The following is a 111,856-nucleotide window of genomic DNA, read 5'->3' as shown; positions in this document are numbered from 1 at the left end:
AGACGGCGAACAGCGTCCCCCGCCAGACCTGGTGGAGCCAGGCGTCGCCGGCTTCCCGGGCCCGCTCGGCGACGGTGCGGGCGGACCCGGTCAGCTCGTCGGACACCCACTGCCGGGACGCGGACGGCGACTGGGCGACCCCGGCGGGAAGGCCTTTGCCCGCCGCCAGTTCGTCCCGTTTGGCCAGGAACGCGGCGACGGCGCGCCGGTGTCCGTGGCGGGCTCCGTGCGGGCAGTCGCCGCACGTACAGCCGCCGCTGTGCGTGCCGCTCGTCCTGGATTCGTCCAACGCCACGGAGGTTTACGCCCTTTCCCGCCCCGGTACAGCCAACTCACTTGCGATATCTGCGAATTGTGCCGTACCGGGCGGGCGTTGCCCGCATCGGGGCGGACGGCGGGCGGGGATCGTCAGAATGTTCGAGCGACCCGCTGCCACAAGGGCTGGTAGTTGATCCAGGCCACCAGGTCGCCGCCGAGGTGATCGCGGGTGGTGACGGCGTCCCGGTGCGAGATGAGCACGGGCTTCCCGGCGGCCCGCGCCAGCAGCTGCACCTGGCAGGCGCGCTCCATGGTGAGGAACCACCAGGCCGCCGCGTCCACCGAGCCGCCGACGGTCAGCAGCCCGTGGTTGCGCAGGATCACCGCCTTGTGCGGCCCGAGCGCGGCGGCGATGCGCCGCCCCTCGCCCTCGTCCACGACGACCCCGGAGTAGGCCTCGTACAGCGCGTGGTCCTCGTAGAAGACGCAGGATTCCTGGGTGATCGGCTCGATCGGCTCCCCGAGCGCGGCGAGCGCCCGCCCGTGCGTGGAGTGGGTGTGCGCGACGGCCACGGTGTCCGGGCGGGCCCGGTGCACCGCCGCGTGCACGGCGAACGCGGCCTGGTTGACGTGGAAGCGGCCCCGGAGCACCTGGCCGTCGCCGTTGACGAGGATCAGGTCCTGCGGGGCGAGGTCGGCGAAGGGCGCGCCGAACGGGTTGACCCAGAAGCAGTCCGCCAGCTCGGGGTCGCGGGCGCTGATGTGCCCGGATACCCCGTCCTCGTACCCGAGCTGCCCGAACAGCCGCAGCGCGCCCGCCAGCCGCTCCCTGCGGTACGCGCGCTCCTCGTCCGGCGAGGCGTGCACGGGCGGCATCGCGAACTGGAGCTGCTCGACGGGGATCGGGGCGGGGGCGGGCACGGCGACCGGCTCGGACATGGCGGCTCCTCGGGTTCCCTGGGCGTACGGGACCGGAAGCTACCGCCGGGTGGGTCAGGTGGCCAGAGGTGCGACGAGGCCTCCCGGGCGTCTGTCAGGTGCTGAGCACCAGGTAGGCGAGCGTGAGATACGAACGGTAGCCGCCGTAGTAGCCGGTGCGGCGGGCGTCGATCTCGGCGGTCACCTCGGCGTGCAGCGGATGGTCCGGGTGTTCCAGGGCCCAGCGCTGCCCGCGGCCGATCGGCCCCTCGGACTCGAAGAGGTCCCATTCGCGCTCGTCGGCGACGGTGACCTGGAGCGCGCGCAGCCCGACGGACTCCGCCAGCCGGATCAGCTCCAGCAGCGACCCGAAGTCGCCGGGCTCGGCGCCGATGCCCTCCAGTGCGGCGGAGGTCGGTTCCTTCAGCCAGATCCCCTCGCCGAACAGGACCCGGCCGCCGGGGCGCACGGCGGCGGCGAGGGCGGTGAGGGCCTCCCGGGTCGTGCCGGGCCAGGCGTGCGAGGAGCCGATGGAGACGGCGAGGTCGTATCCGCGCTCGGTCCACTCGGCGGCGGGCACCCCGTGGAACCGCACGCGGTCACCGAGCCGCCGCTGCCCGGCGAGCTTCCGCCCGCGCGCCACGGCGTCGGGGTCGGTCTCGACGCCGTCCCCGGTGGCCCCGGGCGCGGCCTCGACGAGCCGCATCAGCAACTCGCCCCAGCCGGAGCCGAGATCGACGATCCGTGATCCTGGATCGGGGGCGCAGGCGGCGATCAGCCGGTCCGCGTGCGCCTCGGAGAGCGGGGTGTTCCAGGTGAGGCGGTCGTTACCGGCGGCGGACACGATGGCGCGGACTTCTTCGGCGGACATGAGGAGGGAGCCTGGCACGGGGGGCGGCGCCCGTGCCAGCGGTTTCTAGGAGCGGCCTCGGCGGTAGATATCCGTGAGGTCGATGTCGACCGGGAACGGGACGTCGAGGTTCATCTTCTTGCGGTGGATTCCGGTGGGCGTGCAGGTGCCGGTCGCCGGGTCGAGCTCGTAGACGTACACGACGGGCAGATCGTCGGCTCCCTGCTCGACCCGCCAGAAGTGCCTGACCCCCGCCTCCGCGTACTTGCGTGGTTTGACCCCCCGGTCCCGGTCCTCGGAGTCGGGCGACACGACCTCGACGGCCAGGACCACGTCCTCCGGTGCGTACCAGGTCTGGTCCGCACCGGTGTCCGCCTCGGCGCGGCACACCAGCAGATCGGGCTCCGGACGATTTCTGCGGTCCAGCCTGATCGTCATCTCCCGGTCCACGTCCAGATCCGCCGGCACGTGCGTGAGCAGTGCCGTCTCCAGCAACCACATGGCTCGCGTGTGGAACTTGCGCTGCGGACTCAGGAAGACGAGGCTCCCGTCGATCAGCTCGGTGTGGGGCGGGAGGCCCGGAATCCGGTCGAGGTCGTCCGCCGTCCAGCCGCCCTCCGGCGGAACGGGCCACCGGTTCGGCTGCTGCTCAAGCCCACGCTCGGGAGCGGTGCTCATCATTGCTCCCCTACGCCGAAGTCTCGTCTCCTCACTCAGCGTACCCACCCGATACGACAATGCCGCCGCCCAGACGAATGAGCGACGGCACCGGCGTTGACCTGAGGCCTCTCAGGAGGCGGGAGGGGTCACTCCCACTCGATGGTCCCCGGCGGCTTGCTCGTCACGTCGAGGACGACGCGGTTGACCTCGGCGACCTCGTTGGTGATGCGGGTGGAGATCTTCGCCAGCGTCTCGTACGGCAGCCGCGACCAGTCGGCCGTCATGGCGTCCTCGGAGGAGACCGGGCGCAGCACGATCGGGTGGCCGTAGGTGCGGCCGTCGCCCTGGACGCCGACCGAGCGGACGTCGGCGAGGAGGACCACCGGGCACTGCCAGATGTCGCGGTCCAGGCCGGCCGCCGTCAGCTCCTCGCGGGCGATCGCGTCGGCCTCGCGGAGCAGGTCCAGGCGCTCCTCGGTGACCTCGCCGACGATGCGGATGCCGAGGCCGGGGCCGGGGAAGGGCTGGCGCTGGACGATCTCCTCGGGGAGGCCCAGCTCCTGGCCGACCATGCGGACCTCGTCCTTGAACAGCTGGCGCAGCGGCTCGACGAGCTGGAACTCGATGTCGTCGGGGAGTCCGCCGACGTTGTGGTGGGACTTGATGTTGGCGGTGCCGGTGCCGCCGCCGGACTCGACGACGTCCGGGTAGAGCGTGCCCTGGACGAGGAAGGCGACCTCCGGGCCGTCCTCCTGGAGGATCTCCAACTGGGCCTGCTCGAAGACACGGATGAACTCGCGGCCGATGATCTTCCTCTTCTGCTCGGGGTCGGAGACCCCGGCCAGGGCGTCGAGGAAGCGCTTCTTCGCGTCGACGACCTTGAGCTTCGCGCCGGTCGCGGCCACGAAGTCCTTCTCGACCTGCTCGGTCTCGCCCTTGCGCATCAGGCCGTGGTCGACGTACACGCAGGTGAGCTGGGAGCCGATGGCCTTCTGGACGAGGGCCGCGGCGACCGCGGAGTCCACGCCGCCGGAAAGGGCGCAGATGGCGCGCTTGTCGCCGACCTGCTCGCGGATGAGCGCGGTCTGCTCCTCGACCACGTTGGTCGTGGTCCAGTTCGGCTCGATGCCCGCGCCGCGGTAGAGGAAGTGCTCCAGGACCTGCTGGCCGTGGGTCGAGTGCATGACCTCCGGGTGGTACTGGACGCCGTAGAGCTTCTTCTCGTCGTTCTCGAAGGCGGCGACCGGTACGACGTCGGTGGACGCGGTGACGGTGAAGCCCTCGGGGGCCGCCGAGCAGGCGTCGCCGTGCGACATCCACACCGGCTGCTCGGTGGGCGTGCCCTCGAAGAGCGTCGAGCCCGCCTTGCTGACGTGCAGCGGGGTACGGCCGTACTCACGGGCCCCGTTGTCGTCGACCGTGCCGCCGAGCGTGGTGGCCATCAGCTGGAAGCCGTAGCACATGCCGAAGACGGGCACCCCGGCCTCGAAGAGCGAGCGGTCCAGGGACGGCGCGCCCTCGGCGTACACCGACGACGGGCCGCCGGAGAGGATGATCGCGCGCGGGTTCTTCGCCAGCATCTCGGCCACCGGCATGGAGGACGGGACGATCTCGCTGTAGACCCGGGCCTCACGGACACGGCGGGCGATGAGCTGGGCGTACTGCGCGCCGAAGTCGACGACGAGGACCACGTCGGCCGTGGCGTCGGGGGCGGCGGGGGGTGCTGCTGGCACGGGAGCGGCCTTCCGGCGGTGGTGAAGGGGGTCGGTTCTTCCGATTCTACCGGCCGTGCGCGAGCCCTCCGCCGGGCCGGGGGACGGGGCCGACGCCCCGGGACCGGTGCCCGTCGCGTCTCAGGATCCGGGCCCCGTTTTGTGGGGGCCGCCGGGCCGGGGCCATACTGTCCCCCATGCGTCAGCACACGACCTTCGTCTTTACCTATGGCATCCGGCCCGCCGGCTGCCATGGTCGTGCTGCTTGAGCTACTGACAAGCAACGTTCCAGGCGCCCCGGGCCAGCAGGCCCGGGGCGTCTCGCGTGTCCGGGCCTTCTCGCCCCGGGGGGCCGTCACCCCACCGGGAGTCACCACCATGAGCAGCACCACCGGCACCACCACCGGCACCCCCGCCGTCACCCCCGCCGAGCGGACCGGCGCCCGCACCGACGAGGCCGCGGCCCTGATCGGCGGCGCCCGGGAGCGCATCGACGCGCTCGACGACCAGATCATCGGCCTCGTCCAGGAACGGATGGCCGTCTCGGCGGTGATCCAGGAGGCCCGGATCACCTCCGGCGGCCGGCGGGTCAACCTCTCCCGGGAGACCGCCGTGCTCGGCCACTACAGGGACGCGCTGGGCAAGCCGGGCACCGCTCTGGCGATGACGCTCCTGGAGCTGTGCCGCGGCCGGGTGTGAGACCTGGTGGGCGCCCCCGGACGGAACGGTTCTCCGCTTGCCGGACAGGGGCCGTATCTGCGTTCGGGACCCGTCTCACCCGTACGGCGCGTGACCGGGAGCGCGGTGCCTTCGTTGAGCCTGATGTCCGTGCCAACCAGGGGCGGCACCGGTAGGAAACCACGCGTGGCTCCGCCGGGACGTGTGACGTACTGCAGGTACGTCGTGGGACCACGTCCCGGCGTAAGTGACCGGTCCGCAGGGGACAGCAGCCCGGTCACCCCATATGCGGCCGGACCCGGGGACGCCCGGGTCGGCCGCATCGGAACGTATCCGGGCGGAGGCCGGCTCCCTCCTCCGCCTTCTTCCCGACCCTCCGCCTTCTCCCTGGCCCTCCGCCTTCTCCTTCGTCGGCCTCCGCCGGTCAGGCGTGCCGCGCAGCCCGTCGCCGTGCCGCCGTGAACAGCACCAGGCCCGCCGCCAGCGCCGCGGCCGCCGTGCCCGAGGCGATCAGGGCGACCGATCCCGTCGAGGCGAGGCCGCCTCCGCCGCCGGAGCCCCCGGCCGTCCCCGCCGAGCCGCCGGACGTGGTGGACGCCGAGGGTCCGGAGGTGCCGGACGGGCTCTCCTCCGGGTCCGGGGCCGAGGTCGGCGGCGTGGACGGTTCACCGGAGCCGCCGCCGTCGGAGCCCGTCGAGCCCCCGGAGCCGCCCGTCGTGCCGCCGCCCTCCCCGTTCAGGACGAGCAACGCGGTGTTGTTGGCCGTCTTCGGGTCGAACGGCAGCGCCGGGTTCTGCGGCCAGGTGCTGCGGACGGTCACCTCGCCGCTCGCGCCGATCAGAGCCCTGTCGATCCGCAGCTCGAACGGCAGGCCGAGGTCGGCCCCGTCCCACACGGTCATCGAGGTGTCGCAGACGTAACGCGGCGCGGGGCTCTTCTGGTCCTCGCGGTACTTCCCTCCGGCGGTCACCGCACGGCAGCGGTCCGGCTTCGCGGTGACCGACGCGCCCTGCGGGACGGTGAAGTCCAGAGTGGCGACGGGCTCGCCGGAGCGGAGGTGGCCGATCCAGGCGGGGCCCTCGTTGCGGAAGCCGATGTCGGCCTTCACCGTGGTCCCGGCGGCTCCGGACGCCTCGTCGCCGTACGCCGCGAAGTCGGCCGTGTTCCTCGTACGGAAGTCGGCCTCCTGCTGGTTGTCCTGCGGGTTGAGGTCGCCGCCCCGGGCGGTCACGCCCTGCTGGGAGGCCTTCGCCGGGACCGCCTTCAGCACGGGGCCCGCGCCCCGCGCGAAGGGGGCGCCCGCACGCTGGGCGGTGCGCTGGGCGGCGCCGTCCTCGTGGATGCGGTAGACGAAGGTGTCGTAGTAGGCGCGGGTGGTGGCCTCGATGGTCAGCGGGGTCGCCAGGGTGTACGTCCCGCCCGCCTCGAAGGCGCCCTCGACGGAGCAGAGGGCCGTGGTCCAACCGATGCCCGGGACGTCCGGATCATCCGGATCATCCACCGTGTACTCGCAGTTGGCGTAGCGCTGCGGAATGTCGAGGCCGCGGGTGTACATGAGGGTGAGCAGGACGCCGTCGGCGTCCCGGGTGCCCCGGTTGGAGAAGGTGATCGGAGCCTGCTGCTCGTCGCCCGGGTCCAGCTCCTGGTCGAAGGGGAGTTCCTCCATGACCAGGTCGGTGCCGCCGACCGTGAGCCGGGTGGTGAACGGGGTGAAGGTCGCGCCCTGCGCCTCGCCGGTCACCCTGATCGTGCCCGTGGCCCCGGCCCGGCTGCCCTCGGCGGCGGTGACCAGGAGGTCGGCGGCGGGCTGGTTGCCCGGCCAGACGCCCCAGTCCTCGCAGACCGCCTTTGCGCCGGTGACCTGGCAGTCCGCACTGCCGGACTCGCCGTCGAACGCCACCTCGGCAACGCCGTCGATGCCGATGAGGTCGAAGGTGAGGGTGAAGTCGCCCCCGTAACCGCCGTCCTCGTCCTGGCTCGGGTTGTCGATGGTGATGCCGACCGTGGAGTGCCGCGGCTCGCCGCTCTCCGGGTACGGGCTCAGCCCCGTCTCGGCGGGGCCGCCGAGGGCGAACACCGGGCGGTCGGCGGCTGCCGCCGGGGCGGCCGCCCCGGCGAGCGAGGCCGCGGCCAGCAGGCCGCCGGCGGCGAGAGAGACCGCCGCACGGCGCAGCGCTGCTCTCGGGGAGAAGGGTGTCATCGGGGACCTCTGGGACTCGGCGGAAGCTGGGTGACCGCTGTGACGGTCATCGCGGTACGGGTTCGACCGCGCAGCTCACCGAAGAGTTGCCCGGAGGTGGATCACGGATTGGGTACGGGGGTGTTCCCGACGCCCTCGATGCCCGCCCCGGCCTCCGCCGTCCCCTTCGGCGGCACCACGGGGATGCCCAGGAACGGCAGCTTCAGCGCGCCGAACGCCTCCTTCGGCACGGCCGGCGCGAGCGGCTCCACGGGCGTGAGCCGCTCGTAGGACTCGCCCTGCTCCGGGCGCGGGTCCGCATCGCCCTTGTTGGGCCAGAAGGACATCGCGCGTTCGGCCTGGGCGGTGATGGTCAGCGAGGGGTTGACGCCGAGGTTGGCGGAGACCGCGGAGCCGTCGACGACGCTGATGCCGGGGTGGCCGTAGAGGCGGTGGTACGGGTCGACGACGCCCTCGTCGGCGCTCGCGCCGATCGGGCAGCCGCCGAGGAAATGGGCGGTGAGCGGGGTGCCCATGAGTTCGCCGACGTTGGAGCCGGCGAAGCCGTTGATCTCCTCGGCCAGCAGGGTGGCGCTGCGGGTGGCCTCCGGTATCTGGGTCGGGTTGGGCGCGCCGTGGCCCTGGCGGGCGGTGAGCAGGCCCTTGCCGATGCCGCCCGGTTTGCGGTACGTCGTCAGGGAGTTGTCCAGCGACTGCATGACCAGGCCGATGATGGTGCGTTCCGACCAGTGGTGGTTGGAGAGCGAACGGGCGGCGAGGGTCGGGTGCTTGACCATGTTGGCGAGCCAGCCGCGTACCCGGTGGGCCCCGTAGGGGACCTGGAGGATCGACATCGCGCCCATGGCGTTGGAGCCCTTGCCGTAGCGGACGGGCTCGATGTGGGTGTTGCCGTCCGGGTGGATCGAGGAGGTGATCGCGACGCCCTGCGAGAAGTCGGCCTTCGCGGTGCCGTGCTTCCTGCGGTAGCGGCGGTCGCTGGTCTGGGAGCCGACCAGCGCCTCGGAGTTGGTACGGGTCAGCTCGCCGAGCCTCGCGGAGAGCCGGGGCAGCAGGCCCCGGTCCTTCATGGTGTGCAGCAGGGTCTGGGTGCCGTACGTGCCGGCGGCGACGACGACCTTGCGGGCGCGCAGCTTCGTGGGCCTGGCCCTGCGGCGGCGGTCGGTGGGGACGGTGAGGACCCGGTAGCCGCCCTCGGGGTCGTCGGTGACCGCGACGACGGACGTCATCGGGTGGATGACCGCTCCGGCCTTCTCGGCGAGGTGGAGGTAGTTCTCGTTGAGGGTGTTCTTGGCGCCGTGGCGGCAGCCCGTCATGCACTCGCCGCACTCGGTGCACGCCTTGCGGGCGGGGCCCGCGCCGCCGAAGTACGGGTCGGGGACGGTGGAGCCTGGCCGGGTCCTCGCGGTGCCGTCGGCGTCCTTGCCGTCGCCGAAGAAGACGCCGACCGGGGCCAGGTGGAAGGTGTCGCCGACGCCCATGGCCTCGGCGGCGGCCTTGAGGTGGACGTCGGAGGGGGTCATGGTCGGGTTGAGGCGGACCCCGAGCATGCGGCGGGCCTGGTCGTAGTACGGCTTCAGCTCGTCCTGCCAGTCGGTGATCGAGGCCCACTGGCGGTCTTCGAAGAACGGGGCGGGCGGCACGTACAGCGTGTTGGCGTAGTTGAGCGATCCGCCGCCGACCCCGGCCCCGGCGAGCACCATGACGTTGCCGAGGAGGTGGACGCGCTGGATGCCGAAGAGGCCCAGCGCGGGGGCCCAGAGGTAGTTCTTCAGGTCCCAGGACGTCTTGGGGAGGGTGCCGGGGGTGAAGCGGCGGCCCGCCTCCAGGATCCCGACCCGGTATCCCTTCTCGGTCAGCCGGAGCGCCGACACCGCTCCCCCGAAGCCCGATCCGACGACCAGGACGTCGTAGTCGTACGCGGCGTCGTCCTCGGCCGGAACGTGGCTCACCGGCGCAGGGCTCACGGCCTGTTTCTGGGCAGGGCTGTCCTGGGACATGGCACTCCTCGGAACGGGATCGGTACGAAAAGGGCGGACGCCGCTGCGGCCTCCGGGCGATCAGCGCAGCCGGAACGCCTTCATCGCCTTGAGGCTGCGGGTCATGAACGCGGCGTACTTCTCGTCGTCCATCCCGAAGGACGGCGCGAGCGGGATCAGTCGCTGCTGGGCGACGGTCTGGGCCTCGGTGTACTTGAGGATGCCCTCGGAGCCGTGCCGCCGGCCGAGGCCGGACTCCTTCATGCCGCCCATCGGGGACTGGACGCTGCCGTAGGCGGGGGCGTACCCCTCGTTGATGTTGACGGTGCCGGTGCGCAGCCGGGCGGCGACCCGGTGGCCGCGCCGGGAGTCGGTGGTCCAGACGCTGGAGTTGAGGCCGTACGGGGTGGCGTTGGCCAGCGCGATCACCTCGTCCTCGTCGCTGAAGCGGTAGATCGAGACGACCGGTCCGAAGGTCTCCTCGGTGCAGACGGTCATCGGCGCCTCCACCCCGTCGAGGATGGTCGGCTCGTAGAACAGCGGGCCGATGTCGGGGCGGGCGACGCCGCCGGCGACCAGCTTCGCGCCCTTCTCGACGGCCTCGTCGACGTGCTGCGTCACGGTCTCCAGCTGGCGTTCGCCGACGAGGGAGCCCATGTCGGCCCCGTACGCCAGGGCGCTGCCGAGCCGCATGGCCTTCGTCCGGGTGGCGAAGCGCTCCACGAAGTCGTCGGCGATCGACTCGTGGACGTACAGCCGCTCGATGGAGATGCAGAGCTGTCCGGCGGAGGAGAAGCAGGCGCGGACGGCGCCGGCGGCGGCCTTCTCGACGTCGGCGTCCTCCAGCACGAGCATGGCGTTCTTGCCGCCGAGCTCCAGGGAGACGCCGACCAGCCGGGACGCGGCGCCGACGGCGACCTCGCGGCCGGTGCGGGTGGAGCCGGTGAAGGAGACGTAGTCGGCGCGGCTGACGACCTCGGGGCCGACGACGGGTCCCTCGCCGAGGACGACCTGGAAGACCTCGGCGGGCAGTCCGGCCTCGATCAGCAGGTCGCGGGCCCACAGGGCGGTGAGCGCGGTCTCCGTGTCGGGCTTCATCACGACGGCGTTGCCGGAGACGAACGCGGGCAGCGCGTCGCCCACGGAGAGTTCGAGCGGGTAGTTCCAGGGGGCGATCTGGCCGACGACGCCGCGCGGCTGGCGCAGTTCGGTGACCTTGGTGAGCGTCGGGACGACGCCGGTGTGGCGGCGGGGCTTGAGGTAGGAGACGGCCTTGCGCCCGTAGTGGCGGGCGGCGACGGCGACGGCCTGCACCTCCTCGTGGGCGTGCAGGCGGGCCTTGCCGGTCTCCAGCTGGATGAGGTCGAGGACCTCGGACTGGCGGCTGAGGACGAGGTCGTGGAAGCGCAGCAGGACGGCGGCCCGCTGCCGTACGGGGACGGCGGCCCAGACGGACTGGGCGGCGCGGGCCCGGTCGAAGGCGGTGGCGACGTCCTCGGAGGTGGACTCGGGCAGGTCGGCCAGCTTCTCCCCGGTGAAGGGGGTGTGGTTGGCCGTGCGGCCCGACCCGACGACACCGCGGGTCAGCTGGGCGATCACCTCGGGGGTGACCACGTCGGCGGCGGTGCGCACACCGGCGGGCGCGGCCGCCACGGGGTTCGTACCGAGAGGGGCGTCAGGGGCCTGCGAGTCCGTCATGAGGCCGAGAGTATGTCCAGCCGGAGGCTTTGGGTACCCGTGGGTAACAGTTTTTCACAGGACCCGCCACCCCGCCGGACACCCTCCTCGAACCAGCCAGTGATCGCTGGCGACATAACTGCTGATCAGTGGCTATGCGACCGGCCGGCCCCCGGCGGCCGACCCGCGGCACTCAGGAGGCGTGAATCTTCAGCCCCTCGGTGACCTCGGTGAAGATCGCGTCGCCGTCCCTGGCGGCCTCCCCCTCGGCGGGCATCCGCACCCGCACGTGCCAGTAGGGGTCGTTCTCCCTCTTGCCCGGGATCAGCAGCTCCCGGAAGCGGTAGCGCACCGGATCGTCACCGGACGCGGCGTAGGGCACGAACTCGGTGGTCATCTCGTACGCCTTCCGCCCCTCGTGCGTGGCGTCCTTGTACGTGACGGAGGCCTCCTCCATCTCCGTGGTGCTCTTCCCGCCCTTCTCGTAGTAGGCCTTGCGGGCCGCCGGGTCAACGCCGGGATTGTCGTCCGAACTGTTCTCGCTCTCCACGGGGCGGTGCCAGAAGACGATCTCGAAGACGCCGCTGGGGTCCGCGTACCAGACCAGTTCGCCCTCGTCGTCCTCCTGCACCCGCTTGTACTCCTCCGGCACGGCCACGTCCGCCGACAGGACCTCGTTCTCCGGCCGGACCTGCCAGCCCTCGGGCGGCCCGTCGCCCGCGAACGGGTTCAGCAGGAGCAGGACGAGCGAGACCGCCACCGCGAGGGCCGCGCCGCCGAGCGCGAACCGGGCGACCCGGTTGCGGTGCAGCACGGGCGGCACCCACGTGCTGCCGCCGCCTCCTCCGCCCGCGGTGACCGTCCCGTACGCGGAGGTCGCCGGCGCCGGGGAGGCCAGCTGCTGGAGCGTCCGGCGGACCTCGGCGGCCGGCGGGCGCGCGGCCGGGTCCTTGCGGAGCAGCTGCATGACGAGCGTGCCGAACGCGCCCGTGCCGCGGGCGGGCACCTGCGGCTCGGCGGACAGCACGGCCTGGAGGGTGGCCGGGGTGTGCGAGCGGCGGTACGGGGACATCCCCTCGACCGCCGCGTACAGCACGACGCCCAGCGACCACAGGTCCGACTCCGGGCCGGGGCGCTGCCCGAGGACCCGCTCCGGTGAGATGTACTCGGGCGAACCGACGAACGCGCCGGTCTCCGTGAGCTGCTGCTCGCCCTCGACCTGGGCGATCCCGAAGTCGGTGAGGACGACCCGGTCGCCGGTGCCGAGCATGACGTTGTCGGGCTTGACGTCCCGGTGCAGGATGCCGATCGCGTGGGCGGCCATCAGCGCGTCGAGGACGGCGAGTCCGATCCTGGCCGCTTCGCGGGGGTCCAGGGTGCCTTCCTGGAGGCGGTCGCCGAGCGACGGTCCGCGCACCAGCTCCATGACGATCCACGGCTTGCCGTCCTCGACGGCCACGTCGTGGACGGTCACGACGGAGGGGTGGTCGATCCGGGCGGCGGCGCGCGCCTCGCGCTGCATGCGCTGGTGCACCGTGCTGTGCTCGCGCTCGCCGAGGTGTTCCGGTACGCGTGGTTCCTTGACGGCCACCTCACGGTCGACGACCTCGTCGTGGGCCCGCCACACGGTGCCCATACCGCCGTGCCCGAGCCGGGCGATGAGCCGATAGCGCCCGCCGATCAGCCGGTTCACCGCACTGTCCTGGACGCCCGCGTGGACGGTGGGGGACGGAATGTGCGCCGGAGGCGCGGGATACGGCGCGGAATGCGGAGCGCCGAAGCCGCCCGGTGGCTGTGGCGGCCGGATTCCGTAGCTGGTGGGCTCGTTCGCCCGTCCCCCGTGGTCTGTCATGTACCCCATCCTGGTTCACCCGCCGGGGCGGGCACCACCGGGGGTGGCCACCGAGTGCGGAGCCGTGACCGTCCCGCGACCGCGCCGGAGCATCAGGCGCCCGCCGGGCGCCGCGCTCACTGCTGGGGTTTCGGGGCGCTCCAACTGCGCAGCATGGTGTCGAACTTCTCGCGGCTGGCCTCCCAGCCCTCCTGCGGGGCCGTCAGATACAGCGCGTACTCGGGGCCGCCGGGACCGCCGTAGTACATCTGGTCGATCCCGTGCCGGGGCCCCGGGTGGTCCTTGGTCTCGTTCCAGGTGAACTCCCAGCGGGCGCCCGGCCGGTCGCGGAAGGTGTTCTTCTCCATCCCGATCCGCTGATAGCCCGGCAGCCGCTCGGAGAGCTGCTGCTCCATGTTCTCCATGTGCAGATACGGATGGGCGAAGTCCGGGTCCGGGTCGACGCTGATGCGGATCCGGTGGGCCCCGCCGTCCGGCGTGTAGTCGATCTGGCCGTCCTGTTCCTGTCGGGTCCAGTCCTCCGGCACCACCAGGCTGAATCCCGCCGGGTCGTCGACCCGGTGCCAGCCGTCGGGTATCTCCGGTGTCCCCTCCGAGGAGGCGGCCGCATCCGGGGAGGCCTGCTCCGAGGAGGTCCGCTCCGGGGACGGTGTGCCGCCGGCGACCGTACCTCCGCCCGTAGTGCCGGGGGTGTCCGAGCCCTCCCCGTACTTCATCGCGAACAGCCCGGCCGCGCCCCCCAGGACGGCGGCGGCGACGACCACGACGAGGACGGTGCGCCAGCGGGATCCGGCGCGCCGGGTCACCGGGGCGGAGGCGGGGCCGGTGACCGGGGCGGCGGCGTCCGGGCCGGGGGCGGGCGTGCCGTGGGCGGGCGGCGCCGTCGCGGAGAGGGCCGCGCCGGGCAGCCGGGCGGTGGCGGCGTCGGAACCGTCGGCACCGTTCGGGCTGCCCGGGCCGTTCGGGCCGCCGGGGCCGTTCGGGCCGCCGGGGCCGTTCGCGTCCTGGTAGGCGTACCGGGCGTCCTCGGGGAAGCGCTGGGTCGGCACGTGCGCCTGGGCGGCGCGGGGTTCGCGGCCGTCCATCGCGTCCAGCAGCATCTGCTCGGTCCGGGCCGCCGTGGGCCGGTCGTCCGGGTCCTTGCGGAGCAGCGCGGTGATCACGGCGCCGAGCGGGCCGGCGTTGACGGGGGCGGGCGGCTCCTCGGTGACGACGGCCTGCATGGTGGAGATCGGGGACGTACGGCGGAACGGCGAGGTCCCCTCGACCGCCGTGTACAGGGTCGCGCCCAAGGACCAGAGGTCGGAGGCCGGTCCGGGGTCGCCGCCGCGTACCCGTTCCGGGGCCAGGTAGTCGATGGAGCCGACCAGTTCGCCGGTACGGGTGATGGTGGAGTCGCCCTCGATCGCGGCGATCCCGAAGTCGGTCAGCAGCACCTGCCCGTCGCGGGCCAGCAGGACGTTGCCGGGCTTGACGTCACGGTGCAGCACCCCGGCCGCGTGCGCGGCGCGCAGGGCGCTCAGCACGTGCAGACCGATCCGGGCCGCCTCGCGCGGGGCGACCTCGCCGCTCTCCTTGGCGGAGTCGGCGAGCGAGGGCCCGTCGACGTACTGCATGACGATCCAGGGGCGGTTGTCGTACTCGATCACGTCGTGGACGGTGACGACGCCGGGGTGCGTGATGCGCGCCGCCGCCCGCGCCTCCTTCTGCGTCCTGGCGTGCAGGACGAGCCGGTCGGCCTCGGCGACGTACAGCCCGGCGGTCAACTCCTTGACGGCGACCGTGCGGTGCAGCACCTCGTCGTGGGCGCGCCAGACCTTGCCCATGCCGCCCCGGCCGAGGACGTCGCCCAGCCGGTAGCGCCCCGCCAGCACCAGTCCCGCGTCCGTGCCCTGTGATCGATCCACGTGATGTCCCCGCCCCGTTCCTCGAATGGCCAGATTACGGAGGCACGGCGGGGAGGCGGAACCGGGGATCGCCCACGAGACCGCACTGTGATGGTTGTCGGCACCACACAACGCCCCTGGCGGAGCGGTGGCGATGACGCGCGATCAGGCGCGGGTGGTACGGACCGTCACGTGCGCGTGGTCGGGTGTGACCGGCGGTCAGGTGACCCGGTACGAGGCGATGGCCTGCTCGTAGATCTCGGTGACCTTGTCCCGGTCGCTCTCGGGCCCGATGACCTGGATGACGTGGTACCTGCCGTCGACGATCATGGCGAGATTACGGACGTACACCTCGCGCCCGCCGCTCTCCTGCCAGGTGAACTGCCCCTCGGCCATGGCCTGTCGCCCGACGTCGACCCGGCGCAGTCCGGACGAGGAGGACCAGCTGGAGTCCCGGAACGGCTGGAGCTCGGGCTCCTTGTCCCGCTGGTAGTCCAGCGGATCGCCGCCACCCGCCTTGACCGTGTCCCGGCCGGGCACCACGAGCAGGGTGAACCCGTCGCTGCCGTAGCGGATCTGCCGGTCCGCGTTGGCGGGGCTGCGCTGCCAGTCCTTCGGTACGCCGACCTCGAAGCCCTCCGCGTCCTCGCGGAGCGCGTAGCCGGGGGCGAGCGCGACGGCCGACCGGCTGGTCTGCGGCTGCTGGGAGCCGGGGTCATCGGTGGACCCGTCCGCCGATGCGGAAGGGCCGGGCTCCCCCGAGGCGGCGGGCGGTGCGGCGGAGCCGGCGGGCGACGTCGGCGCTCCACTGTCCTTGCCCGGGTCCTGCTTCGGCAGGAACGTCACGGCGTACGCGACGGCGGCGGCCATCAGCAGCAGGATGAGGACGAGCAGCAGTCGGCCGAGCCTGCGCGGGGAGGAGGACTCCTCGCTCCGGCGCGGTGGTTCCCGCAGCACCCGGGGCCCCTTGGGCGCACGGGGTGCGCGGGCCGGGGGCTCCTCCTCCCAGGTCTCCACGGGTATCCGCACGGAACGGTCCGGCGGCAGCAGCGACTCCTGCCGGTCCCACTGGTTGCCGCCACCGCGCTGCTTCGGCGGTTGCCGACGCTTGCCCTGACGGTGCCTGCCCTGCGCCGAGCCGCCGCCGAAACGGCCCCGGCGCCGGCGGACGAGCTCGCCACGGCGGCGCACGATGGGGAGCCGGGCGGCGTCGGGCGCGGGCAGCGGCACGACGTCGGCGCCCGCCTCCGGCTCCGGCGCGGAGCGCACCAGCGAGCGCAGCCAGCCGCGCAGCTCCTCGAAGTCCGGCCGCTCCGTGGGGTCCTGGCGCAGCAGCGACTCGACGACGGGCCGCAGCGGACCGCACTCCTCCGCGAAGGCGGGCGGCTCCCCGCACACCATCTGGACGAGCTCGGCCGCGTTCTCCTCGGGGTAGGGGGCGTGGCCCTGGACGGCGCGGTAGAGCAGAGCGCCGAGCGCCCACAGGTCGGTGGAGGGGCCGATCGGGGGCGCGAGCTGCCAGTTGTCGTGGACCGGGCCCGCCTGTTCGGGAGCCCATCGCTCGGTGACGGCTCCGACGACGGCGATCCGTGCCTGGCGCGCGCGTTCGGCGGCGAGCGGGGTGGCGGGGCCCCGGTAGACGGCGGGCTCGTCGCCGCCCGCGACGGCCTCCTCCCAGGCCCGGGGGGCGGTCCGCCCGTCCCGGGGCGGCGCGGTGCGGGCGAGCTGCCTGGAGGACGGGGCCGACTGGCCGGGCCGCCGGGAGTCGGCGCGCAACGCGTCCTCGCCGGAGCCGCCCGCGGAGACGGGCCGCGCACCGGGCCCGTCGTCCCAGGTCCCGGCGAGGTGGACACGGCGGCCCGGCGTCCGGGGGCCGTCCTCGTCGTCCTCGTCGTCCTCGTCGTCCTCGTCGTCGTAGGGGTCGTAGGAGGCCTCGGCGGGGATGCCCCAGGGCGAGCTCAGCCGGAGGGACACGGGGGCGTCGGACGCCGGACGTTGGGGCGGGAGGACGCCGGTGTCGGCGTCCTCGTCGTTTCCGGCGCCCACTCCGGTTCCGGGGCCGCCTCCGGGGCCGTTGGTGCCGCCGGTGCCCGGTGCGGGCACGCGCCCTTCCGGCGGCGCCTTCGTGAGGTCGGCCGGGGCGCGGTCGGTCGGGGTGCGATCGGCCGGCGCGCGGTCGGTCTGCTGCCGGTCCTCGGTGACCCGGGCGGCGGCCCGTGCACCCGCCCGGTAGGCGGCGATGGCTCCGGCGCGCGCGGCCCGCAGCTGGGCGGCGCTCGCGGCACCCGGCTCGGCGGGGGGCGGCACGGCGGTGTACGGGACGGCGGGGGCGGCGGGGCGCGGGACGATCTCCTGCCCGCCGTGTGACGCGAAGGGCTCGGCTTCCGAGCCCGGCGGCAGGTCGTATCGGTCATCGTGCTGTTCGCCGGACCGGTCGCCGGGCCGGTCGTCATCACGGTCGTCATCACGGTCGTCGTCCCGGCGCGGTGCGTACCCCTGCGGCAGCGACGGAACGGAAAACTCCCGGCCCGCGCCGCTGCCGTCATCGGCGTAACCCTGGACGTCGGTGTACTCCTGGACGTCTGCGTAATCCTGGACGTCTGCGTGCTCCTGGACGTCTGCGTGCTCCTGGGCGTCGCCGTAGCCCTCGCCGCCCTCGACGTCCGCGTAACCCTCGCCGTCCTCGACGGATCCGTAGCTCTCGACGGCCGCGTACTCCGCCCCGTCCCCGGCCGGCGGGAGCGCATAGGCGCCGCCCGGCTCCCTCGGCGCGGCGGGCTCGACGGCCGGGATGCCGTACGTCGTGGGACCGGACACCGGGTCGGTGTCGGGCGCCGGTCCGGGGGCGTAACCGCAGAGCGCCTCCTCGGCGGCGCCCGCCGCGAGACCGGTGAGCATGACGCGGCCGTCGTCGCACACCAGCACCGTGCGCACGGTGATGTTGCGGTGGGTCCAGCCGTGGGCGTGCAGCACCCGCAGGGCGGTGAGCACGTCGGAGCCGATCTCGGCCGCCCGGTAGGGGTTGAGGGGGCGTTCGGCGAGAAGGGCGGCGAGCGGACGGGCGGCGACGAGCTCGCTCACTATCCACAACGAGCCCGCTTCGGCGAACACGTCGAAGACCTGGTCGAGCCGGGGGTGGTCGGGCACCTGTGCGGCGGCCTGCGCGGCCTCGATCGCCCTCCGGACCGCGGGGTCCGTGCTGCGGCGGACCGCTCGCCCGGTGGCGCGTCCGGACGACGAGGCGTGCCCGTCGGCGTCGAGCACCTCCGCGTCCACGATCTCCGGCAACGGCACCTGGCGAACCAGGACTTCCTGTCCGCTATATGTGTCGAACGCCCTGGTCTCCGCCAGTTCGTACCCATCGGACGGGGGCAGCGGAAGGCGGTAGCGGTCGGCAAGCACCCGACCCGCGTAGTCGTCCACGACGCCTCCCCAGAGCGCGCTCTTCTCCCGGCCATCGGACATGCCCGTACCCGTCAGTCCCGGTCGTTCGGCGGGTAATTGACCCGCCGTTCCGGCTGCGTACGGTCTCCGGCCTCTTACGATACGTGGCAACAGGGGCCGACGGGCCGGGTCGCGCCAACCCGGCCCGCACAAACGTTTCCCATCGACCGGTCCCGGGCGCCCGACCGGCCCGCGGGCCCGCCGGAGAGCCGATGCGGGCGTGCCCGGCGGTCAGCCCTTGGGCGTGTGCCGGACGGTCAGCCCGTGGGCGTGAACGTGGCGAACGCCGTTTCGCGCAGCGTCCGGCACTCGTCGCCCTTCCACTCGTCCACCTTGCAGCTGATCATGATCGAGTAGCCGCGCTTGGCGTCCACCTTGAAGCCCCGGTTGAGCACCTTGACCCGGACGCCGTTGTGGTCGCGTTCGAACGTCCAGTCCGCGACGGTCGGATAGCCGTTGTACTCGACCTTCTTTATGCTGCCGTGCTTGTAGCCGTCGCTGAGGACCTTGACGCTCCCGACCGCCCCGCGCCAGGCGGCCGCCGCGTCGTTCTTGGGCGAGCTGTTGAAGTCGACCTGGACACGGGGGAAGCTGCCCCGCTCGGCGTTGTAGATGCCGCCGGAGTTGCTGCCCGCGATGGCGGTGCGCTTGAAGCCCTCGGGCATCGCCATGGTGAAGTGGAACCGGGTGTCGGTGACCTCCTCGTACCCGGCGGGCAGCACGTCGCCGGGGTCCGCCCCGTCGTCCTCGGAATCGCCGGAACCGGAGTCGTCGGCGTCGTCCGCGTCGTCGGCGGACGGGTCGGCGGAGGCCCGGCCGTCGTCCGTGCCCTGGCCCTCCTTCTGGCCGCCGCCCTTCTCACCGGCCGAACCGCCGCCGGTGTCGCCGCCCTTGTCGTCGGCGCCGCCGGACGAGGCTCCGGCCGAGGCGGCCGTGTCGCCCTTGCCGCCCTTGTCCGCGTCATCGCCGCCGAGGGTGAGCGCGAGGACCGTGCCGAGAACGGCCAGCGCGAGGACGGCCGCGATGATCGCGAGGGTACGGCGGGGGACCACGTCGGTGATCGAGGCGCGCGTGGACGCGACCGAGGACGGCGGGCGCTGCCCGGGTACGGAAGCACGCGCCGCCGCTGCGGACTTCGAGGAGCCGGCGGGGGCCGAGGCGGCTCCCTTCGCCGTCGCCGGGGCGGACGCGACGCCCGCTGCGGACTTCGCACCGGGAGCGGGGGCCCCGGGCGGCGACGGCGGCTTGGGCGGGGCGGCGGGCGGGCCGCCGGCGGCGGCCGGAGAGCCGGCCGACGCCGCGGCCGCGCCCGCCGCGGCACCCGCCGCCGCAGCAGGGGTCTTCGCGTTGCGCACGGAGCGCAGGGCTCCGCGCAGCCGGTCGCGGGCGCCCTCGCCGGACTCGCCCGATCCGGTGGACTGCTTCGGCGGCTTGGGCGCCTTGGGCTGCTTCGGCGTCCGCTTGACGAGAGGGTCGGCGGCGGGCGTCGGCGGCAGCGCCATGATCTGGGTGGAGTCCGCGGGGGCCGGCGCGGGGACGTCGGGGGCGTTGATGACGTCGTTGAGCAACGCCCGTGCCCCGGCGTCGTCGAGGCGCTGGTCGGGGTCCCGGGCGAGCAGCCCGTAGATGACCTCGGTGAGCGGGCCGGCGTTCTTCGGCGGGTCGAGCGGTTCGGTCATCACGGCCGTCAGGGTGGCGATGGCCGAGCCCTTGTCGTACGGCGGGCAGCCCTCGACGCTCGCGTACAGCAGTCCGCCGAGGGACCACAGGTCCGCGGGCGGGCCCGGCTTGTGGCCGCGGGCCCGTTCCGGCGAGATGTACGAGGGTGCGCCGACGAGCATGCCGGTGGAGGTGACCGACGGGTCGCCCTCGACCTGGGCGATGCCGAAGTCGGTGAGCACGACGCGCCCGTCCTCGGCGATCAGCACGTTGGACGGCTTCACGTCGCGGTGCAGGATGCCCTCGCGGTGCGCCGAGCGCAGCACGTCGAGGATGGCGAGCCCGACCTCGGCGGCCCGCCTCGGCGTCAGCGTGCCGTCCTCGCGGATCGCCTCGGCGAGCGACTTGCCCTCGATCAGCTCCATGACGATCCACGGGCGGTCGTCCTCGTCGACCACGTCGTAGACGGTCACCGCGCTGTTGTTGCGGATCCGTGCGATCGCCTTGGCCTCACGCAGGGTGCGCGTGATCAGCCGGCGCTTCTCGTCCTCGTCGATCGCTCCGGGGAACCGCAGTTCCTTGACCGCGACCGTGCGGCCGAGCGTCTCGTCGTCGGCGCGCCAGACCGTACCCATGCCGCCTCGGCCGAGCACCTCACCGAGCCGGTAGCGCCCCGCGAGGAGACGACCGTTCTTGTCCCGTTGGGGCTCCCGTGCCTGCTCCGCCTCCGACATGCGTCCCCTCTGCGATCAACCCGCCCTGGCAGAGCGTTCATTGTCCCTCACCCCGGGACCGGTCCTGGTGCCGGGTCCTGGGTCCGCCGCGCCGCGGCGTGAAGAGGGAAGCCCCCACAGCCTCCTACCAACCCGGGCTTCCCGTCCAGGCCGGTCCGGGCCACCGCCGCGGCTCCACCGGGCGGGCGGAGCCCAACTGGCCCGGTGAAGGCGGGCGGTGACCGCGGCACAGAGACTCGCGGGGCCCGGGAGGACGTGTCCTAGATCGGCACAATGTCCGGTGCGCCGAGCCGGGCCGCGTCGGCCGTGAGGTCGTCGGGCTGCCGCTGCGATTCGCGCTCGGCCTCCACCCGCTTCTCGTAGTGCTCGACCTCCCGGTCGATCCGCTCCTCGTCCCAGCCCAGCACCGGCGCCATCAGCTCCGCGCAGAGCCGGGCGCTGCGGGTGCCCCGGTCGAAGGTCTCGATGGAGATGCGGGTGCGCCGGGTCAGCACGTCGTCCAGATGGCGGGCGCCCTCGTGGGAGGCCGCGTAGACGATCTCGGCGCGCAGATAGTCGTCGGCGGCGGGCAGGGCCTCGCCGAGGGTGGGGTCGGCGAGGATCAGTTCCAGAACTTCCTCCGTCATTGAGCCGTACCGGTTGAGCAGATGCTCCACCCGGGCGACATGGAGGCCGGTCCGGGCCGCGATCCGGGCGCGCGCGTTCCACAGGGCCTTGTATCCCTCGGCCCCCAGGAGCGGGGTGTCCTCGGTGACGCAGGCGGCGACCCGCTGGTCGAGTCCGTGCACCGCCTCGTCCACCGCGTCCTTGGCCATGACCCGGTACGTCGTGTACTTGCCGCCCGCCACGACGACCAGGCCGGGGGCGGGGTGGGCCACCGTGTGCTCGCGCGACAGCTTGCTGGTGGCGTCCGACTCGCCGGCCAGCAGCGGTCGCAGTCCGGCGTAGACGCCTTGGACGTCGTCCCTGGTCAGTGGGGTGTTCAGGACGGAGTTGACGTGCTGGAGGAGGTAGTCGATGTCGGCGCTGGAGGCGGCCGGGTGCGCCTTGTCCAGGTCCCAGTCGGTGTCCGTGGTGCCGATGATCCAGTGCCGGCCCCAGGGGATGACGAAGAGGACCGACTTCTCGGTACGCAGGATGAGGCCGGTGGAGGAGTGGATGCGGTCCTTGGGGACGACCAGGTGGATGCCCTTGGAGGCCCGGACGTGGAACTGCCCGCGCTCGCCGATGAGGCCCTGGGTGTCGTCGGTCCACACGCCGGTCGCGTTGACCACCTGCTTGGCCCGGATCTCGTACTCCGCACCGCCCTCGACGTCGCTGACGAGCGCGCCCACGACCCGCTCGCCCTCACGGAGGAAGCCGGTCACCCGGGCCGCGTTCGCCACGTGGGCCCCGTAGGACGCCGCGGTGCGCACCAGCTCGGTGACGAAGCGGGCGTCGTCCATCTGGGCGTCGTAGTACTGGAGGGCGCCGACCAGGGCGTCCTTCTTCAGTGCGGGGGCGACCCGCAGGGCGCGCTTGCGGGAGAGGTGGCGGTGGACGGGAAGGCCGCGGCCGTGGCCGGAGGAGACCGACATCGCGTCGTACAGCGCGACGCCGGAGCCGGCGTAGAGCCGCTCCCACCCCTTGTGCTGCAAGGGGTAGAGGAAGGGCACGGGCTTCACCAGATGCGGGGCCAGCCGCTCCAGAAGCAGTCCGCGCTCCTTGAGCGCCTCCCGGACCAGGGCGAAGTCGAGCATCTCCAGATAGCGCAGGCCGCCGTGGATCAGCTTGCTCGACCTGCTCGATGTGCCGGACGCCCAGTCGCGCGCCTCGACCAGGCCGGTCGAGAGGCCTCTGGTGGCGGCGTCCAGCGCCGTGCCCGCGCCGACCACGCCCGCCCCCACGACCAGCACGTCCAGTTCGCGCTCGGCCATGGCAGCGAGCGCGACGGTGCGCTCGGCGGGTCCCAGTGTCGCTGTCCTCACTGCTGCCTCCCGGTGGATCGGGGTGGTCGGACACGGGAGTGCCACCCGGCCGAGGGGCCGGTCGCCCGTGTCCACCCCTCGATTCTGTCCGCGCTCCCCGAGTTCAGCCACCGCCTGTGGACAACACCCGGGCAACCGGAGCCCCACAATGCGACATATAGGTCATATTTACGCCTAGTCTGACATTGCGCTGTCCACAGCAGTTGCGATCTTCGCTCTCCGCACTTAGGGGGTCTTCCTGTATGCCCGCAGACCTCGCCGTCATCGGACTCGGTCACCTCGGCCTGCCGCTCGCCCGGGCCGCCGTGACCGCCGGAATCGACACCGTCGGCTACGACCCCGACCCACGGCCCTACGCGGAACTCAGAGCGGGCCGCAGCCCCGTCGAGGGCACCCTCACCGCGTCCGAGATCCGCCGCATGCTCTCCGGCGGCTTCCGGCCCACCACCAACGCCGCCGAGCTGGGCCGGATCCGTACCGCCGTGATCTGCTCCCCCACCCCGCTCGGCCCCGACCGGGGGATCGACCTCACCGCGCTCCGCGACGCCGCCCGCGCGCTGGCGGCCCGGCTGCGCCCGCACACCACCGTCCTGCTGGAGTCCGCCGTGCCGCCCGGCACCACCGAGAACGTTCTGCGCCCCCTGCTCGAAGAGGGCTCCGGGCTCGTCGCCGGACGCGACTTCCACCTCGCCTGCTCGCCGAGCCGGCTCGACCCCGGCAACCGCACCCACGTCCTGGCCAACACCCCCAAGGTCATCGGCGGCCTCACCCCCGCCTGCACCGAGTCGGCCGCCGCCTTCTACGGACGGCTCACCGACAAGGTCGTACGGGCCCGGGGCCCGCGCGAGGCGGAGATGACGAAGGTGCTGGAGACCAACTTCCGGCACGTCAACATCGCGCTGGTCAACGAGATGGCGGTGCTCTGCCACGACCTCGGCGTCGACCTCTGGGACGTCATCCGGTGCGCCGAGACCAAGCCGTTCGGCTTCCAGCCCTTCCGGCCGGGACCCGGCGTCGGCGGGCACGGCGTCCCGGTGGACCCCGGCTGCCTGCCCCACAGCCCCCGCTCCCCCGGAAACCCGCTGCGGATGGTCTCGCTGGCGCAGGAGATCAACGACCGGATGCCCAGCTACGTCATCCAGCGCTGCGCGACCCTCCTGAACGAGCACGGCAAGTCCGTCCGGGGCGCGCGCGTGCTGCTGCTCGGCGTCACCTACAAGCCGGACAGCGCCGACCAGGAGGCCGCCCCCGCCCGCGAGATCGCCACCCGGCTGATGGACATGGGCGCCCAGATCGGCTACCACGATCCGCACGTCCTGGACTGGCGGGTGCGCGAACGCCCCGTCCCGCGCGCCGACTCGCTGTACGAGGCGGCGGCCGCGGCCGACCTGACCGTACTGCTCCAGCAGCACCGCACCTACGACCTCCAGGGCCTCGCGGTCAAGGCCCAACTGCTCCTGGACACCCGGGGAGCCACTCCGGCGGGGGCCGCGCACCGGCTCTGAGGACGTACGGAAGGCCGGAAAGGATCGCCGGTGACCGGATCCGGTACGTACTGCTACCCTGCGGCGTCACAGCGCGCACAGATGTGCGCAACCGCACACTCGTGCGCAGCCGTCCAGGGGGAGCCCCACCGTGAGTCAGCCCGTGCAGCCGCCGAACCAGCCCCAGCAGCCCTTCGGCGGTCAGCCCGTCGACGGCAACCCGTACACCGGCCGGCCCACCCCCGCCGCCCCGACCGGCAACCCGTACGGCCAGCAGCCCCCGACGGCCCCGACCGGCAACCCGTACGGCCAGCCCCCGGCCTCGACCGGCAACCCGTTCGCGGGCCGGCAGCCCGGCCAGAGCGCCCCGTTCGGCGGCGGCGCGCCCTTCGCACCGGCGCCGCCGGCCCGCGACAACATCCTGCTCGGCGTGCTGGTCGCCCTGGGCGCGGCCGTCGTCGCGGGCATCCTGTACGGCGTGATCGCGGGCTCCATCGAGCGCGAGTTCGGCTACGCGGCGGTCGGCGTCGGCTTCCTGGTCGGCTTCGCGTCGAGCAAGGTCGGCGGCTCCAACCCGGCGGTCATCGGCGCCGCGGCCGTCTTCTCGATCGGCGCCGTCTACCTCGGGCAGCTCGTCGGCATCTCGATGGTGCTCGCCGACCTGGCGCAGATCCCCTTCTCCGAGGTCATCGGCGACCACTTCGGCACCGTGACGGAGGCCTGGTCGCAGAAGGCCGGCTTCATGTCCTACTTCTCCCTCGCACTCGGCGCGATCGCCGCCGTCGGTGGCGCCAAGAAGGCCGGCTGAAAGCACCCCGCAGGCCCCATACGGAAGGGCCCGGACCATTCGAACGTGCGAATGATCCGGGCCCTTCCGCGTGCGTACGGGAGGTCAGCGGCGGTGCTGAGAGTCCGCCACCGTCACCTCGACGCGCTGGAACTCCTTGAGGTCGCTGTAGCCGGTGGTGGCCATCGCACGGCGCAGGGCGCCGAAGATGTTCATCGAACCGTCCGGGGTGTGCGAAGGACCGGTGAGGACCTCCTCCGTCGTCCCGACCGAACCGAGGTCGACCAGCTTGCCGCGCGGCACGTCCTCGTGCACGGCCTCCATGCCCCAGTGGCGGCCGCGGCCCGGCGCGTCCGTGGCACGGGCCAGCGGGGAGCCCATCATCACGGCGTCCGCACCGCAGGCGATGGCCTTCGGCAGGTCGCCGGACCAGCCGACGCCGCCGTCGGCGATGACGTGCACGTACCGGCCGCCGGACTCGTCCATGTAGTCGCGGCGGGCCCCGGCGACGTCCGCGACGGCGGTGGCCATCGGGACCTGGATGCCGAAGACGTTGCGCGTGGTGTGCGCCGCGCCGCCGCCGAAGCCGACGAGGACACCGGCCGCGCCGGTCCGCATCAGGTGCAGGGCCGCGGTGTACGTGGCACAGCCGCCGACGATGACCGGGACGTCCAGCTCGTAGATGAACTGCTTCAGGTTCAGCGGCTCGGCCGCGCCCGACACGTGCTCGGCCGAGACCGTCGTGCCGCGGATGACGAAGATGTCGACCCCCGCGTCGACGACCGCCTTGGAGAACTGGGCGGTGCGCTGCGGGGAGAGCGCGGCGGCGGTGACGACGCCGGCGTCGCGCACCTCCTTGATGCGCTGCCCGATCAGCTCCTCCTGGATGGGGGCGGAGTAGATCTCCTGGAGCCGACGGGTCGCGGACTCGACCGGCATCCCGGCGATCTCGTCCAGCAGCGGCTGCGGGTCGGCGTGCCGGGTCCACAGGCCTTCCAGGTTCAGCACGCCCAGGCCGCCCAGCTCACCGATGCGGATGGCGTGCTGCGGGGAGACCACGGAGTCCATGGGAGCGGCCAGGAACGGCAGCTCGAAGCGGTAGGCGTCGATCTGCCAGGCGATCGAGACCTCCTTCGGGTCCCGGGTGCGGCGGCTCGGAACGACGGCGATGTCGTCGAATGCGTAAGCCCGGCGGCCGCGCTTGCCGCGCCCGATCTCGATCTCAGTCACGATGTGTGGCCTTTCCCTCTACGTCTGCGCTGACCAGTATCCCCGACACGTGCCTGAGGGGCGGTACCGGGAACTCCGGTCCGCCCCTCACCTGCGGTGATGCGTTGCTTCCTGCGTTACTTACGGCTGTAGTTCGGTGCTTCCACCGTCATCTGGATGTCGTGCGGGTGGCTCTCCTTGAGACCCGCCGAGGTGATCCGGACGAACCGGCCCTTGCTCTCCATCTGGTCGACGGACGCGGCGCCGACGTAGCCCATGGTCTGGCGGAGGCCGCCGACGAGCTGGTGGAGGACGTTGGCCAGCGGGCCGCGGTAGGGCACCTGGCCCTCGATGCCCTCGGGGACGAGCTTGTCGTCCGAGGACACCTCGGCCTGGAAGTAGCGGTCCTTGGAGTAGGACCGGCCCTGGCCACGGGACTGCATCGCGCCCAGCGAGCCCATGCCGCGGTAGGACTTGAACTGCTTGCCGTTGATGAACATCAGCTCGCCCGGGGACTCCTCGCAGCCCGCGAGGAGGCTGCCCAGCATCACGCTGTCGGCGCCGGCGGCCAGCGCCTTGCCGATGTCGCCGCTGTACTGGAGGCCGCCGTCGCCGATCACGGGAACACCCGCGGCACGGGCGGCGAGCGCGGCCTCGTAGATCGCGGTGACCTGCGGGACGCCGATGCCGGCGACCACGCGGGTCGTACAGATCGAGCCGGGTCCGACGCCGACCTTCACGCCGTCGACTCCGGCGTCGATCAGTGCCTGGGCGCCGTCGCGGGTGGCGACGTTGCCGCCGATGACGTCGACGCCGACGCTCGACTTGATCTTCGCCATCCAGTCGAGGGCGTTGCTGTTGTGGCCGTGCGAGGTGTCGACGATCAGGAAGTCGACCCCGGCGGACGCGAGCGCCTGGGCGCGGTCCAGCGCTTCGGGGCTGGCGCCGACGGCCGCGCCGACCAGCAGACGGCCTTCGGCGTCCTTGGCGGCGTTCGGGTACTGCTCGGCCTTCTTGAAGTCCTTGACCGTGATGAGGCCCTTGAGGATGCCCGCCTCGTCGACCAGCGGCAGCTTCTCGATCTTGTGGCGGCGCAGCAGCTCCATGGCCTCGACGCCGGAGATCCCGACCCGCCCGGTGACGAGCGGCATCGGCGTCATGACCTCGCGCACCTGGCGCGACCGGTCCGACTCGAAGGCCATGTCGCGGTTGGTGACGATGCCGAGGAGCTTGCCCGCCGGGTCGGTGACCGGCACGCCGCTGATGCGGAACTTCGCGCAGAGCGCGTCCGCCTCGCCGAGCGTGGCGTCGGGGTGCACGGTGATCGGGTCGGTGACCATGCCCGACTCGGAGCGCTTGACCAGGTCGACCTGGTTGACCTGGTCCTCGATGGAGAGGTTGCGGTGCAGCACGCCGACGCCGCCCTGGCGGGCCATGGCGATGGCCATCCGGGCCTCGGTCACCTTGTCCATGGCGGCCGACAGCAGGGGGATGTTCACCCGTACGTTGCGCGAGATGAGCGACGAGGTGTCGACCGCGTTGGGCAGGACCTCGGACGCGCCGGGCAACAGCAGCACGTCGTCGTAGGTCAGCCCGAGCGTCGCGAACTTCTCGGGCACTCCGTCGACGTTTGCAGTCATGACACCTTCCCCAAATGGCCTTGATCGGTGCGGATGTCCATGCTAACGGGCTCCACGGGCGTCTCATTCCACGATCAAGATCACTTGGCTGATCTGTAGCTTCCTACAGCGCCGCCGATGGGGGCCGGCGCGGGCGCCCTACTGCTCGGCGAGCGCCCGGAGCCTGCTGAGCGCGCGGTGCTGGGCGACCCGGACCGCCCCCGGGGACATCCCGAGCATCTGGCCGGTCTCCTCCGCGGTCAGCCCGACCGCGACGCGCAGGACCAGCAGCTCGCGCTGATTGTCCGGGAGGTTGGCGAGAAGCTTCTTGGCCCAGGCGGCATCGCTGCTGAGCAGGGCGCGCTCCTCGGGGCCGAGGGAGTCGTCGGGCCGCTCGGGCATCTCGTCGGAGGGGACGGCGGTCGACCCCGGGTGGCGCATCGCGGCGCGCTGGAGGTCGGCGACCTTGTGTCCGGCGATCGCGAAGACGAAGGCTTCGAAGGGCCTGCCGGTGTCCTTGTAGCGCGGCAGTGCCATCAGCACCGCGACGCAGACCTCTTGCGCCAGGTCCTCCACGAAGTGGCGAGCATCACCGGGGAGACGGTTCAGCCGGGAGCGGCAGTAGCGCAGGGCGAGGGGGTGGACATGGGCCAGCAGATCATGGGTGGCCTGCGCGTCGCCGTCGACGGCCCGGTGCACGAGGGCACCGATCACCGTGGTTTCGTCGTCACGCATCGGACCATGGTGCCCTGCGGCCGCCCGGTCCGCTCCACCGCGTCCCGAGTTGTGCACCGAAGCGTTATGAGCGGGTGCGCCGGATGTCATGTCCTGCGCCCTCCCCTTCCGCTCGACCGAATCGTTCCTGAGGAACTCCACGACTCAAGGATGCGTCATCGGCCGGGAAGCGTCACATGGCACCGCTGAGCGGGCGCCCGGATACGAGGTGTGGAGCCGGCGGCCCGCTCCGTGCCCCCGTCCGCCGGTCTGCGGAAGGGGCGCGGCCCGGGCCGGTCGTCAGCGGACCAGGCCCCAGCGGAATCCGAGGGCCACCGCGTGGGCGCGGTCCGAGGCCCCGAGCTTCTTGAACAGGCGCCGGGCGTGGGTCTTGACGGTGTCCTCGGAGAGAAACAGCTCACGGCCGATCTCCGCGTTGGAGCGGCCGTGGCTCATGCCTTCGAGGACCTGGATCTCCCGCGCGGTGAGCGTGGGGGCCGCCCCCATCTCGGCGGACCGCAGCCGGCGCGGGGCGAGCCGCCAGGTCGGATCGGCCAGCGCCTGGGTGACGGTGGCCCGCAGCTCGGCGCGCGAGGCGTCCTTGTGCAGATATCCGCGGGCGCCCGCGGCGACCGCGAGAGCGACGCCGTCCAGGTCCTCGGCGACGGTCAGCATGATGATCCGGGCGCCGGGGTCGGCGGAGAGCAGTCGCCGGACCGTCTCCACACCTCCCAGCCCGGGCATGCGTACGTCCATCAGAATCAGATCCGAACGATCGGCACCCCAGCGGCGGAGGACTTCCTCGCCGTTGGCCGCCGTCGTCACGCGCTCGACGCCGGGCACGGTGGCCACCGCGCGACGGAGCGCTTCTCGGGCAAGCGGGGAGTCGTCGCAGACGAGGACGGATGTCATGACCGTCCTCCGCAGCTGATGCGCGTCACCTTGAGCCTCCAGGCTGATACAAGTCGTCACCTGTGCGGTTGACCCCCTCGGACATGTGCCCGAGCCGGATATCCGTCAACCGCATCCGTTCCCTTAACGACGGTCACTCGAAAGAGTTACGGGTCGGGCGGCCGGGTTCGGCACTCTACGTGAAGGGCCGCATACGGAGGAGAACGGCGCGGGTGATTCACCCGTCAACCGAATCTTCACTCGTTGGCATGCCCTTTTTGGCGCTATTTCTTCCCTTTTAGGGGTGTCTGTGGCTAGATTCGCAATCAGTCATATTTACATCTACTAGCACCGTAGATGTACGGTCGAGACTTCGGTCACACCGATCACAGACGGTCCGATCACAGCAGGCCGTCGATCACAGACGGTCGAGGATGCCGCTTCCGACGCAGCACAGCTCCGAGGGGACAAGCAATGGCAGATTTCTCCCGCCTTCCCGGACCCAACGCAGACCTGTGGGACTGGCAGCTGCTCGCCGCCTGCCGAGGCGTGGACAGCTCCCTGTTCTTCCACCCCGAGGGCGAGCGCGGCGCGGCCCGGAGTGCCCGCGAGACCTCCGCCAAGGAGGTCTGCATGCGCTGCCCGGTACGTGCCGAGTGCGCGGCGCACGCCCTGGCCGTGAGGGAGCCCTACGGAGTGTGGGGCGGCCTGACGGAGGACGAGCGCGAGGAGCTGATGGGCCGGGCCAGAACCCGGCTGATCACCGCGGCGCCCACCGCGGGACCGGGCCCCGGCGCCACCTGACACCCGTACGTCGCAACCGATCGCAGAAACGTTTCTTCGTCACCTTCAGCCATCCGGCGCGCAGCCGGCCGCAGCAGGGACGGACCCCTCACCGCCCGCGGGCCGCGGGGCCCGGCGGGCGACGCGGCCCCGCCCGGCCTCAGCGGGCGGCCGTGCGCGACAGCTGGTCCAGGGTGGCCGCCACCGCCGGGACCCGCGCCAGGTCCGGCAGGGTCAGCGCGACGATCTCCCGCTCGATCGCGGGCTCGACCGGCACGGCCCTGGCCCCCTTGGGGCGTACCGACTCGACGGCCAGCTCCGGCAGCACCGCCACCCCGAGCCCGGCTCCGACGAGCCCCATCACCGCCGGGTAGTCGTCCGTGGCGAAGTCGATGCGCGGGGTGAAGCCGGACTCCTCGCAGACCTCGACCAGCTGCCGGCGGCAGCGCGGGCAGCCCGCGATCCACGACTCGCCGGCCAGCTCGCCGATGGACACGCTCGACGCCTCCGCCAGCCGGTGCCCCTCCGGGACCAGGCCGATCAGCCGGTCGGTGAGCAGCGGCCGGACCACCAGGTCGTCCCATTCGCCGCCGGTGCTTCCGTAACGGAACGCCAGCGCGATGTCGCAGTCGCCCTCGCGCAGCAGGTCCACCGAGCGCGGCGGCTCGGCCTCGACGAGCGACACCCGGGTGCCGGGGTGTTCGGCGCGCAGCGCGGCAAGGGCCCCCGGGACCAGGGTGGAGCTGCCGCTGGGGAAGGAGACCAGCCGGACCCGGCCGGCCCGCAGTCCGGCGATGGCGGCGACCTCCTCCTCGGCGGCGGTCAGCCCCGCGAGGATGCCGGAGGCGTGCCGCACCAGCGCCTCACCGGCCTGGGTGAGGCGCATCTCGCGTCCGGTGCGGATCAGCAGCGTGGTGCCCGCGGAGGACTCCAGGGCCTTCATCTGCTGGCTGACGGCGGGCTGGGTGCAGCCGAGTTCGCGGGCTGCGGCGGAGAACGAGCCGGTGGTGGACACGGCGCGCAGGACACGGAGGTGGCGAGCTTCGATCACCTCGCCATCATAAGAAATTCTTGGGGGCTGGGCGAATTCATGAGGGGACCCTTTGGGATCAAGGAGGCTAGCGTGACCGTATGAAGCTGCTGACCGTGAACATCGGACAACCTCGCCCCTCCGCGCAGACCGACGGCCCGGGTGGCGTCACCGGGATCGACAAGCGGCCGGTGGACGGCCCGGTCGAGGTCCTCGACCCCGGGCCCAAGGGCGACGGCGGCAGCGGGCTGGCCGGGGACGCGGTGTGCGACCTGCGCCATCACGGAGGCAGCGACCAGGCGGTCTACGCCTTCGCCCGGGAGGAGCTGGACGCCTGGGAGCGGGAGCTGGGCGGCCGGAAGCTGGCCAACGGGGTGTTCGGCGAGAACTTCACGACCCTCGGCCTCGACGTCAGCGGCGCACGGATCGGCGAGCGCTGGCGGGTGGGGAGGGACCTCGTGCTGGAGGTGACCTCGGGCCGCGTCCCGTGCCGCACCTTCGCCCACCACCTCGGGGAGCGGGGGTGGGTCCGGCGGTTCACGCGGCAGGGCGCCACCGGCGCGTATCTGCGGGTGATCGAGCCGGGATCCGTCCGCGCCGGGGACACCATCGAGATCGTGCACCGCCCGGACCACGAGGTCACCGCCACCCTGCAGTTCCGGGCGGTGACGACCGAACGCACCCTGCTGCCCGCGCTGCTGGCCGCCGGGGAGGCACTGCACCCCGAGGCGCTGCGCAAGGCGCGGGAGTACACCGCCCGACAGGACTGAGACCCGGGCGGAAGGTCCCGTACGGGCGACAGGGCCGAGACCCGGGCGGAGGGTCCCGCACGGAGGGACCGGCCGTCCGGTACGGGGGGAGCGGCGGCCCCGGACCGATGACGCGGCGTCACGCGCCTCGCGAACCGAGGGCGTTGCGGCGGGAACTGGATCGATGCGGGGCGCGTCCACCACCAGTGACCTGTGCCCGAGGAGGAGTCTTCGAGCCGAGCAGCGCGTCTCAGGGGGACGACCATGCCCGACCCGCAGCAGCCCTGGTACACCCCGGGCCCGCCGCAGCAGCCCGTTCCCGGCAACCCGTACGCCTCGGACGGCGGCGGGCCGCAGGGGTTCGGGCCGCCGATCGCGCCGACACCGCCGCCGCGTCGCCGGTTCGGCCGGGGGCCGGTCGTCGCCGCGGTCGTCGCGCTGGTGCTCGTGGTCGTGGCGGGAGGGGTGTACGCGCTCTCCGACCAGTGGCGGGACGAGCCCGCGAAGCCCGTGGCGAAGGAGTCGCCCGGCCCCTCCGGATCGGCGTCCCCGTCCCGTGCCCCCGCGGCGGGCGGGCCGGAGCTGAGCCACATTCCGACGACGAAGGAGGTCGCCGCCGCCCGCAAGCCGGACGAGTCGGCGGCGTGGATCGCCGACGACAGGACCGACCTGCCCCAGCAGATCAACAAGGTCCACGACCTGTGGATCGTCGGTGACACCGCCGTCCAGGCCCTGCACCGGAAGGTCACGGCCTACCGGCTCTCGGACGGCGCCGAGGTCTGGAACGTCGACCTGCCCTCCTCCGTGTGCGAGACACCGGCCAACCCGACGCCCGACGGCAAGGTCGTGGTCTTCCACCACGAGCGGCCGGACAACGAGCGGGGCAACCAGTGCAACCAGATGCGGATGATCGATCTGAGGACCGGGAAGCAGGGCTGGCACAAGGAGCTCGATGAGCCCGGTGACCGGGACAACACGTTCATCGTCTACAGCGCCATCAGCGGCGACGTCCTGTCCGTGGCCCGGAACATGCAGGCCATCACCTACCGGATGGGCGACGGGAGCAAGCTCTACGAGATCCCCCGGGAGAACAAGGACAAGTGCGTCCCCGATGACGTGGCGGGCGGCGTCGCCCGGCTCCTGGTGACCTCCGACTGCATGATCGCCATCGACCGGAGCAAGAACTACGGACAGGTGCGTGAGCTCGACCCGCGTACCGGCAAGGTCCTGTGGCGCTACCGGATGAAGACCGGCTGGAGCTTCGGCAGCCTGATCTCCATGGACCCGGTCGTCTTCACCACCTACAACAACGAGGACACCGCCCGTGACTGGCGGATCACGGTCCTGGACCCCGAAGGCAAGCACCGCACCACCTTCGACGCCCGGGACAAGGGCTTCGAGCACTGCGGCGGCGAGGGGGCCGGCGGAAACATCCAGCCCTGCCGGGGCACCGGGGTCGGCAAGGGCCTCATCATGCTGGGCGGCACCGAACAGGTCGGCGCGTACGACCTGAAGACCGGGAAGTTCCTGTGGGGCATCAAGTCCGAGGAGTTGCGCAGGCTGTATCCGCTGCGCGCGGAGGACGGCAGGTCGATGCTCGTCTACGAGGCCGCCACGTCGAGCCGCCCCGGCCGGACCTTCCTCATGGGCCCGCGCGGCGCCGGCACGGAGAAGGACATCGTGAAGCACCCGGTGGCGACCGCGCCGTGGGAGTACGAGATGTCCATGGGGCACACGGCCTACGTCGACGGGCGGCTCGTCCTCACGTCGACGCACGTGAGCGGCGACGAGGACCGCAAGCCCGTGCGCGAGGCCCGCATGCTGTCCTTCGTCCCCGCCGCGCCCTGACCGCCCCGCCCCACCCCGACGGGAAGTAAGGGGTCGCCCCGGGACGGCACACGCGTCTTCGACCTGCGGATGCGGGCGGGGAGCACGGAGTTCCGGAAGGGCGTGGCGACCCCGACCTGGGGGTTCAACGGCGGCCACCTGGGCCCGACACTACGGGCGGAGCGCGACGACTCCTTCGACGTACTCCAGTTGCGGGCGGCCGAGCGGCTGCGCCCCTCCCCCGCCGTCCCCGCCCGGCTGGCCGAGGACACGGGGCTGGAGCTGCCGGAGGCCGACGGCTCCGTGCGCGGCCGCCACTTCGAGCTGCTCAGGTCGGGCATCGACGGGCGTCCGATGGCGATGGACCGGGTCGACGAGACGGTCACCCGGGGGACGGCGGAGGTCTGGACGCTGCGCAACGGCGGCGACATGACCCACAACTTCCATGTGCACGACGTGCAGTCCCGGGTCCTGGATGTGGACGGGAAGCGGCCGGAGCCGGCCCTGCGGGGCCGCAAGGACACGGTGGCGGCGGCGACGGGCTCGACCGTGCGGATCGCCCTGCGGTTCGACGGGCCGTCCGATCCGGACATCCCGTACCTGTACCACTGCCATCTGCTGTCCCACGAGGACGAGGGGATGACGGGCCAGTTCGTGGTGGTGGAGAAGGGGCAGCGGGCGGGTGAGGTCCCGGATCACGCGGGGCACTAACGTGCCGCGTATGACGACTGCACTGATCACGGGCGCGACGGCGGGCATCGGGGCCGCGTTCGCGCGGCGGCTCGCGGCCCAGGGGCACAACCTGGTGCTGGTGGCGCGGGACACCGCGCGGCTGCGCGAGCAGGCCACCGAACTGCACGACCGGCACGGCATCGAGGCCGAGGTCCTGAGCGCCGACCTGTCCGCGGAGGACGGGATCGAAGCGGTGGAGAAGCGGCTCGCGGACCGCACGCACCCGGTCGATCTGCTGGTCAACAACGCCGGGTTCGGCAACAAGGGCCGCTTCCTGGAAGTGTCGATGGCCGATGAGCTGACGATGCTGAAGGTGCACTGCGAGGCGGTGCTGCGGCTGACCTCGGCGGCCGTCGCCGGGATGAGGGAGCGGGGCCGGGGCGGGGTCGTCAACGTGGCGTCGGTCGCGGCGTTCGTGCCGCGCGGTACGTACGGGGCGTCCAAGGCGTGGGTCGTGCAGTTCACGCAGGGCGCGGCACGGGATCTGGCCGGTTCGGGGGTGCGGCTGATGGTGCTGTGCCCCGGGTTCGTGCGGACGGAGTTCCACGAGCGGGCCGGGATGGGCACGGACAACATCCCGGGCTGGATGTGGCTCGACGCGGACAAGCTGGTGGCGTCCGCGTTGACGGACCTGGCCCGGGGGAAGACGGTGTCGATCCCGGACCCGCGCTACAAGGCGCTGATGGGGCTGGTGAAGGTCGCCCCGCGAGGACTGCTCGGCGGGGTCACGTCGCGGACGGGGCGCAAGTACGGTCCGCAGTAGACCGATCCCCGGCAGCCGGTTCGCGGCAGCCGGGCCGGCCGTCCGGGCCGACCGTCCGGGCCGACCGTCCGGGCGGGACGCTCCTGGCCGGACGCGCCGACTGGCAGTGGGTGGTGTCCGCGGGGTGGTCGGTTGTCGTGAGGCGACCTGAGGTTTGCTGCGACCGACGCGGCGTGGGGTCCGATGCGGCGTGGGGTCCGGCTGCGGCGGTGGCGGCTGTTCGCAGTCGGCCGTTGGGGGCTACAGAATCGTTCCCTTGCGTGTCACGGCTCGCGTCGCGTGCCGAGGAAGCCCGCCACCGTGGACGAACGCGATAGCGATGGACCATGACAGACCCTTTCGCGCTCTGCCCCCTCCCGGTGCCGTGTGCTTTACCGGCGTCTTCGCCTTCTTCGTCTGCGCTCCGCCCCCACGAGGCCCGGGAAACGGTCGCCGATCGAGCTGACCCAGGTCAGGATCCGGAACGGGGAGGACTGGTGACGGGCCCGAATTGATTCCGCTGCTCGGGATCGCGAGGAAGGGACCGGACAAAGCCCTCCTGAACTCCACGGACCTGACCGGAATTCGCAGGGACGTGGATGGCCGACGGTCCTAGGGTGGAAGTCGCCGGCATCGTGGCCGCCGTTCCACCCTCGGCCAGGGCCACACCGGGGCCGGCCGACAGGGGAAGCCGTGCCCAAGGGGACGCGTAACACTCGCCTGGCCGCTCTTCAGCAGGAGGCGCGGTGGACCAACGGGGAGCTGGCCCGGGAGGTCAACCGGCTCGGCACTCTCCATGGCCTGCACCTGACCTACGACCGGACAGCGGTCGCGCACTGGCTGTCCGGGTCACGCCCGCGCCCTCCCGTACCCGCGCTGGTGGCCGAAGTCCTCAGCCGTCGCCTGGGACGGCTGGTGACCTCCGAGTGGACCGGCTTGTCCCCCCGCCGACGCGCGACCCCTTCCTCCATCACACACCCGATCCTCGCACTCGCTGAATTCGCCGTCACTCACGTCGACTTCGGGCGACAAGGCGACCCTGAACGCCTCTTCTCCGGACAGGAGATCGAAAGCGAACTCAGCACAGCGGCGGGGCTCCGGCTACGGAACTCCGACAGCCTCGGCTCGTCCACCGCTCAGCGCCTCGAACACCTCAGCAGTTTCTTCTTCGAGCACGTCCAGCGCTATGGGGGTCTCACGCTCGGAAGCGCCCTTTCACGCTACATAGCCGATGAAACACCTCGCCTTCTCCTCGTGCGCAGCACCGAGACCGACAGACCGGAAGTCCTCACGGCCCTCGCCCGGCTCAGCTACGTCCAAGCCGCCATAGCCGGCGACAGCGGCCGCCCGGGGCTCGCCCAGGGCTACTACCAGCACGCGCTGAGACTTTCCCGACGGGCCGGATCCCGGCCCGACTTCGCCATCACTCTGCGCGCTCTGGCCACCCTGGCGGACAGCGTCGGCGAAAGTGCCCTCGGCCTGAAACTCACCAGCCGCGCCATCGAGATCGCAGGACCGAACGCGGCCCCTGCGGTCCAGAGCTTCCTCCACTCCGGTCGCGCCCTCGCCCTGGCCCGGGCCGGCGACCGCCCCGGGGCGCTCCGCGCCCTCTCCACCGCCGTGCGGGTACATCCGGAGGGCCATCAGGCAACGAGCCCCTTCGACACCTACTCCCTGGCTTCCCTCCAATACCAGCGCGCCCTCGTTCTCGGGGCCCTGGGAGCAGGCCCCGACCACCTCCAGGCTCTTCTCGAATCCCTGAGGACACGACCGGTCGGCCATCACAAGGCCCTGGCCATCACGCACAGCCGGATCGCGCTCGCCCTGCTCCACACAGGGCAGTGGGACCAGGCGCTCCCCCACGCCCACCAGGCCTTCGCCGCCGCACGGGCCGTCTCCTCCGTGCCCACCCACACGAACGTGGCGGAACTGCGCCGGTCCATGGCGGCCTTCCGCCGCCGCATGGGGGCCGGCCCCGGCCCGTGAGGCCCGGCGCGTGCCGAGCGCCCACGGGCCGGGGCCGGTTGCGCGGAGTGCGGTCCTGGGGCTCTCAGGACCAGGTGACGGGCAGTTCCGTCGGCCGGGTGAACAGGTAGGTGTCCGGTTCCCAGGCGATGTCCTCGTGCTTGGCCGCCAGTGCCAGGTCCGGCAGGTGGGTGAAGAGGGTCGAGAGCGCCGTGTGCAGGTAGGTGCGGGCGATGTTGACACCGAGGCAGAAGTGGGGGCCGGTGCCGAAAGTGATGGCCGGGTCCTCCCGTGTGCTGCGGTCGAGGCGGAATCGCTCCGGCTGTTTGTAGTGCTCGGGGTCCCAGGTCGCGGCGACCCAGGGGGTGACGACAGCGTCACCGGCCCGGATGCGCACCCCGTGCAGTTCGGTGTCGGTCAGGGCCATGCGGGGCATGGACGTCATGCCGTTGTGATGCAGTCGCAGCAGTTCGGCCACCGCGGTGGGCCACAGCCCGGGATCGCGCAGTATTCGGGCGAGTTGGTCGCCGTGCCGCAGCAGGGTGTAGACGCCGGTGGTGACCGGGCCGGTCACGGGTTCCGCGGAGGTGACGAACAGGTACATCACCGTGGCGTGCAGGTGCTCCGAGGTGATGACTCCGCGGCGGTGAGAGCGGATCAGCGCCTCGACCGGGTCGCGCGGTTCGCGTTCGTCCTGGTAGTCGGCCCTCTTGGCTTCGATGACCTCGTCGGCGAAGTCGAGCATCCACTGGGTGGACGTGTCGATCTTTGCGGCGGGTGTGGCGTAGTCGACCTGTGAGCGCAGCCGGGGCACGATCTTGCGGCGCTGGCGTGGGGCCACCCGCATGAGGTCGCAGGCCAGGGTCGCCGCGAGAGGGTGTGCGTAGGCGCGGTGGAGGTCCGCGGGATTGGGCCCGTCGCGCAGTGTCGTCGCCAGGTCGGAGGCGGCCAGGGCGACGGCCGGCCGGAGGGCCGTCGCGGCGGCCGAGGTGAAGAACGGCTGGACCACGCGCCGTACGGTGGTGTGCTCGGGCGGGTCGAGGTTGAAGATGCCGCCGGGCACGCTGTTGAAGTCGTCTCCGGCGATGCGCTGACCGCCGGGGCAGGTGAGGTCGCGGGAGAAACCGCGGCTCGATCCGATCGCGGTGATGTCGTCGCGGCGGGTCACCAGCCAGGCGCGGTGGCCGGAGGGGAAGGTCACCGGGGCCACCGGCCGCTCGCGCCGCAGGAGGTCGAACATCTCGGGGGGCAGGCCGTGTCCGCGGGTGGGGAAGGAGTCGGGCCAGGTCAGTTCATCGGGGATCGTCGTTGCCACGGTCGTTCCTCTCATCGGTGAGCACGGACAGGGCGTGGCCCGCCCCGACGGTGAGGCCGGGGACCTGGCCGGCGGCCACTACGTCGTAGAGGGGCACCCTGCGGTGGTAGACGAACAGGGTGCTGGGTCGCGCGAGCATTCCGGCCGCGTCCAGCAGCAGCGGAGCCTCGGCGAAGATGTAGCGGGTGTTGAGCTCGATCTGGGCCGGAGTGGGATCGGAGTCGGTGGAGGTGGCCAGAGCGGTACGGGTCATCGCGTGCACCGCCTCCCGCATCGGAGCTTGCGTGCGGTAGGCGCTCTCGATGCGGGCCCTGCTCTTCTGGTAGCGCGGGTGGGACGCGAAGCGGGTCATCACATGGACCCGCGCGTCCGTGTCGGGCACCCCGCAGTCGGCCAGGGTGCGACGCGCGACGTTGCGCATGTTGTGGATGACGCGCTTGGAGCGCTGGACCGCGTGGCGTGGCTCCTTGCCGGCGGTTATGTAGCGCAGCGCGGATTCGGGCGCTCCCGGGAGGACCACGTGCACGTCGGAGAAGGACGTGGCGGCGCTCTGGCACAGAGCGGCCACGGTCTGCGTGGAGTAGAAGGAGTTGAACGGTGACAGGCCCAGCACCATGGTGCCGTAGCGTTCGGCCAGGCCGCGGCTGTGGAGATCGAGTCCCTCCACCCGGAAGCCGCTGGGTCCTGAGGGATCCTGTTCCGTCGTGCCGTCCGTGTCGTTGATGGATGGTGAGGCTGTACGGAGTCGGTTCATGGAAGTGGCCTTGCTTCTCTCGTCGGTCGGGGCGGAGTGGCGCGCGGGGCGGGAGGAGCGCTCACTCCGGCGGGGCCGCCGCGGGGCCGACCTGCGCGTCGATGATCAGTGCGTGAGGACAGTCGAGGTAGTTCGCCCAGAACGCCTCCCCGTACCTCGCCCGGCCCTCTCCGGAGACGGTCGGGCGGGTCCATGAGACGCGGTCGAATCCGGCGGCCTTGAGCGCCTGCTCGTGCGCTGCCGCGGACCAGCGGAAGAAGTCCAGGTCCAGCACCTCCGGACCGACCCAGGCCCGCAGGTGCCCCGGCGTGCCCTCCTCCGGTGACCGCTGTGCGCTCAGGAGCATGCCGTAGTGCCGGTACCACTGCGGGTCCGTGGAGAACTCGGGGTTGAGGACCGCGGCGACGAACCGTCCGCCCGTGTCGCGCAGCGCTCGCCGCGCCGTCGCGCAGAACCCCTCCAGCTCTTGCCGGCTGGACGCGTAGGGCAGCACGTACACCGCCGTGACCACGTCGAATGATCCGGTGATGTCCGGCAGACCGGCGGCGGGGTCGGCGGCGTTCGCCGCCAGGTACTCCACCCCCAGCGCCTCGCGCTCCTCCCGCCGCCGTGCGTGCTCCACCATGGCGGCGGACTCGTCCATCCCCACCGCACGGGCCGCCCCGGCACGGCGCAGGCGACGGGTGTACAGCCCGCTGCCGCACCCCATGTCGAGCACGTCCCGCCCCACGACGTCACCGACCGCGTTCAGGAAGCTGTACGCCTCGACGTGCTCCCGGAAGGGCATCTCCTCCATGCTGCTCTCGTACGCCGCTACCGCTGTGTCGAACTGGGAATCCACCGTCATCTCCTCGCTCTTGCGTGTCGCCGTGCGCGGTCGGCCGCGGAGGACGCCCGGCAGGGACACGGGGTGTGTCGCTCTTCGTCGTGTGCTCTTCCTGTCGTATCGCCGCGAGGCGACGCGATACGAGTCCGCGAGCGGTCGGAGGCGTGAACGCGTTGAATGCTGATGCGAGGGTGGCGGCCGCGGGTGGCGGTCCGCGGGAACGAGTTGGCTGGTGGGGGGCCACCGGTGTTCCGATGCACCGTGCTCTGGAGATCCGTGCGGTCTCCAGGAAGCCTTTCGGGATCGCTCCGGCCTTGCTCGTCGTCCGCGACCACCTCACCCTTGAGCACCCGGAACGCACTGAGGCCCGGCACCCCCGTGACGGGGGTGCCGGGCCTCAGTCGTACCGAACGGCGTACCGAGCGGTGCGGGCCGTACTAGACGGTGCGGGCCGTACTAGTGGGAGTGGCCGTGGCCGCCGTGACCGGCGTCGGCCTCTTCCTCGGCCGGCTTCTCGACGACCAGGGTCTCGGTCGTGAGCAGCAGCGACGCGATGGACGCGGCGTTCTCCAGGGCGGAGCGGGTGACCTTGACCGGGTCGATGACGCCGGCCTTGACCAGGTCGCCGTACTCGCCGGTGGCGGCGTTGAAGCCCTGGCCCTTGTCGAGCTCGGAGACCTTGGAGGTGATGACGTAACCCTCGAGGCCGGCGTTCTCGGCGATCCAGCGCAGCGGCTCGACGGCGGCGCGGCGGACGACCGCGACACCGGTGGCCTCGTCGCCGGTCTTGCCGAGGTTGCCCTCCAGGACCTTCACCGCGTGGACGAGGGCGGAGCCACCGCCGGAGACGATGCCCTCCTCGACAGCGGCGCGGGTCGCCGAGATGGCGTCCTCGAGGCGGTGCTTCTTCTCCTTGAGCTCCACCTCGGTGGCGGCGCCGACGCGGATGACGCACACGCCGCCGGCCAGCTTCGCGAGGCGCTCCTGGAGCTTCTCGCGGTCCCAGTCGGAGTCCGTGGACTCGATCTCGGCCTTGATCTGGTTGACGCGGCCCTTGACGTCGTCGGAGTTGCCCCCGCCGTCGACGATGGTCGTGTCGTCCTTGGAGACGGTGACGCGACGGGCGGTGCCCAGCACGTCGAGACCGGCGCCGTCGAGCTTGAGGCCGACCTCTTCGGCGATGACGGTCGCACCGGTGAGGGTGGCGATGTCACCGAGCATGGCCTTGCGGCGGTCGCCGAAGCCCGGGGCCTTCACCGCGACGGCGTTGAAGGTGCCGCGGATCTTGTTGACGACGAGGGTGGAGAGCGCCTCGCCCTCGACGTCCTCGGCGATGATCAGGAGCGGCTTGGAGGCGCCGGCCTGGATGACCTTCTCCAGGAGCGGGAGCAGCTCCTGGATGGAGCCGATCTTGCCCTGGTGGATCAGGATGTACGGGTCGTCGAGGACGGCCTCCATACGCTCCTGGTCGGACACCATGTACGGGGACAGGTAGCCCTTGTCGAAGGCCATGCCCTCGGTGAACTCCAGGTCCAGACCGAAGGTGTTGGACTCCTCGACGGTGATGACACCGTCCTTGCCGACCTTGTCCATCGCGTCCGCGATGAGCTCGCCGACCTGGGTGTCCTGCGCGGAGAGCGCGGCCACGGCGGCGATGTCGGACTTGTCGTCGATCGGGCGGGCGGTCGCGAGGAGTTCCTCGGACACGGCCTTGACCGCGGCGTCGATGCCCTTCTTCAGGGCGGCCGGGGAGGCGCCGGCGGCGACGTTGCGCAGACCCTCGCGGACGAGCGCCTGGGCCAGCACGGTCGCGGTGGTGGTGCCGTCACCCGCTACGTCGTTGGTCTTGGTCGCCACCTCCTTGACGAGCTGGGCGCCGAGGTTCTCGTACGGGTCGTCGAGCTCGACCTCACGCGCGATGGTGACACCGTCGTTGGTGATGGTGGGAGCGCCGAACTTCTTGTCGATGACGACGTTGCGGCCCTTGGGGCCGATCGTCACCTTGACCGTGTCGGCAAGCTTGTTGACGCCGCGCTCAAGGGCGCGACGGGCGTCCTCGTCGAACTTCAGAATCTTCGCCATGGGCTGTGTTCCCTCTCAAAATGAACTGCGCCCCTCGCCGCCCGGCTAGTTATTTCGCAGGGGGCCAGGGGCGCAGAACACAAGCAAACGTGGGTGAATTACTTCTCGACGATCGCGAGAACGTCGCGGGCCGAGAGGACGAGGTACTCCTCGCCGTTGTACTTCACCTCGGTGCCGCCGTACTTGCTGTACAGGACGACGTCGCCGGTCTTGACGTCGAGCGGAAGCCGCTCGCCGTTCTCGAAGCGGCCCGGGCCCACGGCGAGGACGACGCCCTCCTGGGGCTTCTCCTTCGCGGTGTCCGGAATGACCAGGCCGGAAGCCGTGGTCTGCTCGGCGTCGAGCGGCTGGACCACAATGCGGTCCTCGAGCGGCTTGATCGCAACCTTGGAGCTGGTGGTCGACACGATCCGGTCTCCCCCTTCGGAGATCTCACGGGGTTTAACAGTCTGTGGGCGGCGACCTGACCGGCCCGTCGTCGCGGGTGCCGGACCTGTCCTGTCGCGCAGAGTGCTGCTGGCACTCTCCAGGGGGGAGTGCCAGCACCGAGACTATGACCGCGATTAGCACTCGGTCAAGCGGAGTGCCAATTCACCACCCTCGCGCCGTCTCGATCGGGGCCCCGTCGGATCACCGTCCGGACAACGTCGGGGTGGAGCGTGACGTTCCGTACGGCGGCACGGGTCAGACGTAGTCCTCCAGCTTCGCCACCGCGTATCCCTTGTCGGTGATGGTCTTCATGACCCGGCGGATCATGTCGGGCATCGAGCCCTTCCAGTCCTCCTCGCCCCGGAAGTGGGTGAGGACGATGTCGCCCGGGTGCAGGTCCCGGTCCCACTCGCGCCACTCCATGTGATCGGGGAAGGCCTCGGAGGACCACAGGGGCACGGCGGTGATCCCGCAGGACTTGGCGACGACGAGGGTGTCGCGGTTGTAGTTGCCGTAGGGCGGGCGGAAGAGGGTGGGCCGCTTCCCGTAGTGCTTGAGGATCTTCTCCTGCTGGCCGCAGACCTCCCGCTTCTGCTCGGCGCGGGAGAGGCCGGGCAGATAGCGGTGGTTGAGCGTGTGGTTGCTGATCGTCACCCCGCGCTTCTGCATCTTCCTGAAGTAGCCGTAGTCGTCGTTGGTGACGTAGTCACTGAGGAACGCGCTGTACGGGATGTCGAGTTCGGTCATCATCCGCAGCAGTTCGGGGTCCTTCTCCGCCCCGTCGTCCATCGTCAGGAAGACGATCTTCTCCTTGGTCGGGACGGTGGTGAAGACGGGCGGCAGCCCGGCGTCGTCCCGGACCTCGAAGCCCTTGCGGGTGGTGACGCGCGGCTTCACCTTCGGCGGCTCGGGGGGCGCGAGCGGGGTCTTGGCGAGTCCCCACTTCTTCGCGGCGACGGCCCGTGCGGCCTGCTTCTTCCTGAGCGCCTCGGCGTAGGTGTCCATGGCGCGGGCGGGCCCGGCCTTCGGAGCGTCCCCGGCCGGCCGGCCTGCGGCGGGCTTCGCGGGCCCGCCGGGAGCTCCCGCTCCGCCGCCGCCCGCCTCCGCCGCGCACCCGGAGGCGACGGCGGCGGCCAGCAGGGCCGCCAGCACGACGGTGCCCGGCCTGTGCCACTTCATGGCTGATTTTTCGTTTTGTCGTACTAGCTGCATGGCGCCGCATCCTGCCAGCCGTCGGCCCGCCTCCCGCCCCGACACCGCGAGCGGACCGGCCCCGTCCCCCGGCCGGCCCACAGCGACCCTCGGCGACGCGGGAAGCGGCACCCCGCGCACCGGCCACAATGGACCGGGTGAACGCGACGACCCCCTCCACCCCGGACGACGACCCCGCCCGCGCCGCCTTCGCGGCGCTGCGCACCCCCGAGGGCGAGCAGCTGCTGGCCGAGCTGCGCGACCACGACCCCACGGACGAGCTGGCCACCGCGACCCGGCTGCGCCGCACGCACCCGGCGGAGCTGGTGTCGGCGGCCCTGGGCCAGGCCCGGCTGCGGCAGCGGGCGGTGGCCAAGTTCGGGGCCGAGGACGCCTACCGGATGTACTTCACGCCCAACGGGGTCGAGCAGGCCACCCGCACCTCGGTCGCCGCCCACCGCGCCGCGCGGTTCGCCGGGCTCGGCGTGCGGAGCGTGGCCGACCTGTGCTGCGGCATCGGCGGCGACGCCCTCGCCCTGGCCCGCGCCGGAATCTCCGTCCTGGCCGTGGACCGCGACCCGCTGACGGCCGAGGTGGCCCGCGCCAACGCCGAGGCGCTCGGCCTGGCGGGCCTGATCGAGGTGCGGTGCGCCGACGTCACGGAGATCGACACCGCCCCGTACGACGCGGTCTTCGTGGACCCGGCACGGCGGGGCGGACGGGGCAGGATCTTCGATCCGGAGGCGTACTCACCGCCGCTGTCCTGGGCGGCGGCCGCCGCGCTGAAGGCCCCGAGGGCGGCGTTGAAGATCGCGCCGGGCGTCCCGCACGAGGCGATCGGCCCGGAGGCGGAGGCCGAGTGGATCTCGGACGGCGGCGACGTGAAGGAGGCGGTGCTCTGGTACGGAGAGGGCTTCGCGCCCGGCGCGTTCCGGGCCACACTGCTGCCCTCCGGGGCGACCCTGACCGCCCCGGCCCCGCTGCCCGCCCCGCCCGTGGGCCCGGTCGGGCGCTATCTGTACGAGCCGGACGGCGCGGTGATCCGGGCGCATCTGGTCGCCGACATCGTGGAACGGTGCGGCGGGCGGCTGGTGGACGAGACGATCGCGTACGTCACGAGCGACACGCGGTACTCCTCGCCGTACGTCTCCGGGTACGAGATCACCGACCGGCTGCCGTTCAACATGAAGAGGCTGAAGGCGCTGCTGCGGGAGCGGGAGGTCGGCGTACTGACCGTCAAGAAGCGCGGTTCGGCGGTCGAGCCGGAGGAGCTGCGTCGCCGGATGAAGCTGAGCGGTCCGCACGCGGCGACGGTGTTCCTGACCCGGGTGGCGGGGGCTCCGACGATGCTGATCGGCCATCCGCTGGGCTGACCCGCCCGGCGGGTCCCAGCAGGACGCGCACCACCCAGCGGCGGTGCGCCAGGGCCGTGACCGCGCCGACCAGCGCGGTCAGCCAGGCCACCATGCCGAGGCCCATCATCAGGGCGACCAGCCCGTACGTCTCCCGGCCGGGCCGCGCGCTCGCGGGCCCGATCACGCAGAGGGCGAGCCCCGCCCCGCCCATGACGAACGACAGCAGCAGCCAGACGAGGCTCGTCCCGGGCATCCGCAGCCGCCGGTCGCGCTCGGGGTCCCGGTCCAGCGCGCCCCAGGCGGTGAGCAGCGGGCGGACCTTCCGGTCCCGCGCGACACCGAGGCAGAAGAAGACGACGGCCGGGATCAGCACCACCGCGCCGATGACCAGGCTGATGAATCCGGCGATGCCGCTGAAGAAGTCGCCCGCCTGCTCGAATATGACGATCCCGGAGCCCACCAGGCTCCAGCCGATCGCGGCGATCCCCGCCCACATCCACAGCAGCCCGAGCCGCCCCGGCCCCACGTGCATCTTCACGAGTTCGGTGAGGACCACCGCCCGGTCGGCGAGCATCGTCTCGCGGTCGGGCCAGGAGCGGATCTCGACGGGCGGCGGAGGCGGCGGGAGCGTGGCACGGCGTGGCATGCGCAGAACCCTACCGACCGGGGTGCGGAATCCGCGCGCGCGTTCGGGCCCGCACGGCCGCGCGCCGGCTCAAGCTCCTGCGACCGCGCCCCGGCTCAAGCTCCTGCGACCGCGCGCCTGTTCAGGCGTCGCGCAGCGCCTGGATGTCCAGCTTGCCCATGCCGAGCATCGCCTTCATGGTCCGGTCCGCCTTCGCCGGGTCCGGGTCGGCCAGCAGGCGCGGCAGCTCGTTCGGCACGATCTGCCAGGAGACCCCGAACCTGTCCTTGAGCCAGCCGCACTGCCCCTCCTCGCCGCCCTCGGAGAGCGCGTCCCAGAACCGGTCCACCTCTGCCTGGTCGGCGCAGTCCACGGAGAGCGAGATCGCTTCGGTGAAGGGGAACTGCGGGCCGCCGTTGAGTCCCAGGTAGTCCTGGCCCGCGAGCCGGAACTCGACGGTGAGCACGGAGCCCGTCTCGCCCGGAGCCGACTCTCCGTAGTGCGTGACGTCCAGGACGCGGGAGTCCCCGCCGAAGATCGCGACGTAGGTCTCGGCCGCCTCCTGGGCCTTGCCGTCGTACCAGAGACAGGGGGTGATCTTCTGCATGGCCTTCTCCTCTTCGGGTCGTCCACGCGTCCGGGCCGGCGGTCCGGACGTCGTGGAAGGTAGACCCGGCCGCCCGCCCGAACTCATCGGACACGCCCCGGCCCCGCCGCCCCCACCCGCACGGGCTCAGCGGGAGGCGGCGTCACCCTCCCGCTCGGCACCCCGGCCCCGCTCCGCGGTCGCCGGCCCGTCGAGGGCCTTCCGCTCCGCCGGGAGCAGGACGTACGCGGCCAGCGCGGCCAGCGCCAGGAGTCCCGCCGCCGCCCAGAACGCGGCCTCGTACCCCGAGGACAGCGCGGCGGGCCCGGTGGAGCCGCCGGTGACCTGGGCGGCGACGGTGACCAGGACCGCGAGGCCGAGCGAGCCGCCGACCTGCCGCGAGCTGTTGAGCAGTCCGGAGGCCATGCCGGTCTCCCCGGGGGCCACGTCGGTCGTCGCGGCCGTGCCGAGCGGGACGAAGCAGAGCCCTATGCCGAAGGAGCAGAGCAGCGACGGGCCGAGGATGGAGACGAGGAAGCCGCCGTCGACCGTGGCGGTCGCCGCGAACCAGGCCATGCCGAGCGCGGCCAGCGTCGCGCCCACCGTCATCAGCCGTCGGAGGCCGAGCACGGCGACCGCGCGGGTGGCGAGGATCGAGCCCGCGACGACGCCCACGCAGAACGGCAGGAACGCGAATCCGGCGGCGGTCGCCCCGAACCCGAGGACCAGCTGCATATGGAGCGAGACGAAGTAGAACGCGCCGAACTGGGCCGAGGCCAGCAGCAGACAGAACAGGTTCGCGGTCAGCACCGGCCGCCCCCGCAGCAGGCCGGGCCGCAGCAGCGGGGAGGCGGTGCGCAGTTCGACGGCGACGAAGGCGGCCAGCAGGATCACCGCGGCGCCGAGGGAGGTGAGCGTGACCGCCGAGCCCCAGCCGTGGTCCGAGGTCCGCACCAGTCCGAGGACCAGCAGCGTCGTCCCGGCCGTGACCAGCAGCGCCCCGGCCACGTCCAGCCGCGCCCCGGCCCGGCGCCCCCCGCCGACCGGTCCGGTGCGCGCGGCGGCGGCCAGCGCGAAGACGACGATCGGCACGTTGACCAGCATCACGGACCGCCAGCCCGTCGCGTCGGTGAGCACCCCGCCCGCCAGCACCCCGACCGCGCCGCCCGCCGCGCCCGCCATGCCCCACAGCCCGAGCGCCCGGGACCGGGCGGGCCCGGCCGGGAAGGCGAGGGTGATCAGGGCGAACGCCACCGGAGCGAGGGCCGCCGCGCCGACGCCCTGGACGGCCCGCGCCGCCACCAGCGATCCGGGCGACCAGGCGAGCCCGCCGGCCAGGCTGGCGAGACCGAAGAGCACCAGGCCCGCCGTCAGGACGCGGCGCGGGCCGGCCAGATCGGCGAGCCGGCCGCCGAGCATGAGGAGTCCGCCGAAGGCGAGGGCGTACGCGTTCACGACCCACAGCAGGCCGTCCCCGCCGAAGCCGAGGTCGCTGCGGATGTCGGGCAGCGCGACGTTCACCACGGACATGTCCAGCGACACCAGGAACTGCACCGTGAGCGCGACCACCAGCAGCCACCGCGCGTGCCGCTCCCCCGCGCCCCCGGCAGCCCCCGGACCCGGCGCGCCCGCCGCCCCGCCTTCGGCCGCTCTTCCCGTCCCGCTCTCTCCCGCGCCGCCCATGACGTCCCCTTCCTCTTCGCGCTTCTCTCGGTCGAGAATTACCATACACGTATAGAAATTGAGCGCCGGAGCGCCGGGAGGGTCCTGCGGCGGACCGGAGCAGACCCCCGGAAGGAGAGAATGCCCAGGTGTCAGGCACCGAGAAGACCGAGAAGGCGAAGAAGATGAAAAATCCGGCGTCGGGCGGCAAACCGGGCACGGCCGGGCGGCCCGCGGGACGGCCCGTGGGCCGGCCCCGCCGACTGGACCCGGAGGTGATGGTCGCCACCGCGCGCCGCATCGTCGAGGAGGAGGGCGTGGCCGCCCTGTCCATGCGACGGGTGGCGAAGGAGCTGGGCAGCACGCCCATGGCGCTCTACCACTACGTGCGGGACAAGGACGAGCTGCTGATGCTCACCCTGTCCGGCACGGCGGCGGCGTTCCCGCGCCCGGAGCTGCCCGAGGACCCGCGCGAGCGGCTGGTGGCGGTGGCCGCGCACATGCACGACATCATCGGCGAGATCCCCTGGGTGCTGGACATCCTGGCGCTGGGCGAGCTGACCGACCGCAACGCCCTGTGGATGGTGGAGGAGATCGTCGACTGCGCGCTCGCCTGCGGCCTCTCCCCGGCCCGCTCGGTGCGGGCGTACCGGACGATCTGGAGTTACGTCTACGGGGACCTGGTCTTCCGCAGGGCGGCGGGCCGCCGGGCGGAGAACCCGTCGCGCCGGGAGTTCTTCCCGGAGATGATCACCGAGCAGGACGCGGCGGAGCTGCCCCGGCTCACCGAGGTCAAGGACCGCTGGCGGGAGTACGCCGCCGACTACGAGACCGTCGAGGAGCTCGACGCGATCGTGGACGGCCTGCTCAGGCGCGGGACGCGGGGCGCGGAGGGCTGACCGGGCCGGAGCCCGAAGGCCTCACCGGCCGGGGCACGAGAGCCTGACCGGGCCGCCGGGGCGCGAGGTCGCGGCGCCCGCCGCCCGGCCCTCGCGCGTTCAGCCCACCGCCTCGAAGCGCCAGCGGTGCACCGCACGGGTGATCAGGGCGGCGTCGGGCTCGGGGAGTTCGGGGAGGTCGTCGCCGTACGAGGCGCCCTTCCACCACGTCATCACCAGCACCCGGTCCTGCGGGGCGCGCAGCAGCTCGCAGCGGTGGGGTTCGCGGGCCAGCTCGGCGGCCCGCGCCCGCGCCCACTCCAGGAGTTCGCCGCCGCGCCCCTCGGTGGCGCGGGCCTCCCACATCAGGACGATGGTCCCGGCGCTCATGAGTACAGGTTGTCCTTGCTGATCTCGTGCACGTGGTCGTGATCGTGCGCGTGGCCATGACCGTGACCGTGCGGGTGTCCGTGACCGTGGTCGGCGCCCGGCACGTGCGGCTCGGTCACCGGCAGCGAGGAGTCCGCGGACAGCTCCAGGTCGGAGGGGCGGCGGTTGCGGGCGACCATCTCCGCGCCGAGCGCCGCGACCATCGCCCCGTTGTCGGTGCAGAGCCCGGGGCGCGGCACCCGCAGCCGGATGCCGGCCCGCTCGCAGCGCTCCTGGGCCAGCGCGCGCAGCCGGGAGTTGGCCGCGACGCCGCCGCCGATCATCAGGTGGTCGACGCCCTCGTCCTTGCAGGCCCGGACCGCCTTGCGGGTGAGCACGTCCACCACGGCCTCCTGGAAGGACGCCGCCACGTCCCGGACCGGCACCTCCTCGCCCGCCGCGCGCTTCGCCTCGATCCAGCGGGCGACGGAGGTCTTGAGCCCGGAGAAGGAGAAGTCGTACGGGGCGTCGCGCGGGCCGGTCAGACCGCGCGGGAACGCGATCGACGCCGGGTCGCCCTCCTTCGCGAGCCGGTCGATGACCGGGCCGCCGGGGAAGCCGAGGTTCAGCACGCGGGCGATCTTGTCGAACGCCTCGCCCGCCGCGTCGTCGATCGTCGCGCCGAGCGGGCGGACGTCGCTGGTGATGTCGGGGGCCAGGAGGAGCGAGGAGTGGCCGCCGCTGACCAGGAGGGCCATCGTCGGCTCGGGCAGCGGGCCGTGCTCCAGCTGGTCGACGCAGATGTGCGAGGCGAGGTGGTTGACGCCGTAGAGCGGCTTGCCGAGCGCGTACGCGTACGCCTTCGCGGCCGAGACGCCGACGAGCAGGGCTCCGGCGAGCCCGGGGCCGGAGGTGACGGCGATCCCGTCGAGGTCGCGGGCGCTGATCCCGGCCTCCTTCAGGGCGCGTTCGATGGTGGGGACCATCGCCTCCAGGTGGGCGCGGGAGGCGATCTCCGGGACGACGCCGCCGAAGCGGGCGTGGGTGTCGACGCTGGAGGCGACGGCGTCGGCGAGCAGGGTCGTGCCGCGCACGATGCCCACGCCGGTCTCGTCGCAGGAGGTCTCGATGCCGAGTACGAGGGGTTCGTCGACAGCCATCATTCAGTCCCGGTCTCTGGTGCGTGCTCGTGCGCTGCTTGCTCGTGCGCTGCTTGCTCGTGCGCTGCTTGCTCTTGCATGGTGAGGCGCATGACCAGGGCGTCGATGTTCCCCGGCTGGTAGTAGCCGCGCCGGAAGCCGATCGGTTCGAAGCCGAAGCGCTCGTACAGCTTCTGCGCCCGGGTGTTGTCGACCCGGACCTCCAGGAGGACCGTGGCGCACTCGAAGTCGGTGGCGGCCTTCAGCAGGTCGGCGAGGAGTTCGGAGCCGAGGCCGGTGCCCCACGCCTCGCGGCTGACCGCGATCGTCTGGACGTCGGCCAGGTCGCCGAGGGCGGCGAGCCCGGCGTAGCCGGTGATCCGCCCGGTGGCGGGGTCCTCGGCGACGACGTAGTGGCGGGTGGCGCCGGGGCCGCGGGCGTGGGCCAGCTCGGACCAGAACATGCCGGGCGACCAGGCGTCGTCAGGGAACAGCGCGTGTTCGAGGTCGAGCACCGGCGCGATGTCCCACCAGCGCATCCCGCGCAGTACGGCGGCGGTGGCGGTGCTCACGTGGGGGTGACCACCTTGTAGTTCTTCGGGACCTGCGCGTCGGGCCTGCGCAGATAGAGCGGCCTGGGCTCCAGGAGCTCCTGTCCGGCGGCGAGGCGTTCGGCGGCGAGCCCGGCGAGCGCCCCGGCGGCGACGTGCTGGGGGCCGCGCGCGTCCGGGAAGGCGTCCGGGTAGAGCACCGCGCCCGCGCCGACCACGGGGAGCCCGGCCAGCGCCCCGGCGATGTCGGCGGGCCGGTCGACGGCAGGTTCGCCCGAACGGGTGCGGGCGTCCTCGTACCGCGCCCAGTAGACCTCCTTGCGGCGCGCGTCGGTCGCCACGGCGAACGGCCCCTGGAGGCCCTCCAGTCCGGCGGCGTACGCGAGGCCGTCCAGGGTGCACAGGCCGTGGACCGGCACGGAGAGGGCGGAGCCGAAGGTGGCGGCGGTGACCAGGCCGACCCGCAGGCCGGTGTACGGGCCGGGGCCGACGCCCACGACCACGTCCGTCACGGCGTCGAGTCCCGTCCCGGCCTCGGCGAGGACCCGGTCGACGGCGGGGAGCAGCAGCTCCCCGTGCCTGCGGGCGTCGACCTGTCCGCAGGAGGCGATGACGGACGTGCCGTCGTGCAGGGCGACGGTGACGGCGGGCGTGGCGGTATCCATGGCGAGCAAGAGCACGCAAACAGCCTACGGCTCCGCCGACGGCGTTACGGCGTCCGTACGGCGTCCCGGCCCGCCCGCTCCCTGCTGCTACCGTCACCGGGTATCCGCGGGTACGACGTAAACGCTTGTACGACATGCGGCAACGGCAGTCGAAAGGGGATTTCACGGTGGCTAGGGGAAGCTCGGGAATCGTGGCCGGGCTCACTGCGGCGGCGGTCGCCGCGGTCGCCTTCCTCGCCTACCAGGCCTCGGCGAACGCCCCCGCCTCGGTGGCGTCCACGCCCGGCAAGAAACCCTCCGCCTCTGCCTCGGCCCAGCCCTCCGCCAAGCCGAAGCCCACGGCCGACCCGCTGGCGGTCCCGGCGGCGTCCGGCAGGGGCGAGCGCGTCGTGTACGCGCTGAAGGACCGTCGGGTGTGGCTGGTCGACGAGGGCAACGAGGCGATCCGTACCTTCACCGTGATGCCGAGCCCCGTCAGCCCGCCGCCCGGGGTCCACAAGGTCACCTCGCGCTCGGGCACGGTCCAGGGCTCGGACGGCGTCCCGATCGAGCACGTGGTCCGCTTCGCGAACGTGGACGAGGTGGCGATCGGCTTCAGCGCGGCGCAGGACGGCTCGATGGCCAGCCCGGACCCGACGTCGAAGACCGGCGGCGTCCGGATGAAGCGCGCGGACGGCAACGCGATGTGGACCTTCGCGACGGTCGGCGCGAAGGTCGTCGTCGTCCCGTAGGGCCTCGATCCGGGGCTTTCCGTCTCGGACCCGGGGCTTTCGGCCCTCAGGCGGCCCTGGGGTCGCGCCTGGCCGGCGGGGGAACCACGGCGCGGGCGTCCATGCCCTCCTCCTCCGCCGCCTCGTCGTTCGGCGGGGTGGAGATCGCGGTGGCCGCGGCACACGAGGCCAGCAGGGCTTTCATCGTCAGGGCGGACGGAGTCGGTCGCGGCTGCGCTGCGCGCTCGGGCGTCGGCATGGATGCCTCCTTGATGCTCCGGTGGAGGGCGTGGTTAGGCAAGCCTAACCACGCCTCGTACCCATGTGACCACGCCCACGGGTCCGGACGCAACAATTTACCGACGCCTTGTCGGAAAGGCTACGCCCGGAGCCTCACGCCAGATCCGCCCGCAGCCCCGCCCAGCGCGCTCCGATGCCGACCAGGGTCACCTCGCGCCGCTCGTCGTCGGTGTCGCCCGTCGCCCGGTCGATGAGGACCCGCAGCCGGTCGTCGGCCAACTCCTCGACCTTGCCGTCCCCCCACTCCACGACCACCACCGACTCCGGCAGCGACACGTCCAGGTCCAGGTCCTCCATCTCGTCGAGCCCGCCGCCCAGGCGGTACGCGTCGACGTGGACCAGGGCGGGGCCGCCGGTCAGCGAGGGGTGGACGCGGGCGATGACGAACGTGGGCGAGGTGACCGCGCCGCGCACGCCGAGGCCCTCGCCGAGCCCCCGGGTCAGCGTCGTCTTCCCGGCGCCCAGCTCCCCGGTGAGCATGACCAGGTCGCCGGGGGCCAGCACCCGGGCGAGCCGGCGGCCCAGGTCCTGCATCTGTTCGGGCGAGGTGACGGCGAGCGTCACCGTCACGGCCTCGGGTACGGCCCCGGCGGAGGGTACGGCCCCGGCGGACTCGGGAACGGTCGTCCCCGCTGTCTCCGGAACGGTCTCAGCGGCCGGGCCGCTGTGCGGTGCTTCCATGTCCGCCAACGTTAGCGCCCGGCACCGTGCCGCTGTGTACGAGCAGGTCGGCCAGCCGGTCGGTGACCGTCTCCGGGTGTTCCAGCATCACCAGGTGCCCGGCGTCCGGCACGATCACCAGCTCGGCGTCGGGCAGGACGTCCGCGATGGCCTCGCTGTGCGAGCTGGGGGTGACCAGGTCCTTCTCCCCGGCCAGGATCAGCACGGGCACGTCCCGGAACGCGGGCAGCGCACCGCTCTTGTCGTGCTCGGTGAAGGCCGGGTAGAACTCGGCGACCACATCGATCGGGGTGGACTCGATCAGCCGTTCCGCGAACCGGGCGACCGCCGGGTCCACGTCCCGCGAACCGAACGAGTACCGCTTGATCAGCCCGGCGAAGAGGTCCGCGGTGGCGCGCCGCCCCTTCTCCACCAGCTCCGTCTGCGAGCCGAGCGCCTTCAGCACCCCGGGCAGCACCCGGCGCACCGCGTTCACGCCCGCCACCGGCAGCCCGAAGTCGACCTCGCCGAGCTTGCCGCTGGAGGTGCCGACCAGGGCGACGGCGGCGACCCGGTCCCGGATCAGGGCCGGGTACTGGTCGGCGAGCGCCATCATCGTCATGCCGCCCATGGAGTGCCCGACCAGCACCAGCGGGCCCTCGGGCGCCGCCGCGTCGATGACCGCCTTCAGGTCGCGGCCGAGCTGGTCGATGCCGACCGGCACCCCGTCCGCCTGGGCCCGGCCCCGCCCGGAGCGCCCGTGGCTGCGCTGGTCCCAGTAGACGGCGCGTACGAGGCCGCGCAGGGCGGCCCGCTGGAAGTGCCAGGAGTCCTGGGCGAGGCAGTAGCCGTGGCTGAAGACGACGGTGACCGGGGCGGGGGCCTTGCGCCCGAAGAGCCTGCGGCGGCGGGTGGCGGAGGAGCCGGTTCCCTCCTCGCCCGGGAGCGGAGCCTCCTCCGCCTCCTCGATCTCGTAGTGCAGCTCGGTGCCGTCGTCGGCGACGGCCCGGCCCGGCGTGCCGCGCAGCGAGCCGTAGGGCCCGGTGGCGTCCAGCGCGAGGCGGGCCTTCTTGCGCATGCCGCGCCCGACCGTGAGCCGCTCGACGGCGACCCCGGCGGCCGCGCCGGCGGCGAGCACCCCTATGGCGGCCCCGGCGATCCCGGCCCGGCGCCAGCCGGCCGCACCGGCCGCGGTCGCGGCCACCACGTCCCCCGCGCTGCTCTCGCTCACCGCTGCACGCCCCCGGTCGGCTCGCTCGGATCGGCGGTCCCGTTCACGTGCACCCTGGGCACCCGGGAGCCGATGCGGGTGACGATCTCGTACGCGATGGTCCCGGCGGCCTCCGCCCAGTCCTGCGCGGTCGGCTCGCCCCGGTCGCCCGGCCCGAACAGCACCGCTTCCGCGCCCGCCTCCGGCCGGTCGCCGCCGAGGTCGACGACGAACTGGTCCATGGCGACGCGGCCCGCGACGGTGCGCACCTTCCCGCCGACCAGGACGGGGCCGGTGCCCGACGCGTGGCGCGGGACGCCGTCCGCGTAGCCGACGGGGATCAGGCCGAGGGTCGTCTCGGCGCTCGTCGTGTAGTGGTGGCCGTAGCTGACGCCGTGTCCGGCCGGGGCGTCCTTGACCAGGGCGACGGACGCGGCGAGCGTCATCACGGGCCGCAGCCCGAAGTCGGCGGGCGTGCCCAGCTCGGGGGCGGGCGAGATGCCGTACATCGCGATGCCGGTCCGCACGAGGTCGAAGTGCGCCTCGGGGACCGTGAGCGTCGCCGGGGAGTTGGCCAGGTGCCGCACCTCGGGCTCCACGCCCTCCTTCTCGGCGTACGCCACCATGTCGCGGTAGACGCCGAGCTGGGCGGCGATCGACGGGTGGCCGGGCTCGTCGGCGCACGCGAAGTGGGACCACAGGCCGGTGATCCGGACGTGTCCGGTCCGCTCGGCGACCAGCGCCTCGGTGACCAGCTCGGGCCAGTCCGCGGGCTGGCAGCCGCCGCGGCCGAGGCCGGTGTCGGCCTTGAGCTGGATCCTGGCCGGGCGGCCGGCCCCGGCGGCGGCCGCGACGACCTCGCGCAGCGCCCACATGCCGCTGACCGACACGTCGATGTCGGCGTCGATCGCCTCGCGCCAGGGGCCCCCGGGCGTCCACAGCCAGCACATGATCCGGCCGTCGAGTCCGGCCGCGCGCAGGGCGAGGGCCTCCTGCGGGGTCGCGGTGCCCAGCCAGGTGGCCCCGGCCTCGCGGGCGGCCCGCGCGCAGGGCACGGCCCCGTGCCCGTAACCGTCGGACTTCACCACGGCCATGAGCTGTGCCCCGGCCGCACGCTCGCGCAGGACACGCACGTTGGCGCGCAGCGCGGCGAGGTCGATCTCGGCACGGGCTCTCAGGGACGCTGTCTCGTTCATCGCGCCCAGTCTCTCAGAGGCGTCGGTCGCCTCTGAGGCAGTGCACGCCGGTATCTAACCCTATGTACGTTTCATCACATGCTTCAGGTGGTCGACCAGGACCGGGACATGGCTGTCGGCCACGTCCTTGACGGCGGTGATCAGGGTGACGGGGCCGCCCTCGCGCACCAGGCCGACGAGCCGCTCGACGGCCTCCGTGTGCGCCGGGTCGTCCAGTTCGGTGCGGTAGCGCTCGACGAAGGCGTCGTGGCGTGCGCCGGAGCGGTCCTGGTGGTACCAGGAGCGCAGTTCGTCGGAGGGGGTGACGTCCTTCAGCCATAGGCCGATCGCGGCCCGATCCTTGGAGACGCCGCGGGGCCAGAGCCGGTCGACGAGGACCCGGGTGCCGTCGCCGTCCTCCGGCGGGTCGTAGACCCTGCGCACGCGTACGGGTTCGCTGCCGCTCGCCATGTCCGGCCGCCCTTCCTCTTCCGGGCCTCCACCCTCACCCCCGCTCAGCCCGCCCGCACGTCGCGCCAGGCGGCCTGGATGCCGTCCGCGACGTCCTGCGCGGAGACCGGGGCTCCGTCCGAGCCGTGCCGGGCGGCGAGCCCGTGGAGATACGCGCCCACGGACGCGGCGTCGCGCGGGGCGAGCCCGGCCGCGAGCAGGGACCCCGTGAGACCGGAGAGCACGTCGCCGCTGCCCGCCGTGGCGAGCCAGGACGTGCTGGTCGGGTTGACCCGTACGGGGGTGTCGCGGGCCTCCGCGACCAGGGTCGTGGAGCCCTTGAGGAGCACGGTGGCGCGGTAGCGGGCGGCCAGTTCGCGCACCGCGGCGAGCCGCCCGGCCTCGACCTCCTCGCGGGCCGCGCCGAGCAGGGCCGCGGCCTCCCCCGCGTGCGGGGTGAGGACGGTGGGGGCGGTCCGGGTCCGCACGGTCTCCGCGTCCAGCAGCCGCAGCCCGTCCGCGTCGACGAGCACGGGGACGTCGGCGGCCAGCACGTCGGCGACGGCCGCCTCCGCGCTCCGCCCGTCACCGAGCCCGGGCCCGACCACCCAGGCCTGCACGCGTCCGGCCTTCGACGGCGGCCCGGCGTGCACCAGCGCCTCGGGGTAGCGGGCGATCACCGCGTCCGCGCCCGGTCCGACGTACCGCACGGCCCCGGCCCCGCCGCGCAGCGCGCCCGCGACCGCGAGGACGGCCGCGCCCGGGTAGCGCTCGGACCCGGCGACGACGCCGACGACCCCGCGCCGGTACTTGTCGCTCTCCGGGCCGGGGGCCGGCAGCAGCGCGGCGACATCCGCGTACTGGAGGGCCTCCAGGTCCGGCGGCTCGGGCAGTTCCGGGCCGAGCCCGATGTCCACCAGCCGCAGGGCCCCGGCGTGTTCGGCGGCCGGGTCGATCAGGAGGCCGGGCTTGTAGGTGCCGAAGGTGACCGTCGCGTCCGCGCGGACCGCGTCGCCGTGCACCTCCCCGGTGTCGGCCTCCACCCCGCTCGGCAGGTCGACGGCCAGGACCGGGGTACGGTCCCGGGTCACCGTGTGCAGCAGCCCGGTGGCGTCCTCGCGCAGCCCGCCGCGCCCGCCGATGCCGGTGATGCCGTCCACGACGAGGTCGAGCACGCCGAGCCCGTCCGGCCCGTCGACGACCTGTCCCCCGGCCGCCAGCAGCGCGGCGAGCCCGCCGGGGTGGGCCCGGTCGGGGGCGAGCAGCAGGGCCCGGACGCCCGCGCCCCGGCGGGCCAGGCGGGCGCCCGCGTACAGCGCGTCGCCGCCGTTGTCGCCGCTGCCGACCAGGAGCAGGACCCGGGACCCGTACACCCTCCCGTTGCGCCGCAGCAGATCGCCGCAGGCCACGGCGAGCCCGGCGGCGGCGCGTTGCATCAGGGCGCCCTCCGGCAGCCGCTGCATGAGGGCGGCCTCGGCGGCCCGTACGGTCTCCACGCTGTAGGCACGTCGCATGGGTCCAACCCTCCGCGATCACGGGGGCCGACGCCACCCCCGTGAGGGCGTGGCGGCCTGTTCGTCCGGGCGGGTGCCGCCCCTGTGGCCCGCACGGCCCGGCGGGGCTCACCCCTCCGCGATGACCACCGCCGACGCCACCCCCGCGTCGTGGCTGAGCGAGACGTGCCAGCTCCGTACGCCCAGTTCGGCGGCGCGGGCGGCGACCGTGCCGCGCACCCGCAGCCGGGGCTGCCCGCTCTCCTCGACCCAGACCTCCGCGTCGCTCCAGAGCAGCCCGCCGGGTGCGCCGAGCGCCTTGGCCAGGGCTTCCTTCGCGGCGAACCGGGCGGCGAGCGAGGCGATGCCGCGCCGCTCGCCGCTGGGCAGCGTCAACTCGCTGTCGACGAACAGCCGGTCGGCCAACTGCGGCGTACGCTCCAGCGCCGCGCCGAACCGCTCGATCTCGGCCACATCGATCCCGACCCCGATGATCACGACCCCGCCCTCACTGTTCCTGTCGCGCTCACGCCCCGGACGCCCCGGGCCGCTCGCTCACTCCACGGTCACGGACTTCGCCAGGTTGCGCGGCTGGTCCACTTCGTTGCCGCGGGCCGTCGCGAGCTCGCAGGCGAAGACCTGGAGGGGCACGGTGGCGACCAGCGGCTGAAGCAGCGTAGGCGTTGCGGGGACCGTGATGAGGTGGTCGGCGTACGGGACGACGGCCTCGTCGCCCTCCTCGGCGACGACGATGGTGCGCGCGCCCCGGGCCCGGATCTCCTGGATGTTGGACACGATCTTGTCGTGGAGCACGGAACGGCCGCGCGGCGAGGGGACGATGACGACGACCGGGAGGCCCTCCTCGATGAGCGCGATCGGCCCGTGCTTCAGCTCGCCGGCCGCGAAGCCCTCGGCGTGCATGTAGGCGAGTTCCTTGAGTTTGAGCGCGCCTTCGAGGGCGACCGGATAGCCGACGTGCCGGCCGACGAACAGGACGGTGTCGTGGTGGGCGAGGGACCGGGCCAGCTCGCGCACGGGCTCCATCGCCCTCAGGACGCGGTCGACCTCGTCGGAGATCGCGGAGAGCTGGCGCACCACCGTACGGATCTCGTCGCCCCATTTGGTGCCGCGCACCTGGCCGAGGTAGAGCGCCACGAGGTAGCAGGCGACGAGCTGGGTGAGGAAGGCCTTGGTGGAGGCGACGGCGACCTCGGGCCCGGCGTGCGTGTAGAGGACGGCGTCGGACTCGCGCGGGATCGTCGAGCCGTTCGTGTTGCAGATGGCGAGCACCTTCGCGCCCTGTTCGCGGGCGTGCCGCAGCGCCATCAGGGTGTCCATGGTCTCGCCGGACTGGGAGATGGCGACGACGAGGGTGCGCTGGTCCAGGATCGGGTCCCGGTAGCGGAACTCGCTGGCGAGTTCGGTCTCGCAGGGCAGCCGGGTCCAGTGCTCGATGGCGTACTTGGCGATCATCCCTGCGTGGAAGGCGGTTCCGCAGGCGACGATGACGACCTTGTCGACCTCCCGCAGGTCGGCGGCCGGGATGCGCACCTCGTCGAGGAGGAGCGTGCCCTCCCCGTCGACCCGGCCGAGGAGGGTGTCGGCGACGGCCCGGGGCTGGTCGGCGATCTCCTTGAGCATGAAGGAGGCGTAGCCGCCCTTCTCGGCGGCGGACGCGTCCCAGTCGACGTGGTACTCGCGCACCTCGGCGGGCTCCCCGTCGAACCCGGTGACGACGACGCCCTCGCGGCTCAGCTCGACGACCTGGTCCTGGCCCAGCTCGACGGCGGACCGGGTGTGCGCGATGAAGGCGGCGACGTCCGAGGCGAGGAACCACTCGTCCTGCCCCACGCCGACGACGAGCGGGGAGTTGCGCCGGGCGCCGACGACGACGTCCGGCTGGTCCGCGTGCACGGCGACCAGGGTGAAGGCCCCCTCCAGCCGCCGGCACACCTGGCGCATGGCCTCCGCGAGGTCCCCGCCGGCCGAGAACGCCTCGGCCAGCAGATGCGCGACGACCTCGGTGTCCGTCTCCGACTCCAGGGCGTGGCCGCGTCCGGTCAGCTCGCGGCGCAGGGCCGCGAAGTTCTCGATGATCCCGTTGTGCACGACGGCGACCCGGCCCGCGTTGTCCAGGTGCGGATGGGCGTTGGTGTCGGTGGGCGCTCCGTGCGTCGCCCAGCGGGTGTGCCCGATGCCGGTCCGCCCGGCCGGCAGCGGCCGGTCCCCCAGCTCCTTCTCCAGATTGACGAGCTTGCCCGCCTTCTTCGCGGCGGCGAGCCCGCCGTCCGCGAGAACGGCGACGCCCGCCGAGTCGTAGCCCCGGTATTCGAGGCGCTTGAGTCCTGCGACGACGACGTCCTGCGCCGACTGCATCCCGACATAACCCACGATTCCGCACATAACGGCACCCTAAGGCCGGGAGCGCCTCGCGAGAGGAATGTTGGTCGCATACAATTTCTTGTACATGACCCACACGAAGGGCGGTCGGACATGTCAGTGACCCAGATCGACATAGACGATGAAGCCCTGGAGCGGGCGATGGCCCTGTCCAAGGCCCGGACGAAGAAGGAGACCGTCAACCTCGCCCTGCGCTTCTACGCGGAGCAGCAGGAGCGTGCGGCGCGGATCGGCCGCCACTTCGAGCGCGCGCGCGGCTGGGGCGCGGTCGAGGACGCCGAGCGGCGGCATCGGGCGGAGAAGGACGGCCGGTGATCTACCTGCTCGACACTTCGGGCCTCGTCCGGCTGCTCTCCGACGCCTCTCTGCAGTCGGCGTGGTCCGAAGCGATCGAGGCCGGGACGATCGCCTCCTGCTATCCGCAGCGAGCGGAGTTCCTGTACGGCGCCCGGAGCGCGCGCGAGTACGACGAGATCGTGGAGATGTTCACCGACCTCTACCCGGACGTCTCCGTGCCGAAGAGCGCGGGACGCTGGGTCGCCTCGGTCCAGCACCGCATGGCACGCGCCGGGCAGCACCGCAGCGCCTCCGCCGTGGACCTCGTCGCCGCCGCCACGGCGGCCCATCACGGACTGACGGTCCTTCATGACGACCTCGACTACCGCACGGTCGCCCGACACGCGCCCGATCTGCGCGAACACAGCGCGCACGACGTGGCCTGAAGCTCCGGTGCGGGCCCGTGCCGAGTTCCGCACGGGCCCGCACCGGAGCGGGTTCAGTCCGTCAGGAGCAGCACCGCGCCTCCGTCAGGAGCAGTACTGCGCCTCCTTGCCGATCGACCGGTACATGCAGTCCGCGTTCTCGATCAGCTGGAGCACCGCGTCCCGGTTGCGGGAGGTCTCGCGCTCGATGACCTCGTCGGGCGGGTAGAAGCCGCCGCCGGACGCCGAGCGCGGGTACATCTCGAAGGTGTAGCCGAAGATCTTCTGCGAGCCCCACAGCCAGTCGTCGATCGACCCGTCGGTGATGTACAGGTCACTGGACTGCTCGGCGGTGTAGCCGTTGCTCGCCGCCATCTTCCGGCCCACCGCCGCGAACGCGTTGCGGTCGTCGGCGGTCATGCCGGGGGCGGTGTCGTTGTACGTGTAGCCGAACGGCCACAGCACCAGTTCGCTGTACGTGTGGAAGTCGATGGCCGCCGTGATCTGCTGCTTCCCGCCGATCACCCGGCTGCGCACGAAGTCCGCCACGACCTTCGTCTCGGGGGCCGACTCGGCGGCCGCCCCGCGGTAGGTCTCCGACGACGGGCTGGAGGAGGAGCCGCCGCAGCAGCCCCACTTGTAGGCCCAGTTGCGGTTGAGGTCGGTGCCGACCGCGCTGGAACCGGAGTTGGGCTGCCGGTTCTTGCGCCAGCTGCGGTACGAGCCGGAGGCGATGTCGTACTCGCCGCCGTCCGGGTTCATGTCCGGCACGATCCACAGCTCGCGGCCGTCGACCGCCTGCTTGATCCGGGAGTCGGAGCCGTAGCCCTGGCCCAGTTCGCGGAGCAGGTAGAGCGCCATCTCGACGGTCAGGTGCTCGCGGGCGTGCTGGTGGGCGGTGAACAGGACCTCGGGTTCGGCCTCGTCGGCGGCGACGTTGTCGCTGACCTTGACCGCGATGACGTCCCGGCCCTGGTAGGTCTTGCCGATGACGCGCTTGCTCATGATCGAGGGGTTCGCGGCGATGCGCGCGTCGATCGCCGCGTTCATCTCGGCGTAGTTGTGGTAGCGGGAGTCGGCGGGCGGGAAGTCGAGGGCGCTCACGCCGTCCGCCGCGCTCGGCCCGGCGTCCGGGGCGGGCAGGGCCTCCAGGACGTGGCCGCGCGCCCGGAGCTTCCGGGCCTGGGCGGCGTCCGCGGTGATCACGACGCCGTGGTCGTGGACCTCGTCGATCGAGACGCCCGCGCGGGCGATGTCGGTGCGGGCGGCAGGGGTGGTGCGCCCGGTGATCTCGTACTGGAGCGTCCGCTCGTCCGCGGCGACGGCCGCGTTCGGGGCCGAGGCCCCGGCGGTCGCCACGGCGGTGGCGGGAGCAGCGAGGGCGAGGGCGAGCAGGATGGTCAGGGCGGCGTTGCGCCGGGTCTTCGTCGGCCGGGATCTCCGTGCGGTGACGAGTCGCATGCTGGCATCTCCTGGGTCCGTCGGGGTGGGGGGTGGAGCTGTGCGACGGGCACAGGATGAACTCATGTCATGAGCGGGTCAAGGTGATGGTTCCGGCCATCCGATTCTGTTTGGCCGAACGGGAATCGACAGGAGAATGGCTCCGGGGTCCGCTTCGGGACGAGGCGGCACACGAAACGGCGGGGAGACAACGGGTGTCGGCGGAGAGCTTGACGACGGGTCAGTGGTGGATCGTGGCAGTGGCCGCCTCCGTGCTGTTCCTTGCGGCGGTCCACTTCTGCTTCAGGAACCGCAGGGCGACGGTCTACTCGGTGATCGCGCCCGTCCTCGGAGCGGGCACCGTCCTGGGGTTCGACGGCGCACACGAGCACTCGGAGGTGGAGGCGCTGGTCATCTTCTCCGTCTCCCTGCTCTCCCTGGCTCTGCTGATCGTGGCCATACGGCCGGACATGGAGAAGATCAGGGCAAGGGCCCTGACCGGTGAGACGTACGAGGTCCCGAAGTGGAGGATCAACCTCTACGGGGTGCTGGTGGTGGCGTTCGCGGTGGTCGTGGTGTTCCTGCTGCTGTAGACGCGGGGAGCTCTGCTGGCCCCTGTTGAGCCCTGCTGGGGGAGCGACGTTTCTCACCACTCCCCCTCCCCTCCCCCTACTCCCCCATCTCCCCCAGCTTCCGGCGCAGCGCGGCCCGCTCCGGCTCGGTGACCGGGAGCTCCAGCGCCTCCCGGTACGCGTCAGCGGCCTCCCCGTCCCGCCCCAGCCGGCCGAGCAGGTCCCCCCGCGCAACGACGTACGGCGGGTACGACCGCAGCCGGGGCTCCCCCGCCAACGCGTCGAGCAGCGCGAGACCGGCCCCCGGCCCGTCCCGCATCGCCACCGCCACGGCGCGGTTCAACGCCACCACGGGGGACGGGGTGAGCGCGAGGAGCACGTCGTACAGGGCCACGATCTGCGGCCAGTCCGTGGCCGCCACGTCCGTCGCCTCGTCGTGCAGGGCGGCGACGGCGGCCTGCACCCCGTACGGCCCGGCCGGCCCGCCGGTCAGCGCCCTGACGACCAGGGCGCGGCCCTCCTCGATCATCGGCCGGTCCCAGCGCTCCCGGTCCTGGTCCTCCAGGAGCACCGGCTCGCCCTCCGGCCCGGTCCGCGCGTCGCGCCGGGCGTGGACGAGGAGGAGGAGCGCGAGGAGACCGGCGCACTCCCGCTCGGCGGGCAGCAGGCGGTGCAGTATCCGGGCCAGCCGGATCGCCTCCTCGGCCAGGTCGAGCCGCTGGAGACGGGGGCCGGAGCTGGCCGCGTACCCCTCCGTGAAGACCGAGTAGACGACCTGGAGGACTCCGGGCAGTCGCTGGGGCAGTTCGTCGGGGCCGGGCACCCGGAACGGGATACGGGCCTCGCGGATCTTCTTCTTGGCCCGCACGATGCGCTGCGCCATGGTCGCCGTCGGCACGAGGAACGCCCGCGCCACCTCCGGTGTGGTGAGCCCGGCGAGGCACCGCAGGGTCAGGGCGGTGCGGTCCTCGGCGGCGAGGGCGGGGTGGGTGCAGGTGAAGAACAACTGGAGCCGTTCGTCCGGCAGTTCACCGTCCCCGGCCCGGGACATGTCCGGGGCGGGGGCGGGCTCGGCGCGTTCCGCGTCGGCGGCGAGGACGGCGAGCCGGGCGGCGTACGCCTGGTCGCGCCGCAGCCGGTCCACCGCCCGACGCCGGGCGGTGGTCAGCAGCCAGGCCCCGGGCCGGGCGGGGACGCCCTCGGCGGGCCAGTGCCGCAGTGCGGCCTCGATCGCCTCGGACGTGACCTCCTCGGCCAGGTCCAGGTCCCCGAACCGGCGGACGAGGGAGGCGAGCAGCAGCCCGCGCTCCTCCCGGAACACCGCCTCGACGGCTTCGGCGGCCACGCGGCCCTCGCCCGGTGACACGCCCTTCCCCGGGGACTCGCCGTCGCCCGGTGACACGCCCTTCCTCAAGGACCCGCCGTCGCCCGGTGACACACCCTTCCCCAGGCATTCGCCCTCGCCCGGGCACTCGCCCTCGCCCCGCACCGCTCTCAGGCCCCGAAGTCCGCGACCGGCCGGACGACGACCGAGCCGCCGTCCCGCGAGCCGGGGCAGCGTGCGGCCCAGTCGAGGGCGGCGTCGAGGTCGGGCACGTCGATCACGAGGAACCCGCCCAGCAGCTCCCGCGTCTCGGCGAACGGCCCGTCCGTCACGGTCCGCTCCCCGGTCGGCGAGACCCGCACGGTGGTCGCCGTCACCAGATCGGCGAGCGACTCCCCCGAGACGTGGATGCCCGCGTCGCGTACGTCCTTGTCGTAGGCCATCCAGTCCTCGACGGTGCACTGAGGCGCGCCGCCCTGCTCGTCGACGGCCCCGCTGTGGATCAGCAGCATGTACTTCATGGTCGGCTCCTTCTCGCCTGTGTGTCGCGCCCGCCGTGCGGGTCGCCCTACACGATGACGACGAACGGGACCGGGCCCGATCGACACGCCGCCAGAATATTTTTCACGAATCACGGCGACCGGGTCACCCGGCGGCGGCCAGCCGGCGCCGAAGCTCCGCTTCCGAGACATCTTCCACATGGGTGAGGAAGACCCATAGGTGGCCCGAAGGGTCCTTGAGGATGACGGTGCGGTCACCGTGGAACATGTCCGTCGGCGGCTGGAGGATCTCCGCGCCGGCGGCCTGGGCGCGCTCGGCCAGGGTGTCGACGTCCGGCACGAAGACATGCAGCGTGACGGACGTGCCTCCACCGAGCGAGGTCGGCGCGGCGAAGGAGGCGGGCCCCGCCTGCTCCACTCCGGAGTCGCCCAACATGAGCGTCGACCGTCCGATGGTGATCTCGGCGTGCAGGACTCCGCCGCCCGGAGCGTCGATCCTGAAGTCCTCACGGGCGCCGAACGCCCGTTGGTAGAAATCGATCGCCGCGGCGGCGTCATCGACCATGATGTGCGGGATCACGGCATAGCGGTAGCGATCGGGGATCTCGATGTGGGCTGCGCGCTCGGTCATGGCGAACCTCCTTGAAAGGGCGCCGCCGGTCGGCTACCGCGGCCCCAGGAGGAACCTAGAAGCTCAAGTTCGCTTGAGGTCAAGCGTCGATGCGCCTCTGCCACACCTCGCCGTTCCGGAGCAGGTCGATGAACCTGCCGGACGGAACGGCCCGGCCCGCCTCCAGCGCGAGAACTGCCGCCATACACCGTTCCTGACCGCGCGGGCCCGCGAGTACGGGCCACCCTCGGTGGAGAACGACGAAGGGCCGGCGCAACCGGACTTCCATCGGGAAGGCATCCAGCCGGCCCCGGCGGCCGGGGCCACCCATCCGACGCCCCGACGATCGCTACGTGAAGGGAGCGAGGAAGAAGCCCGGACGCTACATGAGGCGGCCGAGGAAGAAGCTCCGGACGTCCTCGGCGAACAGCTCCGGCACCTCCATCGCCGCGAAGTGACCGCCGCGGTCGAATTCCGACCAGTGCCTGATGTCGTACAACCGCTCGGCCAGCGGCCGCACCGACTGCGTGATGTCGTGCGCGAACACCGCGACGCCGACCGGTACCGGGCACGGCTCCGTCCCCCGCGCCGCCTCGCGGTGCAGCCGAGACGAGGAGGCCGCGGTGGCGGTCAGCCAGTACAGCGATACGTCGGTGAGCATCCGCTCGTCGCTGATCGGCGTACGGGGGTCGGCCCACTGGGCGAAGCGCTCGGCGATCCAGGCCAGTTGTCCGACGGGCGAGTCGGTCAGCGCGTAGCCGATGGTCTGCGGGGTGGCGGCTTGGAGAGCCTGGTACGGGGGACGGTTCGCCATCATCCGCCTGACCTTGTCCAGCCGGGCCTCGTCCTCCTCGGACAGGTCGACGCCGGCGTCCGGGTCCGGCCGGGTCGGCAGGTAGTTGACGTGCACGCCGACCACCTGTTCGGGCGCCACCGCGCCGAGCGCCATGGAGATGCCCGAACCGAAGTCGCCGCCCTGCGCGCCGTAGCGCTCGTACCCGAGCCGGCGCATGAGCTCCGCCCAGGCCCGTGCGATCCGGACCATGTCCCAGCCGCGCTCGCGGGTCGGCCCGGAGAAGCCGTAGCCCGGGATGGACGGGATCACCAGGTGGAAGTCGCGCACCAGCGGCCCGATCACGTCGAGGAACTCCAGGAAGGACCCGGGCCAGCCGTGGGTGAGTATCAGCGCGAGTGCGTCCGGCCTCGCGGACCGGACGTGGACGAAGTGAACGTTCTGGCCGTCGATCTCGGTGGTGAAGTGCGGAAGTTCGTTGAGCACGGCCTCGTGCTCGCGCCAGTCGTACCCGGTGCGCCAGAGGTCGGCCAGTTCCTTGAGCCGCGCCAGCGGGAAGCCGTAGTCCCACCCGGCGTCGGCGATCTCGTTGGGCCAGCGGGTGCGGGCGAGCCGGTCGTTCAGGTCGTCGAGGTCGGACTGGGGAACGTCGATGCGGAACGACTTGATCATGGTGGTGGCTCCAGGGCTACGAGGTCGTGATCTCGGGACGGTCGGCTTGATCCATGACTCCGGCTCCATGACTCCGGCTCCCATATCGTTGGCGTTACCAACGTTGGCTTGACCCACCATATGCGTGATCGTGGGTGAGGCCAACAAGTTGTTACATTGCGTCCGTGGAAACGGAACATGGGACGCCGCAGCGGCTGCGCGCACTGTCGAGCAGGCTGGTCAACCAGGCGGCGCTGGCCGCGAACCGGATCGTGGACCAAGAGCTGGCCCGGGCCGGCGCCCGGCGCTACCACTACGCCCTGCTGGCGGCGGCGGAGGAGTACGGCCCGTCGAGCCAGGCCGACCTCGGCCGCCGTACGGGCATCGACCGCAGCGACATGGTGGCGACGGTCAACGACCTCGCCGGAAGGCGACTCCTGGAGCGTGCGCCCGACCCGGAGGACCGCAGGCGCAACGTCATCACCATCACCCCGCCGGGCCGGGAAGAACTCACCCGCCTCGACCGGCTGCTCGCCGCCGCGCAGGACGAGTTCCTCGCCCCGCTGCCCGCGGCCGACAGGCGGAGCCTGATCGCCCTGCTCAACCGCCTCGTGGATCATCACCGCGGCGACCACGGCTGAACGCGCCGCAGGCAACGCCGAACGCGGGAAGCAAGCACGGACCGCCCCTGCCCGCACGCGCTCCCCGGCCGCGCCGTGGTGTGCCTTCGGTGAGCGCTTTGGGCATGCTCCGGAGTCAGGCGATCCCGACCTCTGACCCATGGGGAGTTCTCATGCGCAGCATCGTTCCCGTCGCTCTCGGCACGGCATGTGTGGCCGTGTTGGCACTCGGCACAGGCCCAGCGGCGGCGGCCCCGACCGCCACCGCTCCGCAGCGGTCCGGCTGGGAACCGGCCCCTTCGGCCCCGTGGGACGTCGCGGCGGGCGAACGGTGCGCGTTCGCCCTCCACGGCGAGCCGATCGTCGACGAGGTCGTACGGCGCGAACTGCCCCCGCCCGCCGAGGGCGTCACGCGGAGCGCGTACAAGGGCGACCTCGTGGTCCGGGTGACGAACAAGGAGACCGGGGCCCACTACGACGCCGACGTGAGCGGCTCCGCCGTGGTCGACGCGTACGCCTCCGGGGCCCAGTTCTGGCGCGTGGTGGGCCCGGTGCTGGTGGGCGTCGGGGACGGCAACCTCGCACGGGGGATGTACGTCGTCGACGGCGTCTACACGATCGACATCAGCGCGACGGGAGCCAAGACCGTGACGGGCCCGGTGGTCGCCACGGACAGCATCTGCGACCGCGTCGGCTGATCACGCGTCGGCCGATCACGCATCGGCCGATCACGCATCGAGCAGGCACGGCTCGGCGGCGTACGCCCAGACCTCGCGGCATTCCCCGCAGCACCCCGGCACGGACGACCGGAAGGCCCGGTCGCAGTCGTCGCAGTTCTGGAGGGGGACGACGGGCACGGCGGCGGGCAGGGGCGGCGGAAGCAGCGCGACGAGCCGATGCCGCACCAGCTTCGCCGGATGCCGGAGGGGCACGGGCGGATCATCGGTGAGCGCGACCCGCACGGCGTCCGGCCGCATGCCCCGCTCCAGCCAGGCCGCGACTCCGGGGGTGAGCCGCTCCACGTCCACTTCGGAGAGGGTGAACAGGGGCGCGGAGACCCGGAGCCCGGCGAGCAGCCGGGTGGCCTCATCGAACAACGCGGCGCTGGGCCTGCGGGGGAAGGGCAACGGCGGGAGCGGCGGCTTGGGCGCGGTGGGCACCGGCACGAGCCGGGGCTCGGGAGCGGGTGCGGGTGCGGGCGCGAATTCACGTTCTGGTGCGGGCTCGGGCTCGGGCTCGGGCGCTGGCTCGGGCGCGAATTCGCGTTCCGGTGACGGTGCGGGCTCGGGCACCGCCTCCCGTACGGGCGGCTCCGGCGCGGGGGCGGGGGCAGCAGGGGCAGGAGCAGGGGCAGGAGCCGCCGCTGAGGTCTCCTCAGCCTCGGCCCCCGCCCGCCCGGCAGCCGCCTCCGGGTGGTTGTACGACTCCGTACGCGTGGTCATTCGCCCGCCCTGGACGCGTTCGCGGATGCGGCGCAGGAACCCGTGGTGTTCCAACTCCCGTAGCGCGGCGGCGATGCGCGCCTCGCTCTCCGGGAAGATCGCGGCGAGCGCCTTGACGCCGATGCGCCTCCCGGCGGGCAGCGACTGGATATGGGTGCCGAGGCCGATGGCCAGCAGGGACATGCCCCGGTGCTGGGAGAGCCGGTTGGAGATGATCGAGAAGCCGTCGGTGAGCCGGATGTTGATGTGTACGACACCGGAGGACGGGACGCGCGAGGGCGCGCTAATCTGCTGGGTATCCATCGGGAAGGGTCTGACTTCCTTGTTGGTCAGGTCCTCGATCGGGATGCCAGTCCCGGCCGGGGGCCGTCTCATGTCTGGGTGGTGGTCAGCGTGAGCATATGCCCGCCAACAGGTCATAAATCCAGCCCGGTTGGCACACTTCACCCATGCGAGTGACGCCGCGTACCCGCGCTCACGCGCCCGCGCGCCCAGGGGTGGTCACTGGCCCGGTCAGGGTCGGGTTGGGTTATTTCCCCAGTCCTTGAAGACACGTACTCAAAAGCTTTTATGTCGCGGGCGACCGCGACGCGGTCCACCACGTCGCGGCCACGCACATCCCGGCTCACCGGGTCGCGGTTCACCGGGTCGCGGCAGTCACGATCCGGTGAGCGCGCGGCAGTCACGATCCGGTGAGCGCCACCTCCGCCCAGACCGTCTTGCGCGGGAACGGCCCGTGCTCCGTGCCCCACCGCACCGACAACGCCTCGACGAGCAACAGCCCGCGCCCGCTCTCGGAGTCGGCGGCCGGGTCCCGCTTCACCGGGTCCCGGTCACCCCGGGTGTCGACGACCTCGATCCGCAGGATGTCGTCGTACACGCTGAGCAGGATCCGGAAGTCCCGCCCCGGGACGTACCCGTGCAGCGCCGCGTTGGTCGCCAGCTCGCCGATGACGAGCCCCGCGTCCTCCAGCGGCAGCCCCCAGGAACGCAGTTGTTCGGTGGCCAGCAGGCGGGCGAGCCGGGCACCACGGCGGGTGGCGGAGAGCTGGACGGTGAACTGTCCGGTGCGAGCCCTCGGTTGGGTGATTCTTTGGTTCATGTCACTCAGAGTGTCCGGACGTATCTACTCTGAGAAGCACTGACGCGCGTACGGACAGTGACTGTCCCCGGTGTACCGGGCCCCGTCCCCGCCGTACACGTCCGGCACACGGACACGGGTGGAGGCTTCTGCCGCATGACTGACGTGAAGAACCAGGACCGCGAGGACCGCACGGCGCTCGACGGGGACGACGAGGACCGGGACTTCGGCCTGGAGGACGACTCCGGGGCGGTCATCGCGGCGGTCGGCCGGCAGATCAAGCTCTGGCGGGAGTCGGCCGGACTGCGCGCCGCAGAGCTGGGCACGGCCATCGGGTACAGCGAGAACCTGGTCTTCAAGGTCGAGGGCGGCCGACGCATCCCGAAGCCGGAGTTCCTGGACCGCACCGATGACGCGGTGGGCGCGGGCGGCAAGATCGCGGCGATGAAGAAGGACGTGGAGGAGGCGCGGTATCCGAAGAAGGTGCGCGACCTGACGAAGCTGGAGGCGGAAGCCGTCGAGATCGGCTCGTACGCGAATGGAGTGATCGACGGGTTGCTCCAGACCGAGGAGTACGCACGTGCCCTGTACCGCGAGCGTCGCCCCGCGTACAGCGAGGAAGACATCGAGCGTCTGGTGACGGCCCGCATGGCGCGGCAGGTGGTCTTCGACCGACGGCCCGCGCCGCTCCTGACCTTCGTGCAAGAGGAGTCGACCCTGCTCAGGCGGACCGGAGGCAGAATGGTTCTGCGTCGCCAGCTCGAACACCTGCTTGAGCTGAGCCAGTTGAGGCATGTCGAGATCCAGGTCATGCCGATGGAGGCGGAGGAGCACGCGGGACTGGGCGGTTCACACGAGGTGATTAAGCTCAAGGACGGAAAGACGGTCGGGCACAACGAGGTCCAGCTCATCAGCGGGCTGATCACCAACCCGCGCGAGGTGCAGATCCTGGAGATGCGGTACAACCTGATCCGGTCACAGGCCCTCACTCCTCGGCTGTCACGAGAATTCATCGAGAAACTGCTGGGAGAGACATGAACAGCACCGAGCTGACCTGGTTCAAGAGCAGCTACAGCACCAACGACGGCCCTCAGTGCATCGAGGTCGCCGCCGCCCTCGCCACCATCCACGTACGCGACTCCAAACAACTCCCCGCCGACGGCCCGCACCTCGGCTTCGCCCCGGCCGCCTGGGCGGCCTTCGTCACGTACGCCTCGCAGACCTGAGCCCACCGGGAGAGACGTGAACAGCACCGAGCTGACCTGGTTCAAGAGCAGCTACAGCACCAACGACGGCCCTGATTGCGTCGAGGTCGCCGCCGCACCCGCCACCATCCACGTACGCGACTCCAAGCAACTCCCCACCCACGGCCCCCACCTCGGCTTCACCCCCGCCGCCTGGGCCGACTTCGTCACGTACGCGTCGGAGGCCTGAGCCATGTCCGTACCGCCGACCGTGCGGGTCAAGGCCTTCGACCACCTCGTCCTCAACGTCGGGGACGTCGAGCGGGCCATCGCGTTCTACTGCGGGCCACTGGGACTGGAGCCCGTACGGGTCGAGGAGTGGCGGGCGGGCAAGGTGCCGTTCCCCTCGGTCCGGGTCAGCCCGACCACGATCATCGACCTGCTCGACCGACCGCGCGGCGAGTCGAACGTGGACCACATCTGCCTCGTCGTCGACCCGCTCGACTGGCAGGAGGTCATCGAATCCGGGGTGTTCACGGTGAAGGAGGGCCCGGTCCCCCGCTTCGGGGCGCGGGGCTCGGCCACCTCGGTCTACGTACTCGACCCGGACGGCAACACGGTCGAGCTGCGCTGGTATCCACAGGACGCCTGAGGCCGCACACCTTCCGCGCCGGGGTCCCCGGGGCTCCGGGCCTGGAGCCCCGGGGAGCGCGAGCGTGGGAGCCCGGGGAGCGGGCATCCCGAGGGGCGGCCGAGGAGCGGGAAGCCCGAGGGGCCCGGGATACGCTGCTGCGCCCCACCCCTACCGGAGGTCATCTCTGTGTTCCCCGCCCGGGTACTCGCCGCTGTCCCATTGGCTCTGGTGATCCTCGCCCTGTCCGGCTGCTCTTCCGTGTGGGATTGCACCGACACGAGTGCGAAGCGCGGTGAGGCCGGTGTCAGAGTGCAGGTCGAGGACACGTCCGGGCAGCCTCTCGGCGTCACCGCCGAGGTCGTCGACTGGCGGCTGGAACCCCACCCTCAGGTGCCTTCCGAAGGTGACCAGGTCCACTTCCACTACGGCTACGACGGTACCGACGGGATATCCGGCCCTGCGGTGGATGTCTGCGCCGTCGATGGGAAGCGCGTGGCGTTGGGGTGTCAGACGGTCCATTCGTCCGAGTCGCGGCCCGAGCCGGACGGCGCACTCACGGGCGACGGCTGGCTCGCGGTCGAGCGCCCCGAGCAGGTTGCCGAAGTGCTGTTGATCCCCAACGACCAGTCCTACGAACGACGAACCTGCGAGCAGGACAGCAAGGACGGCGGCGGGACGCATCCTCCGGAACCAGCCGGCAGGGGGGACCAGCTGTAGGAAGGCCGGGCGATCGGGCGCGGGGCACGAGGCCTCGGGGCGGCCACGGCCGGTGCCGACGAGCCGTGAACCTTTCCGGCCGCTGCGGACAACAGGGGTGACAGCCACACCGACCGACGCACCCCTGGAGGCGCAGTGACCGGACCACCTCCGGCCCGCCCCGACACCGAACACGAGGGCCGGGCGAGAGACGACGCGGACGTCATCACGCAATCCCTCGACGAACCCGAACTGTTCGCCGGGCTGTACGACCGGCACGCCCCGGACATCCACCGCTACGCCGCCCGCCGCCTCGGGGAGGGCGCGGCGGACGACATCACGGCGGAGACGTTCCTCATCGCGTTCCGCACGCGGGGCCGCTACGACACCGCCCACCGGCTGGCCCGGCCCTGGCTGTACGGCATCGCCGCCAACCTGATCGGCAAGCACCGCCGTACCGAGGTCCGCGCGCTGAAGGCGCTGGCCCGGACCGGCCACGACCCGGTGGCCGCGTCCTGGAGCGACCGCTCGGACGACCGGCTGGCCGTCCAGGCCCCCCTGGCGGGGGCGCTCGCCTCGCTCTCCCCCGGCGACCGGCACGTCCTGCTGCTCGTCGCCTGGGCGGACCTCGGCTACCAGGAGGTGGCCGACGCGCTGCGGATACCGCTGGGCACGGTCAGATCCCGGCTGAACCGGGCCCGCCGCAAGGTCCGCGCATCCCTGAGCACCGACCCCGCGTTCACCTCGGCCGAACAGGAGCTGACCCCGTCATGGACGAAATGACCCAGCTGCGTGAGCTCCGCGCCGACGCCCCCGTACCCGACCGCGCCACGCTCGCCCCCGGCCGCGCACGCCTGACCGACGCCATCGCGGGCCGGAACCGCCGCGCCCGCGGGCTGCGGGCCGACTGGCGGATCGCCTCGCTCGGCGCGGTGGTGGCGATCACCGCGGCGGCGCTGTTCATCACCCAGATCGTGGACACCCCCGCGCCCCGGCCCTCGGCCCCGGCGACCGTGGCGGGCGACCTCGACCTGTCCGGCCCGGAGGCCGCCCTGGGGCGGGCCGCCGACTTCCTGGAACGGCAGGAGGTGCCGCCGGAGCCGAGGACCGACCAGTGGATCTACCTCTGGCAGGTCGGCGGAGTGCCGGCCCAGCCGACCAGGAAGGACGGGTCGGAGCCCGAAGTGAAGGGCACCTTCGAAGTGCCGGATCCCAAGCCCTCCTGGATCCCGTACCACGACAGGGTCGCGGAGAACGATGAGTCCGACACGGACCACCTGAGCGCACGCGAGTCCTACAGGGTCGCCGCGGATCTCCCCAAGGATCCGGAGGCCCTCCTCGCGAGACTGCGGAAGGTCTTCCCCACCGGCAGCGGCCCCGACGGCCCTCCCGAAGCCAAGGACGAGCACAGCTTCCGCGCCCTGCACGTCCTGCTGGAGTCCTACCCGATCCCGCCCGACGCTCTGGCCCACATCTACCGGGCGATGGCCACGGTCGGCGACGTCAAGGTGACCGACCACCTGATCCGGGACGCCTCCGGCCGCCAGGTCATCGCCGTGACCCGCGAACACGACGGGGGCGACACCCGGCGCGAGATCCTCATCGACCCCGTGGACTACAGCTACGCGGGCGTGCGCGACGTGGTCATCAGGACCCACGAGGTCTCCGCCCCCGATGACCCCAATGCCATGGTCTACCAACGCGGCGACGTCCTGATGGACGTCGCGAGGGTCAAGGCGGCCGTCGTCGACGCCAAGGGCCAGAAGCCCTGACCGTACGACCCGCACAGAACGCGGGCGTGGGCCCGGTGTCCGGCACAGGGGAGCGGACACCGGGCCTCGGTTGCTTGAGGGGACTCTCAGGAACTCAATACCTCCACCGGCACCCGCCCAGGCGCGCACTCCCCGCCACCAGCACAGTCACCGCTGCCACCCACGTGACCGAGCCCACCCCCCACTCCGTTAGAACTCCCGCAACAATGAACAGGTGATCACCTCACCCGCACGGAGCCCCCACCGTCGCACCGAGCACGCGCCGACCCCCTACGTCGACCTCTCGCGCGACGAGTGGAGCGCACTGCGGGACAAGACCCCGCTGCCGCTGACCGCCGACGAGGTGGAGCGGCTGCGCGGACTCGGGGACGTCATCGACCTGGACGAGGTGCGGGACGTCTACCTGCCGCTCTCCCGGCTGCTCAACCTGTACGTCCAGGCCACCTCCGGGCTGCGCGGCGCGCTGAACACCTTCCTCGGGGACGCCGGGAACGGGCACGGGGCGCAGCGCGGCACCCCGTTCGTCATAGGGGTCGCGGGCAGTGTCGCCGTCGGCAAGTCCACCAGCGCCCGTATCCTCCAGGCGCTGCTGGCCCGCTGGCCCGAGCACCCGCGCGTCGAGCTGGTGACCACGGACGGGTTCCTGCTGCCGATGAAGGAGCTCAAGGCGCGCGGACTGACCTCCCGCAAAGGATTCCCGGAGTCCTACGACCGGCGCGCGCTGACCCGCTTCGTCGCCGACATCAAGGCGGGCAAGGACGAGGTGACCGCGCCCGTCTACTCACACCTGATCTACGACATCGTGCCCGGCGAACGGCTCACCGTGCGCCGCCCCGACATCCTCATCGTCGAGGGCCTCAACGTCCTCCAGCCCGCGCTGCCCGGCAGCGACGGCCGCACCAGGGTCGGGCTCGCCGACTACTTCGACTTCAGCGTGTACGTGGACGCGCGCGCCGAGGACATCGAGACCTGGTATCTGAACCGCTTCCGCAAGCTGCGCGCCACCGCGTTCCAGGACCCGTCCTCGTACTTCCGCAAGTACACCCAGGTCTCCGAGGAGGAGGCGCTGGACTACGCGCGCACCATGTGGCGGACGATCAACAAGCCGAATCTGCTGGAGAACGTCGCGCCGACGCGCGGCCGTGCCACCCTGGTGCTCCGCAAGGGCCCGGACCACAAGGTCCAGAAGCTGTCCCTGCGCAAGCTCTGACCGCTTCGCAACGGGGAGACCGCCCACGTGCTGCACCTGCGTCTGATCGTGCCCGCCGACACCACGGACGAGGCCGTCGCCCTGCTGGAGTCGACCGTCGGCACCGCCCATCTGGTGGTCCTGCCGGGCGCCGCCCGCTCCCCCGCCGGCGACGTGGTGATGTGCGACGTGGCGCGCGAGGCCGGCGACGAGCTGATCGGTGCGCTGCGCCGCCTCGGCATCGACCGGACCGGGTCGATCACCATGGAGAACATGGAGCTGACGCTCTCCGACCACGCCGACCGGGCGGAGGAGGAGGCCCCCGGCGACGGTGCCGACGCGGTGCTGTGGGAGGAGCTGACGGAGGCGACGCACGAGGAGTCGACGTTCTCCGTCACCTACGTCTCCTTCCTCGCCCTCGCCACGATGCTCGCCGCCTGCGGGGTGATGCTCGACAACGCGGTGCTGATCGTGGGCGCGATGGCGGTCGGCCCGGAGTTCGGCCCGCTGGCCGGGATCTCCACGGCCGTGGTGCAGCGCGCCCCGCGCCTGGTGGCGCGGTCGCTGTGGGCCCTGGTCGGCGGCTTCGCCCTGGCGATGCTGATCACCGCGGGCTTCGCCTGGCTGATGGACGCCTTCGGCCTCTTCAACAGCGGGATGATCGACAAGCCCCGGCCCAACACCGGGTTCATCTGGCACCCGGACTGGATGTCGTTCGTCGTGGCGTTCCTCGCGGGCGTCGCCGGGACGCTCTCGCTCACCTCCGCGAAGTCCGGGGCGCTGATCGGGGTGGCGATCTCGGTGACGACCGTCCCGGCCGCCGCCAACGCGGCCGTCGCGTTCAGCTACTCCGACTACCAGCAGACCGTCGGCTCCGGGCAGCAACTGCTCGCCAACCTCGGCGGGATCATCCTCGCGGGCACGCTGACGCTGCTGCTCCAGAAGGCTCTGCTGAGGTTCCGGCGCGCCCGGAAGCCCTCGGCGAGCACACCCGGGGCTTCCGTGCGCGCGTGAGCGTGCGCCGGGCCGCCTCCTCCTGCCGGTGCGAACCGTGCGGGGTCGGTGTAGAGAGGAGGCATGTCCCAGCGCCGCACAGGACCCCGCCCCCGGTGGGCGCTGGTCGCCATCCCGATCGCGTGGATCGTCGCGGTGTCCGTGGTCGACGTGCTCGCCCCGCCCGACATCCATCTCGGTCCGCTGCTCGTCGCGGCCCCGGCGATCACGCCGTCGTTCGGCGGGCCCCGGACCGTGGGGCTGGTCGCGGCGCTGGCGGTCGTCGCGCAGACGCTCATCGGGGTCATCCGCGATCCCGAGGATCTGCTCTCGGCCAACCACGAGGCACAGATCATCGCCCTGGTCCTGGTCGGCACGAGCCTGGTGGTCTTCTGTGTCCTGCGGGAGCGTCGCGCGAAGGAGCTGACACAGGTGCGGTACGTGTCCGAGGTCGCCCAGCGTGTGGTCCTGCCGCCGCTGCCCGGGAAGCTCGGCCCCCTGCGCGCCTCCGCCCTCTACCTCGCCGCGGAGGCCGAGGCCCGGATCGGCGGGGACCTGTACGCGGCGGCACGCACCACCTCCGGAACCCGGCTGATCGTCGGCGATGTGCAGGGCAAGGGGATGACCGCGGTCAACGACGCCGCCCTGCTGCTCGGAGCGTTTCGCATCGCCGCCCACCGCCAGGCCGACCTGGACGAGCTGGTGACCTACCTCGACCGGAGCGTGTGCTGGGACCTGATGGAACCGGGCGAGACGAGCCGCTACGGAGAAACGTTCATCACCGCCACCGTCATGGACATCCCCGACCGTGACGGCCCGGTCCGGATGATCTCCTGCGGACACCCGCCGCCGGTGATCCTGCACGACGGCCGGCCGACGACGATCGACGTCCGTCGCCCCGCGCCCCCGCTGGGCCTGGGCGAACTGACGCACCCCCGGTACCACGTCGACAGCTTCCCGTTCGAGCCGGGAGACCTCCTGCTGCTGCACACGGACGGCGTCACCGAGGCCCGCGACGCCACCGGCGCGTTCTACCCGCTCACCGACCGCATCACCGGCTGGAGCGAGAGCGACCCCGACGCCTTCCTCACCCGCTTCCGGCGCGACCTGCTGCGCCACGTCGGCGGACACCTGAACGACGACGCCGCCATGGTCGTCGTCACGCGCCCCGCCCTGCCCGGCACGTGACCACGCGACACCAGGCGCCACCGCACCGCGCCACGCGGCACCGCGCCACGCGACACCGCACCCCACCACCCGGCCCCGCACGCGAAGGCCCCCGGCGACCACATGGTTTCCCGTAGTCGTCGGGGGCCTTCCGCACGCGGGGCGGGATCGCCGGAGCTCAGCCCAGCGCGGACTTCACCACATCGGCAAGCCGGCCCGCGACGGCCCGCGCCTGCTCGATGTCGGCGGCCTCGACCATGACCCGCACCAGCGGCTCCGTGCCCGACTGGCGCAGCAGTACGCGCCCGGTCTCGCCCAGCGCGCGCTCCGCCTCGACGACCGCGGTGGCCAGCTCGGAGGAGGTGTTCACCCGGGTCTTGTCGACGTCGGGGACGTTGATGAGGACCTGCGGCAGGCGCTGCATGACCCCGGCCAGCTCGGCGAGGCTCCGGCCCGTGGCGGCGACGCGGGCCGCCAGCATCAGGCCGGTCAGCGTGCCGTCGCCGGTCGTGGCGTGGTCCAGGACGATGACGTGCCCGGACTGCTCGCCGCCGAGCGCGAAGCCCTCGGCCTTCATCGACTCCAGGACGTACCGGTCGCCGACCGCCGTCTGGACGAGCCGGATGCCCTCGCGCTCCATGGCCAGCTTGAAGCCGAGGTTCGACATCACGGTGCCGACGACGGTGTCCTTGCGGAGCTGACCGGCGTCCCGCATCGCGAGGGCCAGCACGGCGAGGATCTGGTCGCCGTCGACCTCCTCGCCCGCCGCGTCCACGGCGAGGCAGCGGTCGGCGTCGCCGTCGTGCGCGATGCCGAGGTCGGCCCCGTGCTCGACGACGGCGGCCCGCAGCAGCTCCAGGTGGGTGGAGCCGCAGCCGTCGTTGATGTTCAGGCCGTCCGGGTCCGCCCCGATGGTGACGACCTCGGCCCCGGCCCGCGCGAACGCCTCGGGCGAGACCCGGGCGGCGGCGCCGTGCGCCTCGTCCAGGACAACCTTGAGACCGTCGAGCCGGTTGGGCAGGACGCCGATGAGGTGGGCGACGTACCGGTCGAAGCCCTCCGTGTAGTCGGTGACCCGGCCGACGCCGGCGCCGGTCGGGCGGCTCCACGGCTCACCCGTGCGGTGCTGCTCGTAGACCGTCTCGATCCGGTCCTCCAGCTCGTCGGCGAGCTTGTGACCGCCGCGCGCGAAGAACTTGACGCCGTTGTCGGGCATCGCGTTGTGACTGGCGGAGAGCATCACGCCGATGTCCGCGCCGAGCGAGCCGGTCAGATACGCCACGGCGGGCGTCGGCAGGACGCCGACGCGCAGCACGTCCACACCGGCGCTGGCCAGGCCCGCCACGACGGCGGCCTCCAGGAACTCTCCGGAGGCCCGCGGATCACGTCCGACCACGGCGGTCGGGCGATGGCCCGCGAAGGTGCCCGCCTCGGCGAGTACGTGCGCCGCCGCGACCGAGAGGCCGAGCGCGAGCTCGGCCGTCAGATCGGCGTTGGCGACACCGCGTACCCCGTCCGTACCGAAGAGTCGTCCCACTGGTGTCCTCCGAAGTGCTCCGAAACCACAAACCACTGCACAGCAAACGAACCGAGCAACCAAACAACGCAAGCAACGCAAGCAACGCTCGCAAGGAAAGCGACGAATAGACGCGAAGAGGCACGTCGGGCGGCGTGGCGCGACCGACCTGCCGATGCGCGACAGCGCTCACCGGGTTCGCGGTCCCGTCCCTTCCCGTCCGGCCAGGCGCCCGGTCCGATGAACGCCTTATGCCGTTATACGCCCGCGGGCGCCGATAAACGAACGCCCCAGCGGCACGGAGTGTGCCGCCGGGGCGAACGTGGCAGTCGAGCAGGCGATGCTTAGCGCTTGCTGTACTGCGGGGCCTTACGGGCCTTCTTGAGACCGGCCTTCTTGCGCTCGACCGCACGGTCGTCGCGGGAGAGGAAGCCGGCCTTCTTCAGCGTGGCGCGGTTGTTGTCCACGTCCGCCTCGTTCAGCGAGCGGGCCACACCGAGGCGCAGCGCGCCGGCCTGACCGGAGACACCGCCGCCCGAGATGCGGGCCACGACGTCGTAGCGACCGTCGAGCTCGAGAACCTTGAAGGGCTCGTTGACTTCCTGCTGGTGCACCTTGTTGGGGAAGTAGTCCTCAAGGGTGCGACCGTTGATCTTCCACTTGCCGGTGCCCGGGATGATCCGGACGCGGGCGATGGCGTTCTTGCGACGGCCAAGGCCGGCCGCGGGCTGCGGGTCGCCGAAGCGGCCCGCGAGCGACTCGGAGGTGTACTCACCCTCGACGGGGACCTCGGACTCGAAGGTGGTCACCTCGGCAAAGGTCTCCTCGCCCTCGGTGCCCTCGACGGGGGTCTCAACAGTGGTCTCGGCCACGATTCTCCTCAGATCTTTCTGTATGTCTTAGGGGGTGGCCGGAACTACTGCGCGACCTGGGTGATCTCGAACGGGACCGGCTGCTGAGCAGCGTGCGGGTGCTGGTCGCCCGCGTAGACCTTGAGCTTCGAGATCATCTGACGGCCCAGGGTGTTCTTGGGGATCATGCCCTTGATGGCCTTCTCGACGGCCTTCTCGGGGTTCTTCGAGAGCAGCTCGTCGTAGCGCACCGAACGGAGACCGCCCGGGAAGCCGGAGTGGCGGTACGCCATCTTCTGGGTCTTCTTGTTGCCGGACAGGTGAACCTTGTCGGCGTTGATGATGATGACGAAGTCGCCCATGTCCATGTGGGGGGCGTAGATCGCCTTGTGCTTGCCTCGGAGGAGGTTCGCAGCCGTGGTGGCCAGACGGCCCAGAACGATGTCCTGAGCGTCAATGATGTGCCACTGGCGCGTGACATCGCCGGGCTTGGGGCTGTACGTACGCACTTCGCAGCCTTCGCTTCTTCAGTGGATGGGATCCAGACACACGGCACCTCTGAAGCGATATGCAGCTGGGGCTCACAAGGCCGGGGACGCTGCCCGTATGCGAGCCACTGGTAACTGCTCCAGGGAACCTACGTAAGGCCCTTCGCGTGAGAACGACGAAGCCAATACGTATAACAAACCGAGAGCCTACCGGGGAGCCCCCGCACGGGTCAAAACGACCCCGCCGAACCAGCCCCCCACCGCACCCGTCCCAACCCGACCGCACCCCTCAGCCCCGCCGGCGCTTGAGTCGACCGTACCCAGCCCCGCCGGCGCTTGAGGCGCGGGGGCCCGGGGGCAGCGCCCCCGCAACGACGCCGCACGGCACCCCGCGCCCGCACCCGCCCCCGACTCACCCCACCCCGCCGACCGCCAAGGTCACCGCACCCGCTGAACCCTCCGCTCGTCCCACACCGGCTCAGCCGTCTCCCGGACGACCCCGTCCGACCCGAAGACCAGATACCGGTCGAAGGACTTCGCGAACCACCGGTCGTGCGTGACGGCCATCACCGTGCCGTCGTACACCTCGAGACCGTCCTGCAACGCCTCCGCAGACTCCAGGTCCAGGTTGTCCGTGGGCTCGTCCAGCAGCAGCGCCGTCGTGCCGGCCAGCTCCAGGAGGAGGATCTGGAACCGCGCCTGCTGCCCGCCGGACAGCTTCTCGAACGGCTGGTCCCCCTGCCGCTCCAGCTCGTAGCGCCGCAGCACCGACATCGCCCCGCCCCGGTCCTTGGCGTGCTCGGACCAGAGGATCTCCACCAGCGTCTTGCCGAGCAGCTCCGGATGCGCGTGCGTCTGGGCGAAGTGCCCGGGCACGACCCGCGCCCCGAGCTTCCACTCCCCGGTGTGTGCCACCGGCTCCCCCGCCAGCAGCCGCAGGAAGTGCGACTTGCCCGACCCGTTGGAGCCGAGGACCGCGACCCGCTCCCCGTAGTAGATCTCCAGGTCGAACGGCTTCATCAGCCCGGTCAGCTCCAGGCCCTTGCAGGTCACCGCCCGCACCCCGGTCCGCCCGCCGCGCAGCCGCATCCTGATGTCCTGCTCACGCGGCGGCTCCGGCGGCGGGCCGGCCTCCTCGAACTTCTTGAAGCGGGTCTGCATCGCGTGGTAGCGGTTCGCCATGTCGGGGCTGTTCGCCGCCTGCTGCCGCATCCGCAGGACGAGCGCCTTCAGCCGGGCATGCTCCTCCTGCCAGCGCCGCAGCAGCTCCTCGAACCGGGCGAAGCGCTCCTTGCGCGCTTCGTGGTAGGTGGCGAAGCCGCCGCCGTGCACCCACACGTCGCTGCCCGCCGGACTCGGCTCGACACTGACGATCTTCTCGGCGGCACGGGACAACAGCTCCCGGTCGTGGGAGACGAAGAGGACCGTCTTACGGGTCTCCTTCAGCTTCCCCTCCAGCCACCGCTTGCCCGGCACGTCCAGATAGTTGTCCGGCTCGTCCAGCAGCAGGACCTCGTCGGGCCCGCGCAGCAGCGCCTCCAGCACCAGCCGCTTCTGCTCACCGCCGCTGAGCGTGCGGACCTCACGCCACTGCGCCTTCTCGTACGGGACGCCCAGCGCGGCCATGGTGCACATGTCCCAGACCGTCTCGGCCTCGTAGCCCCGCGCCTCCGCCCAGTCGCTCAGCGCCTGCGCGTACGCCATCTGCGCGGCCTCGTCGTCGACGGTGAGAATGCGCTCCTCCGCCGCGTCGACGGCCTTGGCGGCCTCCCTGATCCGAGGCTGGGCCACGGAGACCAACAGGTCCCGTACCGTCCGCTCGTCCCGCACCGAGCCCACGAACTGGGGCATGACGCCGAGCCCGCCGCTCACCGACACCGTGCCGCCGTGCGGCTGGAGCTCACCGGCGAGCAGCCGCAGCAAGGTCGTCTTGCCGGCGCCGTTCGCCCCGACGAGCGCGACGACGGCCCCGTCGGCCACCCGGAACGAGGCGTCGCCGAGCAGCACCCGCCCGTCCGGTAGGTAGTACTCCAGGTGGCCTGCTTCGAGATGTCCCATACAGAGCATTGTCACGGTCCGCGAACGGTTGTCCCAACCGGTTTACGTCTCCCTCTAAACTGCGCGCATGAGCTTTGGGCAAGGGGGGGCCTCCTGGGGGCCCGGGGGCGACGGGACTCCGGACTGGGCGGCGCTGGCGGAGGAATCCGCGGCGCGCGCCCGCCGGAAGAAGCTGATGATGATCGGTGGTGGCGCGCTGGCCACCGTGGCGATAGGCGCGATCGTGACCACGGCCGTGGTCACGTCGAACGGCGGCGGCACGGGCAAGGCGGACAAGAACGCGAGCCGGCTGCCCGCGCCCGCCGACCTCCCCGAGGACACCTCGGCGCCCGCGCCCTCGTTCTCCTCGGTCGCACCGCCGCCCCCGCCGGACCCCAAGGACTACATCTCCAGCGCCGAGAAGGACAGGGCGCCGATCACCGTCGACGGGTTCTTCCCCGGCAAGCGGCTCACCATGGGCGACCGCGTCCACCTCAAGGGCGCGACGAGCGACACCACGAAGTGCACGACGGGCACCCAGGGCGCCCTCGGCCAGGTCCTCGCGAACAACGGCTGCGACCGGCTGATCCGGGCCACCTACCGCAAGGACGGGGTGGCGGTCACGGTCGGCATCGCCGTCTTCGAGACCGAGGCCCGCGCGAAGAAGGCCGTCGACCAGAGCTCGGGCGGCCTCGCCTCCCTCAACGGTGGAGGCGTCGACACCTTCTGCCGGGGCGGCACGGTCTGCCTGCGCACCGCCAACTCCTACGGCCGCTACGCCTACTTCACCGTCAGCGGCTTCCTCAACGGCAAGCGGGTCACGACGGCCGACAAGGGCGTCTACGCGGTCAACAGGGACCTGACGAACTTCACGTTCCGTCAGATCCACCGCCGGGGCCAGATCCAGGCCTCGCAGGCGGCGCAGGCCGGTTCGTAGCCGGGCCGCCCCAGCAGGACCACGCACGGGGCCAGAGGTTCAGAACTCCAGGCTCCCGGACACCGCACGCCCCCACAGAAGCTGAACGTGTTCAATAATGGACACGCGAGGGCCCGTGCCCCCGCCGGGGGGCGCGAGCCCTCCGCACGCCGAGACACGTGCGAAGGACGACTCCCATGAGCAACCCGGCAGCCCCGACCGACACCAGAGACTGGAGCACACCCGCGACCCGGAGGACGGCCCGCCGCTTCGCCGCCGGCTACGTCGGCCTGGCCCTGGCCGTCGCCCTGGCGGACGAGATCGCCGGTCATCCGTCGGCCCTCGACGCGACGACGACCCTGATGTCCTTCCCGGGCACCATCCTGGTGCTGGTCGCCGTGGTCTATCCGCTCGTGCTGCTGCTCGGTGACAGCTCCGGCACGGAGGAGACCGGGTTCAGCCTCCTGGCGCCCTTGTTCCAGGGGGCCGGGGCGCTGGTCAACGTCCTGATCCTGTGGGGCGCCATCGCCTTCGTACGCCACTTCAGGAACGAGGCCCGCCGCAGCCGCCGGCGCTGAGCACGTACGCCCTCAACAACATCCCGCCCCCGGCAACGTCCTGACGTTCCGCGCCTCCACGGCACGGGCCGCCAGCAACTCGTCGGCCGGGTAAGCCACTTCCTCCAGCGTCAGCCCGTGCGGCCGCACCACGTGCACCCCGGGGTCGCGCACCTTCGCGGCGAGCACCTCGGCGGGCCAGCCGGCCGGCCGTCGCCCGTCGCCGACGAACAGCGCCGCCCCGATCAGGGCCCGCACCATGTTGTGGCAGAACGCGTCCGCCCGCACGGTCGCGGTCAGCACCCCGGATGCCGGATCCCGTACCCAACTCAGCTCCTGGAGCGTACGGATGGTCGTCGCGCCCTCCCGCTTCTTGCAATAGGCGGCGAAGTCGTGCTCGCCCACCATCAGCGCGGCCGCCTCGTTCATCGCGTCCACGTCCAACGGCCGGTCGTGCCACAGCACATGACCCCGGATCAGCGGATCGACCCCGCCGGGCCGGTCCCCCACCCGGTACGCGTACCGCCGCCACAGCGCGGAGAACCGGGCGTTGAACCCGGCCGGAGCGGGGGCCGCCCGCCAGATCCGTACGTCCAGCGGCAGCCGGCCCGCCAGCCGCCGCAGCAGCTTCTCCTCGTGCTCGGCCCAGACCGCCTCCGGCAGGTCCACATGGGCCACCTGGCCGCGCGCGTGCACCCCGGCGTCCGTCCGGCCCGCCACCGTCAGGTCGTACGTCACGGCGGAGCGGGTCACGGTCCGCAGCGCGTCCTCGATCTCACCCTGCACCGTGCGCCGGCTGGTCTGCTTCGCCCAGCCGGAGAAGTCCTTGCCGTCATAGGCCAGGTCCAACCGCACCCGTACGAACCCGGGCTCCGCCTCGTCACTCACCGCGTCATCCTTTCGACTCCCCTGCTCAGCAGAACGGGCCCGCACCGCCCCGAAGGGTGATGCGGGCCCGTCCCGTGTGGTCGCTAGAACGCTCAGGCGTCCTTGGACTCCGCGTCGTCGGCCGGCTTGGCGTCCTCGACGGACTCGGCCGCGGGGGCCTCGTCCTTCTTGAGGCCGTCTTCCTTGACCGCACGCTTCGTGGCGGCCTCGGCCTCACCGGTGGCCTGCTGGGCCACGGTCAGCGCCTCGACCAGCTCGATGACCGCCATCGGGGCGTTGTCGCCACGACGGTTGCCGATCTTGGTGATACGGGTGTAACCACCGGGGCGGTTCTCGTATCGGGGAGCGATCTCGGTGAAGAGCGTGTGGACGATGCTCTTGTCCGTGATCGTCTGGAGCACCAGGCGACGGTTGTGGATGTCGCCCTTCTTCGCCTTGGTGACGAGGCGCTCGGCGACCGGACGCAGGCGACGGGCCTTGGCCTCGGTCGTCGTGATGCGGCCGTGCTCGAACAGCGACTTCGCCAGGTTGGCGAGGAGCAGACGCTCGTGCGCGGCGCTGCCGCCCAGACGGGCACCCTTTGCGGGACGCGGCATGGTGATTCTCCTTGTGTGCTGCACCGGCCGTATCAGGTACCGGTGTCAGTTCCCGCGAGGCGGACGCCTCCCGGAAGTCATAGCGGCCGTTCGGGCTGGGAGCCCGTCCGACGTTCGCCGGACATCAGCCAAAATCAAGCCCGTCCGGCGATTGAGGACAAAGCCTCATTCCCGGCCCGGGGGCACCTCCAAATCGGGCACCCCCAGCCGGGAGGCGGATCAGTACTGCTCGGTCTCCACGAAACCGGCGTCCGCGTCGTCGTCGGCGCCGAAGGCGTCGGCGGCGGCGGTCGGGTCGAAGCCGGGAGGCGAGTCCTTGAGCGCGAGGCCCATACCGGCCAGCTTCGCCTTGACCTCGTCGATCGACTTGGCGCCGAAGTTGCGGATGTCGAGCAGGTCCGCCTCGGAACGGGCCACGAGCTCACCCACGGAGTGGATGCCCTCGCGCTTGAGGCAGTTGTACGACCGAACGGTGAGCTCCAGCTCCTCGATCGGCAGGGCGAGATCGGCGGCGAGCGCCGCGTCCGTCGGCGACGGGCCCATGTCGATGCCCTCGGCGTCGATGTTGAGCTCGCGCGCCAGACCGAACAGCTCGACCAGGGTCTTACCGGCCGACGCCATGGCGTCACGGGGACGCATGGCCTGCTTGGTCTCGACGTCGACGATCAGCTTGTCGAAGTCGGTGCGCTGCTCGACACGGGTCGCCTCGACCTTGTACGTGACCTTGAGCACCGGCGAGTAGATGGAGTCGACCGGGATGCGGCCGATCTCCTGGCCGACCTGCTTGTTCTGGACGGCGGAGACGTAGCCGCGACCGCGCTCGACGGTCAGCTCCATCTCCAGCTTGCCCTTGCCGTTGAGCGTGGCGAGAACGAGGTCGGGGTTGTGCACCTCGACACCGGCCGGGGGCGCGATGTCGGCGGCGGTGACCAGACCCGGGCCCTGCTTGCGCAGGTACATCACGACGGGCTCGTCGTGCTCCGAGGAGACGACCAGCTGCTTGATGTTGAGGATGAGGTCGGTCACGTCCTCCTTGACGCCCGGCACGGTGGTGAACTCGTGCAGGACCCCGTCGATCCGGATGCTGGTGACAGCGGCACCGGGGATCGAGGAGAGGAGGGTGCGGCGGAGGGAGTTGCCGAGGGTGTAACCGAAGCCCGGCTCCAGCGGCTCGATCACGAACCGGGAGCGGAACTCGTCGACGACCTCTTCGGTCAGCGACGGACGCTGAGCGATAAGCATGCGGTGATCCTTCAGTCGTGGGCACCCACTATTTGATGCCCGACAGATGTAACAAGGGTACGGGCGGTACGCCCCGTAAGAGGTGTACCGCCCGGACCGAACGCTACTGACGCACGGCCGTCACCGGCCGTGACGCATCAGACGCGGCGACGCTTCGGCGGACGGCAGCCGTTGTGCGGCGTCGGGGTGACGTCCTGGATCGAACCGACCTCCAGGCCCGTGGCCTGGAGGGAGCGGATCGCGGTCTCACGGCCGGAGCCGGGACCCTTGACGAAGACGTCGACCTTGCGCATGCCGTGCTCCTGCGCGCGGCGGGCGGCCGACTCGGCGGCCATCTGCGCGGCGAAGGGGGTGGACTTGCGCGAGCCCTTGAAGCCGACGTGGCCGGCGGAGGCCCAGGAGATCACGTTGCCCGAGGGGTCCGTGATCGAGACGATGGTGTTGTTGAACGTGCTCTTGATGTGCGCGTGGCCGTGAGCGACGTTCTTCTTTTCCTTGCGACGCACCTTCTTGGCTGCGCCCTGACGACCCTTGGGGGGCATGTCTTGACTCCAGATGGAGAGGGGAGGTGATCGGTCCTACAGCGAAGACCGCTGGTTGCTGCGGGTTCCGGGGAACCGGAGGTCCGCAGTGCGTCCGCTGAGGACTACTTCTTGCCCGGCTTCTTCTTACCGGCGATGGCGCGACGCGGGCCCTTGCGGGTACGCGCGTTCGTGCTGGTGCGCTGACCGTGGACCGGCAGACCGCGGCGGTGACGAATGCCCTGGTAGCAGCCGATCTCGATCTTGCGGCGGATGTCGCCCTGGACCTCACGGCGGAGGTCACCCTCGGTGCGGAGGTTGGCGTCCACGTACTCGCGGATCTTGACGAGGTCTTCCTCGGCAAGGTCGCGGACGCGGGAGTCCGGGTTCACGCCGGTGGAGGCGAGGATCTCCTTGGACCGGGTGCGCCCGATGCCGAAGACGTAGGTGAGGGCAACCTCCACGCGCTTTTCGCGCGGGATGTCAACACCTGAAACGCGTGCCATTCAATGGCTCCAGTTGTTAGATCGGGGGTCTTCCGCAGTGCCACTCCCGACCGCCGACCGCTCGCGAGGAGCGGTGGTACGTCCGGGTCCCCGGCCCCCGCCGGAGGTGTCGTCAGCCGTGGCTTGGACGGGCTCTGCGTATGTACGAGTTACGTGCGTCGCGCGAAGAACTGCGAGATGCAGGCGGTCGTGCGTCAGCCCTGGCGCTGCTTGTGGCGCAGGTTGTCGCAGATGACCATGACCCGACCGTGACGGCGGATCACCTTGCACTTGTCGCAGATCTTCTTGACGCTCGGCTTGACCTTCATGGGATGTCAGGTTCTCCGGGTCAGTGCCATCACCCGCCGAAACGGGGTGCCGGCAAGATCTACTTGTAGCGGTAGACGATCCGGCCACGCGTCAGGTCGTACGGAGAGAGCTCCACCACGACCCGGTCATCCGGGAGGATGCGGATGTAGTGCATCCGCATCTTGCCGCTGATGTGCGCCAGGACCTTGTGACCGTTCTGGAGCTCCACCTTGAACATTGCGTTCGGGAGGGACTCGATCACGGTGCCCTCAATCTCGATGGCACCTTGCTTCTTGGCCACGCTTCGCCTTTCGAATCGGCTACCTTGATCGGCTCTTGATTGTCGGTGTGCTGATATGCGGGCACACTGATGCACGAGAGCCGACGAGTCAGTCTACGTCAGCGGACTCCAAAAGACGAATCCGTCAAGTTTGCCCAGCCGGGGTGATCCTTAGACCTCCCCGAGGGGTCACATCACCCGAGAGGGTCGGGAGCCGCCTCGACGCCGTACTCCGCGAGCTTCGCCCTGCCGCAGTCCGGAGCGGTCAGGACCAGCGGGCCCTGCTCGGTCAGCGCGATGGAGTGCTCCCAGTGCGAGGACCAGGTGCCGTCCGTCGTGATGACCGTCCAGTCGTCGCTCAGGGTCTCCGTGCGCGCCGTGCCGAGCGACACCATGGGCTCGATCGCCAGGCAGACGCCCGGGACCAGCTTGATGCCCTTGCCGCGCTTGCGGGAGACGTAGTTCAGCAGGTGCGGGTCCATGTGCATCTCGGTGCCGATGCCGTGGCCGCCGAAGTCCTCGATGATCCCGTACTTCCCGGTCGCCGGCCGGGGCTGGCGACGGATGTAGGACTCGATCGACCGGGAGATGTCGACGAGGCGGTTGTTCACCTTCATCGCGGCGATCCCGGCCCACATCGACTCCTCGGTCACCCGGGAGAGCTCGATCAGCTCCGGAGCGTGACCGGTGCCCACGAAGGCCGTGTAGGCCGCGTCGCCGTGCCAGCCGTCGACGATCGCGCCGGCGTCGATCGAGATGATGTCGCCGTCCTTCAGGACCGTCTTCTCGTCCGGGATGCCGTGGACGACGACCTCGTTGACCGAGGTGCAGATGGTCGCGGGGAACCCGCCGTAGCCGAGGAAGTTCGACTTGGCTCCGTGGTCGGCGATCACCTTGCGGGCGACCTGGTCCAGGTCGTGCGTGGTGGCTCCCGGAAGGGCCGCCTCACGGGTGGCGGCGTGAATGGCAGCGACCACCAGGCCCGCCTCGCGCATCTTCGCGATCTGCTCGGGGGTCTTGATCTGCACCATTGCTCGGCGCCTCTCTGCATCGACGGTGACGGGTACGGCTCGGCGTGTTCAACGATACGGGGCGCAAGCAGTCGGCCGCGGCGCCCTGGGAGGCGCCGCGGCCGGCTTGCACTACGGGTGGTGCGGGGTGACGCTCAGCCCTCGTCGGAGGCCTTCAGCGCCTCCATGGCGCGGGTGGTCACGTCCGCGACCTTGCCCAGCGCGGAGATGGTCACCACCAGGCCCTGGGCCCGGTAGTAGTCGATGATCGGCTCGGTCTGCGTGTGGTAGACCTCCAGCCGGGTGCGGACCGTCTCTTCGCTGTCGTCGTGCCGCTGGTACAGCTCGCCGCCGCAGGCGTCGCAGACGCCCTCGGTCTTCGGCGGGCTGTACGTCACGTGGAAGACGTGCGCGCTGTCCTTGCGGCAGACGCGGCGACCCGCGATCCGCTTCACGACCTCGTCCTCGGGGACTTCCAGGTCGAGTACCGCGTCGAGCTTCACGCCCTCGTCCTTGAGCATCACGTCAAGGGCTTCGGCCTGGCCCACGTTCCGCGGGAAGCCGTCCAGCAGGAAGCCGCCCGCGGCGTCCGACTGGGCCATGCGGTCCTTGGCCATCCCGATGGTGACCTCGTCCGGCACCAGCTGACCCGCGTCGATGTAGGCGCGGGCCTGCTTGCCAAGGTCGGTGCCCTGGCTCATGTTGGCGCGGAAGAGATCGCCCGTGGAGATGTGCGGAATCGAGAGGTTCTGAGCAAGGTACGCAGCCTGCGTTCCCTTGCCGGCACCCGGAGGCCCGACGAGGACGATTCGCATCAGCGGAGGAACCCTTCGTAATTGCGCTGCTGGAGCTGACTCTCGATCTGCTTCACGGTCTCCAGACCCACACCCACGATGATGAGGATGCTCGTCCCGCCGAAGGGGAAGTTCTGGTTAGCGCCGCCGAAGCCTGCCAACGCCATCGTCGGCACCAGAGCGATCAGGCCCAGATACAGCGAGCCCGGCCAAGTGATCCTGTTGAGCACGTAGCTCAGGTACTCGGCAGTAGGTCGACCTGCCCGGATACCCGGGATGAAGCCACCATACTTCTTCATGTTGTCGGCGACTTCGTCGGGGTTGAACGAAATGGCCACGTAGAAGAAGGCGAAGAACACGATGAGAACGAAGTACGTCGCGATGTAGTACGGGTGCGTACCGTCCACGAAGTGGTCCTGGATCCAGGTGGCCCAGCCTCCGCTCGAACCGGAGAACTGGACGATCAGCGCGGGGATGTAGAGCAGCGACGAGGCGAAGATGACCGGAATCACACCCGCCTGGTTCACCTTCAGCGGGATGTACGTGGACGTACCGCCGTAGGACCGGCGCCCGATCATGCGCTTCGCGTACTGCACCGGAATACGGCGCTGGGCCTGCTCCACGAAGACGACCAGGCCGACCATCACGAAGCCGATGAGGATGACGGTGCCGAACTCGATCCAGCCGTCGGCCAGCTTGCCGCTCTCCTTGATGGCCCACAGGGCGCCGGGGAACGTGGCGGCGATCGAGATGAACATCAGGATCGACATGCCGTTGCCGATGCCGCGGTCGGTGATCAGCTCACCGAGCCACATGACGGCGGCCGTACCGGCGGTCATCGTGAGGACCATGATGACCGTGGTGAAGATCGACTTGTCCGCCACGATCTGGCTGCCCACGGAGCAGTTCTGGAAGAGCGCACCGCTGCGGGCGGTGGCGACCAGGCCGGTGCCCTGGAGGATGGCCAGCGCGACCGTCAGATAACGCGTGTACTGCGTGATCTTCGCCGTGCCGGACTGCCCCTCCTTCTTCAGGGCTTCCAGGCGTGGGATCACGACGGTCAGCAACTGGAGAATGATGCTCGCCGTGATGTACGGCATGATGCCGAGCGCGAAGATGGTGATCTGCAGCAGGGCGCCACCGCTGAACATCTGCATCAGACCGAGGAGGCCACCCGAGTCGGCCTGGTCGATGCACTGCTGCACCTTCGCGTAGTCGACGCCGGGGGCCGGGACATGCGCCCCGAGCCGATAGATCACGATGATGCCGAGCGTGAAGAGCAGCTTCTTGCGCAGGTCGGGCGTCTTGAACGCTCGGGCGAACGCGGTGAACACGGTGCCTCCTGCGACCCCCGCGCTATGCGTCAGAGGCGACGGGTCTGGATGGGACTGGATGGGATCGGATACAAGGCAGCCCTACATCGTAAGGAGGCCACAAAAGATTAACGGCGCTACCCTACCCGGCCAAGGACTGAGCAGGAAACACACGCCGCACACCGGTGCACGGCCCGCTTCCCGGCCCGCGCCGCGAAAGACCGGCCAAGCCGCACCATTTGGGACGTGAACGCCCCTCCGCTCCCCCACCGCCGGTGCGGTGGACACCCGTTCAACCTTTCCCGAGCCTTTACGGTTCCCGTACAGCGGCACAAACACAGAGAAGCCCGGCCGGCCACCTCCGAAGAGGCAGCCGGCCAGGCTCAGTTCTGTCCCGCGGCTCAGACGAGCTCGGTGACCGTACCGCCTGCGGCGGTGATCTTCTCCTTGGCGGAGCCGGAGACGGCGTCAACCGAAACCTGCAGTGCCACGGAGATCTCGCCCTGTCCGAGGACCTTGACGAGGTGGTTGTTGCGCACAGCGCCCTTGGCGACCAGGTCGGCCACCGTGACCTCTCCACCCTCGGGGTAGAGCGTCGCGAGCTTGTCCAGGTTCACGACCTGGTACTCCGTGCGGAACGGGTTCTTGAAGCCCTTGAGCTTCGGGAGACGCATGTGGAGGGGCATCTGGCCACCCTCGAAGCGCTCCGGAACCTGGTAACGAGCCTTCGTACCCTTGGTACCACGGCCTGCGGTCTTACCCTTGGACGCCTCACCACGACCCACACGGGTCTTGGCGGTCTTGGCGCCCGGGGCAGGCCGGAGGTTGTGGGCCTTCAGCGGGCTGTTCTCCGCCATGTCAGTCAACCTCCTCAACCGTCACGAGGTGGCGGACGGTGTGAACCATTCCGCGGAACTCGGGGCGGTCCTCCTTGACAACCGAGTCGTTCAGGCGCTTGAGCCCGAGCGAACGCAGGGTGTCGCGGTGGTTCTGCTTGCTGCCGATGTACGACTTCGTCTGCGTGATCTTGAGGCGAGCCATTACGCACCCGCTCCCGCACGTGCACGAAGCAGAGCCGCGGGGGCGACGTCCTCGAGGGGCAGACCGCGGCGGGCCGCGATCTCCTCGGGACGCTGCAGGCCCTGGAGGGCCGCCACGGTCGCGTGCACGATGTTGATCGCGTTGGACGAGCCAAGCGACTTCGACAGGATGTCGTGAACGCCGGCGCACTCGAGCACGGCACGCACCGGGCCACCGGCGATAACGCCGGTACCGGGGGACGCCGGCTTGAGCAGGACGACGCCCGCAGCCTTCTCGCCCGTGATCGGGTGAGGGATGGTGCCCTGGATGCGCGGGACCTTGAAGAAGTTCTTCTTGGCCTCTTCGACACCCTTGGCGATGGCCGCGGGAACTTCCTTGGCCTTGCCGTATCCGACACCGACGGTGCCGTCACCATCGCCCACCACGACCAGCGCGGTGAAGCTGAAGCGACGACCACCCTTCACAACCTTGGCGACGCGGTTGATCGCGACGACGCGCTCGACGTACGCGGTCTTCTCGGCGGCGCTGGCGCCACCGTCACGGCCCTTCCGGTCCCGCCGCTCGCCGCCACCGGCACCGCTTCCGCGGCGCTGGGGTCCAGCCATTGGAATTACCTCTCTCTGTTACGGACGCTGTGCGTAGGAACCGGGGCTTAGAACTTCAGCCCGGCTTCACGGGCGGCGTCAGCCAGAGCGGCAATCCGCCCGGCGTACTGGTTACCACCGCGGTCGAACACGACGGCCTCGACGCCTGCGGCCTTGGCACGCTCGGCGACCAGGGCGCCGACCTGCTGGGCCTGGGCGCTCTTGTCACCCTCGCCACCACGGATCGAGGTTTCCAGGGTCGACGCCGACGCGAGCGTGTGGCCCGCGATGTCGTCGATGACCTGGGCCACGATGTGGCGGTTGGAACGCGTCACGACCAAGCGAGGACGCTCCGGCGAACCGGAGATGTGCTTGCGGACGCGGATGTGGCGGCGCTTGAGGGCGGCACGCTTGTACGCGTCGCCCTTGGCGATCTTCACACCGTATGCCATGGCTACTTACCAGCCTTTCCGACCTTGCGGCGGATGACCTCGCCCGCGTACTTGACGCCCTTGGCCTTGTACGGGTCGGGCTTCCGCAGCTTGCGGATGTTGGCGGCTACCTCGCCGACCTTCTGCTTGTCGATGCCCTCGACGCTGAGCTTCGTGGGCGACTCGACCTTGAAGGTGATGCCATCCGGAGCCTCGATGAGGATCGGGTGGCTGTAGCCCAGGGCGAACTCCAGGTTGGAGCCCTTCGCCTGGACGCGGTAACCGACACCGCTGATCTCGAGCGCCTTGGAGTAACCCGCGGTCACGCCGGTGATCATGTTCGCCACCAGCGTGCGGGACAGGCCGTGGAGGGCCTTGTTCTGACGCTCGTCGTTCGGGCGGGAGACGTTGAGCACGCCGTCCTCACCCTTGGAGACCTCGATCGGCGCGGCGACGGTGTGCGTGAGGGAACCCTTGGGGCCCTTCACCGCGACCGTACGGCCATCGATGGTGACGTCCACACCGGCGGGAACCTGGATGGGGAGCTTGCCGATTCGCGACATGAGCTTTCCTTCCTTTCCCGACTACCAGACGTAGGCGAGGACTTCCCCACCTACGCCCTTCTTGCCTGCCTGCTGGCCGGTCAGGAGACCGTGGGACGTGGAGATGATCGCCACGCCCAGGCCGCCGAGAACCTTCGGCAGGTTGGTGGACTTTGCGTATACACGCAGACCCGGCTTCGAAATCCGCTTGATGCCGGCGATCGAGCGCTCGCGGTTCGGGCCGAACTTCAGCTCGAGGACGAGGTTCTTGCCGACCTCGGCGTCCTCGACCTTCCAGCCGGTGATGAAGCCCTCCTGCTGGAGGATCTCCGCGATGTGCGACTTGATCTTGCTGTGCGGCATCGAGACATCGTCGTGATATGCCGAGTTCGCGTTACGCAGACGCGTGAGCATGTCTGCGATGGGATCAGTCATGGTCATGAGTTGGCCTTCGGCCTCTCTCGCCGGGGTTTCCTGTATGCGCCATCCCTCTCCCCACTCAGTGGCGGGACGGGTGCGGTGCGGGGACCTACGGCGTAGTAAGTCGGTCTTGGGCGGCAGGCGCCCAACCCTTCAAGCCTACGGCATGAAAGGCGGGGCTCCTGCCGACCCAGATGCTTACCGAGAGTCTCCGGAACTTCCCTTTGCCCGAGGGCAGAGGGGAGTTACCAGGAGCTCTTGGTCACGCCCGGCAGCTCGCCACGGTGAGCCATCTCACGAAGGCACACGCGGCACAGGCCGAACTTGCGGTAGACGGAGTGGGGCCGGCCGCAGCGCTGGCAGCGGGTGTACCCGCGCACGCCGAACTTCGGCTTACGGGCGGCCTTAGCGATCAGAGCCTTCTTCGCCACGGTCAGTTCTCCTTGAACGGGAAGCCGAGGTGACGAAGGAGGGCACGACCCTCGTCGTCGTTGGTCGCCGTGGTGACCACGGTGATGTCCATGCCCCGGACCCGGTCGATCTTGTCCTGGTCGATCTCGTGGAACATGACCTGCTCCGTGAGACCGAAGGTGTAGTTGCCACGGCCGTCGAACTGCTTCGGCGACAGGCCACGGAAGTCACGGATACGCGGAAGCGCGAGCGACAGCGTACGGTCCAGGAACTCCCACATCCGGTCACCACGGAGGGTGACGTGGCAGCCGATCGGCTGGCCCTCACGCAGCTTGAACTGCGCGATGGACTTGCGGGCCTTGGTGACGGCCGGCTTCTGGCCGGTGATCGTGGTGAGGTCCTTGACGGCACCGTCGATCAGCTTGGAGTCGCGGGCGGCGTCGCCCACACCCATGTTGACCACGATCTTGACCAGACCGGGAACCTGCATGACGTTCTCGTACGAGAACTCCTCACGCAGCTTGCCGGCGATTTCCTCGCGGTAGCGCGTCTTGAGACGCGGCGCAGTGGTGGCAGTCATCAGATGTCCTCACCGGTCCGCTTGGCAACGCGGATCTTGTTGCCCTCGTCGTCAAAGCGGTAGCCGACGCGGGTGACAACCTTGTTGCCGTCCTTCTCCACGACCAGCTGCACGTTGCTGATGTGGATCGGGGCCTCGGTGGTGACAATGCCACCCGTCTGCGAACCGCGAGCCGTCTGACCGGCCTTGGTGTGCTTCTTGACCCGGTTGACACCCTCGACGAGGACGCGGTCCTGCGTGGGGTAGGCCACGATGACCTTGCCCTGCTTGCCCTTGTCCTTACCGGTGATGACCTGAACCAGGTCGCCCTTCTTGATCTTCATGCTTACAGCACCTCCGGCGCGAGCGAGATGATCTTCATGAACTTCTTCTCGCGCAGCTCCCGGCCCACCGGGCCGAAGATGCGGGTGCCGCGGGGGTCGCCGTCGTTCTTCAGAATGACGGCGGCGTTCTCGTCGAAGCGGATGTACGAGCCATCCTGACGACGACGCTCCTTGACGGTGCGAACGATGACGGCCTTGACGACGTCACCCTTCTTCACGTTGCCACCGGGGATCGCGTCCTTGACGGTGGCGACGATGACGTCACCGATACCCGCGTAGCGACGACCCGAGCCACCGAGAACACGAATGGTGAGAATTTCCTTCGCACCCGTGTTGTCGGCGACGCGCAGTCGCGACTCCTGCTGGATCACGTCTATCTCCTGATCGTCTGCCGGTTCCCGGCGGGTGCCTCTCCGTTACGGGAGAGGCACCCCACCGAGCCTGGCGGAACTGACCTGAGGGGAGAAACCCTCAGGAATTACTTGGCCTTCTCGAGGATCTCGACGATGCGCCAGCGCTTCGAGGCGGACAGCGGACGCGTCTCCATGATGATGACGCGGTCGCCGACGCCGGCACTGTTCTGCTCGTCGTGAGCCTTGAGCTTGTTGGTACGGCGGATGACCTTGCCGTACAGCGCGTGCTTCACGCGGTCCTCGACAGCGACGACGACGGTCTTGTCCATCTTGTCGCTGACGACCAGACCCTCACGGGTCTTGCGGAAACCGCGGTCGCCCACGGCGGAGCCGCTCTTGTTGTCAGTCGTCTCAGTCACAGTCTTCTCGCTCATCAGGCGCTCTCCACCGTCTCGATGCCCAGCTCGCGCTCACGCATCAGGGTGTAGATCCGGGCGATGTCCTTACGGACGGACTTGAGCCGGCCGTGGTTCTCGAGCTGGCCCGTCGCCGCCTGGAAGCGGAGGTTGAACAGCTCTTCCTTGGCTTCGCGGAGCTTGTTGAGGAGCTCCTCGTCGCCCAGCTCGCGCAGCTCGGACGCCTTGGTACCGGCCGACATCACGACTCACCTGCCTCGCGCCGAACGATCCGGCACTTCATCGGAAGCTTGTGAGCAGCGCGGGTGAGCGCCTCACGAGCAATCTTCTCGTTCGGGTAGGACAGCTCGAACATCACCCGACCCGGCTTGACGTTCGCGATCCACCACTCGGGAGAACCCTTACCGGAACCCATGCGGGTCTCGGCAGGCTTCTTCGTCAGGGGACGGTCCGGGTAGATGTTGATCCAGACCTTGCCGCCACGCTTGATGTGACGGGTCATCGCGATACGAGCGGACTCGATCTGACGGTTCGTCACGTACGCCGGGGTCAGCGCCTGGATGCCGTACTCGCCGAACGCAACCTGCGTGCCACCCTTGGACATACCGCTGCGCTTCGGGTGGTGCTGCTTGCGGTGCTTGACCCTACGGGGGATCAGCATTTCGGTCAGGCCTCCGTTCCGGTGCTCTCAGCAGCCGGAGCAGCGGCGGCGGGAGCGTCGGCCTTGGGGGCCTCGGCTGCCGGCGACTGCTGCGGCTTACGGCCGCGACCGCCACGCTCGCCACCACGGCCACCGCGGCCGGCCGGGCGGTCAGCGCCGCCACGAGCCGGACGGTTACCGGCGCGGGCCGCGGCGTTCTCGGCGCGAACCTCGGCGATGTTCTTGACGTCGCCCTTGTAGATCCAGACCTTCACGCCGATGCGGCCGAAGGTCGTCTTGGCCTCGAAGAAGCCGTAGTCGACGTTCGCGCGGAGCGTGTGCAGGGGCACACGGCCCTCGCGGTAGAACTCCGAGCGGGACATCTCGGCGCCGCCGAGGCGACCGCCGCACTGGATCTTGATGCCCTTGGCGCCGGCCTTCATCGAGCTCTGCATGCTCTTGCGCATGGCACGACGGAAGGAGACGCGGGAGGAGAGCTGCTCGGCGACGGCCTGGGCCACCAGCTGGGCGTCCACCTCGGGGTTCTTGACCTCGAGGATGTTCAGCTGGACCTGCTTGCCGGTCAGCTTCTCCAGCTCGCCGCGGATGCGATCGGCCTCGGCGCCGCGGCGACCGATGACGATGCCCGGGCGGGCGGTGTGGATGTCAACGCGGACGCGGTCGCGGGTGCGCTCGATCTCGACCTTCGAGATGCCGGCCCGCTCCATGCCCTTCGTCATCATGCGACGAATGGCGACGTCTTCCTTGACGTAGTCCTTGTACAGCTTGTCGGCGTACCAGCGGGACTTGAAGTCCGTGGTGATGCCGAGCCGGAACCCGTGCGGGTTTACCTTCTGGCCCATTACCGGGTTCCTTCCTTGCTGCTGACGACCACGGTGATGTGGCTGGTCCGCTTACGGATCCGGTAGGCACGGCCCTGAGCACGCGGACGGAACCGCTTCAGGGTCGGGCCCTCGTCCACGTACGCCTCGCTGATGACCAGCGAAGAGGCGTCAGGGTGGTCGTAGTTGTGTGCAGCGTTGGCAATGGCGCTGTCCAGCACCTTGCCAACCGGCACGCTCGCGGCCTGCGGGGCGAAACGCAGGACCGCCTGAGCCTCCGTGGCATCCATGCCACGGATGAGGTCCACCACTCGGCGGGCCTTCATGGGCGTGACGCGGATGTACCGCGCCTGGGCCCTGGCTTCCATGGTTGTCCCTTCGGTGTGAGTCATAGTCGTTTCCACCCCGCGCTAGCGGCGCTTCGACTTCCGGTCGTCCTTGACGTGGCCGCGGAAGGTGCGAGTCGGCGAGAACTCGCCGAGCTTGTGGCCGACCATCGACTCGGTGACGAACACCGGGACGTGGATCTTGCCGTTGTGCACCGCGATGGTGTGACCCAGCATGGCCGGGACGATCATCGAGCGACGGGACCAGGTCTTGATGACGTTCTTGGTGCCTGCCTCGTTCTGTACGTCCACCTTCTTGATGAGGTGGCCGTCGACGAAGGGCCCCTTCTTGAGACTGCGCGGCATCTAAACCCGCTCCTAGCGCTTCTTGTTCGTCTTGCGGCGGCGGACGATGTACTTGTTGCTCGCCTTCTTGGGAGAACGAGTACGACCCTCCTTCTGACCCCACGGCGAGACCGGGTGACGACCACCGGAGGTCTTGCCTTCACCACCACCGTGCGGGTGGTCAACCGGGTTCATCGCGACACCGCGGACGGTCGGGCGAACGCCCTTCCAGCGCATACGGCCGGCCTTGCCCCAGTTGATGTTCGACTGCTCGGCGTTGCCGACCTCGCCGATCGTCGCGCGGCAGCGCGCGTCGACCAGGCGGATCTCACCCGACGGCATACGAAGGTGGGCCATGGTGCCCTCCTTCGCCAGCAGCTGCACGGAGGCACCCGCGGAACGGGCGAACTTCGCGCCGCCGCCGGGCCGCAGCTCGATGGCGTGGATGGTCGTACCGACCGGGATGTTGCGCAGCGCCAGGTTGTTGCCGGGCTTGATGTCGGCGGTCGGACCGTTCTCGACACGGTCACCCTGCGACAGGCCACGGGGAGCGACGATGTAACGCTTCTCGCCGTCCGCGTAGTGCAGCAGCGCGATGCGCGCGGTGCGGTTCGGGTCGTACTCGATGTGCGCGACCTTGGCCGGCACGCCGTCCTTGTCGTGACGACGGAAGTCGATCACGCGGTAGGCGCGCTTGTGGCCACCACCCTGGTGGCGAACGGTCACACGACCGGCGTTGTTACGGCCGCCCTTGCTGTGCAGAGGGCGGACCAGCGACTTCTCCGGCGTGGACCGCGTGATCTCGACAAAGTCGGCGACGCTGGAGCCACGACGGCCCGGGGTCGTCGGCTTGTACTTGCGGATACCCATTTCTCAGTCCTCGTCCGATTCCGGACGACTCGACCTCACTTAAGAGGTCGGGCCGCCGAAGATGTCGATACGGTCGCCCTCGGCGAGGGTCACGATCGCGCGCTTCGTGTCGGAGCGCTTGCCGAAGCCGGTCTTGGTGCGCTTGCGCTTGCCCTGCCGGTTGATCGTGTTGACCCCGGTGACCTTGACCGAGAAGACCGCTTCCACGGCCTGCTTGATCTGGGTCTTGTTGGAGCCGGGCGCGACGATGAACGTGTACTTGTTCTCGTCGAGCAGCGCATAGCTCTTCTCGGAGACCACGGGCTTGACGAGAACGTCACGCGGGTCCGAGTACGTCTTGCTGGTTACGGTCGCCTCGCTCATCAGGCGTCGCTCCCTTCGGTCTCAGCGGTCTGGGGGCCAGACACGAAGGACTCGAAAGCGGCCTGGGTGAAGACCACGTCGTCAGAGACGATCACGTCGTACGTGTTGAGCTGGCCCGGCTCCAGGATGTGCACCTGGGGCAGGTTGCGCGCGGACAGCCACGCGGCCTCGTCGGCGCGGTCGACGACCAGGAGCAGGTTCTGGCGCTCCGAGATCTTGCCGAGCAGCGTCTTGGCGGCCTTCGTGGAGGCGGCACCCTCGACCACGCCGGTGACGACGTGGATACGGGAGTGACGGGCCCGGTCCGAGAGGGCACCGCGCAGGGCGGCGGCCTTCATCTTCTTCGGGGTCCGCTGCGAGTAGTCACGCGGCTGCGGGCCGTGGACGACGCCACCACCGGCGAACTGCGGGGCGCGGGTCGAACCCTGACGGGCGCGGCCGGTGCCCTTCTGGCGGTAAGGCTTCTTGCCACCACCGCGGACTTCGCCGCGGCGCTTGGTCTTGTGCGTGCCCTGACGGGCAGCCGCCAGCTGAGCGACAACGACCTGGTGGATCAGCGGAACGCTGGTCTTCGCGTCGAAGATCTCCGCGGGGAGGTCGACGGTACCGGCCTTGTCGCCTGCCGGCGAAAGGATGTCAATGGTGCTCATTACCTCAAGCCCCCTTGGCCGCGGTACGGACCAGGACGAGGCCGCCGTTCGGACCGGGGACCGCGCCCTTGATGAGGAGCAGACCCTTCTCCGCGTCAACCGCGTGGATGGTCAGGTTCTGGGTGGTGACGCGCTCGTTACCCATACGGCCCGCCATGCGCATGCCCTTGAAGACACGCCCAGGGGTGGCGCAGCCACCGATGGAACCGGGGGAACGGTGCTTGCGCTGGGTGCCGTGCCCGGCGCCGAGGCCCTTGAAGTTGTGACGCTTCATGACACCGGCGAAGCCCTTGCCCTTGCTCTTGCCCGTGACGTCAACCTTGACGCCGGACTCGAACACCTCGGCAGTGACCTCCTGGCCCAGCGTGTACTCGCTGGCGTCAGGGGTGCGGAGCTCCACCAGGTGGCGGCGCGGGGTGACGTCGGCCTTGGCGAAGTGACCCTTGAGGGGCTTGTTCACCTTGCGCGGGTCGATCTCGCCGAAGGCGATCTGGACCGCTTCGTAGCCGTCGCTGTCGTTGGTGCGAACCTGCGTCACGACGCACGGACCGGCCTTGACGACGGTCACCGGGACAACCCGGTTGTTCTCGTCCCAGACCTGGGTCATGCCGAGCTTCTCGCCCAGGACGCCCTTGATGTTCTTGCTCATCTCGGCCCGTCCCCTCAGAGCTTGATCTCGATGTCGACGCCCGCCGGCAGGTCGAGGCGCATCAGCGAGTCAACCGTCTTCGGCGTGGGGTCGAGAATGTCGATGAGGCGCTTGTGGGTGCGCATCTCGAAGTGCTCGCGAGAGTCCTTGTACTTGTGCGGCGACTTGATGACGCAGTACACGTTCTTCTCAGTGGGCAGCGGCACCGGGCCCGCGACCGACGCACCAGTGCGGGTCACCGTCTCGACGATCTTCTTCGCCGAGGAGTCGATGACCTCGTGGTCGTAGGCCTTGAGCCGGATGCGGATCTTCTGTCCCGCCATGGCTACTAGTAGTCCTGTCTCTCGTAACGCTCTGGAACCCGGGGGTTCTCTGGACTCCTCCTCCGACCCACGCGGTCGGGCGTGTCGCATCCCCTCTACGAAAATCTCCCGAAGGAGATCCCAACCAAGGGGGTGCGGACCCTGAGACCGCGGAACCGGGGGTGGAACACCCACCGGGTGCCTGGCCGGCGCCCTGCGTTGCTTCCCGAAAGATTCCCGTACGTCCGGCCCTGGGGGCCGACGAGTACTGTGGGACTCGCTTCCGGTCCTCCCGGCGGGAGGCGCGCAGCATTGACACTCAACCGAGCAACCTGGTCAGTGTGCCATACGGGGCGCGGGCCTGGCCAATCGAGCCGGGAATACTACCCCGGGCGAGCGAGTACTCAAACGCGGGCACGCATCCGGCGGCGCCGGGACCCCCACGGACCTGCCGGAACTCCCCGTACGGGCCCCTGCCAGAATCCGGTCATGCCGACGAGCACGCCCCACGACTGGACCCTGCGCCCGGCCTCACCCGAGGACGTCGAGGCCATCGCCGAACTGCGGGCTCTCGTCATGCGCCCCGACCTGGAGCGCCTCGGCCGCTACGACGAGCACCGGGTGCGGCAGCGGCTGCGGGACTCCTACGCACCCGAGCACACCTCGGTCGTCGAGGCCGCCGGAGCCTTCACGGGATGCGTGGCGCTGCGGCCGGCCGCGGACGGCTGGTGGCTGGAGCACTTCTACCTCTCCCCCGCCCTCCAGGGACACGGCGTCGGCGCGGCCGTCCTCCGCACGGTGCTGGCCCGCACGGACGCCGAGCGGGTGCCCGTACGCCTGAACGTACTGCGGGGAAGCGCCGCCCGGCGGCTCTACGAGCGGCACGGGTTCACGCTGGAGCGGGAGGACCCCGTCGACGTGTTCCTGGTGCGCGAACCCGCGCCCTGACCGCGCAACCCTTCCGCCCCGATCCCCGTCTACTCCCCCGCGGGCACGGCTCGACCGGCCGGTGGCCCGCGGCAGAGCCAGGCAGTACGCAGGACCGGGCGACCGTTCGCCCGCTGCGGGGGAAGCGGGAGCGAACGGGGTGCGCGGCGTGGTGGATCGATCTCTCCTGTCCCGTGCTGCACGGATGCCCCGGCGCGCCCTCCTCCTCGCGGCCACCGCGACCGCCGCCACCGCCGGATGCGCCGTGCCGGCTCCACGGCGCCGCGGGCCGGTGCCCGACCCGGCCCCCGGCCTGGCCATAGCGAGCACCCGGCGGGCGCGGCTGATGCAGGTGCTGGCCCACCCGGACGACGACCTGTACTTCATGAACCCGGACACCCGCGAAGCCCTCGACGCCGGGACCCCCGTGGTCTGCGTCTACCTCACCGCGGGCGAGGCCGACGGCCTCAACAAGGTCCCCGGCACCCCGCGCCCGGAGCCGGACCGCGCCGCCTACGCCTCCTCCCGCCACCAGGGCCTGCGCCAGGCGTACGCCGAGCTGCTCGGGCTCGACCGGTTCACCCCCTGGCAGAGGTCGGTACTCACCCTGCACGGCGGCCACCGGGCCGAGCGGGACGTCCTGACCGACGGGGTCCGCCGGGTCGAACTGATCTTCCTCAGCACCGCGATGCACACCGGGCGCGGGCGCCTCGGGCTGCCCAGCCTCTGGCAGGACCGGCGGCTGGTGCTGCGTACCGTCGTCGCCGACGACTCCCCGCTGGAGAAGGCGGGTTCGTATACGTACGACGGGCTCGTCGACGTTCTCGTGGGGCTCCTGGAGCAGTACCGGCCGACCCTCGTACACACCCTCGACCCGGACCCCGACCTCCAGTTCAGCAGCGAGTACGAGCGCCGCCGGGACAGTGAGCAGCACGGGTATTCCGACCACGCCGACCACACCGCGGCCGGCTGCTTCGCCTGGGCGGCGCTGATCCGCTGGGTGGCGCGGACCACGGCGGCCGGGGAGCCGGTGCCCGGGTTCGCCGTCGCCTCCTTCCGGGGCTACTACAACCGGCACTGGCCCAAGAACCTGCCGCCGAGGGTGCTGGAGCGCAAGGCCGCCCATCTCGTCCCGTACGGCGGCGCGCCCGACTGGGAGTGCGGCAACCCGTCCGGCTGCGGCGACTACAACGTGGGCGGCGACCGGCCGTTGACCAACCGGAAGGGCTGGGTGCGCTCCACCCACCACCGCTACCCGGGCCCCCGCGCCCGGGTCGCCACCGGGGCGGACGGCCGGCTCACCGTCTACGGGGTGCTGGGGCTGCGTGCCGTCCGGTGGCGCGAGAGCGCGCCCGGCAGAGAGGTCCTGGACGCACCGGACGACCTCGGCGGCGGACCGCTCGCCCCGGTGCTGGGCTCGGCGGCGACGGCGGACGGCCGGCACCTGCTCTTCGGGCTGCGGTTCGCGGCGCTCGCCGGGCACGGCTCGGACAACGACCGCGAGATCGTGCTGCTGGAGCAGCGCTCACCGGGCGGCCCCTTCCGCGCCTGGCGGGGGCTCGGCAACCCCGCCACCACCGGCGACCACGGGCGTCGCGTCGGAGTGCCCGTCGCCGTGGCCGCCCCGGACGGCCGCGTCCACCTCTTCGTACGGAACGCGGAGAAGGGGCTGAGCACCCGGGTGCGGGACGCGGACACCGGGCGCTGGAGCGGGTGGCGGGACCTGGGCGGCGGCGAGGTGCAGGACGGGCTGACGGCGGTCGTGGACGCGGCGGGGCGCGTCCACGTGTACGCGGCCGGGCACCATGCCGTGCACCACTGGACGCAGGACGCCCCGGACACGGACGTCACCGCCCGCACCCAGCTCACCGACTCCCCCGTTCCCGCGCACGCGCCCGGCGCACTCCCCGCGCCCGACGGGTCCGTGGAGCTGTACTACCGGCCGGCCGCGCGGGAACGGCTCGTCGGCGTGCGGGCCGACCGGGCACCCGCGCCCCGCTTCGGCGGGTACGGTCCGGTGACCGCCGCCGCCTCACCGAGCGGCCCGGTCCTGCTCGGCCGTTCCGCGGAGGGCCGGATCCAGCTGCGTACCGCCGGGGGCACCGCCGTACGGTCCCGGGGACCGGTCGCCCTGGACGGCGTCGCCCTCCACCTCGGCGCGGCGGGCGGGCGGGCGGCCGTCGTGGGGTTCGGGCCGGACGCCGTGCCCTGGGTGTGGCGACCGTAGAAAGGAACCACCCAGCCCAACTGTCGGCCCATAACGCCGAGTTATACCCAAACGTTAGTACCCCTGCCTCGTCGCGCTCCGGCACCCTGTTGCCCACCATCCCCCACGGACACGCACACCCCAGCGTGTCGCGCGAAACGAGGAATCATGCGTATATCCAGGCTCGTGCCCGCTGCCGCCGCCGCAGCGGCCTGCGTCCTCGCCCTCTTCGCACCGTCCGCCTCGGCCGCTCCCGAGGCCCCGCTCCAGGACTCCCCGCCCCCGACCACCCAGATCATCGGCGGCGGCCAGGCGTCCAACGCGCCCTGGGCCGCCCGCCTCTTCTCGAACGGCAGAGAGACCTGTTCGGCGACGATCATCGCGCCGACCTGGATCCTCACCGCCAAGCACTGCGTCACCGGCGGCGGTCTGTCGTTCCGCATCGGCAGCCTCGACCAGCACAGCGGCGGTGTGGTCGCCAACGGCGCCCAGACCTACACCCACAGCTCGGACCTGGCGCTGGTGCGCCTGGACCGTTCCGTGCAGGCGACGTACTCCCGCCTCGGCTCACCCGGCTCGGTGAGCATCGGGCAGAGCGTCCAGGTCTGGGGCTGGGGCGCCACCTCGCAGTGCGGCTCCGAGGCCAACTGCCAGTCCCGCTACCTGAAGGTCGCCAACGTGACGGTCACCGGCGGCTGCGGTGACGCGTACGGCGGCTCGGCGATCTGCGCCCGCCGCGGCAACGGCATCACCGCCGGCGGCGACTCCGGCGGCCCGATGACGGCGAACGGCATCCAGGTCGGCGTCGCCTCCACCAGCGACCGGCAGACCACGACCGCGTACACGAACGTCACCGCGTACCGGTCCTGGATCCAGTCGATCGCGGGCGTCTGACCGACCCCACCGCCCGGGGCGGCGGGCACCTGACGGACCCGCCGCCCCGTGAACCGTAGGGCCCCCATACCTCACCGCCCTGAGGTACCGGGGCCCTACACCCATCCCTGGTCCTTCGCTATCCGCACAGCGTCGACGAGGGTACGGGCGTGGAGCTTCCCGACCGCCGAGGAGAGCCTGTTGCGGACGGTTCCCACGCTGAGGAACAGGTCGGCGGCGATCTCCCGGGAGTGCGCCCCTCCGGCTGCCAGCCGGAGGGCCTCGGCCTCCTTGTCGGTGAGCGGGCCGGGGCCTGCCCGCTCCTCCCCGCGCATCCGGGGGTCGATGACGCGACCGCCCTCGGCGATCCGCCGGATGGCGTCGGCGGTCCGCGCCGGGGTGGTGTTCTTGAGCAGATACCCGGCTGCCCCGGCGGCCAGGGCGCGGCGCAGATGACCCGGGCGGTCGAGCGCGGTGAGCATCAGCACCCGGCAGGCGGGCAGCCGCTCCGCGAGCCCGGCGGCGACGATGATCCCGTCCGCCCCGGGCAGATCGATGTCGAGCAGCACCACGTCCGGGCCGAGCCTCTCCGCCTCGGCGAGCGCCGCAGGACCGTCCGCGGCCTGGCCGACCACCTCGATGCCCAGTTCGGCCGTGAGGAGCGCCGCCAGCCCTGACCGCACCACGTCATGGTCGTCGACCACCAGCACCTTGATCACAGGCGCGATTATCGCAGGCCACCCCGGGCCCGCCGGTAGCGTCCGAACGGCACCACGGGCCACACCGCGGGCGGCAGGAACGCGAAAGCGGCCGCGGCTCCGGCCAGGACCAGGGAGGGGGCCCCGGTCAGGTGGTCGCCGACGGCGGAGAGCAGCCGGGCGGGAGGGCGGCCCCCGACGAGGACGCCCACCGCCAGGGTCAGCAGGCCGACGGCGGCGGCGCTCGCCGCGAGCACCACCAGCAGCGCGCGCAGCCGGGCCGCCCGACCGGCGGGCCGCAGGTCGCGGTCCGGTCCGACGAGCACGGGCGTGAGGCTGCGCGCCACGACCGGGCGGATCACGACGAGCCCGGCGAAGAGCGCGTACTCCCACCGGGAGACGTGCTCGCTGAACTGCTCGGCGAGGCCGATGCCCCGGACGGCCGCGGCACTGGTGTTCACCACCCACACGATCCAGGCGGTGACGGCGGCGTGGGCCACGCGGTTGGCGAGCCGTGCTCCGGACGCTTCCTCGGTCGTGTCCATTCCTCAGCTCTCCGTGCGCGGCGCCCCCGGCTGCTCCCTCTGCTCCCCCCGCTCCCCCTGCTCCCCCTGCTCCCCGAAGAAGGGCAGCAGGATCGGCGAGAGGAGGCAGAACAGGGTCGACGCGCCGAGCAGCGCCGGACCGCCCGCGGAACCGAGGAAGCCGCCGAGCACGGCGCCGACGGACGCGCCGCCGAACCAGGCCGCCAGGACCACCGCGAGGATCGTCGCCCCCCAGTGGAAGGCGAGCGTGCGCAGCCGGTCGGAGCGCCGGCCCGGGCGGACCTCCGCGTCGGCGGCCACGAGGACCGGCCACACGACGGGCGAGAGCGCGCAGTAGAGGAGGACCACCGCCATCGGGATCGGGGCGGCCCCCGCCAGAACCTCGAAGTACCCCTCGCTCTCCCCCCGTTCCCGGGCCTTCACCAGGTCGATGCCGCAGACGAAGGCGTACAGCGCCCCCGCCGTGCCGGCCACCGCGATGCGGTTGGCGGGCCTGTTCCCTTTCCTCAAAGGACTTCCTTCCTGTTCCGCGGACGCGCCGGGCCCCTCGATGGGGCCCGGCGCGTCCGCCCGTCGGCTAGCGGTGGGAGAAGCCCGAGCATCTGCTCGCCGAGGACCTGCGCCCCAGCCCGTAGGCGAAGCCCGTCAGGGATCCGTACGCGGCGCCGTACCCCGCATAGGTGCCCGACCCGCGCGGGCCCGACCGGTAGTAGCCGTAGGCCGCACCGCCGAGGGTCATCAGGCCGCCGCCCTGGAGGCCGCAGCGCAGCCCCTGCCGGCCCCGGTTGGCCGCCCGGCTCCAGCTGTAACGGGGCGCCCTGCGGTGCTTGCCGACATAGCGGGCGCGGCGCATCGACTTGCCCCACTTGTAGCCGCGGTAAGCGTACTTAGCGGCTTTGTACGCCTTCTTGCAGTAGCGGAAGCACGCGACCGCCGCCCGGACCCCGAAGACGACGAGGGGCACCCACTGACCGTCGAGGTCGAACTTGTTGACGGGGTCGGCGTAGCCGTACTCGTAGGAGTTGGCGCTGCCGCCGTAGACGGGGTCGGTGGACAGGAAACGGCCCGTGACCGGGTTGTAGAGGCGGACGCCCATGAGGGTGAGCCCGGTCAGGGTCTCGGCGGACCGTTGTCTGGCGCCCAGCCAGCCGTACCGGGCCGGTGTCTGCCCCACCCGGGCGTTGCCGTACTCGTCCGCGTCCAGCGCCGTCGGCGCCACCGAGGCGTCGAGCGGCAGCATGAGCGCCACGTCTCCGTGCAGTGTCGAGAGCTGGAGCACGGTGCCGCCGGACTTCTCCGTGGTCGCCGCCAGATCCCCGGCGGCCGAGGCGACGTTGCGGGTCAGTTCACCGGTCGTGGCGTTCTCCACGATCCAGCGGGGGTTGTCCCCGTCGCCGTCGTAGTGGTTGACCTTGGACTCGGCCGGCGTCCACGTGGAGCCGGCGCCGGTCTCGACCTTCCATGAGCGGAAACGCAGACTCGCGTCCAGTGCCCAGGTCTGCCGCCGGCCGCCGGCGGTCTGCCGGTGGACGAGGTCGTTGGCGTGGTAGCCGACCGTGGCGCCGGGGAGTGCCGTCGTCCGGCCGAAGGCGTCGTAGGCGTAGCCCGCGTCGACCAGCCGGTCGGCGCTGTCGTAGCGGTGCCCCACCGCGGTGCGGCCGCCCGTGGGGCAGTCGGTGCCGGGGGCTCCGACCGCCGTGAGCAGCGACGTCCGGTTGGAGCGCCGGTCCAGGGTGTAGGTCCGCCGGGTGCACTCCCCGTCGACGGTGTCCTCGACCCCGGTCAGCCTGCCGGACGCGTCGTAGCGGTAGCGCTGGTCCGACCAGCCGCCGTGGGTGGAGACCTGGCCGTGGGTGTTGCGCGTGATCGAGTCGGTGAAGACGGTGGTGCCGTCGCCGTCCCGCGTGTAGGTGCGGCCGATCGCCGTCCCGGTGGGGTCCTCGGTGATCCGGAGTGTGTGGCCGCCGGGCAGCTTCTCCGTCTCGGCCGAACCGTCGGCGTCGTAGGTGGCGCGGAAGGCGCCGGCGACGGAGTCGGTCCTCGTGGTGAGGAGACCGCGCGGCTCGGCCGTGTGGTCGTAGGCGTACGTCACCGTGGAGGGAACGGAGTCCGTCTCCTTGGCCTTCCGGTCGAGCAGGTCGTACTCGGTCCGCGTGACCCCTCCGTCGGCGTCCGTGTACGAGATCAGCCGGCCCAGCAGGTCGTACGCGCTGGTGATCGTCCCGCCGGTGGGAGAGGAGACCTCGACGGTCGCCCCGGTGGCCGGGTCGTACGCGGTGGTGGACTCCGGGACGGCCTGGCCGAGGCCGCCCGTCACCGTCTCCCTGATCTTGCGCCCGGCGGCGTCGTACGTCGTCGTGGTCGTGCGGTACACCCCGTCGACCTCGTCGGTGACCGTGGCGGGCCGGCCCCAGCGGTCGTACTCCGTCGTGGTGTTGGGCAGCTTGGCAGGGTGGGTGCCGCCGCCGGTGATGTCACCGGCCGGGCCGGTCCAGCACGGTTGGTCCGCCCATTCGGGCCGGCCCTTGCACCAGCCCGTTCCGGTGGCCGACCAGTACGCGGTGATCCGGCCGGCCGCGTCGTTCCCCGTGCCGCCCGGCAGGACCTGGGAGGTGACCCGGCCCTGGTCGTCGTACCCGGTGCTCGTGACGATGTCGAGGCCTCCCGGGTCCTGGACGGTCAGCGTGGGCAGGCCCTTGACCCAGTCGTACTGGGTCCCGGTGAGGCGTTTCTCCCCCATGACCCCGTAGTGGTCGCGGACCCGGACCCCGGTGACGGCCAGCGTCAGCTGGCCCTTCGCCCTGGCGGTGCCGTCGGTGGGGCGGCCCTCGTCGTACTCGTTGACCGTCCAGGCCCGGGCCGGCACCGAGGTGCCCGCGCCTACCAGGACCGTGGAGCCCTCCTTGAGGTCCTCGGAGAGGTCCACCCGGTGCAGCGGGCCGAACTGCTCGGTCTTGCGAACCCCGCTCCCGTCGTGGACGGAGAGGGTCGAGAGCAGCTGTGCGCGCTCGGCCGACGGGATCGCGCTGATCCCCAGGTCGGTGAGGACGGCCTGCCGCGCCTCGCCCGCGCCCAGGGCCAGAGCCCGGTTGGCGGCGGTCAGTTCCCGGACCGTGTTGCCGAAGCGGTCGTACTCGGTGGTGGTGATGTGCCCGCCCGGAGCTGCGGTGTTCACCGTCCGGCCGGAGGCGTCGAGGTAGGTGACGGTGGCCCGCGCGTAGCCGCCCGCCGCGAGGTCCGCGCCCGCGTGGGAGGCGGGCGGCGCGTCGGCCGGGAAGACGGCCGTGGCGTCGCTGGGCGCGTCCGTCTGCCCCCAGGTGCGGACCGCGGCCGTGCCCATGGCGTGCGGCGCCCCGGCGCCGGTGACGGGTACGCCGTACACGATGCCGGTGACCGCGTCGCCCTCCACCGTGGCGGCGGTGCCCTGCTTCAGCGCCTGCCGCGAGGACGTCAGCAGCATGCCGTCGCCGGGGGCCGTACCGGCTCCGGCGTTGCCGTAGGTGAAGGTGTACGGGAGCAGTCCCTGCTGCTGGAGCCAGGTGACCCGGCCGCCGTGGTAGGCGTACTGGGTCTGGGATGCCTGGCTCAGCCGGGGATCCCACTGCTGCCGCAGGCTGCCGCCCGAGTCGTAGCGGTAGGTCGCCACGGCAGTGGCCGTCGCGGCGGTGGCGCCGGGATCGGTGGCCCAGACACGGATCTCGCGGACCTGGCCGGCGAAGTCGCCGAACTGGTCGTTGTTCGCCGTGCCCGTGGCGGTCGTGGCCGTCGCGTAGACGAACTCCAGGACCTTGCATCCCCTGGTCGCGGGGGTCGTCTCGCACGTGGCCGTGGTGGCGGCCGTGGTCGGGGCGATGATCCGCTTCGGGCGGGCCAGCTTCTTGCCGCCGACCGTGACGGTCTCGGACACGACCTTGATCCCGCTGTTCGTCAGGCCGTCGTCCAGGACGCTGGAGACCTGCCAGGTGGTCGCCGCGGCATCCGCCTTGGTGAAGGTGGTGACCGTCCCCTCCGTGTCGGAGAGCGTGAACGTTCCGGTCACGCCGCCCTTGAGGGTCAGGTCCTCGGAGCCGGGCTCCGGGATCCATCCGTTCTTCGCCGCGTTGGCGGTGAAGTGGATCGCGTCGCCCTCCTCCAGCACCACGTCGACCGCGGTGTCGGAGATCCGCCGGACGTGGCTGTAATCGGACTCGGTGGCCTCGGCGGCGGTTCCGGAGACCCACTCCTTGCCGAAGATCGCGGCCTGGCCCTCCTGGGAACCGCCCCGGTTCGGGGTGCGGGAGGCCGCCGTACGGGACACCGACAGGTCGAAGACCGAGACGTCGGTCTCCGAGAGCGTGTAGTTGCCGGTGAGCAGGTTGACCGAGCCGGGACCCACCTCGGTGGTGGCCGCGCCGTCCGCGTTGCGGTCGACGACCGCGGTCAGCGGGGCGGTGCTGCCGGCCGCGGAGTTCGGGCCGGTGAAGTCGGCCTTCAGCTGGACGGTGCCGTCGGGGTCGACGGTGCGGGTGGCGTTCCAGACCAGCGGGGCGTTCCGGCCGTTCGTCAGCGGGACCGGCCACGCGGTGAGCGCGCTGCCGCCGGAGGTGACGTCCCCGGTGGGGATCCGCACCCAGGGATCAGCCTCGGAGCGCCGCCAGGAGAAGGCGACCGCGGTGTACTTGCCCGCCTCGGCCTCAGCCGTCAGCGGGAGCCGGCGCGCGGTCCGCTCACCCTCCGAGGGCTGGACGAAGCCGCCCGATCCGGCGTGGAAGAGGTACTCCACCGCTTCGGACTTGTTGTCCGCCCTGTCGACGGCCCGCACCTGGAGGGTGTGGCTGCCGTTCTTCGGCGGGGTGACGGTGATGGCCCTGTTCGCGGCGGCCCCGCCGGTGCCGACCTTGGTCCAGGTCACCCCGTCCAGGGTCCATTCCAGCCAGTTGTGGTCGCTCCCGCTCGGCGGGGTCACCGTGAAGACGCCCGGCTGCCCCTCACCCTTGACCCACTGGCCGGCGGGGTAGTCCGTGGAGGCGATCCGCGTCGGGGCGGACGGGGCCTTCGTGTCGACGGTGAAGGTCTTCCACGCCGACCAGCCGGTGTTGTAGTGGGTGCCGTCATAGGGGCTCGTACGGAATTTGTACGTCTTCCCCTCCGCCAGTACGCCCGACGGGACGGTGACCGCGGCAGCCTGGCCGGACGGGACGAACTTCGACACGACCGGGTTCCCGACCTGCGTGTTCGTGGCGTTGTCGAAGATCTGGAAGGTGCCGTTGACCTGGTCGCCGTCCGCGTCCAGGAAGGTGTCGCGCAGCGTCGGCGTCAACGTGTTGACCATGTACAGGCCCGCGTAGGAGAAGAACGGCGGACCGGCCTCCTGCTTGGTGCCCGTACGCGGCCGGAAGTTGTACGTCACCGTGAGCTTCGGCGGGTTCTTCGCGGCGTTGGCGGAGTTCACCCGCTTCCACTGGGCGACGGTGGTCTCGCTCTTGGCCCGGATGCCCAGGTGGCCGCGGGTGGCCTTGGCCCCGGCCCACTCCTGGGCC

General features: G+C 71.4%; 116 protein-coding genes (2 of these 116 only partly in view). 32 read left to right on the top strand and 84 right to left on the bottom strand.

Annotated elements, in window-relative coordinates:
* The 5 genes from ACIRJT_RS02490 to guaA all read right to left on the bottom strand — a co-directional run.
* Positions 1-295 carry the 5' end (the start) of a hypothetical protein gene (locus ACIRJT_RS02490; RefSeq protein ID WP_403903437.1) on the bottom strand. 974 nt of this gene lie to the left of the window's left edge, so only the first 295 of its 1,269 coding nucleotides appear in the window; it begins with the start codon at positions 293-295; its stop codon lies off the left edge, out of view.
* Between the two features lie 113 nt (positions 296-408).
* A complete protein-coding gene (locus ACIRJT_RS02485; protein ID WP_403903435.1) occupies positions 409-1,197 on the bottom strand; it encodes a class II aldolase/adducin family protein in 789 nt (262 codons plus the stop codon).
* 94 nt (positions 1,198-1,291) lie between these two features.
* Positions 1,292-2,047 (bottom strand): SAM-dependent methyltransferase, encoded by a 756-nt coding sequence (locus ACIRJT_RS02480; protein WP_403903433.1) that lies wholly within the window; start codon positions 2,045-2,047, stop codon positions 1,292-1,294.
* Between the two features lie 45 nt (positions 2,048-2,092).
* Entirely contained in the window at positions 2,093-2,704 is a 612-nt protein-coding gene (locus ACIRJT_RS02475; RefSeq protein ID WP_403903431.1) for a Uma2 family endonuclease, read from the bottom strand.
* A gap of 128 nt (positions 2,705-2,832) precedes the next feature.
* Complete coding sequence (guaA, locus tag ACIRJT_RS02470) at positions 2,833-4,419, bottom strand: glutamine-hydrolyzing GMP synthase (protein WP_403903429.1); 1,587 nt, start codon at positions 4,417-4,419, stop codon at positions 2,833-2,835.
* Positions 4,420-4,776: 357 nt separating this feature from the next.
* Between guaA and ACIRJT_RS02465 the strand changes: the two genes are divergently transcribed.
* On the top strand, positions 4,777-5,097 hold the full coding sequence (locus ACIRJT_RS02465) for a chorismate mutase (protein ID WP_403903426.1): 321 nt from the start codon (positions 4,777-4,779) through the stop codon (positions 5,095-5,097).
* Positions 5,098-5,500: 403 nt separating this feature from the next.
* Here ACIRJT_RS02465 and ACIRJT_RS02460 read toward each other — a convergent pair whose 3' ends face one another.
* The 8 genes from ACIRJT_RS02460 to ACIRJT_RS02425 form a co-directional block, all read right to left on the bottom strand.
* Entirely contained in the window at positions 5,501-7,276 is a 1,776-nt protein-coding gene (locus ACIRJT_RS02460; protein ID WP_403903423.1) for a peptidase, read from the bottom strand.
* A 101-nt stretch (positions 7,277-7,377) separates the two neighbouring features.
* Positions 7,378-9,273, bottom strand: a complete 1,896-nt coding sequence (locus ACIRJT_RS02455) for a GMC oxidoreductase (protein WP_403903420.1) — start codon at positions 9,271-9,273, stop codon at positions 7,378-7,380.
* Between the two features lie 60 nt (positions 9,274-9,333).
* Complete coding sequence (locus ACIRJT_RS02450; RefSeq protein WP_403903418.1) at positions 9,334-10,950, bottom strand: succinic semialdehyde dehydrogenase; 1,617 nt, start codon at positions 10,948-10,950, stop codon at positions 9,334-9,336.
* A 172-nt stretch (positions 10,951-11,122) separates the two neighbouring features.
* The gene (locus ACIRJT_RS02445) at positions 11,123-12,781 is read right to left on the bottom strand and encodes a serine/threonine-protein kinase (protein WP_403903415.1); all 1,659 of its coding nucleotides are present in this window, start codon (positions 12,779-12,781) and stop codon (positions 11,123-11,125) included.
* A gap of 116 nt (positions 12,782-12,897) precedes the next feature.
* Positions 12,898-14,688, bottom strand: coding sequence for a serine/threonine-protein kinase (locus tag ACIRJT_RS02440; protein WP_403903411.1), 1,791 nt, complete (start codon positions 14,686-14,688; stop codon positions 12,898-12,900).
* A 198-nt stretch (positions 14,689-14,886) separates the two neighbouring features.
* The gene (locus ACIRJT_RS02435) at positions 14,887-18,090 is read right to left on the bottom strand and encodes a protein kinase (RefSeq protein WP_403904426.1); all 3,204 of its coding nucleotides are present in this window, start codon (positions 18,088-18,090) and stop codon (positions 14,887-14,889) included.
* A gap of 278 nt (positions 18,091-18,368) precedes the next feature.
* Entirely contained in the window at positions 18,369-20,504 is a 2,136-nt protein-coding gene (locus ACIRJT_RS02430) for a serine/threonine-protein kinase (protein WP_403903408.1), read from the bottom strand.
* 260 nt (positions 20,505-20,764) lie between these two features.
* Entirely contained in the window at positions 20,765-22,471 is a 1,707-nt protein-coding gene (locus ACIRJT_RS02425) for a glycerol-3-phosphate dehydrogenase/oxidase (RefSeq protein WP_403903405.1), read from the bottom strand.
* Between the two features lie 242 nt (positions 22,472-22,713).
* On the opposite strand from ACIRJT_RS02425, the gene ACIRJT_RS02420 reads away from it, so the two are divergent.
* Together ACIRJT_RS02420 and ACIRJT_RS02415 are read left to right on the top strand one after the other, a co-directional pair.
* Complete coding sequence (locus ACIRJT_RS02420) at positions 22,714-23,976, top strand: nucleotide sugar dehydrogenase (RefSeq protein WP_403903403.1); 1,263 nt, start codon at positions 22,714-22,716, stop codon at positions 23,974-23,976.
* A 130-nt stretch (positions 23,977-24,106) separates the two neighbouring features.
* A complete protein-coding gene (locus tag ACIRJT_RS02415; RefSeq protein ID WP_403903401.1) occupies positions 24,107-24,763 on the top strand; it encodes a hypothetical protein in 657 nt (218 codons plus the stop codon).
* Between the two features lie 84 nt (positions 24,764-24,847).
* Here the strand turns inward: ACIRJT_RS02415 and ACIRJT_RS02410 are convergent, their stop codons facing one another.
* The 4 genes from ACIRJT_RS02410 to ACIRJT_RS02395 form a co-directional block, all read right to left on the bottom strand.
* Positions 24,848-25,972, bottom strand: coding sequence for a GuaB3 family IMP dehydrogenase-related protein (locus tag ACIRJT_RS02410; RefSeq protein WP_403903398.1), 1,125 nt, complete (start codon positions 25,970-25,972; stop codon positions 24,848-24,850).
* 116 nt (positions 25,973-26,088) lie between these two features.
* Entirely contained in the window at positions 26,089-27,591 is a 1,503-nt protein-coding gene (gene guaB, locus ACIRJT_RS02405) for an IMP dehydrogenase (protein WP_403903394.1), read from the bottom strand.
* A 138-nt stretch (positions 27,592-27,729) separates the two neighbouring features.
* The gene (locus tag ACIRJT_RS02400; protein ID WP_018960265.1) at positions 27,730-28,305 is read right to left on the bottom strand and encodes a sigma-70 family RNA polymerase sigma factor; all 576 of its coding nucleotides are present in this window, start codon (positions 28,303-28,305) and stop codon (positions 27,730-27,732) included.
* A 279-nt stretch (positions 28,306-28,584) separates the two neighbouring features.
* Positions 28,585-29,196 (bottom strand): response regulator transcription factor, encoded by a 612-nt coding sequence (locus ACIRJT_RS02395; protein WP_003948568.1) that lies wholly within the window; start codon positions 29,194-29,196, stop codon positions 28,585-28,587.
* Between the two features lie 453 nt (positions 29,197-29,649).
* On the opposite strand from ACIRJT_RS02395, the gene ACIRJT_RS02390 reads away from it, so the two are divergent.
* Entirely contained in the window at positions 29,650-29,979 is a 330-nt protein-coding gene (locus ACIRJT_RS02390; RefSeq protein ID WP_403903391.1) for a WhiB family transcriptional regulator, read from the top strand.
* Between the two features lie 139 nt (positions 29,980-30,118).
* Here the strand turns inward: ACIRJT_RS02390 and ACIRJT_RS02385 are convergent, their stop codons facing one another.
* Complete coding sequence (locus ACIRJT_RS02385; protein WP_069756744.1) at positions 30,119-31,009, bottom strand: LysR family transcriptional regulator; 891 nt, start codon at positions 31,007-31,009, stop codon at positions 30,119-30,121.
* 80 nt (positions 31,010-31,089) lie between these two features.
* Between ACIRJT_RS02385 and ACIRJT_RS02380 the strand changes: the two genes are divergently transcribed.
* From ACIRJT_RS02380 to ACIRJT_RS02360, 5 genes are all read left to right on the top strand, one after another.
* A complete protein-coding gene (locus ACIRJT_RS02380) occupies positions 31,090-31,758 on the top strand; it encodes an MOSC domain-containing protein (protein ID WP_403903388.1) in 669 nt (222 codons plus the stop codon).
* 243 nt (positions 31,759-32,001) lie between these two features.
* Positions 32,002-33,585, top strand: a complete 1,584-nt coding sequence (locus ACIRJT_RS02375) for a PQQ-binding-like beta-propeller repeat protein (protein ID WP_403903385.1) — start codon at positions 32,002-32,004, stop codon at positions 33,583-33,585.
* A gap of 102 nt (positions 33,586-33,687) precedes the next feature.
* Positions 33,688-34,275: a multicopper oxidase domain-containing protein gene (locus tag ACIRJT_RS02370; protein WP_403903382.1), complete on the top strand. Its 588-nt coding sequence runs from the start codon at positions 33,688-33,690 to the stop codon at positions 34,273-34,275.
* 10 nt (positions 34,276-34,285) lie between these two features.
* Positions 34,286-35,059, top strand: a complete 774-nt coding sequence (locus ACIRJT_RS02365; RefSeq protein WP_403903380.1) for an SDR family NAD(P)-dependent oxidoreductase — start codon at positions 34,286-34,288, stop codon at positions 35,057-35,059.
* Positions 35,060-35,731: 672 nt separating this feature from the next.
* Positions 35,732-37,024: a hypothetical protein gene (locus tag ACIRJT_RS02360; protein ID WP_403903378.1), complete on the top strand. Its 1,293-nt coding sequence runs from the start codon at positions 35,732-35,734 to the stop codon at positions 37,022-37,024.
* Positions 37,025-37,088: 64 nt separating this feature from the next.
* Here the strand turns inward: ACIRJT_RS02360 and ACIRJT_RS02355 are convergent, their stop codons facing one another.
* The 6 genes from ACIRJT_RS02355 to ACIRJT_RS02330 form a co-directional block, all read right to left on the bottom strand.
* On the bottom strand, positions 37,089-38,318 hold the full coding sequence (locus ACIRJT_RS02355; RefSeq protein ID WP_403903375.1) for a cytochrome P450: 1,230 nt from the start codon (positions 38,316-38,318) through the stop codon (positions 37,089-37,091).
* Complete coding sequence (locus ACIRJT_RS02350; protein ID WP_403903373.1) at positions 38,296-39,072, bottom strand: tRNA-dependent cyclodipeptide synthase; 777 nt, start codon at positions 39,070-39,072, stop codon at positions 38,296-38,298. The genes ACIRJT_RS02355 and ACIRJT_RS02350 overlap by 23 nt, the downstream gene beginning before the upstream one ends.
* A 61-nt stretch (positions 39,073-39,133) precedes the next feature.
* A complete protein-coding gene (locus tag ACIRJT_RS02345) occupies positions 39,134-39,919 on the bottom strand; it encodes a class I SAM-dependent methyltransferase (RefSeq protein ID WP_403903370.1) in 786 nt (261 codons plus the stop codon).
* Positions 39,920-40,354: 435 nt separating this feature from the next.
* A complete protein-coding gene (groL, locus tag ACIRJT_RS02340) occupies positions 40,355-41,980 on the bottom strand; it encodes a chaperonin GroEL (protein WP_327220105.1) in 1,626 nt (541 codons plus the stop codon).
* Between the two features lie 98 nt (positions 41,981-42,078).
* Positions 42,079-42,387, bottom strand: a complete 309-nt coding sequence (groES, locus tag ACIRJT_RS02335; protein WP_003966899.1) for a co-chaperone GroES — start codon at positions 42,385-42,387, stop codon at positions 42,079-42,081.
* A gap of 277 nt (positions 42,388-42,664) precedes the next feature.
* The gene (locus ACIRJT_RS02330; protein WP_403903367.1) at positions 42,665-43,588 is read right to left on the bottom strand and encodes a polysaccharide deacetylase family protein; all 924 of its coding nucleotides are present in this window, start codon (positions 43,586-43,588) and stop codon (positions 42,665-42,667) included.
* Positions 43,589-43,749: 161 nt separating this feature from the next.
* On the opposite strand from ACIRJT_RS02330, the gene ACIRJT_RS02325 reads away from it, so the two are divergent.
* Entirely contained in the window at positions 43,750-44,973 is a 1,224-nt protein-coding gene (locus ACIRJT_RS02325) for a methyltransferase domain-containing protein (RefSeq protein WP_403903365.1), read from the top strand.
* A 749-nt stretch (positions 44,974-45,722) separates the two neighbouring features.
* Here the strand turns inward: ACIRJT_RS02325 and ACIRJT_RS02320 are convergent.
* Positions 45,723-46,187, bottom strand: a complete 465-nt coding sequence (locus ACIRJT_RS02320; protein ID WP_403903362.1) for a VOC family protein — start codon at positions 46,185-46,187, stop codon at positions 45,723-45,725.
* A 126-nt stretch (positions 46,188-46,313) separates the two neighbouring features.
* Complete coding sequence (locus tag ACIRJT_RS02315) at positions 46,314-47,849, bottom strand: MFS transporter (RefSeq protein WP_403904423.1); 1,536 nt, start codon at positions 47,847-47,849, stop codon at positions 46,314-46,316.
* Between the two features lie 128 nt (positions 47,850-47,977).
* Between ACIRJT_RS02315 and ACIRJT_RS02310 the strand changes: the two genes are divergently transcribed.
* Positions 47,978-48,727 (top strand): TetR/AcrR family transcriptional regulator, encoded by a 750-nt coding sequence (locus ACIRJT_RS02310; protein WP_403903360.1) that lies wholly within the window; start codon positions 47,978-47,980, stop codon positions 48,725-48,727.
* A gap of 99 nt (positions 48,728-48,826) precedes the next feature.
* Here ACIRJT_RS02310 and ACIRJT_RS02305 read toward each other — a convergent pair whose 3' ends face one another.
* Genes ACIRJT_RS02305 through tsaB form a run of 4 tightly spaced genes read right to left on the bottom strand, consistent with a single transcriptional unit; the run spans position 48,827 to position 51,430 of the window.
* On the bottom strand, positions 48,827-49,096 hold the full coding sequence (locus ACIRJT_RS02305; protein ID WP_403903358.1) for a hypothetical protein: 270 nt from the start codon (positions 49,094-49,096) through the stop codon (positions 48,827-48,829).
* Positions 49,093-50,235: a tRNA (adenosine(37)-N6)-threonylcarbamoyltransferase complex transferase subunit TsaD gene (gene tsaD, locus ACIRJT_RS02300; protein ID WP_403903355.1), complete on the bottom strand. Its 1,143-nt coding sequence runs from the start codon at positions 50,233-50,235 to the stop codon at positions 49,093-49,095. The genes ACIRJT_RS02305 and tsaD overlap by 4 nt, the downstream gene beginning before the upstream one ends.
* A complete protein-coding gene (gene rimI, locus ACIRJT_RS02295) occupies positions 50,235-50,786 on the bottom strand; it encodes a ribosomal protein S18-alanine N-acetyltransferase (protein WP_403903352.1) in 552 nt (183 codons plus the stop codon). Before rimI ends, tsaD begins: the two co-directional genes overlap by 1 nt.
* Positions 50,783-51,430, bottom strand: a complete 648-nt coding sequence (tsaB, locus tag ACIRJT_RS02290; RefSeq protein WP_403904420.1) for a tRNA (adenosine(37)-N6)-threonylcarbamoyltransferase complex dimerization subunit type 1 TsaB — start codon at positions 51,428-51,430, stop codon at positions 50,783-50,785. Before tsaB ends, rimI begins: the two co-directional genes overlap by 4 nt.
* A 134-nt stretch (positions 51,431-51,564) precedes the next feature.
* Between tsaB and ACIRJT_RS02285 the strand changes: the two genes are divergently transcribed.
* Complete coding sequence (locus ACIRJT_RS02285; RefSeq protein ID WP_403903349.1) at positions 51,565-52,161, top strand: hypothetical protein; 597 nt, start codon at positions 51,565-51,567, stop codon at positions 52,159-52,161.
* A gap of 46 nt (positions 52,162-52,207) precedes the next feature.
* Here the strand turns inward: ACIRJT_RS02285 and ACIRJT_RS02280 are convergent, their stop codons facing one another.
* From ACIRJT_RS02280 to glmS, 8 genes are all read right to left on the bottom strand, one after another.
* The gene (locus ACIRJT_RS02280; protein WP_403903347.1) at positions 52,208-52,399 is read right to left on the bottom strand and encodes a hypothetical protein; all 192 of its coding nucleotides are present in this window, start codon (positions 52,397-52,399) and stop codon (positions 52,208-52,210) included.
* Positions 52,400-52,533: 134 nt separating this feature from the next.
* Complete coding sequence (gene tsaE / locus ACIRJT_RS02275; RefSeq protein ID WP_403903345.1) at positions 52,534-53,121, bottom strand: tRNA (adenosine(37)-N6)-threonylcarbamoyltransferase complex ATPase subunit type 1 TsaE; 588 nt, start codon at positions 53,119-53,121, stop codon at positions 52,534-52,536.
* The gene (locus ACIRJT_RS02270; RefSeq protein ID WP_403903342.1) at positions 53,090-54,331 is read right to left on the bottom strand and encodes an alpha/beta fold hydrolase; all 1,242 of its coding nucleotides are present in this window, start codon (positions 54,329-54,331) and stop codon (positions 53,090-53,092) included. The genes tsaE and ACIRJT_RS02270 overlap by 32 nt, the downstream gene beginning before the upstream one ends.
* The gene (gene alr / locus ACIRJT_RS02265; protein ID WP_403903340.1) at positions 54,328-55,506 is read right to left on the bottom strand and encodes an alanine racemase; all 1,179 of its coding nucleotides are present in this window, start codon (positions 55,504-55,506) and stop codon (positions 54,328-54,330) included. Before alr ends, ACIRJT_RS02270 begins: the two co-directional genes overlap by 4 nt.
* Positions 55,507-55,566: 60 nt before the next feature.
* Positions 55,567-55,956: a DUF488 domain-containing protein gene (locus tag ACIRJT_RS02260; RefSeq protein WP_403903337.1), complete on the bottom strand. Its 390-nt coding sequence runs from the start codon at positions 55,954-55,956 to the stop codon at positions 55,567-55,569.
* A 44-nt stretch (positions 55,957-56,000) separates the two neighbouring features.
* A complete protein-coding gene (locus ACIRJT_RS02255; RefSeq protein WP_403903334.1) occupies positions 56,001-57,449 on the bottom strand; it encodes an NAD(P)H-hydrate dehydratase in 1,449 nt (482 codons plus the stop codon).
* A gap of 108 nt (positions 57,450-57,557) precedes the next feature.
* Positions 57,558-57,926, bottom strand: coding sequence for a holo-ACP synthase (locus ACIRJT_RS02250; RefSeq protein WP_403903332.1), 369 nt, complete (start codon positions 57,924-57,926; stop codon positions 57,558-57,560).
* Positions 57,927-57,983: 57 nt separating this feature from the next.
* Positions 57,984-59,831: a glutamine--fructose-6-phosphate transaminase (isomerizing) gene (gene glmS, locus ACIRJT_RS02245; RefSeq protein WP_403903329.1), complete on the bottom strand. Its 1,848-nt coding sequence runs from the start codon at positions 59,829-59,831 to the stop codon at positions 57,984-57,986.
* Between the two features lie 90 nt (positions 59,832-59,921).
* On the opposite strand from glmS, the gene ACIRJT_RS02240 reads away from it, so the two are divergent.
* Positions 59,922-60,143 carry a type II toxin-antitoxin system VapB family antitoxin gene (locus tag ACIRJT_RS02240; RefSeq protein WP_403903326.1) on the top strand — a complete coding sequence of 74 codons (222 nt, stop codon included), beginning with the start codon at positions 59,922-59,924 and terminating at the stop codon, positions 60,141-60,143.
* The gene (locus ACIRJT_RS02235; RefSeq protein WP_403903323.1) at positions 60,140-60,550 is read left to right on the top strand and encodes a PIN domain-containing protein; all 411 of its coding nucleotides are present in this window, start codon (positions 60,140-60,142) and stop codon (positions 60,548-60,550) included. Before ACIRJT_RS02240 ends, ACIRJT_RS02235 begins: the two co-directional genes overlap by 4 nt.
* 84 nt (positions 60,551-60,634) lie before the next feature.
* Here the strand turns inward: ACIRJT_RS02235 and ACIRJT_RS02230 are convergent, their stop codons facing one another.
* The gene (locus tag ACIRJT_RS02230) at positions 60,635-61,990 is read right to left on the bottom strand and encodes a M14 family metallopeptidase (protein ID WP_403903320.1); all 1,356 of its coding nucleotides are present in this window, start codon (positions 61,988-61,990) and stop codon (positions 60,635-60,637) included.
* A gap of 194 nt (positions 61,991-62,184) precedes the next feature.
* Between ACIRJT_RS02230 and ACIRJT_RS02225 the strand changes: the two genes are divergently transcribed.
* The gene (locus ACIRJT_RS02225; RefSeq protein ID WP_403903317.1) at positions 62,185-62,562 is read left to right on the top strand and encodes a hypothetical protein; all 378 of its coding nucleotides are present in this window, start codon (positions 62,185-62,187) and stop codon (positions 62,560-62,562) included.
* A 76-nt stretch (positions 62,563-62,638) separates the two neighbouring features.
* Here the strand turns inward: ACIRJT_RS02225 and ACIRJT_RS02220 are convergent, their stop codons facing one another.
* From ACIRJT_RS02220 to ACIRJT_RS02205, 4 genes are all read right to left on the bottom strand, one after another.
* Positions 62,639-63,943: an RNA polymerase sigma factor gene (locus ACIRJT_RS02220; RefSeq protein WP_403903314.1), complete on the bottom strand. Its 1,305-nt coding sequence runs from the start codon at positions 63,941-63,943 to the stop codon at positions 62,639-62,641.
* 92 nt (positions 63,944-64,035) lie between these two features.
* Positions 64,036-64,386 carry a YciI family protein gene (locus tag ACIRJT_RS02215; RefSeq protein ID WP_032792637.1) on the bottom strand — a complete coding sequence of 117 codons (351 nt, stop codon included), beginning with the start codon at positions 64,384-64,386 and terminating at the stop codon, positions 64,036-64,038.
* A gap of 124 nt (positions 64,387-64,510) precedes the next feature.
* Complete coding sequence (locus tag ACIRJT_RS02210; RefSeq protein WP_403903311.1) at positions 64,511-64,996, bottom strand: VOC family protein; 486 nt, start codon at positions 64,994-64,996, stop codon at positions 64,511-64,513.
* 361 nt (positions 64,997-65,357) lie between these two features.
* Positions 65,358-66,440: an epoxide hydrolase family protein gene (locus tag ACIRJT_RS02205; protein ID WP_403903309.1), complete on the bottom strand. Its 1,083-nt coding sequence runs from the start codon at positions 66,438-66,440 to the stop codon at positions 65,358-65,360.
* A gap of 164 nt (positions 66,441-66,604) precedes the next feature.
* On the opposite strand from ACIRJT_RS02205, the gene ACIRJT_RS02200 reads away from it, so the two are divergent.
* Together ACIRJT_RS02200 and ACIRJT_RS02195 are read left to right on the top strand one after the other, a co-directional pair.
* Positions 66,605-67,060 (top strand): MarR family winged helix-turn-helix transcriptional regulator, encoded by a 456-nt coding sequence (locus ACIRJT_RS02200; RefSeq protein ID WP_403903306.1) that lies wholly within the window; start codon positions 66,605-66,607, stop codon positions 67,058-67,060.
* A gap of 152 nt (positions 67,061-67,212) precedes the next feature.
* Positions 67,213-67,737 (top strand): hypothetical protein, encoded by a 525-nt coding sequence (locus ACIRJT_RS02195; protein ID WP_403903303.1) that lies wholly within the window; start codon positions 67,213-67,215, stop codon positions 67,735-67,737.
* 30 nt (positions 67,738-67,767) lie between these two features.
* On the opposite strand, the gene ACIRJT_RS02190 is transcribed toward ACIRJT_RS02195, so the two are convergent.
* Both ACIRJT_RS02190 and ACIRJT_RS02185 read right to left on the bottom strand, forming a co-directional pair.
* Complete coding sequence (locus tag ACIRJT_RS02190; protein WP_403904418.1) at positions 67,768-68,784, bottom strand: hypothetical protein; 1,017 nt, start codon at positions 68,782-68,784, stop codon at positions 67,768-67,770.
* 379 nt (positions 68,785-69,163) lie between these two features.
* Entirely contained in the window at positions 69,164-69,583 is a 420-nt protein-coding gene (locus ACIRJT_RS02185; protein ID WP_403903300.1) for an ATP-binding protein, read from the bottom strand.
* 135 nt (positions 69,584-69,718) lie between these two features.
* Here ACIRJT_RS02185 and ACIRJT_RS02180 point away from each other — a divergent pair, with 135 nt between their 5' ends.
* The 10 genes from ACIRJT_RS02180 (at position 69,719) to ACIRJT_RS02135 (ending at position 77,218) form a co-directional block, all read left to right on the top strand.
* Positions 69,719-70,600 carry a helix-turn-helix domain-containing protein gene (locus ACIRJT_RS02180; protein WP_403903297.1) on the top strand — a complete coding sequence of 294 codons (882 nt, stop codon included), beginning with the start codon at positions 69,719-69,721 and terminating at the stop codon, positions 70,598-70,600.
* The gene (locus ACIRJT_RS02175; RefSeq protein WP_403903295.1) at positions 70,597-70,788 is read left to right on the top strand and encodes a DUF397 domain-containing protein; all 192 of its coding nucleotides are present in this window, start codon (positions 70,597-70,599) and stop codon (positions 70,786-70,788) included. The genes ACIRJT_RS02180 and ACIRJT_RS02175 overlap by 4 nt, the downstream gene beginning before the upstream one ends.
* 16 nt (positions 70,789-70,804) lie before the next feature.
* Positions 70,805-70,996, top strand: a complete 192-nt coding sequence (locus tag ACIRJT_RS02170) for a DUF397 domain-containing protein (protein ID WP_403903292.1) — start codon at positions 70,805-70,807, stop codon at positions 70,994-70,996.
* 3 nt (positions 70,997-70,999) lie between these two features.
* Positions 71,000-71,398 carry a VOC family protein gene (locus tag ACIRJT_RS02165; protein ID WP_403903290.1) on the top strand — a complete coding sequence of 133 codons (399 nt, stop codon included), beginning with the start codon at positions 71,000-71,002 and terminating at the stop codon, positions 71,396-71,398.
* Between the two features lie 168 nt (positions 71,399-71,566).
* On the top strand, positions 71,567-72,097 hold the full coding sequence (locus tag ACIRJT_RS02160) for a hypothetical protein (protein ID WP_403903288.1): 531 nt from the start codon (positions 71,567-71,569) through the stop codon (positions 72,095-72,097).
* Between the two features lie 135 nt (positions 72,098-72,232).
* Positions 72,233-72,859, top strand: coding sequence for an RNA polymerase sigma factor (locus ACIRJT_RS02155; RefSeq protein ID WP_403903286.1), 627 nt, complete (start codon positions 72,233-72,235; stop codon positions 72,857-72,859).
* The gene (locus ACIRJT_RS02150; RefSeq protein WP_403903283.1) at positions 72,847-73,848 is read left to right on the top strand and encodes a CU044_5270 family protein; all 1,002 of its coding nucleotides are present in this window, start codon (positions 72,847-72,849) and stop codon (positions 73,846-73,848) included. The genes ACIRJT_RS02155 and ACIRJT_RS02150 overlap by 13 nt, the downstream gene beginning before the upstream one ends.
* A 214-nt stretch (positions 73,849-74,062) precedes the next feature.
* The gene (gene coaA, locus ACIRJT_RS02145; protein WP_007453141.1) at positions 74,063-75,058 is read left to right on the top strand and encodes a type I pantothenate kinase; all 996 of its coding nucleotides are present in this window, start codon (positions 74,063-74,065) and stop codon (positions 75,056-75,058) included.
* Positions 75,059-75,085: 27 nt separating this feature from the next.
* Entirely contained in the window at positions 75,086-76,051 is a 966-nt protein-coding gene (locus ACIRJT_RS02140; RefSeq protein WP_403903279.1) for a DUF389 domain-containing protein, read from the top strand.
* A gap of 63 nt (positions 76,052-76,114) precedes the next feature.
* Positions 76,115-77,218, top strand: coding sequence for a PP2C family protein-serine/threonine phosphatase (locus ACIRJT_RS02135; protein WP_403903276.1), 1,104 nt, complete (start codon positions 76,115-76,117; stop codon positions 77,216-77,218).
* 157 nt (positions 77,219-77,375) lie between these two features.
* Here ACIRJT_RS02135 and glmM read toward each other — a convergent pair whose 3' ends face one another.
* The 4 genes from glmM to ACIRJT_RS02115 form a co-directional block, all read right to left on the bottom strand.
* On the bottom strand, positions 77,376-78,734 hold the full coding sequence (glmM, locus tag ACIRJT_RS02130) for a phosphoglucosamine mutase (RefSeq protein ID WP_403903273.1): 1,359 nt from the start codon (positions 78,732-78,734) through the stop codon (positions 77,376-77,378).
* A gap of 323 nt (positions 78,735-79,057) precedes the next feature.
* On the bottom strand, positions 79,058-79,585 hold the full coding sequence (gene rpsI, locus ACIRJT_RS02125) for a 30S ribosomal protein S9 (RefSeq protein WP_007453146.1): 528 nt from the start codon (positions 79,583-79,585) through the stop codon (positions 79,058-79,060).
* 44 nt (positions 79,586-79,629) lie between these two features.
* Complete coding sequence (gene rplM, locus ACIRJT_RS02120; protein ID WP_352240245.1) at positions 79,630-80,073, bottom strand: 50S ribosomal protein L13; 444 nt, start codon at positions 80,071-80,073, stop codon at positions 79,630-79,632.
* 417 nt (positions 80,074-80,490) lie between these two features.
* Positions 80,491-82,110 (bottom strand): ABC-F family ATP-binding cassette domain-containing protein, encoded by a 1,620-nt coding sequence (locus tag ACIRJT_RS02115; RefSeq protein ID WP_403903268.1) that lies wholly within the window; start codon positions 82,108-82,110, stop codon positions 80,491-80,493.
* A gap of 67 nt (positions 82,111-82,177) precedes the next feature.
* On the opposite strand from ACIRJT_RS02115, the gene ACIRJT_RS02110 reads away from it, so the two are divergent.
* Both ACIRJT_RS02110 and ACIRJT_RS02105 read left to right on the top strand, forming a co-directional pair.
* On the top strand, positions 82,178-83,026 hold the full coding sequence (locus ACIRJT_RS02110) for a hypothetical protein (RefSeq protein ID WP_403903266.1): 849 nt from the start codon (positions 82,178-82,180) through the stop codon (positions 83,024-83,026).
* A gap of 176 nt (positions 83,027-83,202) precedes the next feature.
* Positions 83,203-83,583 (top strand): hypothetical protein, encoded by a 381-nt coding sequence (locus ACIRJT_RS02105; RefSeq protein ID WP_403903263.1) that lies wholly within the window; start codon positions 83,203-83,205, stop codon positions 83,581-83,583.
* Between the two features lie 12 nt (positions 83,584-83,595).
* On the opposite strand, the gene truA is transcribed toward ACIRJT_RS02105, so the two are convergent.
* The 31 genes from truA to rpsJ form a co-directional block, all read right to left on the bottom strand.
* Positions 83,596-84,450 carry a tRNA pseudouridine(38-40) synthase TruA gene (gene truA / locus ACIRJT_RS02100; protein ID WP_403903261.1) on the bottom strand — a complete coding sequence of 285 codons (855 nt, stop codon included), beginning with the start codon at positions 84,448-84,450 and terminating at the stop codon, positions 83,596-83,598.
* Positions 84,451-84,542: 92 nt separating this feature from the next.
* A complete protein-coding gene (gene rplQ, locus ACIRJT_RS02095) occupies positions 84,543-85,046 on the bottom strand; it encodes a 50S ribosomal protein L17 (protein ID WP_403903258.1) in 504 nt (167 codons plus the stop codon).
* Between the two features lie 219 nt (positions 85,047-85,265).
* Positions 85,266-86,288 (bottom strand): DNA-directed RNA polymerase subunit alpha, encoded by a 1,023-nt coding sequence (locus ACIRJT_RS02090; protein ID WP_003966937.1) that lies wholly within the window; start codon positions 86,286-86,288, stop codon positions 85,266-85,268.
* 137 nt (positions 86,289-86,425) lie between these two features.
* Complete coding sequence (rpsK, locus tag ACIRJT_RS02085; RefSeq protein WP_003956432.1) at positions 86,426-86,830, bottom strand: 30S ribosomal protein S11; 405 nt, start codon at positions 86,828-86,830, stop codon at positions 86,426-86,428.
* Between the two features lie 104 nt (positions 86,831-86,934).
* Entirely contained in the window at positions 86,935-87,315 is a 381-nt protein-coding gene (rpsM, locus tag ACIRJT_RS02080) for a 30S ribosomal protein S13 (RefSeq protein ID WP_403676659.1), read from the bottom strand.
* A gap of 194 nt (positions 87,316-87,509) precedes the next feature.
* The gene (gene rpmJ, locus ACIRJT_RS02075) at positions 87,510-87,623 is read right to left on the bottom strand and encodes a 50S ribosomal protein L36 (protein WP_003956441.1); all 114 of its coding nucleotides are present in this window, start codon (positions 87,621-87,623) and stop codon (positions 87,510-87,512) included.
* A gap of 59 nt (positions 87,624-87,682) precedes the next feature.
* Positions 87,683-87,904: a translation initiation factor IF-1 gene (infA, locus tag ACIRJT_RS02070; RefSeq protein WP_003956442.1), complete on the bottom strand. Its 222-nt coding sequence runs from the start codon at positions 87,902-87,904 to the stop codon at positions 87,683-87,685.
* A gap of 173 nt (positions 87,905-88,077) precedes the next feature.
* On the bottom strand, positions 88,078-88,914 hold the full coding sequence (gene map / locus ACIRJT_RS02065) for a type I methionyl aminopeptidase (RefSeq protein ID WP_403903256.1): 837 nt from the start codon (positions 88,912-88,914) through the stop codon (positions 88,078-88,080).
* A 134-nt stretch (positions 88,915-89,048) separates the two neighbouring features.
* Positions 89,049-89,708: an adenylate kinase gene (locus tag ACIRJT_RS02060; protein WP_403903252.1), complete on the bottom strand. Its 660-nt coding sequence runs from the start codon at positions 89,706-89,708 to the stop codon at positions 89,049-89,051.
* Complete coding sequence (gene secY / locus ACIRJT_RS02055; protein WP_403903250.1) at positions 89,708-91,021, bottom strand: preprotein translocase subunit SecY; 1,314 nt, start codon at positions 91,019-91,021, stop codon at positions 89,708-89,710. The genes ACIRJT_RS02060 and secY overlap by 1 nt, the downstream gene beginning before the upstream one ends.
* Before the next feature lie 380 nt (positions 91,022-91,401).
* Positions 91,402-91,857, bottom strand: coding sequence for a 50S ribosomal protein L15 (gene rplO, locus ACIRJT_RS02050; RefSeq protein ID WP_003966942.1), 456 nt, complete (start codon positions 91,855-91,857; stop codon positions 91,402-91,404).
* A gap of 1 nt (position 91,858) precedes the next feature.
* Positions 91,859-92,041, bottom strand: a complete 183-nt coding sequence (rpmD, locus tag ACIRJT_RS02045; RefSeq protein WP_003966943.1) for a 50S ribosomal protein L30 — start codon at positions 92,039-92,041, stop codon at positions 91,859-91,861.
* Positions 92,041-92,646 (bottom strand): 30S ribosomal protein S5, encoded by a 606-nt coding sequence (gene rpsE / locus ACIRJT_RS02040; RefSeq protein ID WP_003966944.1) that lies wholly within the window; start codon positions 92,644-92,646, stop codon positions 92,041-92,043. The genes rpmD and rpsE overlap by 1 nt, the downstream gene beginning before the upstream one ends.
* Before the next feature lie 47 nt (positions 92,647-92,693).
* Positions 92,694-93,077, bottom strand: a complete 384-nt coding sequence (gene rplR, locus ACIRJT_RS02035; RefSeq protein WP_403903247.1) for a 50S ribosomal protein L18 — start codon at positions 93,075-93,077, stop codon at positions 92,694-92,696.
* Positions 93,078-93,079: 2 nt separating this feature from the next.
* Positions 93,080-93,619, bottom strand: a complete 540-nt coding sequence (gene rplF, locus ACIRJT_RS02030) for a 50S ribosomal protein L6 (RefSeq protein WP_018960206.1) — start codon at positions 93,617-93,619, stop codon at positions 93,080-93,082.
* A gap of 21 nt (positions 93,620-93,640) precedes the next feature.
* Positions 93,641-94,039, bottom strand: coding sequence for a 30S ribosomal protein S8 (gene rpsH / locus ACIRJT_RS02025; RefSeq protein ID WP_007446728.1), 399 nt, complete (start codon positions 94,037-94,039; stop codon positions 93,641-93,643).
* 224 nt (positions 94,040-94,263) lie between these two features.
* Positions 94,264-94,449 carry a type Z 30S ribosomal protein S14 gene (locus ACIRJT_RS02020; protein WP_003948630.1) on the bottom strand — a complete coding sequence of 62 codons (186 nt, stop codon included), beginning with the start codon at positions 94,447-94,449 and terminating at the stop codon, positions 94,264-94,266.
* 2 nt (positions 94,450-94,451) lie between these two features.
* Positions 94,452-95,009 (bottom strand): 50S ribosomal protein L5, encoded by a 558-nt coding sequence (rplE, locus tag ACIRJT_RS02015; protein WP_003966948.1) that lies wholly within the window; start codon positions 95,007-95,009, stop codon positions 94,452-94,454.
* Entirely contained in the window at positions 95,009-95,332 is a 324-nt protein-coding gene (gene rplX / locus ACIRJT_RS02010; protein WP_018960205.1) for a 50S ribosomal protein L24, read from the bottom strand. Before rplX ends, rplE begins: the two co-directional genes overlap by 1 nt.
* Positions 95,333-95,334: 2 nt before the next feature.
* Positions 95,335-95,703, bottom strand: a complete 369-nt coding sequence (gene rplN / locus ACIRJT_RS02005) for a 50S ribosomal protein L14 (protein WP_003966950.1) — start codon at positions 95,701-95,703, stop codon at positions 95,335-95,337.
* 107 nt (positions 95,704-95,810) lie between these two features.
* A complete protein-coding gene (rpsQ, locus tag ACIRJT_RS02000; protein ID WP_403903243.1) occupies positions 95,811-96,119 on the bottom strand; it encodes a 30S ribosomal protein S17 in 309 nt (102 codons plus the stop codon).
* On the bottom strand, positions 96,119-96,343 hold the full coding sequence (gene rpmC, locus ACIRJT_RS01995) for a 50S ribosomal protein L29 (protein WP_003966952.1): 225 nt from the start codon (positions 96,341-96,343) through the stop codon (positions 96,119-96,121). The genes rpsQ and rpmC overlap by 1 nt, the downstream gene beginning before the upstream one ends.
* Positions 96,343-96,762, bottom strand: coding sequence for a 50S ribosomal protein L16 (gene rplP / locus ACIRJT_RS01990; RefSeq protein ID WP_003966953.1), 420 nt, complete (start codon positions 96,760-96,762; stop codon positions 96,343-96,345). The genes rpmC and rplP overlap by 1 nt, the downstream gene beginning before the upstream one ends.
* 5 nt (positions 96,763-96,767) lie before the next feature.
* Positions 96,768-97,604 carry a 30S ribosomal protein S3 gene (gene rpsC, locus ACIRJT_RS01985; RefSeq protein WP_007446736.1) on the bottom strand — a complete coding sequence of 279 codons (837 nt, stop codon included), beginning with the start codon at positions 97,602-97,604 and terminating at the stop codon, positions 96,768-96,770.
* On the bottom strand, positions 97,604-97,951 hold the full coding sequence (rplV, locus tag ACIRJT_RS01980) for a 50S ribosomal protein L22 (protein ID WP_026290933.1): 348 nt from the start codon (positions 97,949-97,951) through the stop codon (positions 97,604-97,606). The genes rpsC and rplV overlap by 1 nt, the downstream gene beginning before the upstream one ends.
* Positions 97,952-97,993: 42 nt before the next feature.
* Complete coding sequence (rpsS, locus tag ACIRJT_RS01975; RefSeq protein WP_003966956.1) at positions 97,994-98,275, bottom strand: 30S ribosomal protein S19; 282 nt, start codon at positions 98,273-98,275, stop codon at positions 97,994-97,996.
* 12 nt (positions 98,276-98,287) lie between these two features.
* A complete protein-coding gene (rplB, locus tag ACIRJT_RS01970; protein ID WP_003966957.1) occupies positions 98,288-99,124 on the bottom strand; it encodes a 50S ribosomal protein L2 in 837 nt (278 codons plus the stop codon).
* 39 nt (positions 99,125-99,163) lie between these two features.
* Positions 99,164-99,487, bottom strand: a complete 324-nt coding sequence (gene rplW / locus ACIRJT_RS01965; protein ID WP_007446738.1) for a 50S ribosomal protein L23 — start codon at positions 99,485-99,487, stop codon at positions 99,164-99,166.
* Positions 99,487-100,137, bottom strand: a complete 651-nt coding sequence (gene rplD, locus ACIRJT_RS01960) for a 50S ribosomal protein L4 (protein WP_003966959.1) — start codon at positions 100,135-100,137, stop codon at positions 99,487-99,489. Before rplD ends, rplW begins: the two co-directional genes overlap by 1 nt.
* Before the next feature lie 4 nt (positions 100,138-100,141).
* A complete protein-coding gene (gene rplC, locus ACIRJT_RS01955) occupies positions 100,142-100,786 on the bottom strand; it encodes a 50S ribosomal protein L3 (RefSeq protein ID WP_003966960.1) in 645 nt (214 codons plus the stop codon).
* Between the two features lie 14 nt (positions 100,787-100,800).
* A complete protein-coding gene (gene rpsJ, locus ACIRJT_RS01950) occupies positions 100,801-101,109 on the bottom strand; it encodes a 30S ribosomal protein S10 (protein WP_003948644.1) in 309 nt (102 codons plus the stop codon).
* Positions 101,110-101,577: 468 nt separating this feature from the next.
* Between rpsJ and ACIRJT_RS01945 the strand changes: the two genes are divergently transcribed.
* From ACIRJT_RS01945 to ACIRJT_RS01935, 3 genes are all read left to right on the top strand, one after another.
* Positions 101,578-102,036, top strand: coding sequence for a GNAT family N-acetyltransferase (locus ACIRJT_RS01945; RefSeq protein ID WP_403903238.1), 459 nt, complete (start codon positions 101,578-101,580; stop codon positions 102,034-102,036).
* Positions 102,037-102,220: 184 nt separating this feature from the next.
* On the top strand, positions 102,221-104,242 hold the full coding sequence (locus ACIRJT_RS01940; RefSeq protein ID WP_403904416.1) for a PIG-L family deacetylase: 2,022 nt from the start codon (positions 102,221-102,223) through the stop codon (positions 104,240-104,242).
* Between the two features lie 147 nt (positions 104,243-104,389).
* Positions 104,390-105,115: a S1 family peptidase gene (locus tag ACIRJT_RS01935; RefSeq protein WP_403903236.1), complete on the top strand. Its 726-nt coding sequence runs from the start codon at positions 104,390-104,392 to the stop codon at positions 105,113-105,115.
* 95 nt (positions 105,116-105,210) lie between these two features.
* On the opposite strand, the gene ACIRJT_RS01930 is transcribed toward ACIRJT_RS01935, so the two are convergent.
* The 4 genes from ACIRJT_RS01930 to ACIRJT_RS01915 form a co-directional block, all read right to left on the bottom strand.
* Entirely contained in the window at positions 105,211-105,813 is a 603-nt protein-coding gene (locus ACIRJT_RS01930; protein WP_403903233.1) for a response regulator, read from the bottom strand.
* An 8-nt stretch (positions 105,814-105,821) separates the two neighbouring features.
* Positions 105,822-106,337, bottom strand: a complete 516-nt coding sequence (locus ACIRJT_RS01925) for a hypothetical protein (RefSeq protein ID WP_403903230.1) — start codon at positions 106,335-106,337, stop codon at positions 105,822-105,824.
* A gap of 3 nt (positions 106,338-106,340) precedes the next feature.
* Positions 106,341-106,847, bottom strand: a complete 507-nt coding sequence (locus ACIRJT_RS01920) for a hypothetical protein (protein WP_403903227.1) — start codon at positions 106,845-106,847, stop codon at positions 106,341-106,343.
* Positions 106,848-106,914: 67 nt separating this feature from the next.
* On the bottom strand, positions 106,915-111,856 hold the 3' portion of the coding sequence (locus tag ACIRJT_RS01915) for a DNRLRE domain-containing protein (RefSeq protein ID WP_403904414.1). The gene runs 1,271 nt beyond the window's last position; 4,942 of the gene's 6,213 nt are visible here — the last part of the coding sequence; the start codon falls outside the window, past its right edge; its stop codon occupies positions 106,915-106,917.

Source organism: Streptomyces sp. NPDC102283 (assembly GCF_044766265.1).
In the GTDB taxonomy this organism is placed as follows: Bacteria; Actinomycetota; Actinomycetes; order Streptomycetales; family Streptomycetaceae; genus Streptomyces.
Note: the sequence above shows the minus strand (reverse complement) of the source record. Positions and strands in the feature narration are given on the sequence as shown.

Coding starts and splice junctions, on each gene's coding strand:
- ACIRJT_RS02485 (WP_403903435.1), bottom strand. CDS start 1,197: ATGTCCGAGCCGGTCGCCGTGCCCGCCCCCGCCCCGATCCCCGTCGAG.
- ACIRJT_RS02480 (WP_403903433.1), bottom strand. CDS start 2,047: ATGTCCGCCGAAGAAGTCCGCGCCATCGTGTCCGCCGCCGGTAACGAC.
- ACIRJT_RS02475 (WP_403903431.1), bottom strand. CDS start 2,704: ATGAGCACCGCTCCCGAGCGTGGGCTTGAGCAGCAGCCGAACCGGTGG.
- ACIRJT_RS02465 (WP_403903426.1), top strand. CDS start 4,777: ATGAGCAGCACCACCGGCACCACCACCGGCACCCCCGCCGTCACCCCC.
- ACIRJT_RS02460 (WP_403903423.1), bottom strand. CDS start 7,276: ATGACACCCTTCTCCCCGAGAGCAGCGCTGCGCCGTGCGGCGGTCTCT.
- ACIRJT_RS02455 (WP_403903420.1), bottom strand. CDS start 9,273: ATGTCCCAGGACAGCCCTGCCCAGAAACAGGCCGTGAGCCCTGCGCCG.
- ACIRJT_RS02450 (WP_403903418.1), bottom strand. CDS start 10,950: ATGACGGACTCGCAGGCCCCTGACGCCCCTCTCGGTACGAACCCCGTG.
- ACIRJT_RS02445 (WP_403903415.1), bottom strand. CDS start 12,781: ATGACAGACCACGGGGGACGGGCGAACGAGCCCACCAGCTACGGAATC.
- ACIRJT_RS02430 (WP_403903408.1), bottom strand. CDS start 20,504: ATGTCGGAGGCGGAGCAGGCACGGGAGCCCCAACGGGACAAGAACGGT.
- ACIRJT_RS02420 (WP_403903403.1), top strand. CDS start 22,714: ATGCCCGCAGACCTCGCCGTCATCGGACTCGGTCACCTCGGCCTGCCG.
- guaB (WP_403903394.1), bottom strand. CDS start 27,591: ATGACTGCAAACGTCGACGGAGTGCCCGAGAAGTTCGCGACGCTCGGG.
- ACIRJT_RS02400 (WP_018960265.1), bottom strand. CDS start 28,305: ATGCGTGACGACGAAACCACGGTGATCGGTGCCCTCGTGCACCGGGCC.
- ACIRJT_RS02395 (WP_003948568.1), bottom strand. CDS start 29,196: ATGACATCCGTCCTCGTCTGCGACGACTCCCCGCTTGCCCGAGAAGCG.
- ACIRJT_RS02390 (WP_403903391.1), top strand. CDS start 29,650: ATGGCAGATTTCTCCCGCCTTCCCGGACCCAACGCAGACCTGTGGGAC.
- ACIRJT_RS02380 (WP_403903388.1), top strand. CDS start 31,090: ATGAAGCTGCTGACCGTGAACATCGGACAACCTCGCCCCTCCGCGCAG.
- ACIRJT_RS02375 (WP_403903385.1), top strand. CDS start 32,002: ATGCCCGACCCGCAGCAGCCCTGGTACACCCCGGGCCCGCCGCAGCAG.
- ACIRJT_RS02365 (WP_403903380.1), top strand. CDS start 34,286: ATGACGACTGCACTGATCACGGGCGCGACGGCGGGCATCGGGGCCGCG.
- ACIRJT_RS02350 (WP_403903373.1), bottom strand. CDS start 39,072: ATGAACCGACTCCGTACAGCCTCACCATCCATCAACGACACGGACGGC.
- ACIRJT_RS02345 (WP_403903370.1), bottom strand. CDS start 39,919: ATGACGGTGGATTCCCAGTTCGACACAGCGGTAGCGGCGTACGAGAGC.
- groL (WP_327220105.1), bottom strand. CDS start 41,980: ATGGCGAAGATTCTGAAGTTCGACGAGGACGCCCGTCGCGCCCTTGAG.
- ACIRJT_RS02330 (WP_403903367.1), bottom strand. CDS start 43,588: ATGAAGTGGCACAGGCCGGGCACCGTCGTGCTGGCGGCCCTGCTGGCC.
- ACIRJT_RS02325 (WP_403903365.1), top strand. CDS start 43,750: ATGGACCGGGTGAACGCGACGACCCCCTCCACCCCGGACGACGACCCC.
- ACIRJT_RS02320 (WP_403903362.1), bottom strand. CDS start 46,187: ATGCAGAAGATCACCCCCTGTCTCTGGTACGACGGCAAGGCCCAGGAG.
- ACIRJT_RS02315 (WP_403904423.1), bottom strand. CDS start 47,849: ATGGGCGGCGCGGGAGAGAGCGGGACGGGAAGAGCGGCCGAAGGCGGG.
- ACIRJT_RS02305 (WP_403903358.1), bottom strand. CDS start 49,096: ATGAGCGCCGGGACCATCGTCCTGATGTGGGAGGCCCGCGCCACCGAG.
- tsaD (WP_403903355.1), bottom strand. CDS start 50,235: ATGGCTGTCGACGAACCCCTCGTACTCGGCATCGAGACCTCCTGCGAC.
- tsaB (WP_403904420.1), bottom strand. CDS start 51,430: ATGGATACCGCCACGCCCGCCGTCACCGTCGCCCTGCACGACGGCACG.
- ACIRJT_RS02285 (WP_403903349.1), top strand. CDS start 51,565: ATGCGGCAACGGCAGTCGAAAGGGGATTTCACGGTGGCTAGGGGAAGC.
- ACIRJT_RS02280 (WP_403903347.1), bottom strand. CDS start 52,399: ATGCCGACGCCCGAGCGCGCAGCGCAGCCGCGACCGACTCCGTCCGCC.
- tsaE (WP_403903345.1), bottom strand. CDS start 53,121: ATGGAAGCACCGCACAGCGGCCCGGCCGCTGAGACCGTTCCGGAGACA.
- alr (WP_403903340.1), bottom strand. CDS start 55,506: ATGAACGAGACAGCGTCCCTGAGAGCCCGTGCCGAGATCGACCTCGCC.
- ACIRJT_RS02260 (WP_403903337.1), bottom strand. CDS start 55,956: ATGGCGAGCGGCAGCGAACCCGTACGCGTGCGCAGGGTCTACGACCCG.
- ACIRJT_RS02255 (WP_403903334.1), bottom strand. CDS start 57,449: ATGCGACGTGCCTACAGCGTGGAGACCGTACGGGCCGCCGAGGCCGCC.
- glmS (WP_403903329.1), bottom strand. CDS start 59,831: ATGTGCGGAATCGTGGGTTATGTCGGGATGCAGTCGGCGCAGGACGTC.
- ACIRJT_RS02240 (WP_403903326.1), top strand. CDS start 59,922: ATGTCAGTGACCCAGATCGACATAGACGATGAAGCCCTGGAGCGGGCG.
- ACIRJT_RS02230 (WP_403903320.1), bottom strand. CDS start 61,990: ATGCGACTCGTCACCGCACGGAGATCCCGGCCGACGAAGACCCGGCGC.
- ACIRJT_RS02215 (WP_032792637.1), bottom strand. CDS start 64,386: ATGAAGTACATGCTGCTGATCCACAGCGGGGCCGTCGACGAGCAGGGC.
- ACIRJT_RS02210 (WP_403903311.1), bottom strand. CDS start 64,996: ATGACCGAGCGCGCAGCCCACATCGAGATCCCCGATCGCTACCGCTAT.
- ACIRJT_RS02205 (WP_403903309.1), bottom strand. CDS start 66,440: ATGATCAAGTCGTTCCGCATCGACGTTCCCCAGTCCGACCTCGACGAC.
- ACIRJT_RS02195 (WP_403903303.1), top strand. CDS start 67,213: ATGCGCAGCATCGTTCCCGTCGCTCTCGGCACGGCATGTGTGGCCGTG.
- ACIRJT_RS02190 (WP_403904418.1), bottom strand. CDS start 68,784: ATGGATACCCAGCAGATTAGCGCGCCCTCGCGCGTCCCGTCCTCCGGT.
- ACIRJT_RS02185 (WP_403903300.1), bottom strand. CDS start 69,583: ATGAACCAAAGAATCACCCAACCGAGGGCTCGCACCGGACAGTTCACC.
- ACIRJT_RS02180 (WP_403903297.1), top strand. CDS start 69,719: ATGACTGACGTGAAGAACCAGGACCGCGAGGACCGCACGGCGCTCGAC.
- ACIRJT_RS02175 (WP_403903295.1), top strand. CDS start 70,597: ATGAACAGCACCGAGCTGACCTGGTTCAAGAGCAGCTACAGCACCAAC.
- ACIRJT_RS02165 (WP_403903290.1), top strand. CDS start 71,000: ATGTCCGTACCGCCGACCGTGCGGGTCAAGGCCTTCGACCACCTCGTC.
- ACIRJT_RS02150 (WP_403903283.1), top strand. CDS start 72,847: ATGGACGAAATGACCCAGCTGCGTGAGCTCCGCGCCGACGCCCCCGTA.
- ACIRJT_RS02135 (WP_403903276.1), top strand. CDS start 76,115: ATGTCCCAGCGCCGCACAGGACCCCGCCCCCGGTGGGCGCTGGTCGCC.
- ACIRJT_RS02115 (WP_403903268.1), bottom strand. CDS start 82,110: ATGGGACATCTCGAAGCAGGCCACCTGGAGTACTACCTACCGGACGGG.
- ACIRJT_RS02110 (WP_403903266.1), top strand. CDS start 82,178: ATGAGCTTTGGGCAAGGGGGGGCCTCCTGGGGGCCCGGGGGCGACGGG.
- ACIRJT_RS02105 (WP_403903263.1), top strand. CDS start 83,203: ATGAGCAACCCGGCAGCCCCGACCGACACCAGAGACTGGAGCACACCC.
- rplQ (WP_403903258.1), bottom strand. CDS start 85,046: ATGCCGCGTCCCGCAAAGGGTGCCCGTCTGGGCGGCAGCGCCGCGCAC.
- ACIRJT_RS02090 (WP_003966937.1), bottom strand. CDS start 86,288: ATGCTTATCGCTCAGCGTCCGTCGCTGACCGAAGAGGTCGTCGACGAG.
- rpsK (WP_003956432.1), bottom strand. CDS start 86,830: ATGCCCCCCAAGGGTCGTCAGGGCGCAGCCAAGAAGGTGCGTCGCAAG.
- rpsM (WP_403676659.1), bottom strand. CDS start 87,315: ATGGCACGCGTTTCAGGTGTTGACATCCCGCGCGAAAAGCGCGTGGAG.
- rpmJ (WP_003956441.1), bottom strand. CDS start 87,623: ATGAAGGTCAAGCCGAGCGTCAAGAAGATCTGCGACAAGTGCAAGGTG.
- map (WP_403903256.1), bottom strand. CDS start 88,914: ATGGTGCAGATCAAGACCCCCGAGCAGATCGCGAAGATGCGCGAGGCG.
- ACIRJT_RS02060 (WP_403903252.1), bottom strand. CDS start 89,708: ATGCGAATCGTCCTCGTCGGGCCTCCGGGTGCCGGCAAGGGAACGCAG.
- rplO (WP_003966942.1), bottom strand. CDS start 91,857: ATGGCGGAGAACAGCCCGCTGAAGGCCCACAACCTCCGGCCTGCCCCG.
- rpmD (WP_003966943.1), bottom strand. CDS start 92,041: ATGGCTCGCCTCAAGATCACGCAGACGAAGTCGTACATCGGCAGCAAG.
- rpsE (WP_003966944.1), bottom strand. CDS start 92,646: ATGGCTGGACCCCAGCGCCGCGGAAGCGGTGCCGGTGGCGGCGAGCGG.
- rplR (WP_403903247.1), bottom strand. CDS start 93,077: ATGGCATACGGTGTGAAGATCGCCAAGGGCGACGCGTACAAGCGTGCC.
- rplF (WP_018960206.1), bottom strand. CDS start 93,619: ATGTCGCGAATCGGCAAGCTCCCCATCCAGGTTCCCGCCGGTGTGGAC.
- rpsH (WP_007446728.1), bottom strand. CDS start 94,039: ATGACCATGACTGATCCCATCGCAGACATGCTCACGCGTCTGCGTAAC.
- rplE (WP_003966948.1), bottom strand. CDS start 95,009: ATGACTGCCACCACTGCGCCGCGTCTCAAGACGCGCTACCGCGAGGAA.
- rplX (WP_018960205.1), bottom strand. CDS start 95,332: ATGAAGATCAAGAAGGGCGACCTGGTTCAGGTCATCACCGGTAAGGAC.
- rpsQ (WP_403903243.1), bottom strand. CDS start 96,119: ATGAGCGAGAAGACTGTGACTGAGACGACTGACAACAAGAGCGGCTCC.
- rpmC (WP_003966952.1), bottom strand. CDS start 96,343: ATGTCGGCCGGTACCAAGGCGTCCGAGCTGCGCGAGCTGGGCGACGAG.
- rplP (WP_003966953.1), bottom strand. CDS start 96,762: ATGCTGATCCCCCGTAGGGTCAAGCACCGCAAGCAGCACCACCCGAAG.
- rpsC (WP_007446736.1), bottom strand. CDS start 97,604: ATGGGCCAGAAGGTAAACCCGCACGGGTTCCGGCTCGGCATCACCACG.
- rplV (WP_026290933.1), bottom strand. CDS start 97,951: ATGGAAGCCAGGGCCCAGGCGCGGTACATCCGCGTCACGCCCATGAAG.
- rpsS (WP_003966956.1), bottom strand. CDS start 98,275: ATGCCGCGCAGTCTCAAGAAGGGGCCCTTCGTCGACGGCCACCTCATC.
- rplB (WP_003966957.1), bottom strand. CDS start 99,124: ATGGGTATCCGCAAGTACAAGCCGACGACCCCGGGCCGTCGTGGCTCC.
- rplW (WP_007446738.1), bottom strand. CDS start 99,487: ATGAGCGAGGCGACCGTAACCAGCAAGACGTACTCGGACCCGCGTGAC.
- rplD (WP_003966959.1), bottom strand. CDS start 100,137: ATGAGCACCATTGACATCCTTTCGCCGGCAGGCGACAAGGCCGGTACC.
- rplC (WP_003966960.1), bottom strand. CDS start 100,786: ATGAGCAAGAACATCAAGGGCGTCCTGGGCGAGAAGCTCGGCATGACC.
- rpsJ (WP_003948644.1), bottom strand. CDS start 101,109: ATGGCGGGACAGAAGATCCGCATCCGGCTCAAGGCCTACGACCACGAG.
- ACIRJT_RS01945 (WP_403903238.1), top strand. CDS start 101,578: ATGCCGACGAGCACGCCCCACGACTGGACCCTGCGCCCGGCCTCACCC.
- ACIRJT_RS01940 (WP_403904416.1), top strand. CDS start 102,221: ATGCCCCGGCGCGCCCTCCTCCTCGCGGCCACCGCGACCGCCGCCACC.
- ACIRJT_RS01935 (WP_403903236.1), top strand. CDS start 104,390: ATGCGTATATCCAGGCTCGTGCCCGCTGCCGCCGCCGCAGCGGCCTGC.
- ACIRJT_RS01925 (WP_403903230.1), bottom strand. CDS start 106,337: ATGGACACGACCGAGGAAGCGTCCGGAGCACGGCTCGCCAACCGCGTG.